Genomic DNA, 97,878 nt, shown 5'->3' with positions numbered 1-97,878 from the left:
TCGGCCAAGGGCTGCGCTGCATAGTGCACCTCATAGGTCGGTTGAGTTGGTGTTTACGCGGTCGAGCGTCGGCCACGGGTCTTTCCCTGGTGCTGGAATTTCACCGGTGCGTCAGCGCCGGGCGGTTCGAAGAGATACCCTCCCTTGTCGTCGTAGCGCTGCGCTACAAGCAGGCCTGCACGACGCCAGGTCTTGATCGTCGTCGGCATCACATCCAACTGCTCTGCGATCTCGTCCAGGGTGAGCATTCCGCGTGCGCGCAGCCTGTCATGATGACTCGGTAGCTTATGGGATAGTCGAAGCCGCGTGATCATTCTGGAAGTAAACCGCTTGCCCCAGCCGGAGGCGCGCCCCTGACGATTAAGCTGCTCTGCCGTTTCACTCTCGGTGTAATCGTTGAGAAGCCGGTCCATTTCGGCGATGACTGCGCGAGGGGTTTGCCGTAATATCCACGCTGGCTTGGACAGCGGCACATGTAGCGTATGCGTGGCGCCGCCATTAAAGCGGACCTGAACGCAGATGTCTGCACCCTTGAGCAAAGTCACATCAGCAATGAGCAGTCGCGCCATGCGCTTTCGCTCGCGATCAGGTGTGCGCGGATCGTTCCAGAGACGAGGGAAGTCTCTCGCGAGAGTCATGATGCTTGCACGCTGTTTATCGTTAAGTCCTGCGCGATCAGCTTCGCGCTGCTTTTCGTAGTGGTCCTGAGCTTCGGTGAGAGCACGTAGCGCCTGATTCCATTCCGATTCAAGCGAATCCGCGACCAGTCGATTCGCGGGATCCACCTGCATATAGCGGCGCCGCGCCAGATCGGCCTCGTAGCGTGCTCGTTCAAACTCCTGGCGGTGCAGTCGGTCGCGCTCGTCAGAGCGGTTCTCAAGTTCTTCCTGTACTGCAAGCGCGACCTCAAGTGTGACTGGCGTGACAGTTTCCACGAGCAACCTGCCGACGGCCTCGTCAAGCTCTCCACCGCGAACATGCTGGCACACCGGCCGCCCATGTTTGACGCTGTGGCGCTGGCACATGTAGTCCGGTACCCTGCGTGTACCCTGGACGTGATAGCGCACTGTCATCCGCTCACCGCATTTGGCACATATCGCGAGGCCTTGCAACAGCGCCGGCCCCTCACGCGGCGCGCCCTTTTCCCGATCCATGCCCAGTGCGTGGGCATTCTCCCGCAACACCTGAACATTCTGTTCGAACTCTTCCCAGCTTACATAGGCCTCGTGGGCGTCGGGGATCAGCGACACCCATTCCTCAGAGGGCAGCCGGGCGCTGACCTTCTGCCCGTCGGGATGATTGCGATTGCGCGTGCGCCCGAAGCAGTACGCACCTGCGTACCGCGGGTGATGCAGAACCCACAGTACGCGTGAGTGCTCGAGCTCGCTCCACAGCACATCATCTTTGCGTGCTCCGTGGTGGACACGATGCGGGAACAGAAGGCCCTGCTCACGGAAGGCCTTGACAGTTGCTGTGGCCGAACCGGTGCGCCGAAACGTGCGGAAGAGATGCCGGATGCTTTCCTGGATACGTGCGTCGGGATCCAGACGCACGCGCGATTCCGTGTCGTAGACAAAGCCGATGGGCAACCGCATCTCCAGCTCTCCGCGACGTGCCTTATTGAGGATGCCGCCGCGCAGTCGTGCCCGCATGACGTGCAACTCGGCCTCGCTCATCGTGCCCTTCAGGCCGAGCAGCAATCGATCATTGAAGTGCGCGGGATCGTAGACGCCATCCTCGTCGAGGATCAGACAGTCGGCCAGTGCGCAAATCTCCAGTAGCCGATGCCAGTCGGTGGAGTTGCGCGCCAGGCGCGACACCTCGAGCCCCATCACAATCCCGGCGCGGCCCAGGCTTACCTCAGCGACCAGGCGCTGGAACCCCTGGCGATCAACCGAGGACGCGCCAGACAGGCCGAGGTCCGAGTCGATGACGACCACCTGATCAGTTTGCCATCCGAGGGCGATCGCGCGCTGTCGCAGGTTGTACTGGCGCTCGGTGCTCTCGGTATTCTCAAACAGCTGTCGCAACGTAGACTGCCTGACATACAGGTAGGCGTCTCTTTTCAGATGTCGGGCCTGAACTTTCGCGTGCGCCTGATCGGTCATGCCATCACCTCCGCTGTCGCAATTGCCATCGTCGCCACGACGGCGACCAGGTTCTGTTCGAGACTGGCAGGCAGGTTCAGCCCGCCCGGCCGCGCAACCGGTAATGGACTAAACGGAAACGCTTCGGTCACAGACTTCATCCAGACCGCCATGCCTTTGAACATGAACAGCGCACGGCCTCGCATCAGCGTCGGACCGCCTCCGCCTGGCTCGAGAGCCTCCTGCCGCAAGATCTCGTAGCTTCGGCTCAGGGACTGGGTATCGCGCGCCGTTACGGGAGGATTTACCGCAGTTTTTTTTTCAAACGCGCCAGGGCGCGTTCCACGGTGCGTCGATGCACCGCCAGGCCAAACTGCTCCGCAATCAGATCAACCAGTTCCTGCACGTCCGGCTCAGCGTGAGTCGCGCGCGCTTCTTCGATGAAGCGCATCACCTCATCGGTAATCTTGTGAGGTCCGTGCGGCCCCCGCTTGACCGGCAGCAGCCCGGCGAGGCCATCGCGCTCGAAGTCGGCCTGTGCCTTGTAGAAAGTCGGCCGGCTGACTCCGAAGTGTGCGGCGGCATCCGCGACGGTTTGCCCTTCCACGCGCACGCGTCGCAGCATTTCGTATCGGACCTGAACCAGATCCCGGGGATCGAAGAAGTCGCTGCCAACGAAGGCATGATCATCGATGTCCTGAGGGCGCGGATTCACCGTGCCACTCTCTTCGAGAGCAGCGAGTTTGGGGTCGGGCTTTCGTGTGCGGGTCATATGTAATGTAAATTATGCCCATAAACAGACGATGTCAAGGCCATTTTTTTGAATTTCACCAGACACCCCTGTCAAGCACGCGGCGAATTACGAATTTCACCCGGGTCTAAGCGCGCTTGCTTCCGCAAATGGCATAATTTATTTTACATGTATGGCATTATTTGCTTGACGGCTTGCGCCCGCCCGAACGCCTTTTTGGATGTCCGCCAGTTTCTTTGTGCCGCGCAATCAGCATGGTCAATTGCAACAGATCTTCGATGCGGAAATGCGATCGTCCCGCCGAAACCATCTCGAATGCATCGGGCGCCGCGGCGCTCGTCCAGGCTGCCGGCATACGTTTCAGGTCACCCGCGTCGTCGTGGAAGTAGACGCGGTCTTCTCCCCACGTGTTGCGCCGATCCACAAGCGCGAACTCTCGCCCATACAACGGATGGAAGGGATGCGTGATACGGAATAACTGTGTCTCATCGTTCAGATCGCGTGCAGTTGACTGCTTTTGCCAAGGGCCGTGTGGAGCGGGCGCATCTGACGCTGCAGGACCGCCTGGTGAAGGAGCTGCGCCTGCGCGGTATCAGCACCGTTGCCGATGCCAATGCGTATGCGCCCGCCTTCATGCGCGCCTACAACACGCGCTTTGCGAAGGCACCGCGCAGCACGTTTGATGCGCACCGGCCGCTGCGCGGGGATGAGAATCTGGACGCCCTGCTCACCTGGCGCGAGACGCGGCGCGTGACGAAGGCATTGACGGTGCAGTACGACCGCGTGATGTACCTGCTGGACGATACGCCGGAGAACCGCAAGCTCATTCACCGCTACATCGAGGTCTGGGAGTATCCGGACGGGCGCATCGAGATTCGGGCTGACGGGCAGGTGCTGCCGTATCGCGAGTATGACCGGCTCACCGAGGTGGACCAGGGCGCGGTGGTCGAGCACAAGCGGCTCGCGCATGCGCTCGCGGTGGCGCAGGAACTGCAGGCACAGCGCGACGACCGGCGCGCCTCGGGCTCGCCCTCGCGCACGAACCGCGGCATCGAGGTGCGCAGGGCCGAACGCGTACCGGGCACGAAGAAGCAGCGCGAGTTCACGAAGGCGGACATGGAAGCGGTGATCGTGAAGCTGGCGCAGGCCCCAAAGCCAGATTCAAAACCTGGCCGGCGGTCTGCGAGGGCTCGCTGAATGGGCACCAGCGCCCTGCGGCTTCAGACGCTATCCTTCAACACGGAATGGAGATCGAACCAGGGAAAGACAGAAGCAAACCTTGGTAAAACCCGACATTTCTATTGAGCCGGAGATCGGACATCTCTATTTGGCCGGGACATTTCGTGTGAGTCCCAAGTTCAGATGTCGTGTTTCCGCTAAATACAGATGTCGTGTTTGGACACCAGGTTCGTCGTCCACGACGGCAACCATCGAATCGGCGCTGCAAACGGCAACCGCGGAACTCGCACAGTTAATGCTGGCGAGCGGCAACACCTCGGGGCTCGTGAACGATACCGTCTGAGTGACCGGAGAGTCACGACGTACCCGATGCAATCTTGAATTCCGAAACGACATCGTCGAGCAGCGCCGCCTGCTCCTTGAGCGATTGCGCTGCGGCTGCAGCCTGCTCGACAAGTGCTGCATTTTGCTGAGTGGTTGTGTCCATTTGCACGACCGCGCCACTCACCTGCTCGATGTCGTGGCTCTGTTCCTGCGTGGCCCGGTGCAACTCAGCCATCAAACCGCTTACCGCTGTGACTGACGACACGACCTCGGTCATGATCGTGCCCGCCCTTTGCGCGAGCAGCGAACCCTCGTCGATCTTTCCGACGGTAGCGTCAATCAACTGCTTGATCTCCTTTGCCGCCTGGGCACTTCGCTGAGCGAGACTTCGGACTTCACTGGCGACGACTGCAAAACCGCGCCCGAGTTCTCCAGCCCGTGCCGCCTCGACGGCGGCATTCAGCGCCAGAATGTTGGTCTGGAAGGCGATGCTTTCAATCAGGCCCACGATTTCGGCGACCTTGCTGGAATGCACCGATATGCCTTGCATCGTCCGGACGACTTCGTGAACCACCTCGCCACCGGCAGATGCTGTTTGTGAAGCCACCAATGCCTGTCGGCTCACGGTATTGGCTGTCTCCGCGTTTTTCTTGACGGCCCGCGTCAACTGGGCCATGTTCGCGGCAGCAAGTTCAAGCGACGCTGCCTGTTGCTCGGTTCGCCGGGAAAGATCTGCGCTGCCAGAGGCAATCTCCTGTGCGCCGACGTTGATGGTTTCCGTTCCGCCGCGAACGCTACGGACAGTTCGCACCAGCGCGTCCTGCATCGTCCTGACGTCCGCCATGAGCATTCCCATCTCGTTCCGATATTCGGCGAGCACATCACCCTGAAGATTGCCTGAGGCAATGCGCGCGAGATGTGCCTTGATTTCGGCGACAGGGCGCACAACGATTCCGACGAGGATCAGCCTCGCGACTATTCCCACGGCAAGTGCGACGATCGCCGTTCCGGCAAGCACGGCGACCATCAAATGAAAGCGGGACTGCGCCTGCGCAAAACGTTCCCGTTGCAAGTCGACGACCGCACTCTCACGTTCCTTCATCGCGCTCTGATAAGACGCCACCGCATCCTGTGTCGCCTTCCCCTGGAGTTCCTTGAAGCGGCCGAAATCCATTTGGCCGAGCGCGTCAGCCGCTGGCAGGATTGCCTTGTCGAGGACCGACCGCCGCCGCCCCGTCAGTTGCCTCGCCGCCTCGGAGTCCGTGCCCGATTGCAGCGAAAGATACTTCGAGAATTCTAGTTCGGAATCCTTTAAATCCTGTCGCGCACCCGAAAGCAACGCCGGTTCCGGGTCGCCCAGACCATACAACGAAAGGTAGCTGTCGAGCGAAACGCGTGCACGCTGAAGCAAGGCGTCACTGGTCTTCAGCGCGACGAGCGAACTGGTATCAACTTCATACATGGCTCGCAGCGCGTCGTTGTTCAGCTTCAGCGCCAGAATGCCCGCAGAACTCGTCAAGGCGAGGATGACGACAAACACCGAAATTACGCAGGTCAGCCCGCTTTTGATACTGAATCCCTTGAGCATATTTCCCCCCGATTCATGACGTGTCAAATAGATCTCTCACGCGGGCCGTGACGACTTTTTATTAATATGAAAAGATTCCAGCGCTGCCCCGCCGCGCCCTGCCCGACGCAGCGCCGGACAGCGCTACTGGAATAAGCCGCTACTCCGTCGAGTAGCGCGCGGTCCTCGTCAGCGACGTCAGACGTTCGACTGTGAAGCTGACCCGACGGCTGAGCGTTTGTCCGGCAGCAAGAACTGTCAGCCCGTGCACATCATCACCGTTGCGAATGTAATGGTGTTCCGATTGATCATTCATCACCTGGAACGAAAACGAATCCTCTTCCGGATAGGCACGAAGGCGATAGCAGTCCGTGTTTCCCACGATCGCGAGAGAAATCTGTCGCGCCGGCCATTCGACTAGCGCCCTCCCTCCCCAGCCAGTGAATGCGTGGTCAACCACCTTCGCCGGCAAAGGGTATGTCACCCCGAATTGCCACGCGAACGGAGCCGGAACGAGCCTGGGAGTCTTTCCGTTTTCCCGTGCAATCCATATCCCGCCTGCCGGTGCGCTTATGCGGGTATCCGAATCCCGCATCAGGACCGGACTGATTTCGATTCCGCACAGTAGCGGCGTGTGTCCCGTATTCTCGAACTCGACGGCTATTTCCAGTGTCGGCCCGTCAAGCTCGTATGTCTGGACCGCCCTATAGCGATCGGAGAACCCGGTTTTCAAGCAGAGAGATCTTTCTCCGCTTGAGTCGATTTCCCAGTCACCCATCGGTGCAACATCGGGGGCAACACCGGCCACCGGAAGCAGCCGACTTGCGCCGATTGGCTGTGATCCTGACGACGTCGCGGAAGCCCCGATGTCCTGCGCCGCATTCTGAACCCAGATCGACGGTTGACACGATAGTCGACGGGGAGCCGGCATATGCCCTCGCCGCTGCGCCTGTCGAAAGACGGGCGTCCATGTCCCCCGGTCGTTCCACTCCAGTTGCGCAATCCCGCCGTGGCTCCCTGCCTCTACGTCGAGCCTCAGACAGGCGTTCGAAAGCGTTGTTTGCCGATACGCCTTCCCGGCTGCGCCATGCTCTGGCTCGCCAGGTCGCGCCGCCTTCCCGAAGACTGGCTTTCGTAAATCCGTATCCCGTAAGTCGAGCACGTTCTCCCCTCCCGTTCAGACAGACTGGATATCAACCCGAGACGATCAGGTCGTCGTGACGAGATCAACGCTACGACGCTTATCCCGCCCCCGCTGCCCACCGTGCGATGGCCCGGCCGATGTCGGCGCGAAGCCCCCGCCGCCCTTGCGGCGTCGACCCGCGTGCCGCTCGATGACCCGCTGCAGCAGACAGAACACGCAGAGCAATGCGCCGATGACGATGCGCGTCCACCACGAACTCAACGTGCCGTCGAAGGTGATCAGCGTCTGGATGGTGCCGAGGATGCCGACGCCGAATAGCGATCCGATTACGTAGCCGACCCCGCCGGTCAACAACGTTCCGCCGATCACCGTTGCGGCGATGGCATCGAGTTCCATCCCCTGTGCCTGCAGTCCGTACCCGGAGAGCACATACAGCGTAAAGATCACCCCGCCCAGCGCCGAGCAGAAGCCGCTCAACGCATACACAGCGATCTTCGTTCTTGCAACTGGCAAGCCCATAAGGAGCGCAGAGCGCTCATTGCCGCCAATCGCATAAACGTTACGCCCGAAGCGCGTAAAGTGCGCGATGAAAATCGCGACGACGAGCGTCGCAATGCCCACCAGCGATCCGGCATTCAGGGAGCCGCCGCCGACCGGAATATTCAGAGACGCAACCGCATGGAACGTCGGCTCGTCGATCGTGATCGATTCCGTCGTGATCAGGAAGCAGGCGCCGCGGGCCAGGAACATGCCCGCGAGCGTGATGATGAACGGTTGCAGGCGGAAGAAGTGAATCAGCGCCCCCATCGCCGCACCGTAAAGCGCGCCGAAAACCAGCACGATTGGCACGACGACCCAGATGGGCCAATGCAGCCACTGCGCGCCCACAGCGCACAGTATCGTAGTCAGGGCAACCACAGCGCCGACGGACAGGTCGATGCCCCCCGACAGGATCACGAACGTCATGCCAATCGCCACGACAAGCAGAAACGCGTTGTCAACGAACAGGCCCGTCAATACCTGCATCGAAAAGAAGCCGGTGTACATGACGGACCCAAAACCGAACAGCGCAGCGAACAGCACGATCGTTGCGACGATGGGCAGGGTTCTCGGATCAGCCAGACGGCCAGTCAGCTTTCTCATGATGGACTCGTTCCGGTGGATGCGCGTTCGCGCGCCGGGGAAAGAAGATGTTTCACCTGCTTGACAAACAGCGCACGCGCAGTTTCGGACTGAATGACACTCACCACGACCACGACCACCGCCTTGACAACGAGTGTGGCTTCCGGCGGCACACCGATCGAATAGGTCGTGTAGGTCAACGTCTGGATGATCAATGCGCCGAGCACCGTGCCACCAAGACTGAAGCGGCCGCCAAGCAACGACGTCCCGCCGAGCGTCACGGCCAGAATCGCGTCGAGTTCGAGCAACAGTCCCGCATTGTTTCCATCAGCACTCCGTACGTTCGAGCTGGCGATGATCCCGGCGAGCGCCGCCATCAACCCGCAGATGACGTACACGCCGAAGACGATCGCGCCGGAACGCAGCCCGACCAGTCGCGTTGCGACAGGATTGACGCCAATGGAGCGAACGAAAAGTCCCAGAGCGGTGCGGTTCACCAGAAGCGCGAGCGCGAGCGTCACCACGACGGCGATCCAGACCGAGCAGGGAACCATCGCCAGATACCCATCACCCAGCCTGAGGTAGCCCGGTGCACTAATGGGAATGATCTGGCCACCTGTCAGCAACTGTGCAACGCCCCGCCCTGCCACCATCAGAATCAGTGTGGCGATGATCGGTTGCATCCCGACGAGCGCGACGAGCAGACCGTTCCACATCCCGGCCAACAGTCCGACGGCAATCGCCGCCCCAAGCGCAATGCCAACGCGCGACGGATCCGCCTCGAGGATGATCGCGGCGGCCGCGCCGGCAATGGCCACCGTTGCTCCGACCGAGATGTCGATGCCTCGCGTCGCGATGACGAGCGTCATTCCGAGGGAGACCATCACGAGCGGCGCAGCACGATTGAGGATGTCAATCGGCGCGCCGAAAAGATGACCGTCGAGGACAGTCACCGAGAGAAAGCTCGCGCGATGCGCAACGTCCAGAAGAATCAGCAAGATGAGTGTGATGGCGGGCCAGACCAGTTGATGCCGCACCAGCGCGCGAACCGACTTCATGACTCGCCTCCTGCGATGAGTTGATACACCTGATCCTCCGAGAGGCGATCGCCCGCGATCTCGGCGACCTTGCGACGGTCACGCAGGACAGCAATCCTGTGACTGACGCGAACCACCTCACTCATTTCAGAAGAGATAAAGAGAATTGCGAGGCCTTTCGCGCAAAGCGAACGCACACGGTCCATGATCTCGAACTTCGCGGCAACGTCGATACCGCGCGTGGGCTCATCCATGATCAGCAGTTTCGGCTCGGTCGCGAGCCAGCGGGCGAGCAACACCTTTTGCTGGTTTCCCCCGGAGAGCAGGCCGATGGGCTGCTCTGCGTCACGCGCCTTGATTCCGAGTTGTGCGATGTATTGATCGGCCATTTTCCTTTGACGGGAGTAACTCAGCATGCGCCACCACCCACGTCGCGCCTGTAACGCCAGAACGATGTTCTCCCGGATCGACAACGCTGCTACGATTCCTTCTTTTTTTCGATCCTCCGGGCAATAGGCGATGCCATGTCGCACCGCGTCTCGCGGCGAAGCGAGCTTCGCGCGTTGTCCGTCGATCAGCATCGTCCCGGTGTCCGGGCGCTCGGCGCCGAACACCAGCCGCGCTGTTTCGGTGCGGCCGGAACCGAGCAGTCCAGCAAGGCCAACGATCTGGCCAGGACACACGTCGAGATCGACGGGACTCATCAAGCCACGCCGACCCACACCCTGCATGGAAAGAAAAGGGGCGGCCGCTGCATCCGGGTGCGGATCGTCCGACGTGCCTGCCTTCATCGTCTCGTTCATGCCTTCCCGGCCAGTCATCTTTGCGACCAGCACGTCGACGGGCAGGTCCTTTGCCAGGTACTCGCCTTCTCGTGCACCATTACGCATGACGGTGATCCGATCCGACACGGCGTAGGTCTGCTCGAGAAAGTGCGTCACGAACAGAATCGCCATTCCCGATTCCTTCAAGCGGCGCAGCACGGCGAAAAGCCGCGCGACTTCGCCGTCATCGAGACTCGACGTCGGCTCGTCGAGAATGAGCACGCTCGCGTCGACGGAGACGGCGCGCGCGATTGCCACCATTTGCTGGACCGCAATCGGGTAGGAATCCAGCGAGTGCGTGACATCAATGTAAAGATCCAGCGCGGCCAGCGCGTCCCGCGCCTGCAGGTTGATCGCCTTCCAGTCGATTGCTCCGCGCTTCTTCGGATGCCGGCCGGCGAAAATGTTCTCCGCCACGGAAAGATTCGGGCAGAGGTTCACTTCCTGATAGAGCGTCTGGATCCCGGCGGCTTCGGCGTCCAGCGGCGCAGTGAAGCGAACCGGCTTCCCAGCGAGGCAGATTTCGCCGCGATCGTGTGCGAATACGCCGGTGAGCACGTTGATGAGCGTTGATTTGCCCGCGCCGTTCTGGCCCATCAACGTGTGAATCTCACCGGGAAACAGCCGAAAATCGACCTGCTGCAACGCCTTGACGCCCGGAAACGTCTTGTCGATGCCGGTCATTTCGAGAATGGGTACAGGGTTCATGGTGTTCGCGAGTTCCGCGGACGGACTCGCCAATGGTGTCGGGGACGAGCCGGCGCGCTCAGGAGCGATGCTCCCGAGCGCGCCCGTCAGCGGCTGGATATGACGTGCAGATCAGTACTTCCGGCTCGGCATGACTTGCGCTGCGACATTCATCGGAAAGATGCCTTCGTCGGTCACGATGCGCCGCGGAACCTGCTTGCCGGCCACGATGTCCTTCACCGCCGCCATCAGCTGGGGGCCGAGCAGCGGGCTGCATTCGACGTCCACGTTGATCTTCCCGTCCACCATGGCCTGAAAGCCACCCTTCGTCGCATCGAAGGAAACCACCGTGACATCCTTGCCCGGCTTGATGCCTGCTTCTTCCATGGCCTGGATTGCGCCAAGCGCCATATCGTCGTTATGGGCATAGACCACATTGATCTTTTTGCCATACGTCTTCGCAAACGCTTCCATCACCTGCTTGCCGCCCGCAAGCGTGAAGTCACCGCTTTGCGACGCGATAACCTTGAACTTCGGATCGCTCTTGATCACTTCCATCAGACCCGCATGACGGTCGTTGGCAGGCGCGGAACCGACCGTCCCTTGCAGTTCTGCGATGTTGATGGGTCCCGGCTCGTTCTTGTAACGCTCTTCGAGCCAGTGACCTGCGCGGCGCCCTTCCTCCATGAAGTCAGAACCGATCATCGTCGTATAGAGCGAGGGATCCTTCACGTCGATCGCGCGATCGGTGAGGACGACAGGGATCTTTGCACGCTTCGCCTCTTCGAGCACCGGCTCCCAGCCCGACTCGACGACCGGCGAAAACGCAATAACGTCAACCTTCTGCGCGATGAACGAGCGGATCGCCCTGATCTGGTTTTCCTGCTTCTGCTGGGCGTCCGAGAACTTCAGGTTGATGCCGGCATCCTTTGCAGCCGCTTTCACCGACACGGTGTTTGCCGTGCGCCATGCGCTTTCGGCGCCCACCTGGGAGAACCCAAGCGTAATCGGCTTGCCCTGTGCGAATGCGCTTGTCCCCGCAGCAAGCGCGAACGCTGCTCCCACCATCGTACGTAGTGCGATCTTTCTGACCAGCTTCATTCTTCTGTCTCCGATGTACGAGTTTCTAATTGCTATTTTTCGCCATAGCCTGAACCTGCAATGCTCGCCGCACGTCAGTGACGGCAGCCATTGCGTTCAGGCTTCCCCGGTGCTTCTTCCGTTTGTCAGATCTGACGCTGTTCGAATCACCGGTCGAATGGATGCTTTAGCCAAAACGCAGGTATTCCGCTCCCCCTTGTGTCGTTAGATTTAAATTCCCGGGCAATGCTGGGTAAGGCAAGAACGTCATCGACTCGACCCCTTGCCTCGGGACAGCGCTCGATCAATGGGTCCGGCACAGTCTATGGAGAAGCCCGATAACCTTCTAATGAAAAATTCGCCGTCCGCGATATACGTTTTGGCATTGGTATAAATACCTACCTGCACCATGCTGGGGTAGTCGTCTTTTGGGTGCAGATTTTGGCGGCGGGAATTGGAAAGTCTCGATTTATCTATAAGAATGGCGACGTTCAATGCGCCTCATGGGTCTGCGGCTTCAGGTTTCGCAAATACCTGGAGTCAGCCCTTTTTTGCTTGCGTCAGCCACTGGTCGAGACTGATGCGGCCGATCCGCGCGTCGCCGAGCGGGACAAGCGATTGTTCCTCGACGCGGCCGCCGTAGTAGCGCGCATCACGATCCGTCACTACCGGGCGAGCATCGCCCACCGATTTCAGATAGCGCGAGACGATCTCCGCGAACGGCACGCGGTCGGGGCCGGCAATGTCGACCGTGCCGTTCAGCGGCGAGGCGAGCGCGACCTGCGCGAGGGCTGCCGCGACATCATCGGCGGCTATCGGCTGAAACAGTCCGTCGCCAACGCGTACCGTCCCGCCTTCGGTGCCGTAATCGGCGATTGCGCCGATGAATTCCATGAACTGGGTCGCGCGCAGGATCGTGTAAGGCACGCCGGCCGCCTCGATCGCTTCTTCCTGCGCGACCTTGGCAACGAAATACGCATTCTCCGGCGTGCGCTCGCACCCGACGATGGACAGTGCGACGTGATGGCGTACCCCAGCGGCCACTTCCGCTTTGCCGAGGTTGCGCGCCGAGTTGCGGAAGAAGTCGAGCACCGCCTGCGGCTCCCACGAGGGCGCGTTCGCCACATCCACGACGACGTCCGCGCCCGCTAGCGCACCGCTCAAGCCCTCCCCCGTCACGGCGTTCACACCGTTACGCGGCGACGCGGCAAGCGCCTCATGGCCCGCGTCGCCAAGCAGCTTCACGAGACGTGACCCGATCAGGCCGGAACCACCGATTACGACAATCTTCATGACAGATTCTCCAGATGAGAGGCAGTGAACGCGCGAAAGCGTTTGGCGGTATCGAATCGACTGAGAGGATCCGCCGCCGTCGCATCGCGTGAGGCTATTGTGGGAAGATCATGAACTATCGAAAAGTGCCAAGAATTGCCGCTTCGACCAGGCCAAGTCACTTCCACACCGCTTGCCAGCAAGACAGTCGTGCCCGCGCCGCCCGCCACATTCACCATCGATATCGATCGCCAGCAGCACTCGCCGATCTACCTGCAGATCTGCGAGCGCTTCAGAACGGCGATCGCTGCCGGGCACCTGCGTCCCGGCGATCGTGTGCCCGCTCTGCGCAGCCTCGCCACACAGCTGAACACGGCGCGCGGCACGGTTGAGCTGGCCTACACGATCCTGGTCGACGAGGGCTACCTGCAGATGCGCGGTGCGGCAGGCACCTTCGTGTCGCCCTCGCTGCCGGCGTCGGTCACGGGCCCTTCGCATGCGCAGATCGCCAGGGATTCGAACGGCAGGCAGAACACGAACGGAAAGGCCGCGCCGGAAGCACCGGGCGATTTGCGCGGCGCGCATGCGGCGCCGCGCCAGCTTGCCATTGCCGCCGCCATGAGCGGCGAGCCGCGACCGTTGCAGCCCGGGTTGCCGGCACTCGACGCGTTTCCCATCAAGGTATGGAATCGTCTCGTTTCGCATCGCGCGCGCAGCGGCGAGCGCGCGATGTTGGCGTACCCCGATCCGGCCGGTTACCGGCCCCTGCGCGAACACATCGCCACCTATCTCGGGTTGTCGCGCGGGGTGACCTGCCTGCCGGAGCAAGTGTTCATGACCGGCGGCTATCGCGCAACGCTCGAACTCGTATTGCGCAGTCTCGCCCGCCCGAACGATCGCGTATGGTTCGAAGATCCGGGCTATCTGCTCGCGCGCGGTTTTCTGGCCGAGACTGGCGTCCAGCTCGTAGCGGTGCCGGCGGATGATGAAGGCATCGATGTCGAACGCGGCAAACTTCTGGATGCGCAGGCGCGCTTCGCGCTGGTCACGCCGTCGCATCAGAGCCCGCTCGGGCGCACGCTGTCTCTCGCGAGACGCATGGCGCTGCTTGACTGGGCAGAGCAGGCATCGAGCTGGATCATCGAAGACGATTACGACAGCGAGTTCCGTTATCTCGGCCGTCCTTTGCCGGCACTGAAGAGCCTCGACCGGCACGATCATGTGATCTATTGCGGCACCTTCAGCAAGGTGATGTTTCCCGGTTTGCGGCTGGCGTATGCGGTAGTGCCGGAGCGGGCCGTCGAGCGCGTCGCTCGGGTGGCGTACAGCATGAATGCCGGATCGCCGACGCTATTGCAGGCGGCGTTGGCGGATTTCATCGAGCGGGGGCATTTTGCGCGGCATCTGAAGCGCATGCGTGCGTTGTACGCGCAGCGGCGCGTGCTGATCGTGCGCGCACTGGAGCAGGCCTTCGGCGAACGGCTGACTGTCGAATTGCCGCCGGGGGGAATCCAGTTTGCGGTGCGGTTCGCCGAAGGCCCTGATGCTCCGGTCGACGACGTCGCCGTTGCTGCGCGCGCCCGCGAAGCAGGGCTCGCCGTGCTGCCGCTTTCGATCTGGTACGCGAATGGCCGCACGCGGCACACGCCGCGCGGGCTTGTGATGGGGTTCGCGAACGTCGCCGATGCGGCTGAGGCCGCCCGGCTCGCGCGAACGTTGCGCGAGTGTCTCGAGGGGTGAGGCAGACGCCCGCCTCGCTTCATTCAACTCGACACGCCCGATTCGCAGCTGCCCCGATATCGACGGATTCGATCCCCGCGAATCTTCAAATATACACAGGCGTACTTAGGATCGGTGCCGCGAGGATTCGGCGCGTGATAAAGCCGAAGGTTGTGCGCGCGACCATCCGTGAACCGCCAATCGAGCTGGAATCGCGATCTGCCAGAACGCATACCAGCCACGCGCTCCCAAATCAAGTTCGACACAAAATTTTGCGCTGCACACAAAAACTGAGCAAAAAGTACAGAGCCGCTGCCCCGTTTTGGCGTGGCTGGCTCGCCAGGCCGGTGCTAACTTACGCTCGCTATCTACCGGCACGCAAACGCAACCGGCCGATAACAACCACTCGAACTAAAACCTTCCAGGAGACGGCAGTGAAAAGGTTCCACTATTCCGCACTGTGTGCGTTGCTGGGCGCGACCCTGCCTGTCGTGTCGGTCGCGCAGTCGTGCAATGTTCCTGTCATCAAGGTGCTCGCGCAGAAAAGTCTCGGCCTTACCGTGATGGAAAAGTCCTTGCCCGACTACGAGAAAAAGACCGGAACGAAGATCGAGATCAGCTACTTCGGAGAGAACGACCGCCGCGCAAAATCGCGGCTCGACGCGTCGACCGGCGCCGGTTCGTACCAGGTCTACTACGTGGATGAGGCGAATGTCTCCGAGTTCGCGACGGCGGGCTGGATCGTGCCTTTGCTGAAGTACTACCCCAACGAGGCCGACTACAACGACTTCCTGCCCGGACGCCGCGCTGTCGCGAGCTATAAGGGCGTCGCGTATTTCGCGCCGCTGATTGGCGGTTCCGACTTCCTGTTTTATCGCCGGGATATCCTCGAAAAAGCACATATGCCGGTGCCGCGCACGCTCGACGAGCTGGTTGCCGACATCAAGAAACTCAACGCGCCGCCGAACCTGTACGGCTGGGTAGCGCGAGGCCAGCGCGGCTCCGGCATGAATGTCTGGCGCTGGGCGCCGTTCATGCTCGCCGAAGGTGGAACATGGACCGACAAGCAGCAGCAACCCGCATTCAACTCACCGTCTGCCGTCAAGGCCACGCAGCTTTACACGGACCTCTTCAAGTATGCGCCGCCGGGCTCCACCACCTATGACTGGAGCAACGCGCTCGAGGCATTCCGCTCCGGCAAGGTGGCGTTCATGATCGAGTCGACGCCGTTCGCCGACTGGATGGAAGACCCCACCAAGTCGAGTGTTGCCGACAAGGTCGGCTACGTGAGGCCGCCCGCACCGCTGCCCTCCGCTGCTTACGGGCATGGACTGGCCATTTCAGCGGTCGGCGCGAAGGACGAATGCACCCGCCAGGCAGCCGGCAAGTTCATTGCGTGGGCAACAAGCAAGGAACAGGAGCAGGCACGCCTGCGTGACAACGTGTTCAGCGACTACAACCGCACGAGCACGATCGAAAGCGACTATTTCCAGAAGCACGTCAAACCGCAGATTCTCGCGGGCTTGAAGGATACGACGCCGGTGTCGAAAGTCACGTTCTGGCCGAGCCCCCAATGGCCGGATATCGGTGACAACCTCGGCGTGGCGCTCGAGGAAATCTTTACGGGCACGCAGAAGGACATTCAGGGCGCGCTCAACGATTCGACCCAGTACGCGCAAGATGCCATGGAGCATGCGCGCAAATGAGCGGCAGCGCGGGGACAAGCGCGAGGCGCGCGGGTCCCCTCTGTGCACGGGAGCGGCGGCATGCGCTCCCGAGTGTTCGAAGCTGGAGAGCTGAATGTTCAATCGCGGAAAGACTAGCCTTCCGTTCGTGTTTCTGGTGCCGCCTCTCGTTGCGATGGTGGTGCTGGGATTCGTGCCTACCATCGCGGCCATCAACCTCGCGCTCCGCAATCGCGTGTTGCGCTACCCGGACAGCGAGTTCGTATGGATGCGCAATTTCGTGCGCCTTGCTGCCGACCGGCGCTTCATCAACTCCATCGAGGTTTCGGCCATCTGGGAGGTCGTGACGGTGCTCGGCGCGGTCGCGCTCGGAATCGTCGTTGCCATTTATCTGTTCGAGCATGTGCACGGAAGGATGCGCAATGCCATCAGTGTGCTGTTGATCATCCCTGTGCTGTTGCCACGTGTTTCCGCGGCGTTTATCTGGAAGTTCATGTACTCGCCGCTCAATGGCATTCTCAGCTGGTTGATCGGCCTCTTCGGCATCACGAACACGGCCTTTCTCTCGGACCCGGCGCTCGCGCTCTATGCGGTCGCGCTGGTCGATATCTGGCAATGGGGCCTGTTCTTCTCAGTGGTCGTGCTAAAGCTGCTCGAGACGCTGCCGCCCGAGCCGCTCGAAGCCGCACGGCTCGACTACGCGAGCACCTGGCAGGTTTATGCATACATCGCGCTGCCAATGCTCAAGGCGCCGATCATGAGTCTTGTGTTCATCAAGATGGTGGAATCGCTGCGCTCGTTCGACCTGATTTACGTGATGACCAAAGGCGGCCCTGGCGTATCCACCGAAACGCTGGACATGTACGCGTACTCCCAGGGAATCGGCCTTGCAGGAAAGGTGTCGTACGCGTCGAGCATGGCGGTCCTGATGATGGTCGCCACGACCTTGATTTTCACGCTTATCTGGAAGCGGGTGAACAAATGGGAAGACTGATCTCCCGCAGTACGATCCTGCTGCTCGGTGTTGCGCTCGCCGTCGTGGCGGTGTTCCCGATCCTTTGGGCGGTGCTCAATTCACTGAAGAACCTGCTCGATATCGTCACGCCCACGCCGCGTTTCATCTTCACGCCGACGCTGGACAATTACCGGCAGGTGATTTCGAGCCCGGAGGTACTTATCGCACTGGAGAACAGTTCGGTCATCGTGGGCACCGCCGTCATCCTGGGCACGGTGCTCGGCGTGCCGGCAGCCTATGTGATCGCGCGTTTTCACGTTCCGGCAAAACGCGACATCCAGTTCTTTTTGCTGTCGCTGCGCTTCCTGCCGCCGGTCGCGGTAGCGATTCCGCTCATCGCGATCTGGGTGGACCTGGGCCTGTACGACACGCGGTTCTCGATGATCGTCACCTATCTGCTAACGACCTTGTCCACCATCACATGGCTGTCGATACCCGTGTTCCAGCGCATGCCGCGCGAGATCGAGGAGGCCGCCACGCTCGACGGTTATGGACCTTACGCGGTGTTCTGGCGCATTGCCTTGCCGACCTGTGGCAACACGCTGCTGGGCGGCATCATTTTCAGCTTCGTGCTGGTCTGGAACGAACTGATGATGGGCCTTGCGCTGACGTCCTCGCGCAGCGCCACCCTGCCGGTCGTGGCATCCGCCTTTACGTCGCTCGGTCAGGAAGTGCCGTGGGGCGTGATCAACGCGTCGACGGTACTGCTCGCACTGCCGCCAATCATCTTCGTGGGCGTGCTGATTCGCCTCCTGAACTCAATGGTCAAAGGTAAATAAGGAGAATGTTGTGAAGGCACTTGTACTGGAAGAAGCTCGACGCCTGAGCCTGCGGGACATCGATTTGCCGCTGGCGATCGGGCCACGCGATGTCAAGGTTCGCATCCATACCGTTGGCGTGTGCGGAAGTGACGTGCACTACTTCACGCACGGCCGCATTGGGCCGTTCAAGGTCGAGCAGCCGATGGTGCTCGGTCATGAGGCGTCGGGCACGATCGTCGAGGTGGGGGCCGAAGTCGGCCACCTGAAAGTTGGCGACCGGGTTTGCATGGAACCCGGCGTGCCGCAGTTCGATTCACGTGCCACCATGCGCGGATTCTACAATCTGGACCCTGCCGTGCGGTTCTGGGCCACTCCCCCGGTGCATGGCTGCCTGACCCCCTACGTGGTTCACCCGGCCGCATTCACCTACCGGCTTCCGGACAACGTCACGTTCGCGCAAGGCGCCATCGTCGAGCCCTTGTCGATCGGCCTGCAAGCAGCCACGAAGGCCGCCATGAAGCCCGGCGACGTGGCCGTCGTGATTGGCGCAGGCACCATCGGCGCCATGACGGCGCTCGCGGCGCTCGCGGGCGGTGCGTCGCGCGTGATCCTCGCCGACGTCGTGAAAGAGAAATTGCGCCATTTCGCAGGCAATCCGGCAGTGACTACCGTGAATGCCGCAGAGGAATCGCTGGAAGACGTGGTGCGCCAGGTGACCGAAGACTGGGGCGCCGATGTCGTGTTCGAAGCGTCGGGCAACGCGAAGGTCTTCGACACGCTGCTGGACCTCGTGTGTCCGGGCGGCTGCGCGGTGCTGGTGGGCATGCCGCCAGGCCCGGTCGCGCTCGACGTGGTAGCGATGCAGGCCAAGGAAATCCGGCTCGAATCCGTGTTCCGTTACGCAAACATTTTCCCGCGCGCGCTGGCCCTCATCAGTTCGGGAATGATCGACGTGAATCCGTTCATCACCCGCAAATTCGCGTTTTCAGACGGCATCAAGGCGTTCGAGGAAGCCGCTGCTGGCCGGCCCGAGGACGTGAAGATCCAGATCGAGATGGATTGAATCATGGCGACTATTGTCTGCGAAGGGCTCATGAAGCAGTACGACGGCGACCAACCGGTATTGCACCCGCTCGACCTGCATATCGACGAAGGCGAGTTCGTCGTGCTGCTGGGGCCGTCGGGATGCGGCAAGTCGACGATGCTGCGCATGATCGCCGGGCTGGAGGAGATATCGGGAGGCAGTCTCTCGATTGGCGGCACGGTAGTGAACGACGTGCCCGCACGCGAGCGCAATGTCGCGATGGTGTTTCAGAACTACGCGCTCTATCCGCACATGAGCGTGTACGAGAACATCGCGTTCGGCCTGCGGCGCCTCAAAACGCCGAAGGCCGAGATCGACCGCCGCGTGCGCGAAGTGGCCGCCCTGCTCAATCTCGATGCGCTGCTCGAGCGCAAGCCGCGCGCCATGTCGGGCGGCCAGCAGCAGCGCGCCGCCATCGCCCGGGCGATGATCAAGACGCCCGCGGTCTTCCTGTTCGACGAACCGTTGTCGAACCTCGACGCCAAGTTGCGCGCCCAGCTGCGCACCGACATCAAACGCTTGCATCAGCGTCTGAAAACGACCACGGTCTACGTGACGCACGACCAGCTCGAGGCGATGACGCTAGCCGACCGCGTCATTCTGATGCGCGGCGGACACATCGAGCAGGAAGGCACGCCGACCGAGCTATACCGGTATCCGCGCACGATTTTTGGCGCGGGTTTCATCGGCACGCCTGCGATGAATTTCCTCGATGCCTCGGTGCAACGCACTGGCGAAAGACTCGTCGTGTCGTCTGCCGCCGGTCAATGGCAACTACGCGAGAACCGCTTTCAGCGCTTGCAGGACGGTCAGACGATCAAGCTGGCGGTCCGCCCAAATTTCGTATGGATTCCCGACAATGGGAAAGCGGACGGCGCCCTCTCGCTCGGCGGTGCGGTGGAGCTGGTTGAAGTGTTGGGCGCAGAAGCGCTCATTACCGTTGACTGCTCAGGCGAACGCATCACCGCGCTTGTTCCGGCGAGTACCGTGCCTCACACGGGAGATCACGTCAGGCTCGCGTTGCGCGAACACGATCTGCATGTTTTCGACGTCGCGACCGGGGATAATGTGTCGCTTGGGCTGGCAGACGAGGCAGCGGCCGCGCCCCTACCCGAGCCGCGCCGGCACGCGGCGCCCGGCGTGGGAGTACATTAGCGTGCAAGCACGCGCGCTGGGCGCGAAGTCAGGGTTCCCGTGGAGACGAGAGCAATGAATCCGGATCTCGAATTGGTCCATACCCGTCAGGACGAGTCCTTTCGGGCCTGGGTGCACGACTATCCGCATACGGTTGCGAAATGGCACTTCCACCCCGAATACGAAGTGCACGTCATTCGTGCCTCATCGGGCAAGTTCTTCGTGGGGGACTACATCGGGGACTTCCATCCTGGCAACATCGTGCTGACTGGCCCGAATCTGCCTCATAACTGGGTGACGGACAGCGACGGCGGCGCGAGCGTGCCGTCTCGCGACCTTGTCCTGCAGTTCTCACGTGATGCAGTCGAGAAGATGGTCGCGGCGTTCGCCGAACTCAGCCCTGCGATGGCGCTGATCGATCAGGCCTCGCGAGGCATCCAGTTTCCGGACGCACTCGGCCTCGCCATTGCCCCTGTGATGCAGGAGGTCTCGGGCGCGCACGGTGCGCGCCGCGTCATGCTGCTGATGTCGATCCTCGACCAGCTGATCGCCTGCACCAGCAGGAAGCTGCTCGCCGGGCCGGCATACAACGTCAGTGCGCAGCGCTATATGTCGTCGACCATCAACCAGGTGCTGTCCTATATCCAGCAGAATCTCGCCGGCAATCTGCGTGAAGTCGACGTTGCAGAAATGTCGAGTATGAGCGTCAGCACTTTTACGCGCTTCTTCAAACGGCAAACAGGCTGCACGTTTGTGCAGTATCAGAACCGGCTGCGTCTTAACGAAGCCTGCGAACTGCTCATGTGCTCGGATCTCGGCGTGACCGATATCTGTTACCGCGTCGGGTTCAATAACGTATCGAACTTCAACCGGCAGTTTCTCGCGCAAAAAGGGATTCCGCCTTCGAAGTTTCGCGCGTTGCACCGGCTCAACGACGCCCCCTCACACGCTCACAAGGCAGCGGCCTGAGAACTTGCCAGGCGGCGCGCCCGCCTGCTCACCGTCGGGAATCCACATTGAGTTATCTGGGAATCGATCTCGGCACGTCCGAGGTAAAGGTTGTGCTTACCGATGCCGAATCGAACGTCATCGCCAGCAGCCGGGCCCGGCTGCGCGTCGAGAACCCTCACCCCCTGTGGTCGGAGCAGAGTCCCCAGGATTGGTGGAACGCTACGCTCGACGCCATCGCGGCTCTGCGCAGCGAGCAACCTCGCGCGTTCAGGGCGCTGCGCGGGATTGGCCTTTCCGGCCAGATGCATGGTGCGACGCTACTCGATCGCAGCGGCAACGTGCTGCGTCCGGCGATTCTGTGGAATGACACACGCGCGTACGCGGAGTGCGTCGAACTCGAGGCGCTCGTGCCCGATTCGCGCAATATCACCGGGAATCAGGCCATGCCGGGCTTCACGGCGCCCAAGCTGCTCTGGATTTCGAAGTACGAGCCAGCCGTTTTTCGTGCAGTGCAAAAAGTGCTGCTTCCGAAGGATTACATCGCATGGCGTCTGACTGGCGAGTTTACGTCCGACATGTCCGACGCCTCGGGGACGCTATGGCTTGACGTCGCAAAACGCGACTGGTCCGACCGCATGCTCAACGCGACCGGCTTGTCGAGGGAGCACATGCCCCGGCTGGTTGAGGGCAGCGAGCCCGCGGCCCAGTTGCGGGGAGAACTTCAGCGCGAGTGGGGCCTCAATGGCAGCGTGACGGTTTGTGGCGGCGCCGGTGACAACGCCGCGAGCGCGGTCGGCATTGGCGTTGCCCGGCCGGGCGATGCGTTTCTCTCGCTGGGAACGTCGGGCGTGCTCTTCGCCGCGACTGCCAACTATGCACCGAACCCGGCGCAGGCGGTCCATGCGTTCTGCCATTGCGTGCCGCGGCATTGGCATCAAATGAGCGTCATCCTCAGCGCAGCGGCGAGCCTGCACTGGCTGTCCGGCTTGCTCAGGAGCAGCGTTGCCGAACTGATAGAGATGGCCCCCTCGGGACAAAGCGCCGCCGCGCCGATTTTCCTTCCCTATTTGAACGGGGAGCGGACGCCGCACAACGATGCCGCGGCAAAAGGTGTCTTCTACGGGATGACTTCGACGCATGGCCCCCAGCATCTCGCATACAGCGTGATGGAAGGCGTCGCGTTCGCGATGGCAGATGGATATGCGGCGCTGCGGGGAGCGGGCACGACGCTCACCGCAGCCGCGTTGATCGGCGGCGGTTCGCGCAGCGCGTTCTGGGGAAAACTCTGCGCTTGCACGCTGGGCTTCGAACTCAATCGAAACGAAGGGAGCGAACTCGGAGCGGCGCTTGGAGCAAGTCGCCTCGCTCGTCTCGCGTGCACACGGGAAGAACTCGCTGCAGTGGTCAAAGCGCCCGCTGTCCTTGCACGATACGAGCCTGAAACAGGACTTCGGAGCGTGCTGGGAGACCGGTTCGAACGGTATAGGCGGCTCTATCAGGTGCTGAAATCCGAGTTTCGTGCCTGAGCGGCTCCACTGCCAACGCACCGGAACCTGTCGCATTGAGACCGGCATTTGTGCTTCCAGCTCGCCCCGAGCATGCGCCCGCGATGGCCAGATAGCCATTCCCGATACCTGCGGCCATGCAATAATCTACCGCTGACGACGCCGCTACAATAACAATCCGTACTGTCCGCCAGCGGCCCAGTCCGACCCGCCCGCATCGCTTCGCACGCTGCCGCCGCAGGCGGCGCGCTCGAGCCACCGCAGCGTCCCGCACCATTGGCCAGATGGAACATGCCCGGCGAAATCGGTTGCCGGCACTGGAGGGAACCCATGTTCGACAGGCAACTGCGTATCGAGGGCGGGCCCGACTGGCATCACTTCCACATCTATACCGACAGCATGACTGTCGCGGTTCTGCTTGTTGTAGCCTTGCTGCTCGCGATCTTGCTGGCGAGTGCGATTTGCTACTACGTGACGCGCACAGTCATGCTGATGATCGTCGGCCGCCTTGCGCGCCAGCCGCAACGCAAGTGGCTGCGCGCCGCCGAGTCCCACAAGGTGTTCCATCGGCTCGCGCCACTCGTGCCCGCCATGATCCTCTATGCGGCCGCTCCCCTGCTTTCCGGCCTCACATTTCCGCTGATCGCGGCGCTCGGGCATCCACTGGCGTTGCTCGCGGCCTGCTATATGGTGTACACGCTCCTGCGCGCTGCGCTCGCGTTCCTCAACAGCGTCGCCGAGCGCTACAGTCACTTCCCGACTGCGAGCGAGCGGCCGATCAAAAGCTTTTTGCAGATCGCAACGATCGTACTCTACGTGATCGCACTGATCGCGGGGATCTCTGTTTTGCTGGAACGGTCGCCGGCCTACTTCCTCACCGGCCTCAGCGCCATGACGGCTCTCCTGATCATCATCTTCCGCGATTCGCTGCTCGGCTTCGTGGCGAGCATCCAGCTCACCGTCTACGACATGGTGCGGGTGGGTGACTGGATCGAAGTGCCCGGCTTCGTCGCCGACGGCACCGTGATCGACATCGCACTGAACACGATCAAGGTGCGGAATTTCGACAATTCGATCGTCATGCTGCCAAGCTACGTATTGCTAGCCAATAGTATGAGGAACTGGCGCGGCATGACTGAATCGGGCAGCAGGCGCGTCAGGCATGCAATCCATTTCGATGCCGATACCGTTCGCCTTCCCGACGAGTCCCTGCTCGCCCGGTTGCGCAACGATATCGACCGGCCGCTTGCGTCATATGTCCCGGGAGGAACCCAGCGCCGCACGAACCTCGGCCTGTACCGGCTTTGTCTGACCGCGTATTTTCGTGACCATCCGGCAGTGCGCCGCGACATGCCGCTGGTCATCCGCCAGGTCCAGTCGAGCCAGCCCGTGATCGCGCTGGAGATCTTTCTCTACGTTGGCGAGACGCGCTGGGAGCCCTACGAAAGCCTGCAGTCGGATATGCTCGACCATGCTTACGCACTCGTGCCGCTATTCGGCCTACGCTGCTGGCAGGAGCGAAGAGCGTTGTAGCGGGAGCCCTGATCGGCCTGGCCGCACGGCGGCACCGATACCCATCTCGCCACTCCCTCAATCGAGCGATTGACGGAAAACCACCGGTTAGCGCACTCAGAATCTGTGCCGCAATCCCACATGCACGAGCACCTGGCTAGCCGTACTCGACTGCCCTGCACTGCCGAGTATCAACGCCCCGCTCATTCCGCCCATGTCATCAGCCACGCCGCTCACATGCTGCCACACGCCCTGGATATACACGTCCGTGCGCTTCGATAGCAGGTAGTCGCCCATCACCCCAACCTCGTTCCAGTTCGGGCGGACGGTACCGTTGCTCGCGGCGTAGTCGCCATGTGTAAAGGTGTACATCGCCATAACGGAGAACTGCGGAGTCAACTGGTATGTCCCGTTGATTTCGTAGTTACTGAACCTCAAACTGGTGCCGTTCAGTGTTGCGCGGACGAGGTTGTTCATTACGGGTTGGCTGATGTCCGTATACGTATAAACGAAGGCGACTGCCGCAGGGCCGAAAGCGTACTTGATTCCCGCGCCAGCTATCTTCTGGGAATCCGCGACGAACGGCGCGGTGTCGGGCGTGACGGCGCCGTTCGTGCTGGTGCCGAGTCCGTTGACGTTCGAGTATGCGCCGGCGATAACCAGCGGACCGTGCGTGTACTGAACCCCCAAACTGTATTCACGGTCTTGCGCGAAACCCGTTGCGTTGCTGAACGCGTATGTCGCCCCGAAACTTAGACCCAGATAGTTCGCACTGGTGTACTTGATCGCGTTGTTGATGCGAAACGACCCGTCCGTATTGTCGTTATCAAACGGATGCGAGAAGGCGTAACCACCCCACGACGAGTTCGCCGTCATTGGCGCCACATAGTCATTGATCATGTCGAGTTGGCGACCAAGCGTCAGCGTCCCTAGCGTGCTCGAAGCCAATCCGAAATACGCTTGACGACCGAACTCCCGTCCGCCCTGCGAGAGCGTGCCGTTATTGATGTTAAAACCGTTCTCGAGCCGGAATATAGTCGTGAGGCCACCTCCCAGGTCTTCGATTCCCTTTAGACCCCAGCGACTTCCCTGCGCGCTTCCGCTGACCATTTGCCAGCCAGCGTGGCCACCCGCATTGCTCGTGTAGCTCGGGCCGTCGTCGACGACCCCATAGAGCGTAACGCTAGACTGTGCGCGCGCGATGCCAGTCAATGCAAGCATTGCGGTTGCGACTGCAATTGCAGCGAATTGGATATTGTCTCTCATGACGTCGTCTGCCAATAAGGTTGATAAACGAGACGGCTTGCGATGCTTCGTCAAATTTAATTTGATAACTCGCAGTACTAACCAATGTGAAAGAGCGCTCGATCTGAACGCTGACAGCTCTAACAAAAGTCTTGACTAGTCCGTGCCGAAACGCGTCAGGATTCCCTACCCGTTCCAGGACAGGTCTGCGCGCACCTTAAGCTTCTTTTCAGCGAACGCACGGTCCGTCTCATGGACCGCCTTTACCGTTCGATCGAAGCAATCGGCAGCGGACAGCAGATCCAGCCGGTTCACCTCGTCAAGTTGTCGACAAATACGTTCGTCGATCACGGTGCTGCCATGCATTGCCCCCAGCACCGCTCCGATCATCACGCCAATCGAATCGGTGTCGCGTCCTGAATTGATGCCGTCCTCGATCGCCTGATGGAAGTCGCCGCAGTTCGTCAGGATGAAGCCGAGCGCCAGCGGCAATTCCTCGATCGAAAGGCGCCGCGAGGGCCGGTAGGCGTCGGACGCAATGCCGGCTTTTCTCGCGGTATGCTCGACATCGTCACCAATCGGCGAGAAGCGTCCGATGATCCGGTGAAATTCCGTGACCACCGTCTCGTAGTCTTTGCCACGCAGTCTCACAGCGGCATCGGCGATCGCGTCGATTGCTGCACGCGTGCCGTCCTTTGCGACGTCGAGCGCTGCATCGACAACCGCTTCGATCGCGACGCCAGGCACGAACGCCGCGGCTACCGCACTGGCGAGCACACCGGCTGCTTCAAGCCCATAGCTCTCCTGATGCCCGCTGGCAAATGCGATCGCTTCGTCATAGGCGCCCTTGGGATCGCCGGCGTTGATTGCGCCAATCGGCGCGATGTACATGGCCGCACCGCAGTTGACCATGTTCCCGATTCCTCCTTGACGCGGATCGCAGGAAGCGAGTTGATGCCGCAGATAGATCCATTTTTCCGGATAAAACAGTCGCTCGATCAGTACTGTCTCGCGCTGCAGTTCGGGTATCCATCGCGGAATCCAGGCGATCTGGCGCACCATCGCATCGGCCATATCCCAAGCGTCGAGGTGCCGACCGACCTCGTTGTAAACACTCATCAGCGAAAGCACCATGAAGGTGTCGTCGGTGACAATGCCGCCTCCGCGTATGCGTCCCTTGCGGCCGGCTTCGTCATCTTTCGCACGATGCCATTCGGTATTGATCGAAGTGACTCGCCCGAAGCGCTCACGGATTTGCGACGCCGACAGTTTCTCGACCGTGGCTCCGAGCGCATCGCCGTACGCGACCCCGTACACGAGTCCACGGATACGGTCCTGCAGTGACTGGTGGGCAATGCTCATACGTTCTCCTTATCCTTGTTTCCGTCACGGCCCTGTAGGGCCCATTGCGTTTTGGACGTGCTCGTTACGCTCGACGCACGTTTCCCCACCATATGGCCGTGAAAACCGTAGTACACGATGTACAGGTAGCACGACACGGTGAGCACCATGTACACCAACTGAAAGTCATACACTCGCTTCAGGTGTGCGAAGAGTTGGGGCATCACGGCTCCGCCCACGATTCCCATAATCAGCAATGCCGATCCGGTTTCGGTAAAGCGGCCCAGGCCTTTGATCGCTAGCGGAAAAATTGCTGGCCACATCATCGCGTGCGCAAAGCCCAGCGCAGCGATGAAAGCAATCGACGTATAGCCGTGAGAGACGTATGCGCCAGCGCTGAGTAGCACGCCAATCAGCGCGGAAACGACCAGATAGCGCTGCTGCGATATGAAGCGCGGCACGAGGACGAGCCCGACCAGGTAGCCAACCAGCATCGCGGACATCGTATAAGACGTGAAGTGTTTGGTCGCATCGAGCGGCAGATTCAGGCTCTGTCCGTAGAGACCTATCGCGTCACCGGCCAGCACTTCTGCGCCTATGTACGTAAAGATGCAAAGCACTCCCAACCAAAGATGAGGAAATGAAAAGATGCTGCGCGCGGAATGACCATTGTGCGCGGCGACATTGACTTCCGATGGCTTGATGTCGGGGAGGGACGAAAATGCAATAAAAACCGCGAGTACCGCGAGAATGGCCGCGAGCGTGAGATACGGCCCGTGCAATCTGGCGGCAAATGCGTTGAGCAGAGCGTCGGCATGTGCTGCTGTCGGCGCGGCTTTGACCTGGTTGACGAATTCGCCCACGCTACCCATTACCAATGCGCCGAATACGTAGGGCGCAAGGATACCGGCGGTCTTGTTGCAGATTCCCATGGTAGCCACACGCCGCGCCGCGCTGTCGATCGGTCCCAGAATGCTGACGTACGGGTTGTAGGCGGTCTGCATCAAGGACAAGCCCGTTCCGATCACCAAGAGGCTTGCAAGTACGCCGGGGTAGCTGTGCGCGCCAACGAACCAGCTGAAGGACAGCGCACCGATCGACATGACGCCCAGGCCCGCCGCCATCCCTCTTTTCATCCCGATTCGCTTCAGCGCAGCGGCATACGGCAATGCGAACACGAAATATGGGACATAGAAGACGACGGTAATCAGGAGCGCCTGGGCATCATCGAGTCTGAAGGCCAATTTGACGAAGACTGTCAAAGGCCCATTGAGCCAACTGAAGGCCCCGGTCACGAAGTACAGCATGCCGATGGTCATCATGGGCCGAAGGTATGTTCTGTCGGGCGGCTGGACGACTGGTTGAACGGTCAACATGGTTCCTGTCTCCTCCAATGGGTTTTGGCTTTGTGATTGCTATGGGAACGTTCCCATTTTGTGAAAAAAATATATCGATACCCCTGCGTCTCAGCGGCTCTCCCCCGGAGCCGCGGAGTCCCGCATAGATGCGCGACGTAGATCGGCAATCGATCCACGTTCAATTAACGTGCATGGCAGATAAATCCGCGTGCCGTGGGCTGCCTCGACACCGCGTTTGAGTAGTTGCGCAACAGCCTCGGCGCCGATCTGACGAGCGGGCTTTTCAATCGTCGTGAGGCCTGGCCAGGCGAATACGCCCGCCTGAATGCCGTCGAAGCCAAGAATCGAAACCTCTCGTGGACAGTGCAAACCCGCCTCTCGAACGGCGCCCATCGCCCCGAGAGCCATGAGGTCGTTCGCGGCAAACACACATAAATGCCCGCCCTCATGCCTCTCGAGCAGACGTCGCATCGCGAGTGCTCCGCCTTCCGTCGTGTAGTCGGCGTCTTCCACCGGCAGTGTGACAGGATCGATGTCATGCTTGAGGCAGTGTTCGTGTACCGCGCGCAAGAACCGCGCACGGGCAAGGCGCGTGCGCTGTCCCACAATGAGGGCGGGCCGAAAATGGCCCCTGGCGCGCAGGTAATCCATGCCGAGACTCACACCTTGTGCAATGTCCGAGCCGACCGAAGCACTGTCGGGAAACCGCTCGGCACTCGATCCAATCATGATGCAAGGCAATCCAAAACGCTCGAAATCGCCGAGTTCGTCTGCGACTGGATTGATGATCGCGCCATCAACACGCGCCTGCATCATGGTGCTCAAATGCATCTTTTCTTTTTCCGCGCTCCAGTTGGACGAAAAAATCAGGATGGAAACACCTGCATCCGCAGCCCGGTCCTGCGCACCCCGCGCAACCTCGCCCCAAAATGGATTCGCGATGTCCGGCAAGACCAGTCCCAGCATGCCGCTACGGCCCGAACGCATGCTGACCGCCAACTCATTGCGCGTATAGCCGAGTGCTTTCGCAGCAAGCAGTACCTGCTCCCGCGCCGAATCGGAAATGTTAGGCGCGTCCGACAGCACGCGGGCCGCCGTACTCTTGGAAACCCCTGCACGCTTCGCTACGTCGATGACGGTCGGCCTGCGTCCGTTGAGGGCCTCCATGGCTGGTCTCCTGCTCATCTCGTACGGTTGATTTGGGAACGATACCACAGATACTTCAATGATCAACATGAAGTAGGGAAAACGTGAATCGATCGGTTCATCTCGCGCGCCGCGGCAGTCATCCTGGTCCCTGCCGCGCGCCGCGCCCGTAGCCCTACATAAAAAGCTGGATCGACGGCAATGCGGCGTCGCAGTTCAGCAGGTTGACCCGCTTCTGGCGCACCCTGAGCATGCCGTCGCGCAGCACCAGGGTGTGCTCAGCCGTGCAGGCGTACAGCTGCTGATCGTCGCCGCGCGTCTCCACGTAGAGGTAGCGGGTGCGCGTGAGGTACGTACCGCTGTCGTGATCCTGCGCCAGCACTTCCGGACACTGCAGCACGTGCAGGCAACGGCTTTCCGGCTGCAGGGAGAAAGCGCGCGGACTGCGCATGCGCTCGATGCGCAGTTGAAGCAGCAAGCGGTCTTCGTACATCAGCGACGCGTGGTCGATGCCGTCCTGCTGGCCCGGCACGAGCGGAATCCAGTAGTGGCCGTCGTCCGCGAAGAGCGCGAGCCAATCGTCGAAGCGCTTGTCGTCGATCAGCCGTGCTTCTTCATAGACGAACGCGATCAGGTCATCCCGTGTGGGCGGCGTCGCGAGTTGGGGCTGGCTCATTTTGCTTTATCTCCTGACTGGATTTCCGGTGTCATGTATCGGGCCCATGCGCGGAACTGGTTGCGCATGGAGATTTCGCTCGTGCCGTTGGCGGTGGTGTCCTCCTGTCCGACTTCGGCGGCATCGAAGTTGCGGTGCAGGCTCACCCACTCATTGCCGCCTGCACGCAACCCTTCCTGCATCGCACGGTAGGCGTGCAGGTCATCGTGGCCGACCACGGACATCGGGGAGTTGATCAGCCGCGTGTACATGAGCGTGCGACGCAGCAGGTCTTGCGGGGCGCCCTTGGGGCGGAAAGTCCACGATTCGACGATCGTCTTGTCCGGTGCCACCGGCCGCACTACGCGGATCGCCTGGATGGCGCCCTTGATGGTGAGGCTCGGGTAGAAGATGGTGTTGTGCCGCACCGTCGCGAGGATCTCTGCCGCGCGAGCGGCCCCGTAGGCCTCGGCCATGCGCGCCTCGTATTCGGGCATCCCGACATAGCCGGCGTGCAACGATACCGCGCCGACTCCCGTGTAACTGTGCCCATTGGCGAACACCCTCACACCCATCTCTTCGGAGAACGCATAGCCCGATGTGAAGGGCACCAGTTGTTCGATCGCCATCGGCAGGGGCTCGTCTTGCGGCTTGCCGGCCCACAGCTGCCTGGCCGTGCCCGCAGACGACTCGTGCGCCACCATGGGATGCATGGTGTCGTTCAGGTTCTCGATGAACATCTTCCAGTTGCAGTCGTGGGTGTAGCGCAGTACGCCCCCCGCGACCTCCAGCTCGCCCTCCGGCGCGCGATCGGCCATGTTGTCGATGGACGTCAGCGCCTCGCCAAAGTACGCGTGGAATTCCGGACCGTCGTCAGCCAGGCGGACAAAGACGAAGCCGCGATAGCTCGCCACGTGCCGCAACGCCCCCATGCCCTGGCCGGCGGGACAGGCGTCCAGGCTGGTGCCCTCGTAGCCCTGGCGCAGCGGTATCGACAGCAGCGCGCCATCTGTCTTGTAGGTCCATGCGTGATACGGGCAACGGAAGAAGCGCCCGACATTCCCGCTGGCCTGCGAGACCAACCGGGCGCCCTTGTGTGCGCACCGGTTGCGCAGGACCTTCACCGTGCCATCCGGCTGCCGCACCATGATGACGGGCTGCCCGGCGATGTCCGCCGTGATGAAATCGCCGGCCTGCGGCACCTGGCTGTCGTGACCGACGTACACCCACGCCCGTGACCAGAGCCGCTCCATCTCCAGCGCGAAGACCTCCTCATCGAGATAGACGTCCCGATGGACCTGCTCGTCCTGCACCAGCCGGCGCAGGGCCTCCGGATTGTCCCGGTATTTACCCATGATGTTGCCGCTCCCTTTCATGCATCGAGCACCAGCCGCCCGCAGCCGGCGCGCGACACGCAGATTTGCATCACATTGCCTGCCTGCCGTTCCGACTCAGTGAGGCAATAGTCGCGGTGATCGAGCGCCCCCTCCAGCACCGTCGTCCGGCACAGCCCGCATTCACCGCGCTTGCAGTCGTAAAGCGGGTCGAGGCCCGCTGCCAGCATGGCGTCAAGAATCGATTCCCCGGCCGACACCGTGAGCGTGCAGCCCGACTGGCGCAGTTCGACTTCAAAGCCGGTGTCGGCCGCCCCGGCTGCCGGCGCGGCGAACCGCTCGAAGTGAATGGCCTCGCGAGCCCACCCGCGCGCGTGCGCCTGGGCCAGCACCGCGTCGATCATCCCCGTCGGGCCGCAGACGTAGAGGGGCTGGCCGGGACGCAGGCCTTGCAGCAGTGCCGCGATATCCAGCGCCGGCAGTACGCCCTGGTCGGCGTACAGCGAAAGGTGCGCGCCCGCGATGCCGCGCAGTTCCTGCGCAAATGCCAATTGGCCGGTGTCGCGGGCGCTGTAGTGCACGCGGTAGCGCCGCCCGGCGGCCGTCAGCGCGGCCGCCATCGAAACAATGGGCGTGACCCCGATGCCACCGGCAATCAGCACGGCGTCTTCGGCATCCGCGTCGAGCACAAAGGCGTTGCGCGGCCGGCTGGTCAGCAGCCGGCTGCCAGGCTTCAGCATGGTGTGCATCCAGCGAGAGCCGCCCAGGCCATTGTCATCGCGCCGCACGGCGATGCGGTAGACCTCAGGCGCCAGCGTGGCGCCCAGCGTGGCGTTGATCAGCGAGTAATGCCGCCAGTCCGCGGTCCCGCCTGGCGCGACCCGCACGCGCAGATGGGCGCCCGCGGTGTACCCCGGCAGCGCCCTGCCCGCCGGATCCCGCAGACGGAACTCGGTGATGGTGCCGGTCAGCGGAATCACTTCGTCAACCACCAGTTCGATCGTTGCGTCGGAGCCGGTCATGCCGATGCTCCTTTCGCGTCTGCCGTCATCAGCGTCGCCCACGCGCGGAACTGGTTGCGCATCAGCAGCTCGCTGGTGCCGCTCACCTCCTGCTCGGTCTCCAGCTCTTCGCCATCGCGGTACTCGCGATGCAGGCTGATCCATGGATTGCCCTGGGCAGCCAGCGACCGCTGGACGCCCTCGAAAATGTGGATGTCGTCATGCGCCACCACCGACATCGGCGAGAAGGTCAGCCGGTTGTAGGTCAGCGTGCGCTCCAGCGACGTTTGTGGCGCGCCTTTGGGAGCCAGCGCCCAGACCTCGACCAGGGTACGGTCCACGCCGAGCGGCTTGATCACACGCAGCGTCTGCGGCGTACCCTTGAGCGCGAGTGACGGAAACAGGACCACGTTCTGCGGCGCGAAGCCGAGAACTTCGGCTGTTCGCCGCGCACCATGGGCCGCCTCCAGCGCCTGCCGGTAAGCCGCAGGCATTTCGTATTCCGAATGGATGCTGGCGTGGATGCCCAGCACGCTGTGCCCATTCGGATAGATGCGCGCGCCAGTCCTCGTGAAGAAGTCATAGCCCGAGCCAAATGGCAGCAGTTGCTGCAGGGCCATCGACTCCGGCGCATCGTCCGGCTGCGCGCACTGCACGGCCCTCGCCGTCGCCGAGACCGACTCGTGCGTGGAAACCGGATGCACGGAATCATTGACGTTCTCGAGATACATCTTCCAGTTGCACCGCATGACACTGCGCAGGCAGCCGCCGGCAATCTGCAGTTCGCCCACGGGCGAGCGGTCGGCGAGGCTGTCGAGCACCGTCAGCACGGGACCGAGGTAATCCGCGAACTCCGGGCCGTCCGCCGACAAACAGGTGAAGACAAAGCCGCGATGCACCGCCATGCGTGGCGCCACCAGGCCGGCTCCGGACTCGCAGGCAGGCATGCGGGTGTGTTCATAGCCTGTCTTCAGCGGCACGGCCAGCAAGGCGCCATCGGTCTTGTAAGCCCATGCGTGATACGGACAACGAAAGACTCTGCCGGTATTGCCTTGTACCTGGCAAACCAGCCGCGCACCTTTGTGGGCACAGCGGTTCATCAGCACACGCAGGCTGCAGTCCGGCTGGCGTACCAGGATCAGAGGCTGGCCGGCGATCTCCGTGGTGTAGTAGTCGCCCGGCCCGGGCACCTGGCTTTCATGGCCGACGTAGTTCCAGCTGCGCTGGAACAAGCGTTCCTGCTCGAGGCGGAACAGCTCCTCGCTGAGGTAGACGTCGCGGTGCACGCGGTCTTCCTGCACCAGCGCGCGGATGGCGCCGGCATCGTCCCGGTAGCGGCTCATGTCAGATCTCCTTCCTCGTCGCTCGCCAGCGCCGGGCGGGCGACAAAACGGCAAGTGGCATGCGGATCCACGGCGCCACACGCGGTTTCCTGCACGCGCACCGGCTGTCCCAACACAATCGCGGCGACCGTGCGGAACATGCCTGCGATCGGCGCGCAGACCGGCCGGGTGGCCGGCCCGTAGCCTGCGGCAAAGGGGCTGTTGAAAACATTGAGAACCAGGCCGTCGCCGCTGCGCTCGAAGTCCCACCGCCCCCAGCCGAGAGCGGGCGAGGTTTCGCAGATCAGATCGAGCAGCGCATTGCCGTCGTCCGCCCCGCGGCCGGGCAGGCCATCGAGATAGGCGAGGATGCTGTGCTTGCCGTGCCATGCCGTCGAGTCGGCGAAGGCGCGTAGCGCTTGCGCGCGCGTGGTGTCATCCAGCAGCTGCAACATGCCCATGAGAACATCCGGGCGCATCAGCAGGTAGCGGCGGTCATTGTCACGCACCTCTCCGCGCACCAGATCGAATACAAGCCGTTGGGCGATCGGTGTGGCCAGGGTGGAAGTCGGGGTTGTCATGGTGTTCCCTTCGCTCAGGCCTGTTCGGGGCGGTTGCGCGCCTCACGGGGCAGCGTTTCCGGCGTGAACATCAGTGCGATCACCGTGATGCCCCCCAGCACGATCAGATAGAGCGCCACAGGCGTCGCCGAGTGGTACTCCGCCAGCAGGGCCGTGGCGACCATTGGCGCCACGCCGCCGCCGATGACCGACGACACTTCGCGGCCAACGCCCATGCCCGAGTAGCGCACTTCGGTCCGAAACAGCTCCGCCATGTAGCTCGGCTGCACCCCGACCATGGCGGCCAGCACCACGGAGTCGGCCAGCACGTAGGCGAGCAGCACCAGGGACGGCTGGCGGGTATCGATCAGCCAGAAGAACGGGAACGCCACCAGCATCACGCCGACCGCGCCCGCCATATAGACGGTGCGTCGGCCGATCCGGTCGGACAGGTGGCCATACGCCAGGGCCGTGCCCATGACCAGCACCATCGAGATCGTCAGCCCTTCCAGCATGACCTGGTTAGGAATGCCAAGATGCGCGCCATAGGCGAGCGAGAATGCGAAGAAGATGTAGGACGCGCCGCCTTCCGCCATGCGCAGCCCCACCACCATCAGCACTTCCTTCGGCTGCTGGCGCAGCACTTCGATCACTGGCAGGCGCACACCGTGGCCGCTGCGCCTGGCCGCCACGAACTCCGCGCTTTCGGGAATCCGGCTGCGGATGTAGTAGCCCGCCAGGACCAGCACGATGCTGGCGAGAAACGGGACGCGCCATCCCCAAGACATGAAGTCTTCGGCAGGCAGCTGCTGCACAGCCCAGAAGGCGACTGCCGACAACACGAAGCCGACGGTCGCCCCGCTCGGGCTCCAGGCGGACAGGAAGCCCCGCCGCGTCGGTGGCGCGTTCTCACTGATCAGCAGGATGCTGCCACTCCATTCTCCGCCAGCGGCCAGCCCTTGCAAAAAGCGCAGCGACACCAGCAGCACGGGCGCCCAGACCCCGATCTGCTGATACGTCGGCAAGAGGCCCATCAGGGCGGTGGCAAGCCCCATCACGACCAGCGTCAGAACCAGAACGAGCTTGCGGCCGTAGCGGTCGCCCACGTGGCCACAGATGATGCCGCCGAGCGGGCGCGCCACGAAACCCACCGCGAATCCGCCGAACGCCGCCAGCGTGCCCACCAGTGGATCCGTGCCGATCGGGAAGAACAGCTTGCCGAAGAGCAGCGCCGCGGCCGTGCCATACAGAAAGAAGTCATACCACTCGAGTGCCTGCCCGACGATCGATGTCACGACGGTCTTGCGCAGCATCGCCCGCGGCGAATCGGCAGCCACCGGCATACCGGCCGTGGCTGATCCTTGTTCAATATTCACGTTATCTCCTTGGTTCTCGGTCTCTGCCTTTTGTGGTGTGGGCGCCGGGTTGTTACGGCGCGGAGCTTTGCCTCCACACGCGCACGGTGTCATCCGTGCCCGGCGAGGGGATGCCCATGGGAAACGGCCAGTCCGACCCGAACAGCACGTGGGAGCGGCCGAATACTTCCTGTGCCAGCCGCAGGCCGGCGGGCTGGTGCGCAATGCAGTCGGCGAAGAAGCGCCTCGCTGCCTGCAAGGGCGGCTCGATCTGTGCGGGCACCCCCGGACGCCCGGAGTCGAGGCCGCGCTGCAACCGTCCGCACACCGCCGGGAACATGCCGCCAGCGTGCGCCAGGCAGAAGCGGATGCGAGGGTAGCGCCTCGGAACATCCGCCATCACCAGCTGCGCCGCCGCGACTGCGGTCTCGTAAGGATTGCCAAGCAAGTTCTCCATGTAATGCCGCGTGAGCCTGCCGTCGCAACAGTGCGCCGGATGGAGGAAGACGAAGGCGCCCTGCGCGTCCAGCCGCTCCCACAGCGGGCGGTGCGCCGGATCGCCGTAATCGACGGCATCCACGCCTCCTGCCGCCAGCGCGAAACCCGCGTGAGCCGACTCGCCGTAGCACGCGGCCAACGCCTGCGCCACCGCCGGGTGCTCCATCGGCAAGTGCAGCAAGGCGCCCAGCCGGACGCTGTGGCGAGTGGCGATCTCGAGCAGCCCATCGTTGAGGTAACAGGCCCAGGCGTGGGCGGCGACGGCGTCCAGGTGCTGCCGGTAGAGCGGCGGCGGCACCGAAACCAGCGCACGCTGCACGCCGTTGGCCTCCATCCAGGCAAGCAGCCGTTCGGGGCAGTACAGGTCCATGGCCATGAGCGGCTGACCGTCGATCACCATCACACGGTCGGCAGGCCGCCTGACGACACCGTCCAATGGCGGCAATGCCGCTGTGCTGGCCGGCACGAGGTGGGCATGGACATCCAGTGCGATTGAGGACATGGGTTTTCCTTCGTCTCCCGTCAAACCATGTGCGGGGTCACCGTGGCTCCAGGTTGGCATTCATCTCCCCTCCCCAGAATTCCGGCGACCACGTCGGTCCCCAGATGTACGGCAGGACCGTCCAGTCCCGGCTGACCCATTGGTCGCTGATCTTGTCCATGTCGGCGTAGTACTCCACCCAGCTACCCCACGGATCCCGCACGTACTGGAACAGGTTCGACGCCAGCGCATGCCGTCCCGGGCCGAAGCTGTCCCGGTAACCCGCCTCGCGCATGCGCCAGGCACCGAGGCCGATGTCGTCGATCCCGCCCACCTGGAAGCTGGCATGCTGGAAACCGCGATGCGTACTGGCGATCAACCCGAAGCAGTGGTGGTCGATCACGCCCTCGCCCGCGGCGAGGAAGCTCACCTTCCCGACTGCCCTGTCGGCCACACGCAGGCCGAGCGTCTCGCACAGGAAGCGCTCCGCGCTTGCCAGGTCGGGGGTGAAGATCAGCACATGGCCTAACTTGAGCGGCGGTCGCCCGCCTTCCAGTGCCTGCCACGCCGCGACGTCCACCGCTCGGCTCAGCAAAGCATCGGCGGCCGGCTCTGCGAGCGACACCGGCAGATGCGGGCTGAGGTGAATCCAGGTGCCCCACGGGTCCTGGAACCACAGGCCGTCGCGATGGCCCCCGGGCGGCGCCTGCTCCAGGACGTCGAGTCCGGCCTGTGTCAGCTTCTCGATGAAGGCCGCGCGCTGCAGCGGATCAAAGTAGAAAGACACGTGATGCAGCCGCTTGCCCGCGCCGGCCGACAAGACCAGTTCGTCGTTGCTGCGGCCCGGCGAGCGCATGCGCAGCACGCCAGGCTGCAGCGTCGAGGCTTCGAGCCCGAACGTCTCGTAGAAGGCCCGGGCGGCGCCCAGGTCCGGTACTTCCAGGCCAAAGCCGTTCAGGCCAAGCACGCTGGGTCCATGGATCATTGCGAACTCCCTTGCGGCACGCGCGCGCCGACGATGGATGCATAGAGGTCTTCGGCACGTTGCGGCGCGATCGGCACGATGGCGGCGACATGGTCGTCGGGCCGAACCAGTACCAGCGTGCCGTCCGCCACGCCGAGACGCTCGCGCAGATGGTTGCCGACATCGAGCAGCGAGCGGTCGCGCAGGCCGGAGTCGAGGGGAGCGTCCCACCGCGACACCACGAAGTGACGCAAGGCGGGGGACGTGTTGTGTGGAATCTGCGGCTGGCGGCGCACGTCGTCGAAGTACAGCGCGAGGAAATTGCCGTCGACCAGGTCGTGGACCCGGACTGGCCGCCCGGCCGGACCATGCAGCAGGAAGTCCGGAATGCGCTCGCCGACTTGCAGCGGCGGCGGCTCGGCTTCCGTGCGGATCATCGACCAGTCGCCGCTGCCGCTGATGTCGAGCCGCACGCCCAGCAGCGTGCGCGTATAGGCGTTGCCCCAGTCATGCAGCGCTGCGGTGGAACTCGCTCCGTCCTGCATGGCCATGTGGCGGCGCGCGGCCTCCGCCATTTCGCCGGCGCCTTCCGCCGCGACCGGGCGCTGTTCGCGCTCGTAGCCGTCCAGCAGGCTGCTGTCGGCCCAGCCGCGCAGCACCCACGCGAGGCGCCATGGCAGGCTGATGGCATCCAGCACGCCGGTATTGAGGCCGAGCGCCCACATCGGCGTTATCAGATGCGCAGCGTCGCCCATCAGGAACACGCGGTCGCGCCGCCACTGGCGCGCAATGCGGTGGTGCACACGGTAGGTCACCCGCCCCAGCAACTCGACCTTGTCGACCTTGCCGATGAAGCGCAGCACCTTGCTGCGCAGCGCCTCGTCGGTGGGTTCGTCCGCGTCGCTGGCGAGCGGATACAGGAAGCGCCAGCAGTGCGGCTGCCGCACCAGGATCATCCACTCCTGCGCATCCGAGAAGTACGCGAGATAGGGATAGTCCCGCGGATTGGCCACATCGAGGTCGACCTTGAGATCCACCAGCATGTAGCGCACATCGAGCGACGTGCCGACCACCGGAACGCCGCATTGCGCGCGCACCGTGCTGCGGCCGCCGTCGCACGCCAGCAGGTAGCTGCCCTCGAAGCGCTGCGGGCCATCCGGCGTGTCGAAGACGGCTTGCACACCGCTGGCGCCGGAGTCGAACGACACCAGGCGGTGCTGCATCAGCACGCGGCCTTGCGGCACCCGCTCCACCGCGTCGCGCAGGATCGGCTCGAGATGGTGCTGCGGCAGGTTGACGACGAACGGGTAGCGCGTCTCGTCGCGCAGCACGGCCGTACGCACGGACGACTGCGAGAGATTGCTCTCCCGTGCGATCTCGCCGATCTCTTCGACCCGAAGCGCGCGCTCCAGCACCGCATCGGCGACGCCATAACGGCGAAACGCTTCCAGCGTGCGCGTCAGCAGCGTGCCGGCCTTGGTATCGAGCGACAGGCTGCCGTCTTCCTCGAACAGCAGAAAGGGAATGCCGTAGCAGGCGAGGCCGAGCGCCGTGGTCAGCCCGATCGGCCCCGCGCCAACGATCAGTACAGGCTGCATGGTTGTTGTTCTCCGGTGAATGTCATTGCTCGCGCCCCGCTGGTTCGCTGGCGTGCCAGGCATAGTCCCGGCTGAGCACCGACGCGGTCATGGTGGCGGCATCGGATAGCAGGAACATCAGCGGCCCCGTGACGTCTTCCGGCTGGCCGACCCCGAGCGTGGCCGCCCAGTGCGCGTCGTCGCTTCCGGCATTGGCATGGCGGTACTGGGGCGTGTCGATGACGCCGGGGGCGATCAGGTTGACGCGCACCCGGTGCCGGGCCACCTCCTTCGCGGCGCTCTTGATGAAGGCCACCAGGGCGCCCTTGCTGGCGGCATAGGCGGCGGACTCGGCCCAGCCGCTGTGCGCCAGCCCCGACGAGAAGGCCAGCACGCTGCCGCGCCGGCGGCGGATCATGCCGGGCAGCGCCGCCTGGTAGCACCACACCACGCCGTCGAGGTTGATGCCGAGCGTGCGCTGCCAGTCGGCCGGCGCCGTGTCATGCACAGCCCGGCGCGGCTGCACCGCCGCGCCGCAGACCAGACCGTCGATGCGGCCATGCTCGTTCTCGATCGACTGCATGGCGGCCATCACGGCATCGCGGTCGCTGACATCGAGGCGGACAAACCGCAGGCGCGGCTCGGCGGCCAGCAACGCCGCCGCGGCGCGCTCGTCCACGTCGCAGACGACCACCGTTGCCCCCGCCCCGGCGCAGGCACGCGCGAGCGCCGCGCCGATGCCGTTGGCGCCGCCCGTGATGACGATCACGTCGCCGCTCGCATCGAAACTGGCTTTCATGGGCGCCTCCGCATGTCCGTGACACTCGATTCCCCATACAGGTCGGTCTCGACCACCCGGTTGACCAGTTCGCCCAGGCCCGTACCGCGCACGGTCACGACGTCGCCGGCTTGCAGGAACACCTGCGGCTCGCGTGCGTTGCCCACGCCCGCCGGCGTGCCGGTCAGAACGAGGTCGCCCGCATGCAGCGTCATACCGAACGACAGCTCCGCGATCAGTTCGGGAATGGCGAAAGCCATCTGCGACACCGACGCGTCCTGCAGCAGCTCGCCGTTCACGAGGCATTGCAGCCGCACTTCGCGCGGGTCGATCTCATCGGCGGTCACCAGGAAGGGCCCCAACGGCATGGTGCTGTCGATGCTCTTGCCCTTCAGCCACTGGCCGCCGTGACGGCGTTGCAGGTCGCGCTGCGAAATGTCGTTCGCGAGGCAATAGCCCCAGACGTGCCGCATGGCGTCATCCGCAGAAATGCCGCGGCCGTCGGCGCCGATCACCAGCGCCAGTTCGGCCTCGTAATCCCATTTGGCCGAGATACGCGGATCGAAGGCGATGTCGTCGCGCGGCCCGATCAGGGTGTGCGGGCTCTTGGTGAAGAAGGTCGGGGCTTCCGGACGAGGCACCTCCTGCCCTTCACGCTTGCCCTCGCCTTCCAGAAAGTGGTCCCAGTAGTTCCAGCCGACGCAAAGCACGTCGCGCTGCAGGCGCTGCAGTGGCGGCAGCAGGCGCAGGCCATCGAGTGCGATGCACTCCAGCGTGCCGTCGCACAACGCGCTGACGATGCTGCACAGCGCGTCCTGGCCACCGGTGATCACATCGCGCAGGTCGCCCATGGACAGCGGCAGCAGGGCAACCTGCTCGCCTTCGACCACCCCGATGCGCGCCTGGCCGTCGTAGATGAAACTTGCAAATCGCATGATTCGGACTCCGATACGTGGCTCAGGCGTGCGGCAGAACCGCGATCGCGCTGATCTCGATCAGGTATTCCGGCGAGACCAGCTTGCTGACCTCGACCATGGTCGAAGCCGGCAGCGGCGCCCGGAAAAACTCGCGGCGCACGTCGTGGATGCGGTCGAAATGCTCGATGTTGCGCACGTACACGTCGACGCGACAGATGTCGTCGAGCGTGCCGCCGGCGGCTTTCATGGCGGCGCTCAGGTTCTCGCAGACCTGGCGGGTCTGGGTTACGACATCGCCGATGCCGGCGATCGAGCCGTCGGGCCGGCGCGCCGTCATGCCGGAGATGAAGACCAGCTTGCCGCTAGCCTCGATGGTGGTGGCCTGCGAGAAGTGGCCGTTGGGCTTGCGCAGTTCGCCGGTGAGAATTTGCGTTTTCATGCTGTCAGGTCCGTATCGTTGACAAGGTTGGCAATAGAAGGAGGCAGCGCGGCCGGGAGCGCACGCGCCAGGGCGGCGAGTTCGATCAGCACCGGCCGCTCGACGCGGCAAGCGCCGCCGGATTCGGCACGCCGCGCCCAGCCGGTTTCGCCGGGGGTGTACAGGCGTTCCGTGCCGGGTGCGCGCCGCGAGGCGCGCACCGCGGTCGCCGCGTCGCTGACGGTGCGCGCGAACGCGCCGGTTTCGCGGAAATGCGCCACATCGATCGCGAGGAAGAAGTGCGCGCAGTTGTAGGGAATGGCGCTGTCGCCATAGAGCGGTTGCACCGCCGCGCCGGTGGCGCCGCCGGACAGACCGCCACACAGCAGGTCGACCATGAAGGCGAGGCCGAAGCCCTTGGGGCCGGCGGCCGGGAGCAGCATGCCGGCGATGGCAGCGGCCGCGTCCGTGGTGGGCACGCCTTGCGCGTCGGTGGCCCAGCCAGCCGGAATCTCGCGGCCGGCGGCGGCGGCCAGCCGGATCTTGCCCATCGCGCTGGCGCTCATCGCCATATCGAGTTCGACCGGAATGCCGTCGTCACCGGGCACCGCGATAGCCAGCGGGTTGTTGCCGACCACGCTCTGGGCGCCACCCGGCGCGGGCATCAGCGGACGCGTGTTGGACATCGCGATGCCGACGCAGCCATCGCTTGCCAGGGCCCTCGCATACCGTCCCGCCGCGCCGAAGTGAAAGGCGTTGCGTACCGCCACGGCGCCGATGCCGTGCTCAGCGGCCCGCTCCCTCGCGATCGCGACTGCCTGTCGCGCGGAAAGCTGGCCCAGCATATTGGCGGCGTCGAGCACCACGCAGGCGCCGTGGTCATGGGCCACGGCGGCCCGCGATGCCGCCGTCACGGATCCGCTGCGCAGGCGCTGCGCATACATGTGGACAAGCATGACGCCGTGCGAGGGGACGCCCTCCATGTCGGCATCGACCAGCGCCTCGGCGACATACGCGGCATCGGAAGCCGCTACGCCGAGCCGCTCGAAGATCGCGCCAACCGCTGCGCACAGGTCCTGCGGATCGGTCTCGCAATGGCTTGAGGGCGTGGGGATGCCGGACATGCCGGCACTTTCGCGGTCAGTGGGCATCGCGCTCATCCGTGTACCAGCCCGGCTGCTGCGGATAGTGCGGACCGTCGTAGATCTCCACCACGATGGTGTCTTCGTGCGCGAGCGTCGGGCCGTGGACGTGCCCCTTGGGATTCCAGTAGAAACTCCCCGGCATCAACACCACATGCGTGGCCGTGTATTCGTAGCGACCCTGCAGGCAGAACATGAACTGGTTCGATGCATGCGAGTGCGGCAAGGGTATCGACACGCCCTTCTCGAACCGGATCAGTGCGATGGAGGCGCCGGTGGCGTCGTCGCGCCACAGCATCTTTTCGTAGAGGCCCGGCAGGGATTTGGGGCGCCACGGCATGTCTTCGCTATTTAGGAGTACTTCTTCTAGCGGCGGAATCCCTGCGATGGACGAGGAAGGACTCGGGTTCACGATGTTGTCTCCGGTTTGTTTCTGGTGGTTTGGACGAAGTGCGGTTAGGAGGCCTCAGAGCGCCAGAGAGGCGGCCAGGCTCCCCCCGCCACAGACAAAGAGGTTCTGCCCCGTGATCCAGCCGTTTGCGGGATCGGCAAAGAAGAGCACCGCGCGTGCTACGTCGTCGGGGCGGCCGAGGCGCTGGAGCGGCAGTGAAGCGGCCAGGGCCCGCGCGCGTTCGCCGTGCTCCGGGATGTCGCGAGTCAGCATGCCGGTGACGATGGGCCCCGGCGACACGGTGTTGACCGTGATGCCGGACGGGCCGGATTCCAGCGCCCACGTGCGGGTCATCGCGGCCAGCGCGGCCTTGCTCGCGCCATAGGCGGTGCGTCCGGCCAGGCCCACGATCGCGCGCGACGCCACATTGACGATGCGGCCGAAGCGCTGTGCCTTCATGTGCGGCAGGCAGGCCTGCGCCAGCTTCATGGCGCAGCGCACGTGGAGCGTCATCATCAGGTCGAACTCGGCATCGTCCACGTCTTCCAGCAGGGTGTTGCGCACCACGCCGGCGTTGTTGACGAGGATGTCGGCCTGCTCTGCCTGAGCGAGCCTCGCCAGCGTGCGGACGCCATCGGGCGTCGACAGGTCCACGACGCAGGAGATGAGGCGCGGATGCGCACTGGCGGACGGCTCCAGCCCCGCGGCAATCACGCGCGCGCCTTGCGCGAGCAGCGCCTCGCTGACGGCCAGTCCGATGCCCGCGCTACCTCCGGTCACGACGGCCGTACGTCCCGCGAAACGCTGGGTTTCATGATGGAGATGGCTCATACCGGACCTCCGTGTTCCGGCGATGCCAGGCAGCGGGCGCGCAGCACACCGGCGGGCGCCCATGCTTCACGGCTCAGGCTGACCCTCACGCGGGTGCCCGGGGCCAGCATGTCGTCGGCCAGCGCGAAGAGCGTGACATCGGAATCCGTGCGAACGGCCGCCACATGTAAAGGCAGCAAACTGACGAAGGCTGGCTCCAGCGTGTGGTGCAGCCGCGTCACCGACAGCACCACGGCCGCGCCGCTGTCCGCCACGAAGTCGATGTGCCCATGCAGGCAACGCGGGCAAAAGCGTTGCGGCGGATAGAACTGGTGGCCGCACTGCGCGCAGCACGGCAGCGCGAGGCCGCCCGACGGTGTGGATGCCGCCATGCTTTGCCAGGCAAGCGAGCCGCATTGCGCAAAGGAAGCATCGTGGCTCAAGTGGCTCATGGCGTGACCCCTTCGATGATCGCCGCCCCAGTCGCGAGGCAGCGGTCGTACACGGCCATGCCGTAGCCGCTGGCGAGCCCGATGCGGGCAGCGCGCACCTGATTGGCGCCGGCCTGCGCAGTGACCTGTCGCAGGACTTCCACCAGCCCGAGATAGCCGCCGGCCGCACCGGCCTGTCCGCAGCCGAGCTGGCCGCCGCTTGTGTTGTGCGGAAAGTCGCCCCGGAAACTCAGATCGTGTGACTGAATAAAAGCCGCAGCGGCGCCGGGCGGGCAAAAGCCGAGCCCTTCCAGTTGCAGGAACACCACCGCGGGGTAGTCGTCGTAGGTGGCCAGCACATCGATGTCCCTGCAGCCGACGCCGGCCTCGCGGTATAAACGGCTGCACTCCTGGGCCCAGCCGCCTCGCAAGATGGCTTCATCGTCGGCGTAGGCGTTGTGGCGCTCGACCACCGACCGGATGCGGGCGTGCGGCAGGCCGAGACGGAGGGCCCGCCGCCGCGGCATCACCAGAAAGCCCTCCGCACCCGCGCACGGCATCACGACGTCCAGCTTGTGCAGAGGCTCGGCGATTGGCCGGGCGTCGAGGTATTCCTCGAGCGAGATAGGATCGCGCAAGAGCGCATGCGCGACCGCACTGGCATTGGCGCGTTGCGAGACGCAAAGGCGGCCGAAGTCGGCTCGCGTCGCGCCGGTGGCGTCCATGTAGCGTCGGGTCAGGTGCGCGAACGGCATGTTCGGACCCGCCGCTCCGTAGGGATAAACGGCGTCCATGGCCGCCCACGAGAAGCGGCTGGCCAGCCCGGCAAAACCACCGCGCGGGTTGGCGTCGGCGCCGATGCAGGCCACGACCTCCGCATCGCCAGCCTCCACCGCCCGCGCCGCGCGGCGCAGCGCGATCACGCCGCTGGCGCCGCCGAAAGGCACGGATTCCAGCCAACGCAACGACAGCCCCAACGAGCGCGACAGGCTGGCCACCGGGTCGGGTGTCAACGTGAAGCTGGAAACGGCCAGGCCGTCGAGACTGTCTTTCGACAAGCCAGCGCCTGCCAGCAGCTCACGCAGGCATTGCGCGACATACCAGTCCGCTGGCTCGGTGCTGTAGCGCGCGTAGCCGGTCGTGACTGGCACTGCCAGCACGGCATCAGCGTCTTCGGGTTGGATTGCCATGGGAGTCTCCGGCGGCCGCTCAGGCGTTGTCCGCCGGTTGCGCGGCGGGGCGTTTCTTCAGGGCGCGCAGATCGAATGCGGCGCCCTCGCCGGCCAGGCGGCCCATGATTTCGCGCAGCACCCCGCGCTGCAGCTTCTGGGAAGCCGTCAGCGGAAGCGCGGACACGAAAGCGATGTAGCCCGGAAGCTTGTAGTAAGTGAGCCGCTGCGCCGCGGCCTCGAATATTTGCAGCGCCACTTCGTGCGAGGGTGCGTGGCCAGCGGCAAGCTCGACGCACGCCATGACCTCCTCGCCCCGGGTCTCGTCGTCGACGGGTCCCACGCCGACGTTACGCACAATGGGCAACTGGTTGAGCACGGCCTCGACTTCGAGCGAGGCGATGTTCTCGCCGCTGCGCCGGATGATGCTCTTCTTGCGATCGACGAAATGCAGGGCGCCGTCGCTACCCGCGCGCACGATGTCTCCGGTGTGGAAGTAGCCGCCGGCCCATGCGGCTTCGGTCAACGCTGGCTGGTTCGCGTAACCCGAGAAGAAGCCCGCCCGCGGGTCCGGACCGGCAGCGCGCACCCACAGTTCGCCGGCGGTGCCGGGCGGCAGATCATTGCCCGCGTCGTCGACGATCCGGTATTCCATGTGGCCCGCCGGTCGGCCGAAGCAACGGCTGCCGGCCTGGCGCGGCTCGACATTGGCCGCCACCGCCGCTCCCGCGCCGACTTCGGTCATCGACCAGGATTCCACCAGCGGAAAGCCAAAGCGCGCCTCGAACGCCGCCTGGTGTTTGGGATGCACGCCGGCGCCAAAGCCGAACTTCACGGCGTGCGCACGCTCGCCGGGATGGGGCGGGAATTGCAGCAGGATGGCCGGCATCACGCCCAGGTAATGCACGATGGTGGCGCCGCTCTCAGCGACGGTCTGCGCCCAGGTGCCCGGGTGGAAACGGTCCAGCTGAACGATGCAACCGCCGCTCAGGATCATGGCCATCGACGAGCAGGCCAGCGCGTTCATATGCACCAGCGGCAACGGGGTGATCAGGCGTTCGGCGCCGGGCTCGATGGCGCACAGGCCGCCGAGCGCCAGGTACCACCGGCCGAACGCCAGCATGTAGGCATTCGACAGCATGCAGCCCTTCGGCAAACCCGTGCTGCCCGAGGTATAGACCAGCGCGCACTCGTCCTCGCCGGCTGAGAGCGTGCCGCGCGGCGCCGGCGCCTGGGGCATGCCGCCGTCAAGGCACCAAACCGGCGGCAGCGCCATATCAGTGCCGGTCCGTGCGAGGTTCAGTGCGGGCTCCAGCGCCGCCTTCCGTCCGTCCAGCGTGATCACCATCACGGCCGCGCTGTCGCGCAGCACGTGCGCAATCTCCGCAGCGCTGTGCTCTGCGTTGAGCGGCACGATCGACACGCCGATACCGTTGAGCGCCAGCCAGCACAGGAAGAACTCGGCGCGGTTGTCGAGCATCAAGGCGACGCGATGGCCGCGCGTCATGCCGGCCTCGCGGAGAACGGCTTCCAGCACCTTCACGCGAACGGCGGCCTCGCCGTATTGCCAGTCCACCGGCTGGCCCCCATACCCCGCCGTTGCCTGCGCGGGAATATGGAGAAAAGGACGCTCCGGATAGCGATCCGACGTTGCGTCGAAGGCCGCCCGAACCGAGCCGCCAGCGATTGCGGCGCTATCGCCCCGTTGTGTCGGAAACCCGCATGAGGAATCAAAAGCCATGTTGTCTCGCCCATTTCGTTGTCTTTCTGATGCCGGCCGGTTCATCTCCCCGCCCAGACCATGAGCGAATGCTAGTCATCGAGTATCTTGATGTCAAGCAATCAATTGCGAAGTTATTTGGAGCCAAGTAAAATTGGCGCATGACTACCCTTGACTATGTGGACCAATTTCTCGCCGAATGGCGAACGGCTCGCCCGGACCTCGACCTGCAACACGCCGACATGCTGATCCGGGTAATCCGTCTGGGCGGCGTGCTGGAGCGCGAGCTGAGCAAGCTTTCCCAGGCGCACGGCATCACTTCGGGCCAGTTCCAGGTGCTGGCAGCGCTGCGTCGGCGCTACCCCAGGACGGCATCCCCGTCGGATCTGAGCCGCATCGCCATCCTCACCACGGGCACGATGACCGTGCTGCTGGACCGGCTGGAAGACAAGGGGCTGGTGCGCCGTCTGCCCGATCCGAATGACCGCCGGCGGCTCGAGGTGGAACTGACGGAAGAAGGCCTGGCGTGCATCGATCGTGCACTGGACGAACGGGTCGCCCGGCTGAATGCGCTGACGGCGATGATGAATCCGGATGAGTGTGTCGCTGCAGGCCACGCACTGCGTCATTTGTTGAACGCGATCGACGCTTCAACGGACAGCGGCAACTGACTGGCGAAGGGGATGCCCGTTCAGGCTCCGCGCGGGAAATTTCAGCGCGAATCGATCCGGTAGATGCGGATCGCGTTGTCATGCCAGACAGCGCGCCGCGCGGCCGCACTCCACCCGCGGGTTCCGAGAGCCCGAGCGAACGTGTGCACGAGCGCCGGATAGCTGACGCGCAGCCCGGCGTTGACGAAGCGCCACGAACCCAGATCGAGTTCGCGCACGTGGTCATCCTGGAACGACACGTACGCAGCGGAACGCGACGGATGGAACGACAGCGCCGTGGGATTCGCCGGCAGCGCGATGCGCTCGATTTCCTCGAGCTGCCGTCGAACACCGAGATCGACTGCTCGCCGGCGTTCGTCAGCAACAGCAGATCGCGACCGTTCGGGGCGCTCGTGCGGTAGATCCGGTTCGGGTCACTGCGCGTCTTCACGCGGCGGCCGCACGTCATCGTTTCTGTGTCGATTGCAACAAGCGTGTCGTCGCCGCGGTTCGCGACATACAGGATCTTTTCGTCGCTCGACAGCGCATTGCCCTCCGGGCGCGGCTGGTGGACACGACCGGCAGCTGGACCCTGCCGTTCGCGGGTTCAATCGTCATGCTGCTTGTTGGCATCGGCGCTGCGCTGCGCATGCGCCCGGGCGTGACACTGGCAACGATCACGGCGACGACGCAGGGGCCGCTACCTGCGTCGTCTGGCCATTGAAGTGGCCTTCGCATCAAGGCATCAGAACATCTGCCGGATACCGGCCATCACACCAAGCTGCGACATGCCCGCCCCCGGTGACGCGCCCGCGCCGCCCTGGCTTATCGTGTAGGCCGCATGTGCGCTATTGGCGAGGTAGCCGCCCTGCAAATAGACCGCCGAGCGCTTTGAGAGCAGGTAGGTGCTGCGCAGCGTCACGAGCGTGCCACGCGCGTTCTGGTCGCTGTTGATCATGCGATAGACGCCGCCGTCGATCAGCCATGCCGGCGTTGCGTACCACGATGCCGTCATGTAGTAGAGGTTCGATTGCACGTTTGGCAGCGCGCTCGAGACCGTATCGACCCGACGCCCAAGCCAGCCGCCGCCCACCTTCACAGGCCCGAGCTGGGCATATCCGTTCAGCTGGATGCGCGAGTCGGTATCGCCCGAGTCCGTAAGCGGTAGTGGTGTCACGCCGTCGAAGAAGTTCGCAGCTGCGCCGGGGCCGCCGCGTTGCTGGTCGTACGCAGCCGCGACGCCGAAGCCCGTGGGTGCGTCGTAGCGCAGCATTGCCGACCATTGACGGCATGCCCGCGAGTCGCCCGGGATTTGCCCTGCGCAGGTGCCCTGTCCGGGCGAGTTGCCGGTGCCGGCGGCGTCGCGTCCAAACGACCAGGTCGCACCCGCCGTTACGCCGTGCCATTTGCCCTTCCAGGCGACGGTGTTGTCGCTGCGAGCGTTGGGCACGTAGTTGTCGAATGTACCGGTGCCGCCGTAGATGTCTGGCCCGAGCAGATCCGAATCCTGCAGCGCCCAGAACGTCATCGTGTACTGACGGCCGAAGCTCAGCACGCCGAATGGCCCGTCCAGGCCGACCCACGCCTGGCGCCCGAAAAGGCGTCCGCCCTGCCCGCTGTCGCCGCCGCGCACGTTAAAGCCGCTTTCGAGCACGAATACAGTGGACAAGCCGCCGCCAAGCGGTTCGGTGCCGCGCAGGCCCCAGCGCGATGGCATCTCGCCCGTGATGCCGGGCATGCGCACAAGGCTGTCGCCCTCGCGATTTGCATGCGTCACATATTCGATGCCGGTATCGAGGATGCCGTAAAGCGTCACACTGCCCCGGGCATGGGCCACACTGCTCACGGCCATGCCGAATGACGCCGCGCAGGTCACGGCGATGATCTTTTTCATGAAACGATCTCCAGTCGTATCGACGTCGCTCGGGCGTTCGTCGTTTTATTTATGTCACTTCATGCGGCGCGTGCGCCGCGTTCATTCCCCGCTCAGCAGCAATTCGTCTTGCGGCGCCAGGGTCGCATGCGTCCGCCAGCGTCCTAGTGCCGCCATCGCGATGCCCGCCACGACCGCGGGCACGCCGACGATCGTGAAGACCGATGGCAACGTCAGCCCCATCGAGAGCATCGCGCCGCCCGCGACCGAGCCGACCACCGAGCCAAGCCGGCCAATGCCGTTGGCCCAGCTCACGCCGGTTGCGCGGCAATCGGTCGGATAGAACGCCGCTGAGAACGCATTGGCGCCGACCTGCGAGCCTGATACGCAAAAACCGGCGAGGAAGACAGCAATCGCCGCGAGCCAGGGCGTCGCCGTGAGCGAGCCGATGGCAGCCGTGAACACGCCGGCCGCCGCGTAGCTCGCACCGAGCACATAGCAGGGGTTGAGCCGGTCCATGAGCCAGCCGAGCACGATCGCGCCGAGCGTGCCGCCAACCTGGAACATCGCCGTGACGAGCGCCGCCGTGCGCAGCGAGGCGCCGGTCGTGCGCAGCAGCGTTGGCAGCCAGCTCGACAGCAGGTAGATCACGAGCAGGCTCATGAAGAAGGCCAGCCACATGAGCAGCGTGCCGCGCAGCAGTTCGGGACGGAACAGGTGACCCACCGGCGACCCGCCCGCTTTCGCGCCAGACGTCGTGAACGTCGCGCCTGCGAGGTCGGCATCGGGGGCGATGCGCGCGAGCGTGCGTGCGATGCGCTCGCGATGTTCGCCGCGGCTTGCGAGATAGCGCACCGATTCCGGCAGCCGCCACGTGAGCAGCGGCACGAGTGCGATCGGCACGATGCCGCCCACGAACAGCACCGAACGCCAGCCGTAATGCTCGATGAGCGCGGCGGCTGCGAATCCGCCGAGCGCGGATCCGATCGTAAAGCCGCAGAACATCGTCGTGACGAGAAACGAGCGGCGTGGCGACGGGCAGAATTCCGAAGTGAGCGTGATCGCGTTCGGCATGGCGCCGCCAAGGCCGAGGCCGGTCAGAAAGCGCAGCGCGATCAGCACGCCGATCGACGGCGCGAACGCCGAAAGCAGACTCGCCAGCCCGAATGCGCATACGCAAACGAGCAATAACCGCTTGCGCCCCACCCTGTCGCCAAACGGACCGAACGCGAGCGCACCGACCATCAGCCCCGCCAGCCCCGCGCCAAACAATGGCGCGAGCTGCGCGGGCTGCAGTTGCCACTGCACGTGCAGCACGGGAGCGATGAAGCCGATCGCGGCGGTATCGAAGCCATCAATGGCAACGATCAGGAAGCATAGCGTGACGATCAGCGTCTGAAACCGCGAGACGCGATGCCGGTCGATGAAGGCCGTCACGTCGACGGTGCGTGAGATTGCCATGGTTGTCTCCTCAGATTGCGGTTGCGCGTCATGCGTACCGCTTCAGGCACTACGTTGCGAGCTGGCTGGGGTGGTACGTCGAGGCCAGGCGGCGCCTGTTGGCGCGCATGCCCATCCCGCGCGATGCGCGCTGCAGGCGCGCCGCGTCGGGGTTTCTCGGGAATTGGGGGCCTTGCCAGGCTGCGCGCTACGCGCAGCGCTGAAAGGTCTCGGGACGCGCGCCGGTTTATCGCGCTGGGCAGTGTGCGGCGTGGCTAACGCGCGCCGCAACGTGCCGACGGTCCGGGCGATGATTCGGGGACGGCGCCGGTCTGGCCGGACGGCCGGCGCGCGGTGTGTCCGCAAGCGCCAGTTGCCGCTTGCGCAGCGTTGTTGCTGACATCGTTGTCTCCTGTCTTTTTCAGCCTTTGGCGTAGCGCCCTGGCTCTATGGGTCGATGTGACGGAGCCAATTAAACGCCATGGAGGTATGTCAAGTAAAATGACGAATTCATATCTTCCATATGTTTTTTTATATATCTGAATCTGGAAGACGTTGCGCGGACGCATCGGCTGTTCGCGTGGCCGTTCTTGTCTTATGGTTGAACCGAATATTAGTCTGCACTACGACATATATCTTTGATCTGCGATTACCCACCACTAGACAGGAAAGGTACGCCGGCAAGCCTGCCAATCGAACGATGCGTCCTCGATGCGACGGTGGATTCCCTCGCCGTGGCATACTCACTACGAGCGGCGACGGCAGTCTGGTCAGCATAACGATCACAACGGATCACAATGCACCGCGACCCTTGCTGCGGTAAATCCTGGAGACGTGGATAACGATGCCCCGACACAATCCGGCACTGCATCGCAGCCAGAAAACACCCATGACCAGGGGGAGGCAGCGCTTCCTGATCGTCGGCGTAATCATTCTGTTGGCTGCGTTTGGCTGGGTGGTGGCGATCGTGGTCGCACCCGCGTTCCAGCGCACCATCGTCATGACCAGCGGCGCGGACAACGGCATCTATCGCGGCTTTGCGGATCGCTATGCGCCCATCCTGAAGCGTGCGGGCATCAAGCTCGATATCCGCAGTTCTTCCGGCGCGGTGGAGAATTATGAGCGGTTGAGAGACCCGAACAGCGCCTACGAAGTCGGTTTCATCCAGTCGGGTACCACCAGCCCGAAGGAAACCGACGGCCTGCAGACGATCGCTGCCGTGTCGTACGAACCGATCTGGGTGTTCTATCGCGGCGACGCGACCGTCGACCGGCTGTCACAACTTCGTGGCAAGAGAATTTCGACGGGCGTGCCCGGCAGCGGCCTGCTCAACGTTGCACAGGTATTGCTCGGCTACAGCGGCATCACGAGCCAGAACTCCACCCTGCTGCAAATGGATGCACCGGCAGCTTATCAAGGGCTCGAAAGCGGCCAGATCGACGCGGCTTTCTTCATCGGCCGGCCCGACGCCGAGATGCAGAAGACCCTGCTGAACAGCAATCTCAAACTGATGAGTTTCGCGCAGGCAGACGCGCTGGTTCAGAAGTTCCCGTCGCTTTCAAAGATCGTCTTGCCGCGCGCGTCGACGAGTGTCGCCGACGATCTGCCGCGCACGGACGTCACGCTGCTCGCGGCAACGGCGCTGCTGGTATCGAAAGACACACTGCATCCGGCGCTCGTCTATCTGCTGCTCGACGCGGCTCACGCTGTTCACGGTGGCGAAGATTACTTCACGCCGCTCGGCACGTTCCCTAACCTGAAGACGGAAGAATTCCCGATCTCCGACGAAAGCGTCCGCTATTTCAAGTCCGGCCAGCCGTTCCTGTACCGCTATCTGCCGTTCTGGCTCGCGAGCGTGATCGAACGACGGCTGTTGATCCTCGTGCCGTTTGCGGCGCTCCTGATTGGCTTGCTTCAGGCATTGCCGCGCCTGCTCGAAGCGCGGATGAAAAAGCGCCTCGTGGTTTGGTACCGCGAAATCAAGGCACTCGAAGACGAAGTGTGGAGCAACAGCGAGCCGACCCGCACGCAGATCGCGCAATGGAGCGAAGAAATCGAAAACATCGACGCGAACGCGAGCCGGATACGCATTCCGTACCGCTATTTTCAGGATGTCTACGCGCTCAAGCAGGCGATCGGTATCGTGCGGGAACGGATCGCCCACGTTGCACAGCGAACGACGGAATAGCGGCGCGGCAGCGTCGGCTTCGGAGCCGACACCCCACTATCGCGCGACTGCAGAAGATGAATAGATCGCCGGCGCGGCGGGACCCTCGACCTTGAGCATGCCCAGCGCACCTTTATTGAAGGTGCGGAAAATCGAATGGTCGACGAGCAGGAACGTGCCGGGCACCTCCGTGCGGAACTGGACGACCTTCGCGCCGCCAGCCGGAATCAGCGTTGTCTGGACGCTTTCTTCGTAGTGTTTATCCGAGCCGTCCCAAACCCGATCGAAAATCTCGCCGATTACGTGAAAACTCGATACCAGATTCGGACCGCCATTACCCACGAACAGCCGGACCGTTTCTCCCACTTTCGCTTTTAGCGCGTTATCACCAGTGAGTGCGCCTTCCCTTCCGTTGAACAATACGTAAGTCGGCTGTTCGTCGATCGCCTTCTCCATATCGAAGGTCTGCATGCCTTGATCGTGATATTTGCCATTCGTGTAGAAGTCACCCTGCATCACGTAGTATTCGCGATCGACTTTCGGCAAGCCTTCGGGTGGATCGACCTGAATCAAGCCATACATCCCATTGGCGATGTGCATGCCTACCGGGGCCGCCGCGCAGTGATAAACAAAGAGACCCGCATTCAGCGCCTTGAACGTGAAGGTGGCGTCGTGGCCCGGCGACGCCAGCGTCACCGCGGCGCCCCCACCCGGCCCGGTCACCGCGTGCAGGTCGATGTTGTGCGGCATGTGCGAATCCGAGGGATTCTTCAAACGGAGTTGCACCGTGTCGCCCTGACGCACGCGGATGAAACTGCCCGGTACCGTGCCGCCAAAGGTCCAGAATTCATAGCTGACGCCGTCCGCGATCTCCCGCTTCACTTCCTTGACTTCGAGATCGACGATGACCAGCGCGGGGTAGTTTCGCTCGATCGGCGGCGGCACGTTCGGTGGACTGGTCAGCACAGCGTGAATCGGCTGCCCTTGCGGCGGCCCAAAATCACCCGGCGTGTCGCCGGGCTGGACGGTCGCGGACAGCGCCGCGACCGGATAAGCAAGACTCGCCAGTAGGCCGATAGCGGCAAGTGCAGTACATAACCTTCCTGTCATGATTGTTCTCCTTACAGGTTCCCGCCGCCCGGCTACCGAGGGCCATGCGCAATGCGCCGGGCGGATAAAACTTAATATTCGCCAATTAAAAAGCATCACCTCCCATTCCAGTTTTCGCTCTCTCATTTGCGATGCATCAGTTAAAAAATGTTCTGCGCGTCTCATTGACACACTCATAAATTAGAGATAAATTACTTGAAATAATAACGCGTTCTGCACGACCATATATAACGATCATAAACGTGAAACAGGCTAACGCTTAAATCCGCCGCGCCCCTTAACTTGAATTAATTATTCAATTTCTCTTATCGACACAATGTCGCATGCGATTCAAACAATCGCACTACGCGTAATTTCGCGCCGTTGAAGTTCGGAAATTAATGCTCCAGGTTTTGCGTGGGCATGGAGCAAGGAATTAGCCACTACGCGCGCCAGGGGAGCGTGCGCAAATCGTCGTCCGGCCGATGCCTCGATCCGGACGCAAGAATGGATTCGCTTCGTGATGTGCGGCAGGGGGGCGCCGCGACGGCCTCAATCCACGCCGTCTTCGGCGATCCGGATGATGCGCGTGAAGTCGCAGAGCGTCACTCGCTGATTGCTCGTGACGATCCAGCCGGACTTTTCCCAGCGTGTGAGAATGCGGCTCACCGTATATAGCGTCGTCCCCGACATTTCGGCGACGTGCTTGCGGGTCAACGGGAAATCGATCTCCGTTCCCTGCCCCGTGTTCTCGCCCGCCTTCTCGGCAAGCCGCAGCAAGGCATGTGCGATGCGGCGCTCGACGCTTTGGGTGGCGATCTCGCGAAAGCGCTCCTGCACTTCCTGCAAGCGCCTGCCAAGTATGCCGACCAGGTTGACTGCGATGTGCGGGTAACGCGTCATCAGTTCGAACATGTCGGCCTCGCTCCAGCTCAGGGCCACCGACTGGGTGAGCGTGACTGCTTCCGCCGGATAGCGGCGGTCGGTGAACAGCGCAACGGTGCCGAACATTTCACCCGGCGCGACGAAACGGATCACCACCTGCTCGCCGTCGCTTCCCGACTGGGAGATGCGAACGCCCCCTTCGATCAACGCGTAGGCTCTTCCTGCCCCATCGCCCTGATAGAAGATGCGGGCCTCCGCACGCAATTCGTGTGTGCGCGCGCAGATCAGCGTATCCGCCAATGCGACGGGCGAGAGCCCTTGAAAAAGCTCCATGGAAGCGAGCACGTCAGACCTGACCAGCGATTGAGCATTCATTTCGTTTCGTCACCAAAAGCGCGCCGCCCCGTATTCGGCGTCCTTTATCGACACCCCTTAGCCAGGTAGGGCTTTGTGCAAGCGCAAACGTAGTTCTCCTGTGGGCAGCTTAGCCTAGCGACAGGCTACAGAAGCCGGCAAACCCGTGACTAATTGGCACAGCCCTTGAACATGAACCGATTCTGATTTTTAAACCGCTCATGCCGACGAGCGGTGATCGCCGGCATTTTTTCCCGTGCATTACACCTCCGGATAAAAGGAGAGAGGATATGCAGTCAACAAGTCGTCTATGGAAATGGCTCGGGCTGGTGTGCCTGTTGTCATTCGCCGCTCTACTCTACATGGGGCGCGAGATCTATCTCGCGGCGCCCCCTATTCCCGCCGCGGTCGTCACCGAAAGCGGCGCCACGGTATTTACGGGCGACCAGATCAAACGCGGTCAGCAGGTCTGGCTGTCGGCCGGCGGCCAGCAGTTGGGTACGGTCTGGGGCCACGGCAGCTACGTCGCCCCGGACTGGTCAGCCGACTGGCTGCACCGCGAAGCGCTGCAACTGCGCGACATTTGGGCGCAGCGAGATTTCGGCAAGGCCTACAAGGATCTTCCCGTCGAACAGCAAGGCGAGCTCGACGCGCGCCTGAAGCGCGAGATGCGCGCCAACCGTTACGATCCGCAGACGGACCGCGTCACGGTAACGGAGCAGCGCGCCCAGGCGATGCGCGAGGTGGCGACGCACTATGAAGCGCTCTTCGGCGCCGACCCGGCGCTCAACACGCTGCGCGACCAATACGCCATGACGGCGGGGAGCGTTCCCGGCGCGGATGACCGCACGGCGCTGGCTGCGTTCTTCTTCTGGTCGGCGTGGTCGGCCACCACGGACCGCCCCGGTCAGACCGGCATCACGTACACGAACAACTGGCCGCACGAGCCGCTCGTCGACAACACGCCGACGGTCGCCAACGGCATGTGGTCCATCGCCAGCGTGATCCTGCTGCTCGGCGGCATTGCCGCGATGCTCTGGTATCACACCTCGCACAGCGACGAAGACGAGTCGGTGGCTGCACCTGCCGCTGATCCGCTCTTCAACGTCAAGCCCACGCCGTCGATGCGCGCGACCAAAAAGTACTTCTACGTGGTGATCGGCCTGCTGCTGGCACAGGTGGTCATGGGCTCCCTGACCGCGCACTACGCGGTCGAAGGGCACAGCTTCTTTGGCATCCCGATTGCCGAAGTGTTGCCGTGGGTGGTGAGCCGGACGATCCACACCCAGTTCGGTGTCCTGTGGATTGCCACGGCATGGCTCGCGACCGGCCTCTATATCTCGCCGCTGCTTTCCGGGCACGAGCCGCCACTGCAGAAGCTCGGTGTCGATGTGCTGTTCTGGGCGCTGCTCTTCATCGTGGTGGGATCGACCGTGACAGGCTGGCTGGGCTCGCTGAAGCACCTGGGCACCAGCTTCAGCTTCTGGATCGGCAATCAGGGCCTGGCGTACACCAGCATGGGCCGCGTCTGGCAGATCCTGCTTTTTGTCGGCTTGATGATCTGGCTGTTCCTGATGGGGCGCGCCTTGATGCCGGCGCTGAAGAACCGCAAGACCGAAGGCCGCGGGCTGATCGGCATGGTGTTCCTCTCGGCGACCTGCATTGGGCTCTTCTACGCGTCGTCGCTCGCGTGGGGTCAGCACACCCACTACTCGATGATCGAGTACTGGAGATGGTGGCTCGTGCACCTGTGGGTCGAAGGCTTCTTCGAAGTGTTCGCCACCGCCGTGATCGCACTGATCTTCTCGCGCCTCGGGCTGATCCGCATGTCGACGGCCAATCGCGCCATCGTGTTCGAAACGATCGTGTTCATGTTCGGCGGGATTCTCGGCACGCTGCATCACCTGTACTTCACGGGGGCGTCCACTGCCGTCATCGCGGTCGGCGCCGTGTTCTCCGCGTTCGAAGTGGTGCCGCTCGCACTGATCGGGCTGGAAGGCTGGCAAACGTATCGCAGGACGAAGGCCGCACCTTGGGTGCAGACCTACAAGTGGGTCATCCTGTGCTTCGTCGCCGTGGGCGTGTGGAACACCGTCGGCGCGGGCCTGCTGGGCTTTTCGATCAACCCGCCCATCTCGCTCTACTACGTGCAAGGCCTGAACATGACGCCGGCGCACGGTCACGCAGCGCTGTTCGGCGTGTACGGCATGCTCGGGATCGGGCTGATGCTGTTCTGTCTGCGCGGCATGTCGTCGCGCGAGGCCTGGGACGATTCACTGCTCAAGATGGCGTTCTGGATGCTCAACATCGGCCTCTTCATGATGGTGTTCATCTCGATCCTGCCTTCGGGCATCTACCAGGCATGGGCCAGCGTGAGCAAGGGACTCTGGTATGCGCGCTCGCCGGAAGTCATTCATTCGCAGCTGATGCAAACGCTGGTGTGGCTGCGTGTGCCCGGTGACGTGGTGTTCGCGGCAGGCGTGCTGTACCTCTGCTGGTTCGCCGCGCGGCTGCTGTTGCGCCGTCCCGAAGCGGCCGTTCCTGTCGAAGCCAAAACGACACACAAGGCGGCTCAGCGCGTTTGAACGCCGCATTGACAAGCCGGCCACGATCGGTGGCCGGCTTCCTTCAGGACATGCTTTTCACACTTTCAATATTTTCACCAGGAGCCTGATATGGCCGATATTCTCGACAGCCGTACCTATGTATTCGACGCGCGCGGCATTGCCAAACGATTCCGTCATGCGGCGATCTTCGGTGCACTGGAAGCGCTCGACGACGGCGAGACGATGCGCTTCGTGAACGACCACGACCCCATTCCCCTCTTGCAGCAAATCGCGCAGTACTATCCGCGTCCGGTTCGTATCGAATACGTGGCGCGCCAGCCGGAGCAGGTCGTAATCGACTTCGTGCTCGCGAGCCCCGATTCGAGCAGCGCCGCCACTCAGGAGCGGGCTGCGGGCGGCTGCGGCAGTTCTGGCGGCGCCTGCGGGTGCAGCGGCGGCTAACCCGCGCCTCGCACTGTCTGCTTCCGCCAACAACATCCCTCCCTCCTGCAAGGCCCGCACGGGCAAGCCGCATTCGCGCGCTGTGCCGGCCTCTCTCCCTCGAACATCGCCAATCGCCATCGACGCGTGCGTGTAATCGCCGCGTCGTGTCCCACGTGACGCGTCCAATGCGTGACCTCCGCGTCGCACGTCTGCCTGCCATCCAGCACGAACCCGGCGAAATTAGCACGGATCAAGTCCAGCCAAACTCGCCGTCGAGCGTCGTTGACACACACTACATGTAGTTAATAAGATCGCCTCATCAACAATATCTAGTATTCAAAGGAGAGTTCGCCGTGCCTCTTGCGCTTCCCGCCTCGATCGCCGACCACGACCCCGCGCCGCCAGGCGCGCCGGGCAAAACCCAGCAAGACAAGCCGTTGATCGAGGTCCGCTCTTCGATCGACGAGTATCTCGAGCAACAGGACTGGCGCGTCAACGCCAACGCCAATCAGGGCTATTCGCTCGGTGGCCTGATCCTGAACGTCTCGGGCAAGGTCATTGCCAACTACTGGCTCAGTCATGTGTACCCGGCGGCGGTTGGCCAGGCTCACCGCAATGCGGATCTGCATATTCACGACCTGGACATGCTCTCGGGATATTGCGCAGGCTGGTCGCTGCGCACGCTCCTGAACGAAGGCCTGAACGGCGTACCGGGAAAAGTCGAGGCCTCGCCGCCGAAGCACATGTCGAGCGCCATTGGTCAGATCGTCAATTTTCTCGGCACGCTGCAAAACGAATGGGCGGGCGCGCAGGCGTTCAGTTCGTTCGACACGTACATGGCCCCCTTCGTGCGCCACGACAATCTGTCTTATGCGGAGGTTCGCCAATACATTCAGGAATTGATCTACAACCTCAATGTGCCTTCGCGCTGGGGTACGCAAACGCCCTTTACGAATCTCACGTTCGACTGGGTTTGCCCCGAAGATCTACGCGAGCAGGTGCCGCTGATCGGCGGGCGCGAAATGTCCTTCACATACGGCGATCTGCAGGCCGAGATGGACATGATCAATCAGGCGTATATCGAGGTCATGATGGCCGGGGACGCGAAAGGCCGCGCCTTCACCTTTCCGATCCCAACCTACAACATCACGCCCGATTTCGACTGGCACAGCCCGAATGCCGACCGCCTGTTCGAAATGACAGCGCGCTACGGACTGCCCTATTTCCAGAACTTCATTAATTCCGAACTCAAGCCGAACATGATCCGCTCCATGTGCTGCCGGTTGCAGCTGGATCTGCGCGAGCTGCTCAAACGCGGCAACGGCTTGTTCGGTTCCGCCGAACAGACCGGGTCCCTTGGCGTCGTCACCATCAACTGTGCACGACTGGGCCACGTCCATGCCGGCGACGAGACGGGATTGCTCCGGCGCCTCGACGATCTGCTCGAACTCGGCAAGACGAGCCTCGAGATCAAGCGCGAAGTCATCCAGCATCACATGGACAACGGGCTCTTCCCATACACGCGGCGGTACCTCGGCACCCTGCGCAACCACTTCTCCACGCTGGGCGTGAACGGCATCAACGAAATGATCCGCAACTTCACGTCCGACGAGCACGACATCACCAGCGAATGGGGACATGCCATGGCGGTCCGCGTGCTGGACCATGTGCGCGCGCGAATGCTCGAGTATCAGGAGGAAACCGGCCACATGTACAACCTCGAAGCCACGCCGGCCGAAGGAACGACGTACCGCTTCGCCAAGGAAGATCGCAAACGCCTTCCGGGTATTTTGCAGGCCGGCACGCCGGATATGCCTTACTACACGAACTCGTCGCAGTTGCCCGTTGGCTTCACCGACGATCCGTTCGAAGCGCTCGAGCGCCAGGACGATCTACAGCGAAAATACACGGGCGGTACGGTATTGCACCTGTATATGACCGAGCCGCTTTCGTCGGCTAACGCTTGCCGGACACTGGTTCAACGCGCGCTGAATCGATTCTCGCTGCCCTATATCACCGTCACGCCCACGTTCTCGATTTGCCCGAAGCACGGCTACCTGGGAGGCAGCCACAAGTTTTGCCCACGTTGCGACGAAGAAATCCTTCAACGCAAGCTTTCTCAACTCGAACCCGCTGAGGTCTGAACCATGAGCACCGTACTCTCTCAATCCGTGAAGGCTAACCACGCTGGCGTCACGCTGTCCGACGAAGAACGCCAGCCCTGCGAGATCTGGACCCGCGTCATGGGTTATCACCGTCCGGTCTCTTCGTTCAACACCGGCAAGAAGGGCGAATTCCACGAGCGCAAATATTTCAGCGAACGCGAGGCACGGCTTGCCCACTGAGATGAAATCGCGCGGGCCGGACTTCGGCCCGCAAGCGCCCCGCACACTCCGAGTGGGCGGGGTAGTTCCTTTCACCGCAACCGATTATCCAGGCCAGATCGCCGCGGTCGTATTCGTGCAGGGATGCCCGTGGCGTTGCGCGTATTGCCATAATCCGCATTTGCAGCCGCGCACCCGCAATGGTGCGCTCGAGTGGCAAGCCGTTCTGAACCTGCTCGCGCGCCGCGTGGGCTTGCTCGACGCCGTGGTCTTTAGCGGGGGCGAGCCTACCGGCGATCCGGCGCTCGGGCAGGCCATTCGCGATGTGAGAACGCTAGGTTTCAAGGTTGGTTTGCATACTGCCGGCACGCATCCGCGACGTCTCAGGGAAGTCTTGCCGCTGGTAGATTGGGTTGGACTGGACGTCAAGGCGGCGTTTGGCGACTATGCGAGCGTCACCCACGTTCCCTCTAGTGGCAAACATGCACGGGCCAGTCTCGAGGCCGTGCTGGCCAGCGGCGTGCAATACGAATGCCGCACCACTTTGCATCCCGGGCTGCTGCCAGAAGGCGAAGTCCTGAAACTCGCGCAGACACTCGCGGCAATGAACATCACGAACTACGCGCTGCAGGTCTTCCGCACTCAGGGTTGCGACGATGACGGCTTGAATGCCGTATCGATGGCGGGCTATCCCGATCACGAACTCGTCGGCAGGATAGCCGCGCTGTTTCCCGCATTCACGCTGCGACGCGGATAAAAGGTACGTGCGGACGCAACGCGGCCAGGCTCATCGTGCCGTTGCGTGGATCGCACCGAGCGCCACTATGGAATCAAGCACGCGGCTGATGACCTGCTCCGCCTCCTCGCGATCGAAGTCTTCGTGGAAGCGCTTTTTCACACCGCAGTCGGCCAGCTGAACGTGCTGGTCGGGAGCGATGCCGTGGCGCCGCAGGCACTTTTGCGCACACACCAGAGGACACCCATCGATCACGACGATGGGCCGCCCCGAGCCGGCAATCTTCAGCAGCGCAGGAACGTCGCCGCCCACGCCCGCGATGCAGGACATTTCCGCTGCGCCACGCCGATCGAGCTGCAGGGCGACATGATTGGCCATCTGCGCCGCGCTTGAACAACCCGAGCAGGAGTACACGAGCGGCAACGCTTTTCTGTCAACAGTCATCGAAGACCTCGTTCAATACGGGTTCACATCCACGGACCTTTCATTTCGCGGACGCGTCGCAGCCAGCGTTCCGGTGCGAAGCGGCCGAGAGAGAAATACGCCGCCAGATCCGTCGCATCGAGCGTGTTCTTCACCAGCAGGCCCAATTCGGTATCGCCTTCCATCGTCAGGCGGCGGCTGAAGAACAGCGTATCGGGATCTTCCTTGCGTTGCGCGAGCAACATGAAATCGTGCGTGCTCGCACTGATCGTCAATGCCAGTTCACTCTGAGGCCGCACCGCGGAAAAACGGCCCCCACGGCAAACGAAATCGAAACCGATGCCGGCGTCTCTTGCCTCGATGCGCAGCGCGCGGCCGTCGAGCCGATCCAGCGTGTCGGCGGGCAAGTGCCGCGCCAACACCGCATTGAGCGCACCCGCGAACAACACGGAGCCGGGATAAGCCGGCAGCAGGGACAGCGCGTTTTTCAATACCGAGGGCAGTTGATAGGTAGCGAAACTCATTGCGTATTTCTTTTGAGAGCGGAGAACGAATTCAAACGGCGTGCCGTTCCAGCCCAGGCAGGCCGTACCAGTAGCCATCACAGGGCTGTCCGGCCATCAGGGGGAGCATGCTTGCAAGCGCGTCGACTTTATCCAGGCGGCCATCTATCGCGTCACGAAAGAAACCCGCGATTTCGACCATGTGTTGCGACTGGGGGCTCAAACGCAATACATCCACGTGCAGCGCGCGCAACGCCTCCACTTCCTGAATCAGGTTGTATACGAGCGCCGATTGCGTCGATATGCCATTCAGAACCAGGAACGGCTTGCCTTCCTGCGTTTGCATCATCAGGCCATCCGGATGATCCATGCAGACATACTGGCAATTGTCTTTAGGAAAGTTGCGATGCCGAGCCGAAAAGCATCGCGCCGAAAACGCCAGCGGCATGCGGCCATAGGCGAATACCTCCGTTTGCATCGAGGGCGGCCGTTCCGCCTGCATCCGCGCGAGGCCGTCCTTCGACATCTCCAGCGGCATCACCCAGCGCCGCGCCCCCAGACCGGCCAGCAAGTCCAGAGTTGGCGGGTTATACACGTTCAGCCAGGGCCCCGCGACAAACGGCGTATTTTCGACGCAATGCACCGCGCCCATGTCGTTGGCCTCGACGGTGTAGCGGCCATTGTGGGCAATTTCCCGCAGCGTCGTCATGTCTTTGCCCGACTCGAGAAGAATCTGCGTGGACAACACGACCTCCTTGCCGGCGTTGGCCAGCATGTCGGCAATATCGAGCCAGTCGTTGAATCGAAGTTCATGCCGCCGCGAACAGATCACTTCACCCAGGTACACTACGTCGACCGGCGCATCCGTGACCGATTCATAAAATTGCATCATTGCTGTGCGCGACCAGTAGTACTGGACCGGCCCCAAGGCAATCTTCACAGTGCCCACTCCCGAATGCTGAAAAAATGCGTCATTCCCGTCACTTCCACGGGCGGTGATATGCGCCCAGCGTGTGCTGCTGCCCCTCGGCGACCTTGTTGAGCTCCGCCATCCACGTGGGCTTCACGCTATATCGCGGTCCATTGGCCAGGCACTGGTCGATGGCGTCGCGCCATACGCGGGTGACCTGTGCAACATAGGCCGGGCTGCGTTGCCGGCCCTCGATCTTGATCGCGCGCACGCCGATCTGCGCGAGGCGGGGCAAGATCTCGAGCGTATTCAAACTGGTCGGTTCTTCTATCGTGTAGTAACGCTCGCCCGTCACCTCGAAGCGCCCTTTGCACAACGTGGGATAGCCCGCGTTTTCCCCGTCGGCGTAGCGGTCGATCAGAACGCCGTTCAGTCTGGACTCCAGACCGTCTGGTGTTTGCTGCCATCGCACCGCTCTGGCGGGCGAGCACACCCCTTGCGTATTGGGCGATTCGCCGGTGGCATACGAGGAAAGCGCGCAGCGCCCTTCCACCATCACGCACAGGCTGCCAAACCCGAATACCTCGATTTCCACCGGCGTTTTCTCGATGACCTGCTCGACCTGCGTCACGGAGAGAACCCGCGGCAAAACCGCACGCACGACGCCGAAATGCTCGCGATAGAAGTTGATCGCTTCGTAGTTGGTCGCGGACCCCTGCACGGACAGATGCAGACGCAATTGCGGATACCGCTCGGCGGCGTAGCGCGTCAAACCCGCGTCCGCGACGATGATTGCGTCGATCGCGCATCGCGCGGCTTCGTCCACGGCTTCTCGCCACGCTGCCCAGCCGGCTGGCTGCGGATAGGTATTCAGGGCAAGGAAGACTTTTCGCCCCTTTGCGTGCGCGTACGCTATGCCCGTGCGAATCGCGTCCTTGTCGAAGTTCAGGCCGGCGAAATTCCTGGCGTTGGTCGCATCGCGAAAGCCGAGGTAGACGCAATCGGCACCGTTGTCGACAGCGGCCTTGAGCGCCGGCAGACTGCCGGCCGGGCAGACCAGTTCCAGCGGCGGCGACGCATCGTGACTTGTGTTGGCCAGGCTCATGGAAGATAACCGATCGAGGTTGTGAGAAGACGGTGGTCGAGATTCAATCCGCAGAACACCAGCACGAGCAGCACGAGGCCTATCCTCAATGGCACGCGCAATGAAGACTGCATGCAGTCCAGCGCCGTGAGCGTCAGGCAGAGTTGCAGCAGCAGACCGTCGGGCCGAAGCAAGAATGGATACATAAGACGTGCGCTGCGCGGCCAATGAAACCGACGCCTGAATCAGACGAGTGAGCCGATCGCCGGACCGCCCGCGCAGAAAGCGAATTGGCGGAAATCGACAGTCTGGAACCGCGGTGACTTGATCGCCTTAATGTCTATCAAGAATATTGCCCCTATCGCACCCGGAACGTGCACCATCAACGGGGTTATTGCCAGAATGTGCCGGCTTTCAGGTAGTGTTATGTCATGGACGCACCTGCGTTGGCACATCTCGCCATGTTCAACTTAAAGAGGATTACTCATGAACCTTCCAGAATACGAAGTCAATCTCGACGTGCGCGGCCTTCAGCCGCCTGAACCGCTGGAGCGAGTCATGCACGCATTGGGCGCGCTGGAGCCGGATCACCAGTTGCTGGTCGTCATCGATCGGGAACCGTTTCCCCTGTATGGAATGCTCATCGAGAAGGGCTTCGAATTCATCGGTGAAAGGATTGCACCGAGGCATCATGAAGTCCGTGTCTGGCGCAAGCACTAATGCGCCGCGCAATTTCGCCAGACAGCTCGCCCGCGCTTTCGGTACCGTTTCGGTTCTTCCTCAACGCCCCCGTTTTCGCGTTGCTGGCCGCCGGTCTCCTCGTGTGGGAGGGACCCGACGCGTTGGCATCGCGCTGGTCCCCGGTCTCGCTCGCGCTCACGCATCTGTTCACACTGGGCATTCTCACGAGCGTAATGGTGGGCGCGCTCATACAGATCCTCCCCGTCGCTACCGGCGTTCGCGTTGCGGGAACCGGCGCGAGCGCGGTCGTCGTGCATACGCTGCTCACAGCGGGCACGCTGGCGCTCTCATCCGCTTTCATGGCGGGCATGCCAGCGCTCTATGCCATCGCGCTGCTCTTGCTCGCATCCGCGTTTGCCTGGCTCCTCGCCGCGTGCGCGATCGGCTTCTGGCGATATCGCCACGCAGCGCGTAAGGGTGTCGCGGATGTGCTGTGTGCGAGTCGGCTCGCGCTCGTCGCCTTGCTCGTGACCATCGCTCTCGGCTTGCTACTGGCGGGCGCGCAAGCCTTTGGCATACCACTGCCGATCGTCGCGCTCACCAACCTTCATGCCATGTGGGGCTTGTCGGGCTGGGTGGGTTTGCTCACCATCGGCATGGCATATCAGCTGATTCCGATGTTCGTCGTGACGGAACCCTATCCGCGTGTGTTCGCCGTTGCCCTCGCACCTGGCGTGTTCGCGTTGCTCGCGCTGTTTTCGCTCAGCGCCACAATGATTCCCCGCATCGAAGCTTCGCTCGGTGCGCTCCTGCTCGTTGCCTTGACCGCGTTTGCCGTTGTCACGCTCCGTCTGCTGTGGATGCGCAAGCGTCCCGCGGCCGACGCCATCACACTGTTCTGGCGCACGGCCATGCTATGCCTTACCGGATGCGGACCGCTGTGGGCCATCCACGTCAAGACGGGCAATCCCGCCTGCGCCGTCGCGCTCGGCGTCTTGCTGCTCTTCGGCGTGGCGTGGTCGCTGGTCAACGGCATGCTCTACAAGATCGTCCCGTTTCTGCTCTGGTATCACGCTCAACGTACGCTCACTGGCGCCGCCATGCGCTTCGCCCCGAAAGTCAGGGACATGATCCCGGATCGCGCGGCTTCAATGCAATTCCGGGTGCACCTGGCCGCCCTGGGATTGTTGCTCGCGGCCAGTCTGCGGCCCATGGTCTTTGCGCGCATGGGCGGCCTGGGCGTCGGCGTTTCAGCGGCGTGGCTCGGGCTGAACATGCTCGGCGCCGTCCGGATCTATCTGCGCGTAGCGCGCAAGGCTTCCTCAATGCAGATCCGTGCGTCCTGAGCGCTGGTCCCCGGCCAGGCCACCGAGACCGTGGTTCAACCCGGACGTCCGTCGATGCGTGGACGCGTCAATGCCGGCCAATAGGCGATTGCATACAGGGCGAAACCGGCAGACCATAGCAATCCGGCGCACAAGACCGCATGGACCGTCAGCGCCGGCGCCACCATCGGCAACGCCACTCGCACGAGCGCTGCGAGCGCAAGCATGACGTAGCAGGCAATGTCGGCGCGGCCCGCACGCAACGGGCGGCCAGTGTGCCCGCGCGCAGTGCGCGTCATCATGCCGATCACGAGTCCGCCGATAGCGCCTGCCGTCAATGCATGCGTTGCCACTGAAGGGGCGATCATGCCCAGCGCCGCAAAGCTGCGTAACAGCAGATGCACGGGTATCCACAGGTACGCGAGGTGCAGTACCCAGACCAGCGGCACGCGCCAGGTCTTGAACGGCTGCCAAAGCCACCAGCGAGCCAGTTGCGCACCCGCGCAACATGCGCACAGCAACGCCAGCGCGATGCCGCCGAGCTGGAACGTGTCCGCAGCCAGCAGCGCCAGCACCGAGCCGAGCGCGGCCTTTTCGAACCAGGGCCTGCGCGTTGCCCTCGCGCCCGGCACGCCGTTATTGGTGAACATCGGAATGACGCGCCCTCCCATCACGGACATGATGAAGAGCACAACATCCAACCCGAGTTGAACACCTGCCCAGCCCGGCAGCCGCAGCACGCCCAGTTCGCCGAGATGCACGCTCAATTGCGCCAGCGCCAGAAGCACGAGCAGGCCGACAAAGAAGTAGTTGCGGCGGTTGCGCGCCGCGAAGAACGGAACGCCCAACGCGACCGCGGCAGCGAGCGGAAAAGCCACGTTGACGATCGCCGCCGCCCAGCCCCAGGGCGTCAGCACCAGCACTCGACCGGCAAGCCACAGCGCGGCCAGGGCCGCGAGCGGCGGACCGGAAAGCGTTGGCCGGTTGCTCCAGTTGCGCCCGGCGGTCAGCAGGAAGCCGACGACCACGGCAAGCGTGAAGCCGAAGAGCATTTCATGCGCATGCCAGATCGGCCCGCGCAAATAGGCGCCCTTGAGCAATCCAGCAAACTGCAGCGCCCAGAGTGCAATCGACGCGGCGGCAAAACCGCTCGCGAGCAGATAGAAGGGACGGAATCCCAGACGCCAGAGTGCGAAGCCCTGCGCGGACACGGGTGCGCGCGGCGGCTCTTCGATCTTGAGAAATTGAACCACGGAAAACTCTCCCACATGAAGCCCGAGATGATTCGTTGCTTTAACGGCCGCGATACATGATGTGCCTTCGCATCGAACCTGCATTTGCTGCCGCGCAACCCCCAGTGCCTGCGCTTTGTGCGATCGTCGGCAACAACCAGCGAACGCGCGACGTGTATTCCTGAAGCGGTGTTAAGTATTTCCTTTATCCCGCTTGACGCGGGGGCCGCCGAAAGTAATGTTCATCCTTTGCACCACCGCCGGGCACAGCCGCATTCAGGCGGCTTACGACACTGCGGTACTTCGGCGCGACAACGCCGTGCTCCGTTGTCGTTGAGCCTTTTGTTCGGAGGATAGCTGTTCATGCGGTTCCGCCTGCTCCTTCTCGCCATGACGCTCTCTCTCACTGCTTCGTGTGCACAGGCCGATACGCACTATGTCGAAGTACCTGGCGGATCATTCCGTAGTGCTATCAAATTAGCCGACGACCCCCAGGACGGGCTCGTCGTCGCACCGTTTCGCATGCGGGAAAAGCTCGTCACGAACGCGGAATTCCTCGCCTTTGTCAGCGGCGAACCGCGTTGGCGTCGCGACCGTGTCGCCGTCCTGTTTGCCACCCCCGGATATCTGTCGCACTGGGCCGGACCGTTGAATCCCGGACCCGACGCTCCAGCCGATGAACCCGTAACCGGGGTTAGCTGGTTTGCGGCGCGCGCCTACTGCGCATCGGAGCAGGCGCGACTGCCGCAGTGGATCGAATGGGAGTACGCGGCAGCGGCAGACGCTAATCAGCGCGACGCACGCCACGACACCATCCGGCAAGCGCGCCTGCTCGCGAACCTGATGGCGACTTTCGGTTCGCCGCACATGACGCCCGCCCATCAACGCCCAAATGTCTATGGGCTACACGGCATGCATGCGCTGACCGGCGAATGGGTGGACGACTACGCCGCGCTATTCGCGAACGCGGACACGCGCAATTCAGGCGACAACAGCGAACTCCGGCTCTGTGGTGGCGCAGCGCTCGCGTTCCTCGACCGCAGCGATTACACGCTGATGATGCGTGTCGCTGCGCTCTCGGCACTGAAACCGGCCGACAGCAGTCGCAGCGTAGGTTTCCGCTGCATCAAGGATGTGAACATCGACGACAAGGGCGGATCATGAAGCGCTTCCACTTTTTGCTTTGCGCATGGCTTTTGAGTATGCCGACGGCCTTCGCGGCCACATCATCGCTCTCGCTGCCCGGAGATTCGCTGTACCAGACGTCGCTCACACTACAGGATCAGCAAGGGCGGCAATTCGACGTCGCGTCGATGCGCGGGCGGCCGCTCATTGTCAGCATGTTCTATACCGCGTGCTCGGCGGCTTGTCCGTTGACGATCGATACCATCGAGCAAACTCGCCATGCAGCAAGCGTTCAGGATCGAGAGGTTCCCTCCGTGCTGCTGGTCAGCATCGATCCGCAACACGACGACGTCGTGAATCTCGCCGCGATGGCAAAGGCGCATGGACTGGACGCGGCGTCCTGGCGCCTGACGCGCTCGACGGCGGGAGATTTGATGGCGTTTGCCGCGGCGCTCGGTGTCGCTTACCGGCAGCGCACGAACAGCGATTTCAGCCACAATGCCGTGATTGCGCTTCTGGACGAGAATGGACGTATCGTTGCGCGTACATCGGTTATCGGTAAAATCGATCCGGCGTTTGTTTCCGCTGTGCGTGCGCGCTCCACGAGTCAGTAAGGCCGCTGCACACGAGACGGTGCCCGACCGATCAATTAGCCCTTCCTCAAACGCGCGACATCGGGAATGGTGATTTCCCGGCCCTTTATTTCAATCAGTTCCCGCACGCTCAGGTCACGCAAGATGCGCGAAAAATGCTCGGGTGTGATGTTGAGCCGCGAAGCGATCGTTCGCTTGCCCGTTTCGAGCCGCACCTGCTGCGCGCTTTCGCAGGTGTCGTCCACGAGATTCAAAAGATAGCCGACTACGCGCTGCGTTCCGGACTGGAGCGAGTACGCCTCCACGTCGCGCATCAGATTGTGAAGACGCATGCTGAGACCAGCCAGCATCTTGCGTGCAAAGGCCGGATCCTGCTCGAGTTCTGAAACGACCACCGACTTCTTCACATACAGGAGCAAGGTGTCGGCTAACGCCTGCGCGGACACGATATAGGGCTTGTCCATGAACATCAGCGCCTCGCCGAAGCCGTCGCCCGGCCCCACGAGACGCACGATCTTCTCCTCCCCAACGGGAGAGCTGAAACTCAGCTTGATCAGCCCATAGACGACCGTATGAAAACCCAGACAGGGATCGCCGCGGCGAAATATTGTCGCGCCGCGCGCCACCCGCAGCTCGGTGGTGCCGAGTGCCAGAACATCGAGTTCTTCCGCCGACATTTCATTGAACAGCGGCATCTTCGAAAGGAAGTCCTGGATGCGAATCTTGCCTGCCCTCACCGGGCTACTCCGGCCAGTAGCAGATTTGGATTGCGATTGACTATCTGTTTCAACCGCTGCTTTCGCCAATTGGGCGCACGTAGGGGAATCGGTAATCAGAGACATGGCAGTTGATCAATGCTTTGGGGTAACTTTTGTATTGTCTCGCGTGCAAGTGTGGCTAGATTTGTCCGCCATCAAACAGCTATCCCTCACTTCGAACGGTATGTCGGCACCCGCATGCGCTCGCACCGAAGCCCTCGCGCCAGTGTCGCCGTCATGCCAATGCTCAATTGAATCAACTCGCGGAAACATTGAGCCGTAGCATTTTCTCTGTGGTCAATGCAGCCATACTATCTATGCACCAACCTTCATCCGGAAGCGATTCACCACATCGCGACTGAAAGAAAAACTACGCCTTTATCGCCAATCAACGTTAGAAAATCACTATGCGGCTTACAGGCTTCACCAAATATGGTCTGTTGGTGCTGGTCTACGCCACAGTTCATCGTGACAAACTCCTCACGGTCAACCAGATTTCCGTGGCATTCGGCATCTCACGCAATCATCTGACGAAGATCGTCCATACGCTTGGCAGGGCCGGCTATCTCAGCACGACGAGAGGCCGTGCGGGCGGCTTGCGCCTTGGCCGCCCTGCGGTGCTGATTACGGTTGGCGAAGTCGTGCGCACGATGGAGCAGGATTTCGACGTGGCCGAACGCTTTGACACGGAGCACGGCGCGAGCGCGACCGCTGCGGCGTGCGGCCTTCGCTCGACCTTCTGGGCCGCCACGCGCGCGTATTTCGATGTGCTCGACCGCTGCACGCTCGCCGACCTCGCCGCCGACCACGGCGAGTTGACGCATCTTCTCATCGGCCGTCCAGTCAATTACTCGCCAATGCGGCAACCGTCGACGTGACGCGCGCTGATCACCGCTATCGTTCATAGCCTGATCAGCGCCGGTTCGAGGCAAAGAAAACCGCCTTTGCGTTATTTGATGTTCTTCCAGTACGCGGCATTCAACCGCCACGCCACGAAGGTCATGCCGCCCAGGAAGAGTAACACCCACACGCCGAGTTGCTTGCGTGTACGCTGCTCCGGCTCGGACATCCAGCCGAGGTAGGCCACCAGATCGGCGACGTCGGCATCGTAATCCGCCGGCGAGCGTTTCCCCGGTGTCACCTGCTGGTAACCCATGAAGCGGTGGACCTTTTCCCCGGTTTCCTTGTCGACCGTATCTTCGAACTTCGCGGTTCGAACGCCCTGCAACTGCCACAGCGCATGCGGCATGCTCACGTTTTCGTATACCAGATTGTTCCAGCCGGTGGGCCGCGTGTCGTCGCGGTAGAAACTACGCAGGTACGTATAGAGCCAGTCGCTCCCGCGTGAGCGCGCCTCCACCGAAAGATCCGGCGGCACGGCGCCGAACCAGTTTCTGGCATCGTCTGCTCGCATGGCGACGCTCATCGTGCTGCCCACCTTGTCGGCGGAAAATAGCAGGTTTGCCTCGATCTGCTTCTGTGAAATGCCGAGATCCCGGAGTCGGCTGTAGCGCATCAGGTTCGCACTGTGGCAGTTCAGGCAATAGTTCACGAACAGCTGCGCACCATGCTGGAGTGAGGCAAGATCATTCGCCTTGTCGGGGGCGTGATCGAGTGCAATCGTCTCCTGTGCCGTCGCTGGCGCACCTGCGCTCCCTAAAACGATTGCAAGCATGGCCGCGGCAGCCGCGCCACGCGCGAGCCTGGAAAGCAGTTTCCTTGTCATATTCATGTTCTCTTCGCTCGTTGGTCAATGGGGCTTGAATCGCACGCGCTCGGGCGGCTGCTTGAAAGTTCCAAGCCGCGTCCAGAACGGCATGCCGAGGAAGAAAGCGAAATAGACGAGCGCGCAGATCTGGGCGATCAGCGTGCCCATTGGCGATGGCGGACGCGTGCCGAGGAACGCCAGAATGAAGAACGCCACCACGAAGATGCCGAGAAATACCTTATGAAAAAGCGGCCGGTAGCGGATCGACTTCACCGGCGAGCGGTCGAGCCACGGCAGGAAGAAGAGCGAGATGACCGCCGTGCCCATCACCACCACGCCCCAGAACTTCGATTCGGTGAAGTACATGGCGAGGATCACGAGCACCGCCAGCACCGGCAGCCCGGCGCGCCATTTGCCGCGGGCGCGCACGAGCGCGAGCAGCCCGAGCAGCGCGATCACGATCATCAGCACGATCTTGAACGGGTCGGTCGTGGCGCGCAGCATCGCGTAGAACGCCGTGAAGTACCAGACCGGCGCGATTTCGGGCGGCGTTTGCAGCGGGTTGGCCGGCACGAAGTTGTTCGACTCCAGGAAGTAGCCGCCCATCTCCGGCGCGAAGAACACGATCGCCGCGAAGATCATCAGGAAGATGCACACGCCGAAGAAGTCGTGCACCGAGTAGTACGGATGGAACGGGATACCGTCGAGCGGCACGCCGTTCGCGTCCTTCTTCTCCTTGATCTCGATGCCGTCCGGGTTGTTCGAGCCCACTTCGTGCAGCGCGATGATGTGGCAGATCACGAGCCCGACCAGCACGAGCGGAATGGCGATCACGTGGAACGCGAAGAAGCGGTTGAGCGTAACGTCGGAGATAACGTAATCGCCGCGAATCCACAGCGAGAGGTCCGGACCAACGAGCGGAATTGCCGAGAACAGGTTCACGATCACCTGCGCGCCCCAGTAGGACATCTGCCCCCACGGCAACAGGTAACCGAAAAAGGCCTCGGCCATCAGGCACAGGAAGATCGCGCAGCCGAAGATCCACACGAGCTCGCGCGGCTTGCGGTACGAGCCGTACAGGAGCCCGCGGAACATGTGCAGATACACGACCACGAAGAACATCGAAGCGCCCGTGGAGTGCATGTAGCGGATGAGCCAGCCCCACGGCACCTCGCGCATGATGTACTCGACCGATGCGAACGCGAGCGTCGCATCGGGCTTGTAGTTCATGGTGAGGAATATGCCGGTGACGATCTGGTTCACCAGCACGAGCAGCGCAAGTGAGCCGAAAAAGTACCAGTAATTGAAATTCTTCGGCGCGTAATATTCGGAGAGATGGGTCTTCCACATCGCGGTCAACGGGAAGCGTTTGTCGACCCACCCAAGCAATCCCTTCGTTTCGACTTCGTGTTCGGTGCCGCTCGCCATTTACGCTTCTCCTTTTTCGTCCTTGCCGATCACGAGCTGCGTGGCGGACGTGAACATGTAAGGCGGGATGTCGAGATTCTGCGGCGCGGGCTTGTTCTTGAACACGCGGCCGGAGAGATCGTAGGTGGAGCCGTGGCACGGGCACAGGAAGCCGCCTGGCCAGCTGTCGGGCAGGTTCGGCTGCGGGCCTTCCTGAAAGCGCGGCGTCGGCGTGCAGCCCAGATGGGTGCACACGGCCACGGCCACGAGAATGTTTTTGTGCCCGGCCCGCGATCGAAACTCGTTCTTGCAGTATTCGGGCTCGGGCATCGAAAAGGGATTCTTCGACTGCGGATCGGCGAGTTCGTTGTCGACCTTCTGAATACCGGCGAGCATCTGATCGGTGCGGTTGAAAATCCACACGGGCTTGCCTCGCCACGCCACGGTCATCATCTCGCCAGGCTTGAGATTCGCGATGTCGACTTCAACCGGCGCGCCTGCCGCCTTCGCCTTTTCGGAAGGCGCAAACGAGCCTACGAAAGGCACGACCGCGGCCATTCCCCCCACGCCGCCTGCTACCGATGCCGCAATCAGCCACGTCCGGCGGCCGCTGTCGACACGTTCGTCTTCCTGGACTTGCATGACATTCCTCGTTCTTGAATTGGTTCTTTTGGCCGCCTCGACGGCGGCGTGCCGACGCGAATGGCGCCCCTAGCGCAGCCCTGAAATGTAGTCGGCTACCGCCTTGATTTCGTTGTCCGAAAGACGCGATGCAATGTCATGCATCGGTGCACTGTTGTCCCGCGCGCCCGCTCCCTGACTGAACGCGGTCAACTGGGTCGAGGTATAGGCCGCCCACTGCCCCGAGAGGCGCGGATACAACGACGGAATCCCCTGGCCCGCGGGCCCGTGGCAAGCGGCGCACGCGGGCACGCCTTTTTCCGCAATCCCGCCTCGATAGATGCGTTGCCCCAGTGCGAGCGTGTCCTTGTCATGCGCGTAGCCGGGCTGCGGGTTCTGGGCCGCGAAATAAGCGGCGACGTCCGCGATTTGCTGATCGGAGAGCGTGCCGGCCATGCCCGCCATGATCGGGTTGTTTCGCGCCGGCTGGCCGCCACCGGGAGGCGCCTTGAAATCGCCTAGCTGCTTGACGATGTACCCGGCGTGCTGCCCCGCGAGCTTTGGCCAGGTTTCGGCGGCGCTGTTCCCGTCGGCTCCGTGGCACGCCGCGCATACCTGCGCCACGACGGCCTGGCCTCGACTGGCATCGGGCGCATCGACTTGCGCCGCGTGCGCGAGCACTGCCCAACCCGAAAGACTCATGGTCACTTGAAGGCTCACCCAAAGCTTGTGCATTCGATTCATTCGCACGTCCTGTTCTGTTTTGTAGGGGCGAGAGGTTCCGCCGGGCGCGCCAGTGGCGCAGTGTTTGCGCCCCGGATGCTCGCGCTTTCGGGAACTTCCAGTTTGATCGGGATGTAGTGTCCGTTCTTGCCGACCGGAGTCAGAGGCAGGTTTTCCTTTTCGCGCCGCTTTCTCTCCTTCGCGAGAGGCGGGCAGCTGTGCTCGTCGTAATACATCACCATGCAATCGAGGCAGAGCATGCACTCCATCTGGTCGATTCGCCCTTTGTCGTCGATCGCGAGGGAACCGCAGCCGACAGCGCAAGCGTGGCAGGTCGTGCATTCGGGCTTACGACGCAACTTGAGGAAGCGCAGGCGGCCAGGCAGTGCGAGACTGGCTCCGAGCGGGCACAGATACTTGCAGAATGGCCGCTCGATAAAGATCGATGCGCCGACGACGGCCGTCCAGAACAACACGAACGGCCACGTGCGGTTGAGTACGCCAACGAGGAAGGTTGTCTTGAACGGCTCGATCTCGGCGAGCTTTTCGGCCCACGGCATCGAGAAGAACGACACGGCGAGTAAAACCGCAAACACTGCATACTTGAGTTTGCGCAGCCGGTTGTGCCAGCGCATCGGCAGCTTGCGTTGCAGCTTCTTCAATCCCACTGTGCGCGCGAGCTTGTAAAGCATCTCGGACATCGACCCGAAGGGGCACATCCAGCCACAAAACAAGCCGCGTCCCCAGACGAGCACCGTAACCGCGATCACGATCCAGAAGACGAAGATGAACGGATCGGAAAGGAAGAGCGACAGGTTCCAGCCGCCAAACAGCGAATGGATGAACGTCAGCACCTGCGTGATAGATGGCTGCGCCATCTCATGCCAGCCTGCGAAACCCACCGCTATCAGCCAGCTCGCCGTTTTCGGCCACGAGACCCAACGCTTGTTCGCGCGCTTCGCTTTGCGCACCCAGCGGTCGCGCGTCGCGAAGAACAGCATGACGGCAAGGGCCCAGCCAACGAAAAGGCCGATTTCGACCTTCTTCCCGTTCCACGCGTTCCACCAGGCCGGCTTCTCCTCCTGAACCTTCGGACGGCCGCCGTCAAGAAAGCGCGCTGGCAGCCAGTAAGGCGAGTTGAACGCCGAAAAACGCTTCGCGCCGGTCTGCTTGTCGATTGTGTGGCCGAGGAACACGAATTTCCAAGGATAAGCGGCACTGAAACTCGTACTCCGGATGATGAAGATACCGGTCTCGTTGAAGGCGGGTGCGCCCGCCGCTTGCAACGAATAGAGGTTCAGATAGTCGGAGTCCTTGAACGTGAACGCGTTGATCCCCTGCCTGACCTGAATCCGGTCATAAATCCCGCCACGCACGAAGCCCGAGCCCTTGAACGACTCCGTGCCGTTCGCCACGATGAAGAGCGCGTGCTCGCCGGGCTTGAGCCGGTTCATGAGTTGCGCGTAATCGTAGTCGCCAAGAATGCTCTTGCCGATTGCGGGCGCGTTCAGGTAGCCGTAGTAAAGATCGAGATAGGGCGTGCCGCTGTCCGCCGCTCCAACGTCGCTCGCGTGGATCACGAGGTGCTGCACAGCGCCCATGTCCACGAGCGCGGGCCATCCATAGCGCGCATCGCCGGCCAGCAATTTTGCCTGCGGCAAGACGGCTTCCTTCACGATACCGACCTGGCTCGCAATCGCAACCGCGCAGCGCGCGATCAGCTGGTTCTCGGCGATGGCGGTCACGGTCGCGCCCGATATGGCATCGAGGTTCGCCGCGCCCGCGCTACCTTGCCCGATCTCGAAGCGCGACCCGGCGAACCGCCCAACGTATTGCCGCAAGAAGGCGAGCAGCTTGCTTTCGGGTATGCCGACCAGCAGGATCGGCTCGCTGTGCTTGAGCACCCTGACGCCGGTAATCACGCCTTTCGTGTCCATCCCGATCAGCGTGACGATAGGCTTGCCGGAGTAGCCCTGTATGTCGACGATATCGGTCGAGAGGAATACGTAGCCCTTGAGCACGCGCGCGTGGCCGTCGTTTGCATAGGCCTCGACGTATGGCGGGCTGCCCTTGCGCGCCGAGAATTCATTTGCGCCGGGCAGCACGCCCGCGCAGTCGGTCCACTTGCACATCTCCGGACGGCTGAACAGTTCGTCCGGCAACTCCTGCTCATAGATCGAAGCAACGACCGGGGGGGTGAATGCAAACAGCAGCGCGAAGAGCGGCGCGAACAGCAGGATCCGGAACGAGACTTTCATTTTTGTCGCTTTGTGGGAGCCGCCTGGAACGACGCGGCATCGACGCGATTAGTTATCCGAAACGCGCCGCAACAGCGAAGCTATCCCAACGCCGCGCCACTCGCCTGACCCCGGCCGGCGCGGCGTCGCCTCGCTCATGTCACTGAATCTTCGACACCATGAAGTCGACTGCCGCCTTCACTTCGTCGTCCTTCAGGCTCGGACTGCCGCCGCGCGACGGCATCATCCCGTTGTTGCCGGTAAAGCCTTCCAGCGCGTGCTTGTACAACGCCGGCTTGCCCTTCGCGATGCGCGGCGCCCAGTCCGTCTTGTTGCCGAGAATCGGCGCGCCGCCCGCGCCCGTCTGGTGGCACATGAAGCAGACGCTCTTGAACACCTTCTCGCCGCCAGGGTTCGGCGCGGCGGCTGGTGCTGTGCTCACCGCCACCTTGATGAAGCCCGACGAAGCCGACACGCCCGGGTCCATCGCCACCACGCCGATGGGCGCAATCGACTTCGGTGTGGCGCTGCCCACCTGCGAAGCGGCGCCGCTCTTGTCACAGGCAGCAAGGCCGAGTACAAGGGCGAAGCCAATAGCTGCAATCACGGTATTACGAGTTTTCATGGTCTTTCCTTATTGAGGGGGTTCAGGATTCGTCGCTCGAGGCTTCCGACAAGTCGCGCGCCAACGAGGCGTCAAAGCCCAGCAGCGGCTGCGCGAGCAGCCGGGCGATCAGCATGCGAACGTTGTGCCACGGCTCTACGCCGACTTCGCTGACCGGATCGTCGACGGTCCGGCCATCCGGCGTATGGAGATGGTTTGGAAAGGTGCCAAGCGAGGGGTGCACGGGCGCGGTATCGATACCCATCGCCGCTTCGCCCCAGCGCCAGTTCATCGCGTACTCACTCGCGTCTGCAATGCGCAGCGTCAGCTCGACGCCATTGCTCAAACGCAATTCGAGCGCGTCGCGGCAGAGCGTGACCGAGGCCAGTTGCGCGGCGTCGAACGCCGCCTCGATCTGCTCCTTCAATTCGATGTGCAGCATGGTCAGACTCCCGTGGCCAGCAATTCGCGCAACTGTTCGCGGATGACTTCGCGCGTATTCGCAAGCGTCTTCGCACCGAGGTAGTGCTCGTAGGCCGGATGCTCTTCCACCCTGCCCTCCGCGATCAGCGCCAGCAGCGCTTTCTCGTCGTCGGCGCGGTATCTGGCGAGGATGAGCTTGCGGTCCTCGCGCAGGTCGTAAAGCGTTCGGCTCAGCGCATCGATCTGCTGGGCCGCTTCCGAGGGAACGTTTTGAAAGAAGTGCGTCATCTCTGTTTCCTTACATGTTCTGGTCCTTGATCACGCCGCCGTCGGTCGTCGCCATATCGCCCGTGATCTGGTTGAAGTGATAGAGCCGCCCGCCTTCGGACCTGGTGAACTGCGTGGCGTCGCTTTCCTTTGCGAACGAAACGAAGGTCTGACCCATCGCGCCATGCTTCCTGGAACCGACCACGTAGATCGCCTGCGTCGCGTCGATCCAGTGGCCCTCCGGGTGCCGCCAGTCGGCCGCGCCCATGTCCTGCACGTACATCGCTCTAATCTTGCGATCGTGTTCGGGGCGCAGATAGACCGAAAAGAGCCCGAGCGTGTCGCAGAAGAAATCGGCATGGCCGTCCGCGTAGAGCATCTGCGCCTTCGGCCCCGGGTATTCCTTGAGGCTCATGCCGTCGAGCACGCTCACCGTCGAATCGCTGATTTCATGCGGCGCGGGCAGCGCACGCGAATCGTTCTGGCAACCCGTTGCGAGCACGACCGTGACCACGGTGACCGCCATCGCGGCGATCGTCTTGAGGGAGTGTCGGTTCATCGATTGAATCTCCAGGCAGCGAGCCCGAGCGGCGCCGCGATCCAGGCGAGCATCACGGGGCCGAGAAAGAGCGGAACAGCAAGCCCGGTGGGAAACACGCTCACGAGGCCATACATCGTGCGCAGGTCTGCCGGGCCGAAGATGTTCAGAATGCGGAAGACGTCGGACGGATTGAGCATGAGCAGCAGCGGAAACAGCGGGCCGAGCGCGGCGCCGCCCGTGAGCACCAGCGCGCCGAGCAACAGCAGGTCGTACACGAGCACGAAGAAAAACCACAGCGCAATCGCCACGCCGCTCGCCGACGTGCGGCTCGTGCAAAACACCGACGCGCAGACCGCGAGGCTCAGGAAGACGCAGCCGAGCAGCACCGCGCTGACGACGAAGCCCGCGTATTGAAACCAGTCGGCGGCCGGCGCGCGCACGGCGATTACGACGCCGGCGAGACCGAAGCCCGCGAGCGTCGCGCAGGACAGCGCCGCGGCGAGCCCCACGTACTTGCCGAGCAGCAGTTCGACGCGTGTGACCGGATACGACAACAGCAGATTCAACGTGCCCCGCTCGCGCTCGCCAACGATCGCATCGAAGCCGAGTATCAGCGCGATCAGGGGAAGCAGATAAATCGTCAGGCTGACGAGACTGGCGATCAGCGCCTCGACGCCGTGAAAGCCGACGGCGCCCTGCGTGGCCGCGCCGAAGTACGAGGTCGCGAGCGTGAATATGCCAAACACGAGCGACACGGCGAGCACCCAGCGGTTGCGAATGCGGTCGCGGAACTCCTTGCCGGCAATCACGCGGATCTGCGTCCACGAAGAGCAAATGGCGAGGCTCATGCGTTCATCTCCGTGCAGCCGAGAAACACGTCTTCGAGCGACGGCTCGTGAATCTGCAGATCCGCGATCCGGCCAGCCAGCGGCGCCAACGCCGCAATGGCCACCATCTTCGCCTCGCGCGGGCACTCGAATACGATATGACGCCCGCGAATCGTCAGTTCGCCAAACGGTGCCCCGCGCACTGCTTCACCGATCGCGTGGGTGTCGTCCGAAAGCGCGACGACTTCGATGGAAAGCGGCAGGTTCGCTTCGCCGCGCAACGCGGACACACTGCCCGCCGCGCGGATGCGCCCGGCCTGCAGTATCGCGAGACGATCCACGCGCTGCTGGATCTCGGCCAGGATGTGCGAGGTGATGACGATGGTCGTCCCCGCTTGCTGACGGGTCTTCAGTGTTCGATAGAACTCGCGGATGCCTTCCGGATCGAGGCCGTTCGTCGGCTCGTCGAGAAACAGCAGCGACGGATCGCCCAGCAGCGCCTGCGCGAAACCGAGCCGCTGCTTCATCCCCTTCGAGTATTCGCGAACCTTGCGCTCAGCCGCGCCGGCGAGACCCACCTGTTCGAGAAGCGGCATGCATTCGGCTGCATCGGCGCCCTTCAGCCGCGCGAAAAAGCGCAGCGTCTCGAGCCCGCTCAGGTTGTCGTAGAGCACGACGTTCTCCGGCAGGTACCCGAGCCTGCGCTTGACAGCACGAAAGCGCGGACCGCCGGCGCATTCGCCGTCGACCTGCACACGTCCTTCGTCCGCAGAAAGAAGACCGAGCATGAGCTGGAACAGCGTGCTCTTGCCCGCGCCGTTGCGGCCAATGAGCCCGAACAGTTCGCCTTTGCGCACCGTCAGCTCGACACCGTCCAGCGCACGCAGCGCACCGAACGTCTTCGCCACGCCCGTGATTTCAATCATGCTGCCTCCCGACCCAGCTCGCCCACCCTGCGTGCGAAGGCTTCATGCGCGGCGCGTCGTCGACGACACTGGGCACGGCCACGAGCGGGAACTGCTGCGCGATCAGGCGCAGCGACTGCACGGCGGGACTGTTCATGAGCACCTTCACCGCCGGCACGCGCCAGGTGAGCCGGTCGACGAGATCGTTCGCTATATAGGGGATATCGCCGATGCCCCGGCCTCGCCTGTCCCAGCCGAAATAATTGCTCCAGTAGTTGCCGGGCCACGCGACGTCGCGCGCGGCAACGTAGCGGATCTGCTCCCGGTTGCCGATGAAGTCGTTGCCGGTCACGTCGTTATGGATCGAACCGCCCCACAGATGCACGCCGACGTTGTTGTCCACCACGAGGTTGCCGCGGATCGTGTTGTATTCGGCGTCGTAGATGAACAGGCCGCGCTGGTTCCCGGCGACCACGTTGTTTTCGACCACGGAGTCTTGCAGCGTGCGCAGCATGATGCCGTGGTCCGTATTGCCCCACACCCGGTTGTTCTTCACGACCTGGTTGCGCGACTCCATGATCGCGAGGCCGCCCCGGTTGTGATAGACCTCGTTGCCGTCCCAGACGTTGTAGTACGAGTTCATGTAATGCGTTCCGTAGCGGACGTCGTGTATCGAGTTGCCCTTGAAGAGCGCGTGCTGCGACACGTCGACGTAAATACCGTCACGCGAATAGCTGATGGTGTTTCCCACGATCTGCGCGCCCGTCGTGTTGTAGAGCTGGATGCCGTTGCCTCGATCGGGCGAGCGCAGGTCGCGCTTGCCGACGATCACGTTGTCGTGCACGCGCACGTCGGCCGAGTGTTCGATCCACATTCCGAACAGGTTGTAGACGAGTTCGCAGCGCTCGATCTCCGCGCGGTCCGAGCCGGGCTGCACATAGACACCCGCGTTCTGTGCGGTCAGGTCCGCACCGCTGTTGACGATCGCAAGACCGCTGATCGTCACGTCCGGCGCCGCGATGCGGATGACGTCGCCCGCGTTGCGTCCATCGATCATCGGCCGGCCGATTCCGCGCAGCGTGAGGCGCTTGCCGATCTTGAGGTTCTCTTCGTAGCGGCCGCCGTAGACCACGACCGTGTCGCCCGGCCGGGCCGCATCGATCGCCGAACCTACCCGCTCGCCGGGATGCACGGTAAGCGTGGCGGCAGCGACCGTGCGCATCAGCAGTATGGCAAGCGCGGGCACCGCAACAAGTGGAAACTCCAGCATTCTGGACTGCCAACGATAGAAGTTTTTCGAGGTTCAAACGAGGTCCGTGTGGCGAACCGGGAAACGCACACTGCGCCCGGTTCGCCCACGCCTTCGCTACTGCGTTGACGCTCTATGCCTGCACGAGCATTCGCGAGCGCATTTCAAGGTGCAACGCGTGGCAGAAGTTCGTGCAGTAGCACCAGTACACGCCCGGTTTGTCCGCGATGAACGTGACGGACTGGGTTTGCTGCGGATGGACGACGAAATTGATGTTGTAGAACGGAATGGCAAAGCCGTGCGTGAGATCCTCGACCTTGTCCAGATTCGTCAGGATGATCGTGACTTCGTCGCCCTTCTTCACCGTCCACTCACGCAGGCCGAAGACGGGCGCCTGGGAGGTCAGATACACCGTGACCTTCCGGCCCTGGCGCTCGACGCGGCAGTCCTTCGCGGTCTTCACGGCAAGCGGAAATTCGTTCAGATCGTAAATCTGCCGCGTCTTGATGATGTCCCGGCGCACCATGATCGAGTCGTGCGGTTCCGGATAGAGCGGATGGTCGCCTACGACCACCATTTTCTCGCCGCTGATATCGATCAGTTGCGAACTGTCCGGGTGCAGCGGCCCGACGGGCAAATACCGGTCTTTCGAAAATTTGTTATCGGAGATGAAGTACTGGCCGTCCGGCTCCCTCGTCTCGCCCATCGAGGTGAATCCGTGCCCCGGCTGATAGTGGACGTCGACGCGATCGACAACGACCTTCGCGTCCTTGTCGCCCTTGTATGCCTTCATCGCAGCGGCGAGGTCCCACTTGACGATCTGGCTGTCGAGGAAGAGCGTGGTGTAGACGAAGCCTTTGCCGTCGAACCCGGTATGCAGCGGCCCAAGACCGATTTCGGGTTCGGCGACGACTGCATCGCGCGGATCCTTGAATTCGCCGTCGAACCACTTGAGCATCAGTTCGTGCGAAATCACGGTTGCGGTCGGCGACAGCTTGCCTGCACACGCATAGTATTTGCCGTCCGGCGAAATGTTCACGCCGTGCGGGTTCTTCGGCACGGGCACATAGCACGTGAGCGCGGTTTTTGGGTCCGCGCTGGCCTCGTGCGTACCGTCGACCACGGGCACCGTCGAGTTGCCGATGTGGGTGAACTTGCCGGCCTTCACGGCGGCTTCGATGCGCGCGATGTTGAAGAACACGCAGGCGTCGCGCTCGGCCGACATCATGTCTTCGTAGTGCACGCCGTTTTCAGTGTTGTACTGATTCGAACAGGCAAGCTTGCCGTCATACGACGTCGCGACAAGGTCCATGTTGCCGTCGACCTTCACCTGCCAGCGCGGCTGCATCGTCTTCGCATCGATGCAGGTGAACAGACAGAAATACTTCTTCGGATCATTCAGATCGCGGCCGTCGTTGGGCTGCGGCGTATGAAATTCGGCGCCGCAGAAGACGCGGGTCGTCGAATTGATCTTTTCGTCCAGCGGGTCGCGCTTGTCCGGAAAGATGCCGTGAAAGCCCTGGACGTTCGGCAATTGCGTGATCGCGTCGCACTCCATCGTGTCGAGACGCACGCGCGCGACGCGCGCGTTGATCTTGTCGTTCACGAAAATGTACCGGCCGTCGTAGACGCCGTCGGTGTACGACATGTGAACGTGGTGCGTGTCGCCGGTTATGTAGTTCAGCTGGCCGTTCGGTCGCGTACCGATGATCTTTCGCGATTCGTTCGTGATGCCCCAACCCGACATGCAATCGATGTTGAACACCGGAACGCGCCGGATCTCGCGCCCGGAGGGCAGGCCATGCACCCGTAGGTCGCCCGAGTGCCCGCCGCTCGAAAAGCCGTAGTACGTATCGAGCTTGCCCGGATGCACCTCGTACTTGTTCCAATCGATGGCAGGAGTGGCGCTCGCGCCGCTTGCGCCGCTGCCCGCGTTGCCCGTTGCCGCTGCAGTGGTTTCGCCGCCGCCCTTGTTGCACGCAGCCAGTCCGAGCGACAGGCTCGCGCCCGCCAGTCCCGCGACCGCAGAGGAAGCAAGGAACCTGCGACGCCCCGTGTCTTGTGGAGTTACGGTCTTTCCAGATTCTTCTTTTGAAATTGTCATCACGCTCTCGCTCGTCAATTCGTTTCAACGTCGACAAATCACCTCGAAACCCACGGAACAAGTCCGTTCGCTCCGAATTCAATCGCTACTATTAAAAATCTGAAAATTGATAAATCGCATTTTCCATTCCCCCGAAATAAGACACTGTTTATCGTTCGTTGCGACGCATATTTCTAATTCATCTTCAGTTCGTTTCCGACCTGAACACCTGTTTTCAGTCGGATAGTTTGGCGCGCCGCTCGCGAATGCGACTTGATTTATATTAAAAAGAAGTACGCGACATACGTAATTCCGTACCCATGCGGCGATCGGACGCGAGGGCCCGTGCAGCCTGCGTCAAAACGTCCAATTTGACACGATTCAAACGTGTTGATAATCAAAAAAAACACAATGGCAATCGCCACACGCGATGAATCTCCATTCTGCGCGGATGGATATTGTCTGGAGTACTGGAAAATTGTTCATTTACCGAAAAATCATCCTGATTTCGCTGCTCTTTATCGCAGCCATTGCCGCTGGATTCGGGCTAACGCTCAGAACGCCGGAAGTCTATGTTCAGGGCACTTATGTTTTCGGCACTCGCGTGCAACTGGCGCTTTACGGCGTGCCGCTCGAGCAGGCGCAGCAGGACGCCGACGCAGTCTTCGCGCACTTCCAGGCCATGCATCGTTCGATGCACGCCTGGCAGCCGTCGGAACTCACGCAACTTAACCAAAGCATCGCGGCAGGCGAGCCCTTCCAGGCATCGACGGAACTCGCGCAGATTCTGCGCGCGGCGCAGCAGCTGTCACTCGAAACGCGCGGGCTTTTCGACCCCGCTATTGGCAGGCTCATTCGGCTATGGGGTTTTCAGGCCGATCAATTCGACGTCAAGCCGCCATCGCGCGAAGCGGTTGAGCGCGAGACGGCGCTACGCCCGCGTATCGCGGACCTCACGATTTCGCCCACTGGCGTCGTCACGAGCAGCAATCGCGCGGTCGCAATCGACTTCGGCGGATACGCCAAGGGTTGGTCGCTGGACGATGCCGCCGCGATCCTGAAGCAGCGCGGCGTCGAAAACGCATTGATCGACGTGGGGGGCAATCTGCTCGCAATGGGCAGCAAAGGCGGCACGCCCTGGCAGGTCGGCATCCAGGACCCGCGCAAGGCCGGCGCGCTCGCGACACTCGACCTGCGCGACGGCGAGGCGATCGGCACGAGCGGCGACTACCGGCGCTTTTTCGAATCCAACGGCGTGCGCTACTGCCACATTCTCGATCCGCGCAGCGGCTTTCCGGCCACGCAAAGCGAGTCGGTGACCGTGCTCGTGAAGCCCGGTCCGCATGCCGGCGCGTTGTCCGATGGCGCAAGCAAGCCACCGTTCATCGCCGGTTCTGCGCAGGCGATGGCGCTGGCGCGCAAGGTCGGCGTCGAGGCCGTGCTGCTGGTGGACGCGCAAGGGCGCGTGTGGGCGTCCGCGCCCATGGCGGCGCGGCTGCGCTTTACGGATCCGTCGCTGCGCCCCGCGCAGCTGGATTGAACGGCCTTCGCCATGACGAACGCACCCGGCATCGATCTGCGCAACGTGAGCGTCAGCCGCGGTGGGCGCGCGATCCTCAACGACGTCAACATGACGGTCGCAGGCGCCGGGCTCGTGGCCATCGTCGGCTTCAACGGCGCGGGCAAGACGACACTGCTCTCGCTTCTCGCCACGCTCGCTACGCCCCACAGCGGGCGCATTTTCGTCGACGGTATCGACGCCGTTGCCATGCCGGATCAGGTCCGCTCGAGAATCGGTGTCGTGTTTCAGGAGTCCGCGCTGGAACCGCGTTTGAGCGCGTACGACAACCTGAGCTTCATCGCGCGCTGCCAGGGGTTGAAGGGCCGTTCGGTCCGGCAGCGTATCGACGAGCTGGTGACGGCGTTCGGACTCGAAGCGCTCGCGGCGGCACCTGTCCACTGTCTTTCGGGCGGCCAGCGAAGGCGGCTCGAACTTGCGCGCGCACTCATCTCGCGGCCACCCGTGCTGTTGCTCGATGAACCCACGCTGGGCCTCGATGTCGCCGCGCGCCATGTGTTCTGGGCGGAAATCAGAACGCTCGTTGGTGCGGGCCATACCGTGCTGTGCTCGACGCACCACGCCGACGAAGCGAGCGACGCCGATCGCGTCGTCGTGCTGCATCAAGGCGGCGTGCTCGCGGATGGCCCATGGCGAGAGCTATGTGCACACGTTCCCGGCACGATCCGGCTGCAGGTGCCGGACATTGAAACGGCGCACCGCTGGCTCTGGGCGCAGGGTTATGCGGCGACGATCGACGAACACGGCATCGCCGTGCCGGTCGCCGATCCGCAGGCCGCGTTGCCTGGTCTGCTGCAACGCATGCCGTGCCGGGTCTCGAGCGTGGACGTCACCGCACCCAACCTGATGGACGTCGTGGACCACTGGAACGACGCGCGCGAAAACGAGCCATGCCACCTGGCCGAAAAGGCAGCCGCATGAGCAACGTACTGGCGATCATCTGGTTCGACCTGAAGCGATTCTGGGCGTCGCCGCTGCGGATCCTGTTCGGCCTCACGCAGCCGCTGCTGTATCTGTTCGTTCTCGGCGCAGCGCTCAGGAGCGGCACCTATGCGGAGGTCAGTGGATACCAGGCGTATATCTTTCCGGGCGTCGTCGGCCTTTCGTTGATGTACACGGCGATCTCGGCCGCGGTCGGCATCGTGCACGACCGGCAAACGGGCCTGCTGAACGCCTTGCTGGTGTCTCCCGTGAAGCGCGCCGAAATCGCCGCGGGCAAGATCGGCGCAGGCGCGACGCTGGCCTGGGTGCAAAGCGCGCTCCTGCTGCCGTTCTCGCCGACCATCGGAATCGGTCTCACGGCGCCGCGCCTCGCGCTCCTCATCCTCGTCATGGCGCTTGCCGCCCTCGCATTTTCCGCACTCGGTCTCGCGCTCGCACTGCCGTTCCGGTCAGTGATCGTCTTTCCGGTTGTCTCGAACACGCTGCTACTGCCGATGTTCTTCCTCTCAGGCGCGCTCTATCCGCTCGATCTCGCGCCGGACTGGATCCGGCTTGCCGCCGTCTTCGATCCCGCCGCCTACGGTGTCGACTTGATGCGCGGCGTGTTGACGACCCAGTTTGTGATCGCACCAGAGCGCTCGCTTGCCACGCTCGCGGCGTGTCTGTGCGCTGCGGGCTGGCTCGTCGTGCGCCACATCAGTCGGCGCGACGCATAGCAACCTTGATGAATTAAAGGAGATTTCCATGGGTGAATTCAGTGTCTGGCACTGGCTTGTCGTCTTGCTGATCGTCGCGATGGTATTCGGCACGAAGAAGCTGCGCCATATCGGCGGCGATCTGGGCGGTGCCGTCAAGGGTTTCAAGGAAGGTATGCGGGAAGTCGAGGCGCGGCCGGCACTCGCTCAGGATGCCGAACTACCGTCGCCAACCCTTGTCGATGTCAACGCTACGGAGAAAGCATGTCGCACGCAGGAGCAACGATGAAACGCGGCGCAAAGTGGCGGGCACGACTCTGGCGCCCTCGAGAGCGTGCAACATGAGCCCCGTACGCGGACGCTTTCACGTACCGTGCATTTGGGAAACGCACCACGTGACGCCTCTGGTTCATCTGAGGAAGCTCAATCAGAAGCCGTTGTCGTGCGGCCCGATCCCGGCGAGAGGCAGCTACTACCACCTGGAGGCGATGCCGCGCACCGGTGGCAGCGCCATCACGCTCGTTTCCGAGCGTCATTGTGCGGAAAAGCTGCTTCGGCGCCTCGGAAGAGATCCGCTGCCCGTTTTTGACCCAATCGCGCAGTCGCTTGCGAATGCCGGTGCAGCTCCTGTCTCCCGATTGCGCATGAGCGCACTCAACGCAGACCTGTTCGACGCGATTCACATGCTCTGCATCGTGAGAGGGGCGGTGCCGCGAAACGGCGTAACGCGCACACTGGCGGCGCTGCGCCGCAACCCGGATGCGCTCGTACAGCGTCACGAAATCGTCAGGTTCGCGCAGGCATTGGAAAACGGCGGCCAATCGCTCATGCAGGCCATCGATCTGCTGCGCAAATCCAACCCACGCCTGCGGGAATTTACGTTCGATTTTCTGCGCGCGCGGATGATACGGGAAGGCTTGCCCATCTACCTTTGATTCTGTCTGCGGCATGGTCTGGCCCTCTCGGGAAAACCACCCAAACCGGCGTACATTGCTGTTCGCGCCCCCTAAGAGACCGCGAAACCTCGCTAAATCACCGGATTAAAAGGTATTTATCCGCCAATCCCTTTTTTCGCGTGCCGCCCAACGCAGGCATAATTCGAAAGGAGCAGCGCAATTAAAAGGGTCGTTTTCGTATTCCTGACTATCCATGGACTACGCAAGGCGAGACGTTCGAGCGCCTCCAGTCCCACGATAGATTATCTGGCGCCGTCACGGCGGCGCCGGGCAGGAATGGATTCATGAAACCGGCAAGGAATTCGCGGTGGTCACGCTTTGGCCGATACGTGGCGTTGGGTGTATGCGCGGCCGCGCTCGCGGCGACGGCTGGCTTTTTCTACTGGCGGCATGAAGCGAATCTTGCGCAGTCCCAGCCGGCTGCGCTTACGGGTGTCGCCAGCGAAATGCGGCATGACGCGTCGCCATGGACGAAGCGCGAGAAAGACGCCTCGGAATTGCTGCGCGATATTCGCGACCGCGATGTCGCCGCAATCGGCGTGAGCCGCGAAGCGATTCTCGTCTCGACGATCAAGGGCGAAAAGTATTATGTGGCCGATCATAATGGCGCGTTCGCGAACGCCCTGCTGCTCGGCGATCTGAAGCCGGGGGCGACGCCAACCTGGCAACTCGTCTGGTTGCCGCACGCCGATGTGCGCATCGGCGCCGAGCGTTGGACAGAAGCCCTCGACCACCTGCGCGACGCGCTCAGTCTGCTGCTCCCCGTGCTGATGCTAGGCGGCCTGCTGTGGTTCATGCGCCGTGAAATGGGCGGCGGCGCGCAATTACTTGGCGAATCGCCTGCTTTGCGCTTCGACGACGTGATCGGCGCGGGCGAAGCGAAAGCCGCGCTCGCCGACGTGCGCGCGTGGCTCACCGAGCCGGCGCAGTTCACGAGCATGGGCGTGCGTGCGCCATGCGGCGTGCTGATGACGGGTGGCCCGGGCGTCGGCAAGACGCGCCTCGCGCAGGCGCTTGCAGGCGAATGCGGTGCGAATTTCATCGCCATCACGGGCAGCTATTTCAGCGCGAAGTATTACGGCGTGGGCATCCAGAAGGTCAAGCGCCTGTTCGAGCTTGCGCGCAAGAACGCGCCCACGGTCATCTTCATCGACGAGGCGGACGGTCTCGGCAAGCGCACCGACACGGGCGGCGGCCCGGTCGAGGCGGAAAGCAACCGCATCATCAACCAGTTGCTCGCGGAGATGGACGGGTTCGAGTCGAACGAAGGCGTGATCATCGTCGCCGCGACCAATCACCCGGACAATCTCGACGAAGCGCTGCGCCGCCCCGGCCGTTTCGACCGCACGGTGCAGGTGCGTCTGCCCGATCTGGAGGATCGCGCAGAAATTCTGCGCTTCTACGCCGGCAATCTGAAGACGAAAGTCGACGACCTCGATTTCAACCAGCTCGCGCGCCTGACCACGGGCCTTTCGCCGGCCACGCTCTCGATGATCGTGAATCAGGCAGGTCTCGTTGCGCGCAAGGCCGGTAAGCAGGAAGTGGCCGCGGTGCATTTTCTCGAGGCGATCAAGATTGCGCGCATTGGCGACGTCAATGGCGCGGAGCGCGCGCTTTCGGATGACGAACGCACGCGCATTGCGATCCATGAAGCGGGACATGGCCTCGTCGCCGCCCTCCTCGGCACCGGCGTGCTCGAAGAAGTGACGATTTTGCCGCGTGGCGGCGCGTTGGGCGTGGCGCTGATCACGAAAATGCAGGACAAGTACCTGTATCGCGAGACGGAACTGCGCAACGAGATCCAGGTGCTGCTGGGCGGGCGCAATGCGGAACTGCTCATGTTCAGCGAAGCATCGAGCGGCGCGGCGCAGGATTTGCAGGAGGCCTCGCGCATCAGCCTCGACATGGTGTCGAAGCACGGCTTCAACGCGGATGGCAACCTGTTCAGCCTCGCGGCGCTGCCGCAGCAGGTCGCGGGCTTGCAGTTGAAGACCGCGATCGGGCACGCGAATGGGCTGCTGCACGAACTCAACGACGCGTGCTTCGCGTTGCTGCGTGCGAACGAGCCAGTGCTGCGCGCGATTGCCGATCAGTTGCTCGAGTCGGAGACGGTGGCCGGCGAGACGGTCTACCGCCTGATTCGCGAGCATGCGGCGGCCGTGGCGAGCACGCAGGCGGTGACCGAAGCGGCCGCCGCGTGAGCCGCTTGCACCGCCGTCATCGTTCAGGTCTTCAAGCCCTTTCGAGCGCCGCCATCGCCCTCACGATCACGAGCAGCACGGAAAGACTCACGCCGCTCGAGGCACGCAGTTCCGTCAGCAACTGCCCATAGCGCTCCAGCGCAGCCTCGTGCTGAGCGCACCACGCGTCCACCAGCGTTTGTGCGTCCGCGACATCGGCGCCTTGTGCAAGCACGTTCGTGGTGAGCGCGCGCTTGAGGTGCGCCACCTCGGCGAGCGCCGCCGCGCGCGCCATGGTGTCCCAATGCGTCGGCGTGGGCAGCGTCGCAGCACGCTCGCCAATCCAGCTGTAATTGAGCCGTGTGCCCAAGGCGAAGTACGCTGCCGCAACGCGCTCCAGCGGGCGGTCGCACGCCGCCGCCACATCGGCGATGTCCAGCAGTGCCACCGAAATATCTCCGCTCGCCACGCGCAGCGCGAGCGCGTTCTCGACGCCCGCCTTCACGAGCTCGCCCTGGCGTGCCGAAAGCGCTTCGAGATCCGCTTCGGGCAACAGCGTCGGCAATTGCGGCGCGAGGCGCTGCGCGGCGTCGCGGCAGCGCGCCAGCAGTGTGCTCATGCCATCGTTATCCACCGCGCCCGCCTGCAGATGCCGCAGGAACCATAGCGCCGCGCGTTCGAGCAGCCGCGCGATGTCGACGAACATGCGCGCCTGCACGTCGTCGGGCACGCGATTGTCGAGCCCGTCGATGGCGCGCCAGATGTCATTGAGGCCAAACACGTCGCGCGCCATGATGCACGCGCGCACGATTTCGCCGGGCTGCGCGTCGGTTTCCTCCATCAAACGGTGCACGAATGCGCAGCCCACGCGGTTCACGAGCGCGTTCGTCAGATGCGTCGCCAGAATTTCGCGCCGCAGCGGATGCCGCTGCATCGGCTCGCTAAAGCGCTGCTGCAGCGGCTGCGGGAAGTAGTCGATCAGCAAGTCCGCGACGAGCGGGTCTTCCGGCACGGATGAGTCGAGCAACGCGTCGTAGAGCCACATCTTGCTGTAAGCGAGCAGCACGGCGCGCTCTGGCGACGTAAGCCCGAGTTTCGCCACCTGGCGTTCGGCGATTTCGTCGTCGGTCGGCAGGAATTCGATATGGCGGTTCAGACGTCCCGCGCGTTCGAGCCAGCGCATGAGGCGCGATTCGACGTCGAGCAGTTCGACGGCGTAGCGGCCCGCGATCGAAAGCGCCTGGGTCTGGTAGTAGTTGTCGCTCAGCACCAGCAGGCCGACTTCGTCGGTCATCTCCGCGAGCAAGGTGTTGCGCTGTTTCGTCGTCATCTCGCCGTCGGCCACCACGAGTCCGAGCAGGATCTTGATATTCACTTCGTGGTCCGAACAATCTACGCCGGCTGAGTTGTCGATCGCATCCGTGTTGATGTGGCCGCCGTGCTGCGCGAACTCGATGCGCCCGAACTGCGTGACGCCGAGATTGCCGCCCTCGCCCACGACCTTGCAGCGCAGTTCCGAGCCGTTCACGCGCACCGCGTCGTTGGCTTTGTCGCCGACTTGTGCGTTGGTCTCACGCGCGGCTTTCACATAAGTGCCAATGCCGCCGTTATAGAGCAAATCGACGTTCGCCAGCAGGATCGCGCGAATCAACTCGGTTGGCGAAAGCGCCGCCGCCTCGACGCCAAGCGCCGTTCGCACCGCGGCCGAGAGTGGAATCGTCTTCATGGTCCGCGCGAACACGCCGCCACCGGCCGAAATCGTGGCCGGATCGTAGTCGGCCCAGCTCGAGCGTTCGAGCGCGAAGAGCCGCGTGCGTTCCGCGAGGCTCACGGCCGTATCGGGATTGGGGTCGAGGAAAATATGGCGGTGATCGAAGGCTGCAACGAGCTTGATATGCGGCGAGAGCAGCATGCCGTTGCCGAACACGTCGCCCGACATGTCGCCAATGCCGACCACGGTGAAATCCGTGGCCTGCGTATCCACGCCCATTTCGCGGAAATGCCGCTTGACCGACTCCCACGCGCCGCGCGCCGTGATCGCCATCTTCTTGTGGTCGTAGCCCACGGAGCCGCCCGAGGCGAAAGCATCGTCGAGCCAGAAGCCGTATTCGGCGGATATCGCGTTCGCGTAGTCGGAGAACGTGGCGGTGCCCTTGTCGGCGGCCACGACGAGGTACGGGTCGTCGGGGTCGTGGCGCACGACATCGGGCGGCGGCACGATCGCATTGTTCACGAGATTGTCGGTGAGATCGAGCAGGCCGCGCAGGAAGGTCTGATAGCACGCCACGCCCTCGCGCATCCATGCTTCGCGGTCGCTCGCCGGCGGCGGATTCTTCACGACAAAACCGCCCTTCGATCCCACCGGCACGATCACGACGTTCTTCACCATCTGGGCTTTCATCAGACCCAGCACTTCGGTGCGGAAGTCTTCGCGGCGATCCGACCAGCGCAGGCCGCCGCGCGCGACACGTCCGCCGCGCAAATGCACGCCCTCCACGCGCGGCGAATAGACCCAGATCTCGAACATCGGCTTGGGTTCGGGCAGGCCAGGCACTTTCGACGGATCGAATTTGAACGAGAGCGAGGGCCGCTCTGCGCCATTGGCCTCGCGGCGGAAATAGTTCGTGCGCACCGTCGCATTGATCACGCCGAGAAACTGCCGCAGGATACGGTCTTCGTCGAGATTGGGCACCTGGTCGAGCGCGCTTTCAATGGCCTTGAGCATGAGCGCGGTGCGCTCTTCGCGTGCCTGTGAATCGCGTGGATCGAACCGGAGTACGAACAGCTCGACGAACTGCCGGGCGATTGCGGGATTGCCGGTTAGCGCACGCTCGATATAGGCGTCGCTGAATGTCGAGCCCACCTGGCGAAGATACTTTGCATAGGCGCGCAGAATCGTGACTTCGCGCGCGCTCAGATAGGCGCGCAGCACGAGCCGGTTGAAATCGTCGTTTTCGATGCGTGCATTCCAGACGCTTTCGAATGCGTCTTCGAACAGCCCCTTCACACGTTCGATGTCGAATTCGGCGTCGTCCGCGAGTTCGAGGCCGAAATCGTGGACCCAGGCAGGCGCGCAAGAAGGCGCCTCGATCACATAGGGCCGCTCTTCGTCCACGCGCACGCCGAGATGTTCCAGCATCGGCAGGCTGCGCGAGAGTGCAATCGCTTCGCCCGCGCAATAGACCTTGAAGCGGAACGTACGCGGCCCCGCCTCAATGGGCCGGTACAGATTCATCGCGATGCGCTGCGTTCCCTGCACGCGCTCGATCAGCTCGATGTCGCGTACCGCCGTGCGCGCCGGATAGTCGTCGCGATAGCCCGGTGGAAACGAATCGGCATAGCGATGCAACAGACTCGTGCCCTGCTCTTCGCCGAATGCGTCTAGCAGCGCATCCGCCAGATCGTCCTGCCAGCGCCGCGTGACCTGCACGAGCCGCGCTTCCAGTTCGTGCGTGTCGACTTCGGGCATCGTGGCGGGCTCGGCGTGCACGACAAAATGAATCCGCGCGATCGCCGACTCCGAAAGCAGCGGCGTGAACTCCACGGAAACGCCGTTGAAGGCGTCCACAAGCAGGTTTGCAATCCGCCGCCGCAGATCGGTGTTGTACTTGTCGCGCGAGACATACACGAGGCAGGAAACGAAGCGGTTGAAGCGGTCGCGCCGCACGAATAGCCGCGTACGCTGGTGTTCCTGCAAGCGCAGCACACCGAGCGCGATGTCGAAAAGCTCGTCTTCGCTCGCCTGCAGCAGCTCGTCGCGCGGATAGGTTTCCAGCACCGTCACCAGCGATTTGCCGAGATGGCCTTTCGGCAGAAACCCCGCGCGCCGCACGATATTCGCGCATTTGCGCCGCACGATCGGGATTTCGGCGGTGGAGACCATATAGGCGGTCGAGGTGTAGAGGCCCACGAAGCGGCGCTCGCCGCACACCTTGCCATCCGCGCCGACCAGCTTTACCCCAACATAGTCGAGATAGCCGGGCCGGTGCACCGTGGCGCGCGAGTTCGCTTTCGTCAGGAAAATGGGCCACGCGCCGCTGATGATGTCTACGGCCGCGGGCGGCAACGGCGTGATGTCGGGCGTGCCCGGCGCGCGCAGCGATTCGCGCAGAATGCCAAGGCCCGAGCCTTCCACGCCGCGCAGGGCGTAGCCGCCGTCATGCGCAACCAGCGCGTAATCGCGCTGGCCGAGGAAGGTGAAATGGTCGGCCACCATCCATTCGAGGAACGCGCGAGCTTCGATGTCCTCTGCGCTCGTTTCGCGCGCTTTCATCGTCTTGATGGTGGTGCGCGCGGCCTCGAGCAGGTTCGGCCAATCTTCCACGGACGCCCGCACGTCGCCAAGCACCTTGGCGATGTCGCTGCGCAGTTCGTCGAGCTTTGCTGCGTCGCCGCAGCGGTCCACCTCGAAATGGATGAACGAGGCGAGTTGCGATTGCCCGTCGCCGGCGCTAGCGCCGCCCTCGTCCACACGCTCGATCGTGCCGTCCTTGCCGCGCCAGATCCGGAATACGGGGTGCAGCGCGGAATGCAGGGCGAGGCCCAGACGGTTGACGGCCATGGAAACCGAATCGACGAGAAACGGCATGTCGTCGTTCACGATTTCGATGACCGTATGGTCTGAATGCCAACCATGCTGTTCGAGGATCGGGTTGTAGACCTGCATGCGCTCGCTGCCCGGCACGAAGCGCTGCGCGGTTCGCCAGTGCGCCATGGCGGCGCCGTAGAGGTCGGCGATGCCGCGGCTGCGCAGATCTTCGGCGTCGGCGAAATCGTAGTAGTGCCGCAGGAATGGCTCGACGATCTGGAATGTCGGCTCGGGCAAGCGCGCCCGCGCAAATTCCATGACGTCGGAGAGCAGATGGGCGACGAATTCTTCGTTCCTCGCAAGCATGACGAACTCCTTGGCGGATAGTCATCGACTGCATCGGCGGTTCAGTCATTATGCACCGGCAAGGTGATCGAACGATGAATGCGTGCGCACGTGCTGCCTCTCGGTGAGGCGCTGCGGTGCAATGCGGATGGTGGCGCAGAACTTGCTGGCTGCGAACGGCAGCTTCAACGCGCTGATGGCGCCGCTTTCGATGCGGAGTTGAACTGGGCGAGCAGCCAGGTCCGCAGCTTCTGGCTCGTCTCCCACCGGACGCTGGTCTGCGGGAGGACGACGTAATAACCTAGCGACAATGGCAACGAGAAATCGAACAGGCGTCGCAGCCTTCCGGCCGTGATATCGCGCTCGACGAGATGCTCACTCGTGAGCGCAATGCCCTGCCCCGCAATGGCGGCATCGATGGCGAGCGACGATTGACTGAAGTGCGGCCCTTTCAGCCCGCCCACATCGTTGGTGCAGCCCAGGGCGTTGAAAAATTCCGGCCACAGATCATGAGAATCGTGGAGCAGCACATAATTTTCCAGGTCCGCGATCGTGCGCACCGGGTGATCGGGCTTGAGCAGTTGCGGGCTGGCTACGGCGAACACCTGCAGCGGAAATAGCAGGTCGCTGACGAGACCTTTCGCGAACGGGGGCTTGCCGAGCCGCACCGCGATATCCACGCCGTCGGTCCTGAAGTTGCACAGCGCCGCGTCAGCAATGATCCGGACGTCGATTTCCGGGTGTTGCTCTCCAAATTCTGCCAGCCTGGGTATTAGCCATTTCGAAGCGAATGACGGCGTCGTGCTGATCGTAAGGGAGGTCGAGCGCAGGTTCAGTGCCGCGGTCGCGTCGGCGACGATCGTGAGCGCCCGCTGAACGGCAGCGAAGTAAGTCTGCCCCTCGGTTGTGAGAGCGAGACCCCGCGGCCCCCTCGCGAAAAGGGGCAAATTGAGGGCGTCCTCCAGCACCCGCACCTGTTGCGCGACGGCGCCTTGCGTGACGCCGAGCTCCGCGGACGCGAGGCGGAAATTGAGGTGCCGGGCGGACGCGTCGAAGGCGCGGAGCGCATTCAGCGGCGGCAAGTGGCGTGGCTTCAATGAATGCTTCAACGGGTAAATTGGCTAGTGGAAAACCGGCGATCAGCCCGCAGTGGTCCAGCAACGAGCCAGCAGAAATTTTATTGTCAGACTATAAGAATCATCATTCGACAATCAAGTCATAACGCCATACAGTTTCTACACGAAACCCATGTAGCGCAGCGCTGATGCGCTAAGTCTAATTCAAGGAGGGAGCACCATGGCAGTAGAAAAAGTAGCACTCGTCACGGCCGCCGGCAAGGGTATGGGCGCGGCGATCGCGCGCGAACTGGCAGCCAGCGGCTACCGTCTGGCCTTGATGTCACCCTCCGGCAGCGCGGCAGAACTCGCGAGAGAGCTTGGCGGATTCGGCTTTACGGGCTCGGTAACCGAGCCCGACTGTATCGACCGGTTCGTTCGCGAAACGCTCGAAAAGTATGGCCGCATCGACGCGGTGGTGAACAACACGGGGCATCCGCCGAAGGGCGATCTGCTTTCCATCGCAGACGAACAGTGGCACCTCGGGCTCGATCTCATCGTGCTCAACGTCGCTCGCGTGCTGCGTCGCGTGACGCCTGCGTTTCTCGAGCAAGGCGGCGGCGCGGTGGTGAATATTTCGAGCTTCGCCGCCGATGCGCCTGAGCAGACCATGCCTGTTTCTTCTGCGCTGCGCGCGGCGTTGAGTTCGTTCACGCGCCTTTATGCCGATCGCTACGCGAAGGACAATATTCGAATCAACTCCGTGCTGCCGGGGTTTATCGACAGCTGGCCCGAAACGCCCGAGATCGTCGCCCGCATTCCGGTTGGCCGCTTCGGGAAGACACAGGAGATCGCACAAACAGTCGCGTTCCTGTTGTCGGATGCCGCGGGGTACATCACGGGGCAAAACATCCGTGTCGATGGCGGCATCGTGCGTGCTCTGTAACGCGGCGAATATGGATCAGATCGTCGATGAGGTCTGGGCACGCCTGCACGCGGGCGCCAATGCGGGCAAGGAGCGCTCGCCCTTCACGATGCTGCAGGTCGCGACGATCGCGCTAGACGGTGCGCCTGCCGTGCGGACCGTCGTGTTGCGCCGTGTCTCTCGCGAGGAGCGCTCAGTCATGTTTCATACTGACGTGCGGTCTACGAAGGTGGCCGAACTGAGGCGCGACCCGCGCATATCGCTCGTCGGCTGTGATCTCGACGGTGGGATCCAGATAAGGCTGCACGGCGTTGCGAGAATCGTCGAGACGCCCCCGGAAACGAGGGCGGTCTGGAGCTCGAGCAGACCCCGGACGTTGATCGTCTATCGCACGCCGCTCGCACCTGCGACACCGGTTGCGTCACCTGTTGAGGCACATGCAGCGACGCACGCCGGAGATCCCGACTCATCGGCAGGATTCGAAAACTTTTGCCTGATTGATGTGACCGTATCGAGAATTGACTACCTCGATCTGAATCCCGCAGGGCATAGGCGGGCCAGTCTGGTGTTTGAGGAAGGGAAATGGCGCGGCACCTGGCTGGCGCCTTGAATTGGCGAGCTGCTTTTTATTTTTTAGAGCGCCCAAACGCCAGAACCCCGGTGCTCTCTGGGAGACACCGGGGTTCTGGACGTTACAGCATAAGGAGCCTGACGATTACCTACTTTCACACGGGCAATCCGCACTATCATCGGCGTGGAGCTGTTTCACGGTCCTGTTCGGGATGGGAAGGGGTGGGACCAGCTCGCTATGGTCATCAGGCTTGACGGGTTGCTGCGTCGCGGTGTTATCGCGCCACAGCCAATCGGGAAGAAGCGTAAAGAG

At 62.8% G+C, this 97,878-nt stretch carries 86 protein-coding genes, 1 rRNA gene and 4 pseudogenes; 31 read left to right on the top strand and 60 right to left on the bottom strand.

Annotation, left to right across the window (positions count from 1 at the left end):
• Window positions 1-53 precede the first annotated feature (53 nt).
• From A3CW_RS0133920 to A3CW_RS48435, 4 genes are all read right to left on the bottom strand, one after another.
• Window positions 54-2,108, bottom strand: a complete 2,055-nt coding sequence (locus tag A3CW_RS0133920) for a recombinase family protein (RefSeq protein WP_028206507.1) — start codon at window positions 2,106-2,108, stop codon at window positions 54-56.
• Window positions 2,105-2,272 (bottom strand): hypothetical protein, encoded by a 168-nt coding sequence (locus A3CW_RS0133915; protein WP_211254090.1) that lies wholly within the window; start codon window positions 2,270-2,272, stop codon window positions 2,105-2,107. Before A3CW_RS0133915 ends, A3CW_RS0133920 begins: the two co-directional genes overlap by 4 nt.
• Before the next feature lie 119 nt (window positions 2,273-2,391).
• Complete coding sequence (locus A3CW_RS0133910; protein ID WP_245623763.1) at window positions 2,392-2,802, bottom strand: helix-turn-helix domain-containing protein; 411 nt, start codon at window positions 2,800-2,802, stop codon at window positions 2,392-2,394.
• A gap of 214 nt (window positions 2,803-3,016) precedes the next feature.
• Window positions 3,017-3,307: a DUF5372 family protein gene (locus tag A3CW_RS48435; protein WP_063750872.1), complete on the bottom strand. Its 291-nt coding sequence runs from the start codon at window positions 3,305-3,307 to the stop codon at window positions 3,017-3,019.
• Window positions 3,308-3,357: 50 nt separating this feature from the next.
• Here A3CW_RS48435 and A3CW_RS48430 point away from each other — a divergent pair.
• A pseudogene (locus tag A3CW_RS48430) lies at window positions 3,358-4,035 on the top strand (ISNCY family transposase); the annotation flags it as partial.
• Window positions 4,036-4,372: 337 nt separating this feature from the next.
• On the opposite strand, the gene A3CW_RS0133895 reads toward A3CW_RS48430, so the two are convergent.
• The 6 genes from A3CW_RS0133895 to A3CW_RS0133865 all read right to left on the bottom strand — a co-directional run bounded on the left by A3CW_RS0133895 (window position 4,373) and on the right by A3CW_RS0133865 (window position 13,095).
• Window positions 4,373-5,929 (bottom strand): methyl-accepting chemotaxis protein, encoded by a 1,557-nt coding sequence (locus A3CW_RS0133895; protein ID WP_028207523.1) that lies wholly within the window; start codon window positions 5,927-5,929, stop codon window positions 4,373-4,375.
• Window positions 5,930-7,115: 1,186 nt separating this feature from the next.
• A complete protein-coding gene (gene yjfF, locus A3CW_RS0133885; protein WP_028207521.1) occupies window positions 7,116-8,195 on the bottom strand; it encodes a galactofuranose ABC transporter, permease protein YjfF in 1,080 nt (359 codons plus the stop codon).
• On the bottom strand, window positions 8,192-9,232 hold the full coding sequence (locus A3CW_RS0133880) for an ABC transporter permease (RefSeq protein WP_028207520.1): 1,041 nt from the start codon (window positions 9,230-9,232) through the stop codon (window positions 8,192-8,194). Before A3CW_RS0133880 ends, yjfF begins: the two co-directional genes overlap by 4 nt.
• Entirely contained in the window at window positions 9,229-10,743 is a 1,515-nt protein-coding gene (locus tag A3CW_RS0133875; protein WP_028207519.1) for a sugar ABC transporter ATP-binding protein, read from the bottom strand. The genes A3CW_RS0133880 and A3CW_RS0133875 overlap by 4 nt, the downstream gene beginning before the upstream one ends.
• A 111-nt stretch (window positions 10,744-10,854) precedes the next feature.
• On the bottom strand, window positions 10,855-11,823 hold the full coding sequence (locus A3CW_RS0133870) for an ABC transporter substrate-binding protein (RefSeq protein WP_028207518.1): 969 nt from the start codon (window positions 11,821-11,823) through the stop codon (window positions 10,855-10,857).
• Between the two features lie 519 nt (window positions 11,824-12,342).
• Entirely contained in the window at window positions 12,343-13,095 is a 753-nt protein-coding gene (locus A3CW_RS0133865) for an SDR family oxidoreductase (protein ID WP_028207517.1), read from the bottom strand.
• Window positions 13,096-13,284: 189 nt separating this feature from the next.
• Here A3CW_RS0133865 and pdxR point away from each other — a divergent pair, with 189 nt between their 5' ends.
• The 9 genes from pdxR to A3CW_RS0133820 all read left to right on the top strand — a co-directional run bounded on the left by pdxR (window position 13,285) and on the right by A3CW_RS0133820 (window position 24,461).
• Entirely contained in the window at window positions 13,285-14,814 is a 1,530-nt protein-coding gene (pdxR, locus tag A3CW_RS0133860; RefSeq protein ID WP_028207516.1) for a MocR-like pyridoxine biosynthesis transcription factor PdxR, read from the top strand.
• Between the two features lie 413 nt (window positions 14,815-15,227).
• A complete protein-coding gene (locus A3CW_RS0133855; protein ID WP_028207515.1) occupies window positions 15,228-16,499 on the top strand; it encodes an ABC transporter substrate-binding protein in 1,272 nt (423 codons plus the stop codon).
• A 94-nt stretch (window positions 16,500-16,593) separates the two neighbouring features.
• Window positions 16,594-17,472, top strand: a complete 879-nt coding sequence (locus A3CW_RS0133850) for a carbohydrate ABC transporter permease (RefSeq protein ID WP_028207514.1) — start codon at window positions 16,594-16,596, stop codon at window positions 17,470-17,472.
• Entirely contained in the window at window positions 17,460-18,272 is an 813-nt protein-coding gene (locus A3CW_RS0133845; protein ID WP_028207513.1) for a carbohydrate ABC transporter permease, read from the top strand. The genes A3CW_RS0133850 and A3CW_RS0133845 overlap by 13 nt, the downstream gene beginning before the upstream one ends.
• 10 nt (window positions 18,273-18,282) lie before the next feature.
• A complete protein-coding gene (locus A3CW_RS0133840; RefSeq protein WP_028207512.1) occupies window positions 18,283-19,317 on the top strand; it encodes an NAD(P)-dependent alcohol dehydrogenase in 1,035 nt (344 codons plus the stop codon).
• A 3-nt stretch (window positions 19,318-19,320) separates the two neighbouring features.
• Window positions 19,321-20,493, top strand: a complete 1,173-nt coding sequence (locus A3CW_RS0133835) for an ABC transporter ATP-binding protein (RefSeq protein ID WP_028207511.1) — start codon at window positions 19,321-19,323, stop codon at window positions 20,491-20,493.
• 54 nt (window positions 20,494-20,547) lie between these two features.
• Window positions 20,548-21,441, top strand: coding sequence for an AraC family transcriptional regulator (locus A3CW_RS0133830; protein ID WP_028207510.1), 894 nt, complete (start codon window positions 20,548-20,550; stop codon window positions 21,439-21,441).
• Between the two features lie 47 nt (window positions 21,442-21,488).
• Window positions 21,489-22,949 (top strand): xylulokinase, encoded by a 1,461-nt coding sequence (gene xylB / locus A3CW_RS0133825; RefSeq protein ID WP_028207509.1) that lies wholly within the window; start codon window positions 21,489-21,491, stop codon window positions 22,947-22,949.
• Window positions 22,950-23,258: 309 nt separating this feature from the next.
• Entirely contained in the window at window positions 23,259-24,461 is a 1,203-nt protein-coding gene (locus A3CW_RS0133820) for a mechanosensitive ion channel family protein (RefSeq protein ID WP_028207508.1), read from the top strand.
• A 96-nt stretch (window positions 24,462-24,557) separates the two neighbouring features.
• On the opposite strand, the gene A3CW_RS0133815 is transcribed toward A3CW_RS0133820, so the two are convergent.
• The 22 genes from A3CW_RS0133815 to A3CW_RS0133710 form a co-directional block, all read right to left on the bottom strand.
• Window positions 24,558-25,706, bottom strand: coding sequence for a porin (locus tag A3CW_RS0133815; protein ID WP_035514771.1), 1,149 nt, complete (start codon window positions 25,704-25,706; stop codon window positions 24,558-24,560).
• A 165-nt stretch (window positions 25,707-25,871) separates the two neighbouring features.
• The gene (locus A3CW_RS0133810; RefSeq protein ID WP_028207506.1) at window positions 25,872-27,047 is read right to left on the bottom strand and encodes an ADP-ribosylglycohydrolase family protein; all 1,176 of its coding nucleotides are present in this window, start codon (window positions 27,045-27,047) and stop codon (window positions 25,872-25,874) included.
• On the bottom strand, window positions 27,044-28,402 hold the full coding sequence (locus tag A3CW_RS48425) for a sugar MFS transporter (RefSeq protein ID WP_063750889.1): 1,359 nt from the start codon (window positions 28,400-28,402) through the stop codon (window positions 27,044-27,046). The genes A3CW_RS0133810 and A3CW_RS48425 overlap by 4 nt, the downstream gene beginning before the upstream one ends.
• A 90-nt stretch (window positions 28,403-28,492) precedes the next feature.
• Window positions 28,493-29,551 (bottom strand): LacI family DNA-binding transcriptional regulator, encoded by a 1,059-nt coding sequence (locus tag A3CW_RS48420; RefSeq protein ID WP_051481887.1) that lies wholly within the window; start codon window positions 29,549-29,551, stop codon window positions 28,493-28,495.
• A gap of 154 nt (window positions 29,552-29,705) precedes the next feature.
• Window positions 29,706-30,206, bottom strand: coding sequence for an aromatic-ring-hydroxylating dioxygenase subunit beta (locus tag A3CW_RS0133795; RefSeq protein ID WP_028207505.1), 501 nt, complete (start codon window positions 30,204-30,206; stop codon window positions 29,706-29,708).
• Window positions 30,203-31,540 (bottom strand): aromatic ring-hydroxylating dioxygenase subunit alpha, encoded by a 1,338-nt coding sequence (locus tag A3CW_RS0133790; RefSeq protein WP_028207504.1) that lies wholly within the window; start codon window positions 31,538-31,540, stop codon window positions 30,203-30,205. Before A3CW_RS0133790 ends, A3CW_RS0133795 begins: the two co-directional genes overlap by 4 nt.
• A 17-nt stretch (window positions 31,541-31,557) precedes the next feature.
• The gene (locus A3CW_RS0133785) at window positions 31,558-32,541 is read right to left on the bottom strand and encodes a PDR/VanB family oxidoreductase (protein ID WP_028207503.1); all 984 of its coding nucleotides are present in this window, start codon (window positions 32,539-32,541) and stop codon (window positions 31,558-31,560) included.
• Entirely contained in the window at window positions 32,538-33,863 is a 1,326-nt protein-coding gene (locus A3CW_RS0133780; protein WP_028207502.1) for an aromatic ring-hydroxylating oxygenase subunit alpha, read from the bottom strand. The genes A3CW_RS0133785 and A3CW_RS0133780 overlap by 4 nt, the downstream gene beginning before the upstream one ends.
• The gene (locus A3CW_RS48415; RefSeq protein WP_081771934.1) at window positions 33,860-34,423 is read right to left on the bottom strand and encodes a V4R domain-containing protein; all 564 of its coding nucleotides are present in this window, start codon (window positions 34,421-34,423) and stop codon (window positions 33,860-33,862) included. Before A3CW_RS48415 ends, A3CW_RS0133780 begins: the two co-directional genes overlap by 4 nt.
• Before the next feature lie 14 nt (window positions 34,424-34,437).
• Window positions 34,438-35,745, bottom strand: a complete 1,308-nt coding sequence (locus tag A3CW_RS0133770) for an MFS transporter (RefSeq protein ID WP_035514744.1) — start codon at window positions 35,743-35,745, stop codon at window positions 34,438-34,440.
• Window positions 35,746-35,830: 85 nt separating this feature from the next.
• On the bottom strand, window positions 35,831-36,757 hold the full coding sequence (locus A3CW_RS48410) for an amidohydrolase family protein (protein ID WP_161782964.1): 927 nt from the start codon (window positions 36,755-36,757) through the stop codon (window positions 35,831-35,833).
• A gap of 37 nt (window positions 36,758-36,794) precedes the next feature.
• Window positions 36,795-37,721, bottom strand: a complete 927-nt coding sequence (locus A3CW_RS48405) for a VOC family protein (protein ID WP_051481884.1) — start codon at window positions 37,719-37,721, stop codon at window positions 36,795-36,797.
• Window positions 37,718-39,298 (bottom strand): FAD-dependent monooxygenase, encoded by a 1,581-nt coding sequence (locus A3CW_RS0133755; RefSeq protein ID WP_035514742.1) that lies wholly within the window; start codon window positions 39,296-39,298, stop codon window positions 37,718-37,720. The genes A3CW_RS48405 and A3CW_RS0133755 overlap by 4 nt, the downstream gene beginning before the upstream one ends.
• 22 nt (window positions 39,299-39,320) lie before the next feature.
• On the bottom strand, window positions 39,321-40,076 hold the full coding sequence (locus A3CW_RS0133750; RefSeq protein WP_028207499.1) for an SDR family NAD(P)-dependent oxidoreductase: 756 nt from the start codon (window positions 40,074-40,076) through the stop codon (window positions 39,321-39,323).
• A complete protein-coding gene (locus tag A3CW_RS0133745) occupies window positions 40,073-40,945 on the bottom strand; it encodes a fumarylacetoacetate hydrolase family protein (protein WP_245623817.1) in 873 nt (290 codons plus the stop codon). Before A3CW_RS0133745 ends, A3CW_RS0133750 begins: the two co-directional genes overlap by 4 nt.
• A 67-nt stretch (window positions 40,946-41,012) precedes the next feature.
• The gene (locus tag A3CW_RS0133740; RefSeq protein WP_028207497.1) at window positions 41,013-41,411 is read right to left on the bottom strand and encodes a RidA family protein; all 399 of its coding nucleotides are present in this window, start codon (window positions 41,409-41,411) and stop codon (window positions 41,013-41,015) included.
• A complete protein-coding gene (locus A3CW_RS48400; RefSeq protein ID WP_051481893.1) occupies window positions 41,408-42,514 on the bottom strand; it encodes an Ldh family oxidoreductase in 1,107 nt (368 codons plus the stop codon). The genes A3CW_RS0133740 and A3CW_RS48400 overlap by 4 nt, the downstream gene beginning before the upstream one ends.
• A gap of 16 nt (window positions 42,515-42,530) precedes the next feature.
• On the bottom strand, window positions 42,531-42,944 hold the full coding sequence (locus A3CW_RS0133730; RefSeq protein WP_245623816.1) for a cupin domain-containing protein: 414 nt from the start codon (window positions 42,942-42,944) through the stop codon (window positions 42,531-42,533).
• A gap of 54 nt (window positions 42,945-42,998) precedes the next feature.
• On the bottom strand, window positions 42,999-43,754 hold the full coding sequence (locus A3CW_RS0133725) for an SDR family NAD(P)-dependent oxidoreductase (RefSeq protein ID WP_051481883.1): 756 nt from the start codon (window positions 43,752-43,754) through the stop codon (window positions 42,999-43,001).
• Window positions 43,751-44,185, bottom strand: a complete 435-nt coding sequence (locus A3CW_RS48395; RefSeq protein WP_035514737.1) for a Zn-ribbon domain-containing OB-fold protein — start codon at window positions 44,183-44,185, stop codon at window positions 43,751-43,753. The genes A3CW_RS0133725 and A3CW_RS48395 overlap by 4 nt, the downstream gene beginning before the upstream one ends.
• Entirely contained in the window at window positions 44,182-45,354 is a 1,173-nt protein-coding gene (locus A3CW_RS0133715; protein ID WP_028207494.1) for a thiolase family protein, read from the bottom strand. The genes A3CW_RS48395 and A3CW_RS0133715 overlap by 4 nt, the downstream gene beginning before the upstream one ends.
• A gap of 19 nt (window positions 45,355-45,373) precedes the next feature.
• A complete protein-coding gene (locus tag A3CW_RS0133710; protein WP_081771931.1) occupies window positions 45,374-47,074 on the bottom strand; it encodes an AMP-binding protein in 1,701 nt (566 codons plus the stop codon).
• 140 nt (window positions 47,075-47,214) lie between these two features.
• Between A3CW_RS0133710 and A3CW_RS0133705 the strand changes: the two genes are divergently transcribed.
• Window positions 47,215-47,724: a MarR family winged helix-turn-helix transcriptional regulator gene (locus tag A3CW_RS0133705; RefSeq protein ID WP_028207492.1), complete on the top strand. Its 510-nt coding sequence runs from the start codon at window positions 47,215-47,217 to the stop codon at window positions 47,722-47,724.
• Window positions 47,725-47,765: 41 nt separating this feature from the next.
• On the opposite strand, the pseudogene A3CW_RS51435 reads toward A3CW_RS0133705, so the two are convergent.
• A pseudogene (locus tag A3CW_RS51435) lies at window positions 47,766-48,268 on the bottom strand (YncE family protein); the annotation flags it as partial.
• A gap of 3 nt (window positions 48,269-48,271) precedes the next feature.
• On the opposite strand from A3CW_RS51435, the gene A3CW_RS52670 reads away from it, so the two are divergent.
• Window positions 48,272-48,427, top strand: coding sequence for a hypothetical protein (locus A3CW_RS52670; RefSeq protein WP_407669792.1), 156 nt, complete (start codon window positions 48,272-48,274; stop codon window positions 48,425-48,427).
• 21 nt (window positions 48,428-48,448) lie between these two features.
• Here A3CW_RS52670 and A3CW_RS0133685 read toward each other — a convergent pair whose 3' ends face one another.
• Together A3CW_RS0133685 and A3CW_RS0133680 are read right to left on the bottom strand one after the other, a co-directional pair.
• On the bottom strand, window positions 48,449-49,597 hold the full coding sequence (locus A3CW_RS0133685; RefSeq protein ID WP_028207491.1) for a porin: 1,149 nt from the start codon (window positions 49,595-49,597) through the stop codon (window positions 48,449-48,451).
• An 81-nt stretch (window positions 49,598-49,678) separates the two neighbouring features.
• On the bottom strand, window positions 49,679-51,037 hold the full coding sequence (locus A3CW_RS0133680) for an MFS transporter (RefSeq protein WP_028207490.1): 1,359 nt from the start codon (window positions 51,035-51,037) through the stop codon (window positions 49,679-49,681).
• Between the two features lie 868 nt (window positions 51,038-51,905).
• On the opposite strand from A3CW_RS0133680, the gene A3CW_RS0133675 reads away from it, so the two are divergent.
• Window positions 51,906-53,204, top strand: a complete 1,299-nt coding sequence (locus A3CW_RS0133675) for a TAXI family TRAP transporter solute-binding subunit (protein ID WP_028207489.1) — start codon at window positions 51,906-51,908, stop codon at window positions 53,202-53,204.
• A 57-nt stretch (window positions 53,205-53,261) separates the two neighbouring features.
• On the opposite strand, the pseudogene nirK reads toward A3CW_RS0133675, so the two are convergent.
• Window positions 53,262-54,293 (bottom strand): annotated as a pseudogene (nirK, locus tag A3CW_RS48390) (copper-containing nitrite reductase); the annotation flags it as partial.
• A 531-nt stretch (window positions 54,294-54,824) separates the two neighbouring features.
• On the bottom strand, window positions 54,825-55,532 hold the full coding sequence (locus A3CW_RS0133665) for a Crp/Fnr family transcriptional regulator (protein ID WP_028207488.1): 708 nt from the start codon (window positions 55,530-55,532) through the stop codon (window positions 54,825-54,827).
• Window positions 55,533-55,801: 269 nt separating this feature from the next.
• On the opposite strand from A3CW_RS0133665, the gene A3CW_RS0133660 reads away from it, so the two are divergent.
• The 5 genes and pseudogenes from A3CW_RS0133660 to A3CW_RS0133640 all read left to right on the top strand — a co-directional run bounded on the left by A3CW_RS0133660 (window position 55,802) and on the right by A3CW_RS0133640 (window position 61,582).
• Complete coding sequence (locus tag A3CW_RS0133660) at window positions 55,802-58,096, top strand: nitric-oxide reductase large subunit (protein WP_028207487.1); 2,295 nt, start codon at window positions 55,802-55,804, stop codon at window positions 58,094-58,096.
• Window positions 58,097-58,186: 90 nt separating this feature from the next.
• Window positions 58,187-58,426 (top strand): annotated as a pseudogene (locus A3CW_RS0133655) (DUF2249 domain-containing protein); the annotation flags it as partial.
• Between the two features lie 452 nt (window positions 58,427-58,878).
• Complete coding sequence (locus A3CW_RS48385) at window positions 58,879-60,645, top strand: ribonucleoside triphosphate reductase (protein ID WP_051481892.1); 1,767 nt, start codon at window positions 58,879-58,881, stop codon at window positions 60,643-60,645.
• 3 nt (window positions 60,646-60,648) lie between these two features.
• Window positions 60,649-60,846 carry an anaerobic ribonucleoside-triphosphate reductase gene (gene nrdD / locus A3CW_RS0133645; RefSeq protein WP_028207485.1) on the top strand — a complete coding sequence of 66 codons (198 nt, stop codon included), beginning with the start codon at window positions 60,649-60,651 and terminating at the stop codon, window positions 60,844-60,846.
• A gap of 1 nt (window position 60,847) precedes the next feature.
• A complete protein-coding gene (locus tag A3CW_RS0133640; protein ID WP_051481882.1) occupies window positions 60,848-61,582 on the top strand; it encodes an anaerobic ribonucleoside-triphosphate reductase activating protein in 735 nt (244 codons plus the stop codon).
• A 30-nt stretch (window positions 61,583-61,612) separates the two neighbouring features.
• Here A3CW_RS0133640 and A3CW_RS48380 read toward each other — a convergent pair whose 3' ends face one another.
• From A3CW_RS48380 to A3CW_RS0133615, 5 genes are read right to left on the bottom strand one after another with little or no spacing between them, the layout of a single operon-like run.
• Window positions 61,613-62,005, bottom strand: a complete 393-nt coding sequence (locus A3CW_RS48380; RefSeq protein WP_035514735.1) for a putative zinc-binding protein — start codon at window positions 62,003-62,005, stop codon at window positions 61,613-61,615.
• Between the two features lie 23 nt (window positions 62,006-62,028).
• Window positions 62,029-62,508, bottom strand: a complete 480-nt coding sequence (gene ubiT, locus A3CW_RS0133630; RefSeq protein WP_028207483.1) for a ubiquinone anaerobic biosynthesis accessory factor UbiT — start codon at window positions 62,506-62,508, stop codon at window positions 62,029-62,031.
• A gap of 31 nt (window positions 62,509-62,539) precedes the next feature.
• Window positions 62,540-63,427, bottom strand: a complete 888-nt coding sequence (gene ubiV, locus A3CW_RS0133625; protein WP_028207482.1) for a ubiquinone anaerobic biosynthesis protein UbiV — start codon at window positions 63,425-63,427, stop codon at window positions 62,540-62,542.
• Window positions 63,428-63,467: 40 nt separating this feature from the next.
• Window positions 63,468-64,502 (bottom strand): ubiquinone anaerobic biosynthesis protein UbiU, encoded by a 1,035-nt coding sequence (gene ubiU / locus A3CW_RS0133620; protein WP_035514733.1) that lies wholly within the window; start codon window positions 64,500-64,502, stop codon window positions 63,468-63,470.
• Window positions 64,499-64,687: a hypothetical protein gene (locus A3CW_RS0133615; RefSeq protein WP_028207480.1), complete on the bottom strand. Its 189-nt coding sequence runs from the start codon at window positions 64,685-64,687 to the stop codon at window positions 64,499-64,501. Before A3CW_RS0133615 ends, ubiU begins: the two co-directional genes overlap by 4 nt.
• 280 nt (window positions 64,688-64,967) lie before the next feature.
• On the opposite strand from A3CW_RS0133615, the gene A3CW_RS0133605 reads away from it, so the two are divergent.
• Together A3CW_RS0133605 and A3CW_RS0133600 are read left to right on the top strand one after the other, a co-directional pair.
• The gene (locus tag A3CW_RS0133605; RefSeq protein WP_028207478.1) at window positions 64,968-65,201 is read left to right on the top strand and encodes a DUF2249 domain-containing protein; all 234 of its coding nucleotides are present in this window, start codon (window positions 64,968-64,970) and stop codon (window positions 65,199-65,201) included.
• Complete coding sequence (locus A3CW_RS0133600) at window positions 65,201-66,508, top strand: hypothetical protein (protein ID WP_028207477.1); 1,308 nt, start codon at window positions 65,201-65,203, stop codon at window positions 66,506-66,508. Before A3CW_RS0133605 ends, A3CW_RS0133600 begins: the two co-directional genes overlap by 1 nt.
• A 35-nt stretch (window positions 66,509-66,543) precedes the next feature.
• On the opposite strand, the gene A3CW_RS0133595 is transcribed toward A3CW_RS0133600, so the two are convergent.
• The gene (locus A3CW_RS0133595; protein ID WP_028207476.1) at window positions 66,544-67,740 is read right to left on the bottom strand and encodes an NnrS family protein; all 1,197 of its coding nucleotides are present in this window, start codon (window positions 67,738-67,740) and stop codon (window positions 66,544-66,546) included.
• Window positions 67,741-68,082: 342 nt separating this feature from the next.
• On the opposite strand from A3CW_RS0133595, the gene A3CW_RS0133590 reads away from it, so the two are divergent.
• Together A3CW_RS0133590 and A3CW_RS0133585 are read left to right on the top strand one after the other, a co-directional pair.
• Window positions 68,083-68,883 (top strand): formylglycine-generating enzyme family protein, encoded by an 801-nt coding sequence (locus tag A3CW_RS0133590; protein WP_028207475.1) that lies wholly within the window; start codon window positions 68,083-68,085, stop codon window positions 68,881-68,883.
• A complete protein-coding gene (locus tag A3CW_RS0133585) occupies window positions 68,880-69,458 on the top strand; it encodes an SCO family protein (protein WP_028207474.1) in 579 nt (192 codons plus the stop codon). Before A3CW_RS0133590 ends, A3CW_RS0133585 begins: the two co-directional genes overlap by 4 nt.
• Before the next feature lie 35 nt (window positions 69,459-69,493).
• Here A3CW_RS0133585 and A3CW_RS0133580 read toward each other — a convergent pair whose 3' ends face one another.
• On the bottom strand, window positions 69,494-70,132 hold the full coding sequence (locus tag A3CW_RS0133580; protein WP_051481891.1) for a Crp/Fnr family transcriptional regulator: 639 nt from the start codon (window positions 70,130-70,132) through the stop codon (window positions 69,494-69,496).
• 470 nt (window positions 70,133-70,602) lie between these two features.
• Here A3CW_RS0133580 and A3CW_RS48375 point away from each other — a divergent pair, with 470 nt between their 5' ends.
• Complete coding sequence (locus tag A3CW_RS48375) at window positions 70,603-71,073, top strand: Rrf2 family transcriptional regulator (RefSeq protein ID WP_081771927.1); 471 nt, start codon at window positions 70,603-70,605, stop codon at window positions 71,071-71,073.
• Between the two features lie 71 nt (window positions 71,074-71,144).
• Here the strand turns inward: A3CW_RS48375 and A3CW_RS0133570 are convergent, their stop codons facing one another.
• From A3CW_RS0133570 to nosZ, 13 genes are all read right to left on the bottom strand, one after another.
• Entirely contained in the window at window positions 71,145-71,921 is a 777-nt protein-coding gene (locus tag A3CW_RS0133570; protein WP_028207472.1) for a cytochrome c1, read from the bottom strand.
• Between the two features lie 24 nt (window positions 71,922-71,945).
• Entirely contained in the window at window positions 71,946-73,331 is a 1,386-nt protein-coding gene (locus A3CW_RS0133565) for a cytochrome b (protein ID WP_028207471.1), read from the bottom strand.
• Window positions 73,332-73,952, bottom strand: a complete 621-nt coding sequence (gene petA, locus A3CW_RS0133560; RefSeq protein WP_028207470.1) for a ubiquinol-cytochrome c reductase iron-sulfur subunit — start codon at window positions 73,950-73,952, stop codon at window positions 73,332-73,334.
• 69 nt (window positions 73,953-74,021) lie between these two features.
• Entirely contained in the window at window positions 74,022-74,675 is a 654-nt protein-coding gene (locus A3CW_RS0133555; RefSeq protein ID WP_028207469.1) for a c-type cytochrome, read from the bottom strand.
• Window positions 74,672-76,912, bottom strand: coding sequence for a 4Fe-4S binding protein (locus A3CW_RS48370; protein ID WP_081771926.1), 2,241 nt, complete (start codon window positions 76,910-76,912; stop codon window positions 74,672-74,674). The genes A3CW_RS0133555 and A3CW_RS48370 overlap by 4 nt, the downstream gene beginning before the upstream one ends.
• Window positions 76,913-77,051: 139 nt before the next feature.
• Complete coding sequence (locus A3CW_RS0133545; RefSeq protein ID WP_028207468.1) at window positions 77,052-77,516, bottom strand: c-type cytochrome; 465 nt, start codon at window positions 77,514-77,516, stop codon at window positions 77,052-77,054.
• A 22-nt stretch (window positions 77,517-77,538) separates the two neighbouring features.
• Window positions 77,539-77,937, bottom strand: a complete 399-nt coding sequence (locus tag A3CW_RS0133540; protein WP_028207467.1) for a hypothetical protein — start codon at window positions 77,935-77,937, stop codon at window positions 77,539-77,541.
• 2 nt (window positions 77,938-77,939) lie between these two features.
• Window positions 77,940-78,206 carry a hypothetical protein gene (locus A3CW_RS0133535; protein WP_028207466.1) on the bottom strand — a complete coding sequence of 89 codons (267 nt, stop codon included), beginning with the start codon at window positions 78,204-78,206 and terminating at the stop codon, window positions 77,940-77,942.
• A 10-nt stretch (window positions 78,207-78,216) separates the two neighbouring features.
• The gene (locus A3CW_RS0133530) at window positions 78,217-78,744 is read right to left on the bottom strand and encodes a nitrous oxide reductase accessory protein NosL (RefSeq protein WP_028207465.1); all 528 of its coding nucleotides are present in this window, start codon (window positions 78,742-78,744) and stop codon (window positions 78,217-78,219) included.
• Window positions 78,741-79,574, bottom strand: a complete 834-nt coding sequence (locus tag A3CW_RS0133525) for an ABC transporter permease (RefSeq protein ID WP_028207464.1) — start codon at window positions 79,572-79,574, stop codon at window positions 78,741-78,743. Before A3CW_RS0133525 ends, A3CW_RS0133530 begins: the two co-directional genes overlap by 4 nt.
• Window positions 79,571-80,479 carry an ABC transporter ATP-binding protein gene (locus tag A3CW_RS0133520; RefSeq protein WP_028207463.1) on the bottom strand — a complete coding sequence of 303 codons (909 nt, stop codon included), beginning with the start codon at window positions 80,477-80,479 and terminating at the stop codon, window positions 79,571-79,573. Before A3CW_RS0133520 ends, A3CW_RS0133525 begins: the two co-directional genes overlap by 4 nt.
• Complete coding sequence (locus A3CW_RS0133515) at window positions 80,472-81,728, bottom strand: nitrous oxide reductase family maturation protein NosD (protein ID WP_028207462.1); 1,257 nt, start codon at window positions 81,726-81,728, stop codon at window positions 80,472-80,474. The genes A3CW_RS0133520 and A3CW_RS0133515 overlap by 8 nt, the downstream gene beginning before the upstream one ends.
• 112 nt (window positions 81,729-81,840) lie before the next feature.
• Complete coding sequence (gene nosZ, locus A3CW_RS0133510) at window positions 81,841-83,811, bottom strand: TAT-dependent nitrous-oxide reductase (protein WP_028207461.1); 1,971 nt, start codon at window positions 83,809-83,811, stop codon at window positions 81,841-81,843.
• 475 nt (window positions 83,812-84,286) lie between these two features.
• Here nosZ and A3CW_RS0133505 point away from each other — a divergent pair, with 475 nt between their 5' ends.
• From A3CW_RS0133505 to A3CW_RS0133480, 6 genes are all read left to right on the top strand, one after another.
• The gene (locus A3CW_RS0133505) at window positions 84,287-85,330 is read left to right on the top strand and encodes an FAD:protein FMN transferase (RefSeq protein ID WP_245623819.1); all 1,044 of its coding nucleotides are present in this window, start codon (window positions 84,287-84,289) and stop codon (window positions 85,328-85,330) included.
• A gap of 12 nt (window positions 85,331-85,342) precedes the next feature.
• Window positions 85,343-86,290, top strand: a complete 948-nt coding sequence (gene ccmA / locus A3CW_RS48365; protein WP_051481880.1) for a heme ABC exporter ATP-binding protein CcmA — start codon at window positions 85,343-85,345, stop codon at window positions 86,288-86,290.
• Window positions 86,287-87,027: an ABC transporter permease gene (locus A3CW_RS0133495; RefSeq protein ID WP_028207459.1), complete on the top strand. Its 741-nt coding sequence runs from the start codon at window positions 86,287-86,289 to the stop codon at window positions 87,025-87,027. Before ccmA ends, A3CW_RS0133495 begins: the two co-directional genes overlap by 4 nt.
• Before the next feature lie 28 nt (window positions 87,028-87,055).
• Window positions 87,056-87,295, top strand: coding sequence for a Sec-independent protein translocase subunit TatA (gene tatA / locus A3CW_RS0133490; protein ID WP_028207458.1), 240 nt, complete (start codon window positions 87,056-87,058; stop codon window positions 87,293-87,295).
• A gap of 106 nt (window positions 87,296-87,401) precedes the next feature.
• The gene (locus tag A3CW_RS0133485; protein WP_161782963.1) at window positions 87,402-87,941 is read left to right on the top strand and encodes a hypothetical protein; all 540 of its coding nucleotides are present in this window, start codon (window positions 87,402-87,404) and stop codon (window positions 87,939-87,941) included.
• Between the two features lie 305 nt (window positions 87,942-88,246).
• Window positions 88,247-90,163, top strand: a complete 1,917-nt coding sequence (locus A3CW_RS0133480) for an AAA family ATPase (RefSeq protein WP_028207456.1) — start codon at window positions 88,247-88,249, stop codon at window positions 90,161-90,163.
• A 31-nt stretch (window positions 90,164-90,194) separates the two neighbouring features.
• Here the strand turns inward: A3CW_RS0133480 and A3CW_RS0133475 are convergent, their stop codons facing one another.
• Both A3CW_RS0133475 and gcvA read right to left on the bottom strand, forming a co-directional pair.
• Entirely contained in the window at window positions 90,195-95,036 is a 4,842-nt protein-coding gene (locus A3CW_RS0133475) for an NAD-glutamate dehydrogenase (RefSeq protein ID WP_028207455.1), read from the bottom strand.
• 164 nt (window positions 95,037-95,200) lie between these two features.
• The gene (gene gcvA, locus A3CW_RS0133465) at window positions 95,201-96,124 is read right to left on the bottom strand and encodes a transcriptional regulator GcvA (RefSeq protein WP_028207454.1); all 924 of its coding nucleotides are present in this window, start codon (window positions 96,122-96,124) and stop codon (window positions 95,201-95,203) included.
• A gap of 187 nt (window positions 96,125-96,311) precedes the next feature.
• Between gcvA and A3CW_RS0133460 the strand changes: the two genes are divergently transcribed.
• Together A3CW_RS0133460 and A3CW_RS0133455 are read left to right on the top strand one after the other, a co-directional pair.
• Window positions 96,312-97,016 (top strand): SDR family oxidoreductase, encoded by a 705-nt coding sequence (locus tag A3CW_RS0133460; RefSeq protein WP_028207453.1) that lies wholly within the window; start codon window positions 96,312-96,314, stop codon window positions 97,014-97,016.
• Window positions 97,017-97,026: 10 nt separating this feature from the next.
• Window positions 97,027-97,605, top strand: a complete 579-nt coding sequence (locus A3CW_RS0133455) for a pyridoxamine 5'-phosphate oxidase family protein (protein ID WP_028207452.1) — start codon at window positions 97,027-97,029, stop codon at window positions 97,603-97,605.
• A 96-nt stretch (window positions 97,606-97,701) separates the two neighbouring features.
• Here A3CW_RS0133455 and rrf read toward each other — a convergent pair.
• Window positions 97,702-97,815, bottom strand: a 5S ribosomal RNA gene (gene rrf, locus A3CW_RS0133450).
• Between the last annotated feature and the right edge of the window lie 63 nt (window positions 97,816-97,878).

It is taken from the genome of Paraburkholderia nodosa DSM 21604, from assembly GCF_000519185.1.
In the GTDB taxonomy this organism is placed as follows: domain Bacteria; phylum Pseudomonadota; class Gammaproteobacteria; order Burkholderiales; family Burkholderiaceae; genus Paraburkholderia; species Paraburkholderia nodosa.
This window is presented reverse-complemented; position numbering and strand designations above follow the sequence as displayed.

Bases quoted from the DNA above. Each gene is read 5' to 3' on its own strand.
- A3CW_RS0133615 (WP_028207480.1), bottom strand. From the start codon at position 64,687: ATGTATCCATTCTTGCTTCGGCCCGACGGTCTGCTGCTGCAACTCTGC.
- A3CW_RS48410 (WP_161782964.1), bottom strand. From the start codon at position 36,757: ATGTCCTCAATCGCACTGGATGTCCATGCCCACCTCGTGCCGGCCAGC.
- A3CW_RS0133920 (WP_028206507.1), bottom strand. From the start codon at position 2,108: ATGACCGATCAGGCGCACGCGAAAGTTCAGGCCCGACATCTGAAAAGA.
- A3CW_RS0133540 (WP_028207467.1), bottom strand. From the start codon at position 77,937: ATGCTGCACATCGAATTGAAGGAGCAGATCGAGGCGGCGTTCGACGCC.
- A3CW_RS48405 (WP_051481884.1), bottom strand. From the start codon at position 37,721: ATGATCCATGGACCCAGCGTGCTTGGCCTGAACGGCTTTGGCCTGGAA.
- A3CW_RS0133830 (WP_028207510.1), top strand. From the start codon at position 20,548: ATGAATCCGGATCTCGAATTGGTCCATACCCGTCAGGACGAGTCCTTT.
- tatA (WP_028207458.1), top strand. From the start codon at position 87,056: ATGGGTGAATTCAGTGTCTGGCACTGGCTTGTCGTCTTGCTGATCGTC.
- A3CW_RS0133585 (WP_028207474.1), top strand. From the start codon at position 68,880: ATGAAGCGCTTCCACTTTTTGCTTTGCGCATGGCTTTTGAGTATGCCG.
- A3CW_RS0133870 (WP_028207518.1), bottom strand. From the start codon at position 11,823: ATGAAGCTGGTCAGAAAGATCGCACTACGTACGATGGTGGGAGCAGCG.
- A3CW_RS0133605 (WP_028207478.1), top strand. From the start codon at position 64,968: ATGAACCTTCCAGAATACGAAGTCAATCTCGACGTGCGCGGCCTTCAG.
- A3CW_RS0133480 (WP_028207456.1), top strand. From the start codon at position 88,247: ATGAAACCGGCAAGGAATTCGCGGTGGTCACGCTTTGGCCGATACGTG.
- A3CW_RS0133770 (WP_035514744.1), bottom strand. From the start codon at position 35,745: ATGCCGGTGGCTGCCGATTCGCCGCGGGCGATGCTGCGCAAGACCGTC.
- ubiT (WP_028207483.1), bottom strand. From the start codon at position 62,508: ATGAGTTTCGCTACCTATCAACTGCCCTCGGTATTGAAAAACGCGCTG.
- A3CW_RS0133660 (WP_028207487.1), top strand. From the start codon at position 55,802: ATGCAGTCAACAAGTCGTCTATGGAAATGGCTCGGGCTGGTGTGCCTG.
- ccmA (WP_051481880.1), top strand. From the start codon at position 85,343: ATGACGAACGCACCCGGCATCGATCTGCGCAACGTGAGCGTCAGCCGC.
- A3CW_RS48395 (WP_035514737.1), bottom strand. From the start codon at position 44,185: ATGAGCCACTTGAGCCACGATGCTTCCTTTGCGCAATGCGGCTCGCTT.
- A3CW_RS48380 (WP_035514735.1), bottom strand. From the start codon at position 62,005: ATGACTGTTGACAGAAAAGCGTTGCCGCTCGTGTACTCCTGCTCGGGT.
- A3CW_RS0133795 (WP_028207505.1), bottom strand. From the start codon at position 30,206: ATGAGCCAGCCCCAACTCGCGACGCCGCCCACACGGGATGACCTGATC.
- A3CW_RS0133640 (WP_051481882.1), top strand. From the start codon at position 60,848: ATGAAATCGCGCGGGCCGGACTTCGGCCCGCAAGCGCCCCGCACACTC.
- A3CW_RS0133850 (WP_028207514.1), top strand. From the start codon at position 16,594: ATGTTCAATCGCGGAAAGACTAGCCTTCCGTTCGTGTTTCTGGTGCCG.
- A3CW_RS0133790 (WP_028207504.1), bottom strand. From the start codon at position 31,540: ATGGGTAAATACCGGGACAATCCGGAGGCCCTGCGCCGGCTGGTGCAG.
- A3CW_RS0133750 (WP_028207499.1), bottom strand. From the start codon at position 40,076: ATGAAAGCCAGTTTCGATGCGAGCGGCGACGTGATCGTCATCACGGGC.
- A3CW_RS0133810 (WP_028207506.1), bottom strand. From the start codon at position 27,047: ATGAGCATTGCCCACCAGTCACTGCAGGACCGTATCCGTGGACTCGTG.
- A3CW_RS0133880 (WP_028207520.1), bottom strand. From the start codon at position 9,232: ATGAAGTCGGTTCGCGCGCTGGTGCGGCATCAACTGGTCTGGCCCGCC.
- A3CW_RS0133535 (WP_028207466.1), bottom strand. From the start codon at position 78,206: ATGACGCACTTCTTTCAAAACGTTCCCTCGGAAGCGGCCCAGCAGATC.
- A3CW_RS0133580 (WP_051481891.1), bottom strand. From the start codon at position 70,132: ATGCCGCTGTTCAATGAAATGTCGGCGGAAGAACTCGATGTTCTGGCA.
- A3CW_RS0133715 (WP_028207494.1), bottom strand. From the start codon at position 45,354: ATGGCAATCCAACCCGAAGACGCTGATGCCGTGCTGGCAGTGCCAGTC.
- A3CW_RS48375 (WP_081771927.1), top strand. From the start codon at position 70,603: ATGCGGCTTACAGGCTTCACCAAATATGGTCTGTTGGTGCTGGTCTAC.
- A3CW_RS48370 (WP_081771926.1), bottom strand. From the start codon at position 76,912: ATGAAAGTCTCGTTCCGGATCCTGCTGTTCGCGCCGCTCTTCGCGCTG.
- A3CW_RS0133895 (WP_028207523.1), bottom strand. From the start codon at position 5,929: ATGCTCAAGGGATTCAGTATCAAAAGCGGGCTGACCTGCGTAATTTCG.
- A3CW_RS0133875 (WP_028207519.1), bottom strand. From the start codon at position 10,743: ATGAACCCTGTACCCATTCTCGAAATGACCGGCATCGACAAGACGTTT.
- A3CW_RS0133455 (WP_028207452.1), top strand. From the start codon at position 97,027: ATGGATCAGATCGTCGATGAGGTCTGGGCACGCCTGCACGCGGGCGCC.
- A3CW_RS48415 (WP_081771934.1), bottom strand. From the start codon at position 34,423: ATGACAACCCCGACTTCCACCCTGGCCACACCGATCGCCCAACGGCTT.
- A3CW_RS0133740 (WP_028207497.1), bottom strand. From the start codon at position 41,411: ATGAAAACGCAAATTCTCACCGGCGAACTGCGCAAGCCCAACGGCCAC.
- A3CW_RS0133515 (WP_028207462.1), bottom strand. From the start codon at position 81,728: ATGCTGGAGTTTCCACTTGTTGCGGTGCCCGCGCTTGCCATACTGCTG.
- A3CW_RS0133600 (WP_028207477.1), top strand. From the start codon at position 65,201: ATGCGCCGCGCAATTTCGCCAGACAGCTCGCCCGCGCTTTCGGTACCG.
- nrdD (WP_028207485.1), top strand. From the start codon at position 60,649: ATGAGCACCGTACTCTCTCAATCCGTGAAGGCTAACCACGCTGGCGTC.
- nosZ (WP_028207461.1), bottom strand. From the start codon at position 83,811: ATGACAATTTCAAAAGAAGAATCTGGAAAGACCGTAACTCCACAAGAC.
- A3CW_RS48400 (WP_051481893.1), bottom strand. From the start codon at position 42,514: ATGTCCGGCATCCCCACGCCCTCAAGCCATTGCGAGACCGATCCGCAG.
- A3CW_RS0133835 (WP_028207511.1), top strand. From the start codon at position 19,321: ATGGCGACTATTGTCTGCGAAGGGCTCATGAAGCAGTACGACGGCGAC.
- A3CW_RS0133710 (WP_081771931.1), bottom strand. From the start codon at position 47,074: ATGGCTTTTGATTCCTCATGCGGGTTTCCGACACAACGGGGCGATAGC.
- ubiU (WP_035514733.1), bottom strand. From the start codon at position 64,502: ATGAGCCTGGCCAACACAAGTCACGATGCGTCGCCGCCGCTGGAACTG.
- A3CW_RS0133520 (WP_028207463.1), bottom strand. From the start codon at position 80,479: ATGATTGAAATCACGGGCGTGGCGAAGACGTTCGGTGCGCTGCGTGCG.
- A3CW_RS0133680 (WP_028207490.1), bottom strand. From the start codon at position 51,037: ATGGCAATCTCACGCACCGTCGACGTGACGGCCTTCATCGACCGGCAT.
- A3CW_RS0133460 (WP_028207453.1), top strand. From the start codon at position 96,312: ATGGCAGTAGAAAAAGTAGCACTCGTCACGGCCGCCGGCAAGGGTATG.
- A3CW_RS0133725 (WP_051481883.1), bottom strand. From the start codon at position 43,754: ATGAGCCATCTCCATCATGAAACCCAGCGTTTCGCGGGACGTACGGCC.
- A3CW_RS0133915 (WP_211254090.1), bottom strand. From the start codon at position 2,272: ATGTTCAAAGGCATGGCGGTCTGGATGAAGTCTGTGACCGAAGCGTTT.
- A3CW_RS0133570 (WP_028207472.1), bottom strand. From the start codon at position 71,921: ATGACAAGGAAACTGCTTTCCAGGCTCGCGCGTGGCGCGGCTGCCGCG.
- A3CW_RS0133555 (WP_028207469.1), bottom strand. From the start codon at position 74,675: ATGAATCGAATGCACAAGCTTTGGGTGAGCCTTCAAGTGACCATGAGT.
- petA (WP_028207470.1), bottom strand. From the start codon at position 73,952: ATGCAAGTCCAGGAAGACGAACGTGTCGACAGCGGCCGCCGGACGTGG.
- A3CW_RS0133675 (WP_028207489.1), top strand. From the start codon at position 51,906: ATGACCAGGGGGAGGCAGCGCTTCCTGATCGTCGGCGTAATCATTCTG.
- A3CW_RS0133845 (WP_028207513.1), top strand. From the start codon at position 17,460: ATGGGAAGACTGATCTCCCGCAGTACGATCCTGCTGCTCGGTGTTGCG.
- A3CW_RS0133495 (WP_028207459.1), top strand. From the start codon at position 86,287: ATGAGCAACGTACTGGCGATCATCTGGTTCGACCTGAAGCGATTCTGG.
- A3CW_RS0133665 (WP_028207488.1), bottom strand. From the start codon at position 55,532: ATGAATGCTCAATCGCTGGTCAGGTCTGACGTGCTCGCTTCCATGGAG.
- yjfF (WP_028207521.1), bottom strand. From the start codon at position 8,195: ATGAGAAAGCTGACTGGCCGTCTGGCTGATCCGAGAACCCTGCCCATC.
- A3CW_RS0133565 (WP_028207471.1), bottom strand. From the start codon at position 73,331: ATGGCGAGCGGCACCGAACACGAAGTCGAAACGAAGGGATTGCTTGGG.
- A3CW_RS0133475 (WP_028207455.1), bottom strand. From the start codon at position 95,036: ATGCTTGCGAGGAACGAAGAATTCGTCGCCCATCTGCTCTCCGACGTC.
- A3CW_RS0133785 (WP_028207503.1), bottom strand. From the start codon at position 32,541: ATGACCGGCTCCGACGCAACGATCGAACTGGTGGTTGACGAAGTGATT.
- A3CW_RS0133590 (WP_028207475.1), top strand. From the start codon at position 68,083: ATGCGGTTCCGCCTGCTCCTTCTCGCCATGACGCTCTCTCTCACTGCT.
- A3CW_RS0133525 (WP_028207464.1), bottom strand. From the start codon at position 79,574: ATGAGCCTCGCCATTTGCTCTTCGTGGACGCAGATCCGCGTGATTGCC.
- A3CW_RS0133545 (WP_028207468.1), bottom strand. From the start codon at position 77,516: ATGAAAACTCGTAATACCGTGATTGCAGCTATTGGCTTCGCCCTTGTA.
- A3CW_RS0133755 (WP_035514742.1), bottom strand. From the start codon at position 39,298: ATGCAGCCTGTACTGATCGTTGGCGCGGGGCCGATCGGGCTGACCACG.
- A3CW_RS48420 (WP_051481887.1), bottom strand. From the start codon at position 29,551: ATGGAGGCCCTCAACGGACGCAGGCCGACCGTCATCGACGTAGCGAAG.
- A3CW_RS0133820 (WP_028207508.1), top strand. From the start codon at position 23,259: ATGTTCGACAGGCAACTGCGTATCGAGGGCGGGCCCGACTGGCATCAC.
- A3CW_RS0133865 (WP_028207517.1), bottom strand. From the start codon at position 13,095: ATGAAGATTGTCGTAATCGGTGGTTCCGGCCTGATCGGGTCACGTCTC.
- A3CW_RS0133705 (WP_028207492.1), top strand. From the start codon at position 47,215: ATGACTACCCTTGACTATGTGGACCAATTTCTCGCCGAATGGCGAACG.
- A3CW_RS0133685 (WP_028207491.1), bottom strand. From the start codon at position 49,597: ATGAAAAAGATCATCGCCGTGACCTGCGCGGCGTCATTCGGCATGGCC.
- A3CW_RS0133530 (WP_028207465.1), bottom strand. From the start codon at position 78,744: ATGAACCGACACTCCCTCAAGACGATCGCCGCGATGGCGGTCACCGTG.
- A3CW_RS0133815 (WP_035514771.1), bottom strand. From the start codon at position 25,706: ATGAGAGACAATATCCAATTCGCTGCAATTGCAGTCGCAACCGCAATG.
- A3CW_RS0133780 (WP_028207502.1), bottom strand. From the start codon at position 33,863: ATGAGCCGCTACCGGGACGATGCCGGCGCCATCCGCGCGCTGGTGCAG.
- A3CW_RS48425 (WP_063750889.1), bottom strand. From the start codon at position 28,402: ATGTTGACCGTTCAACCAGTCGTCCAGCCGCCCGACAGAACATACCTT.